Below are 115343 nucleotides of genomic sequence, written 5' to 3'. Positions count from 1 at the left end.
GTGATGCGGTAAACATGAAGAACTTGTTTAAGAAAATTCTGGCATAAACCGATTCTCCAAACTTTATAAAACGACAAACGCCGAAATCTATTTTTCGGCGTTTGTCGTTTCTTTATTTTCAATAACTTTTTAGAGTCCTCCAGCCAGAGCGTATACTAATCCGGCCTGCCAGTTGATAGCTATCTCATTTCGGGAATAATCGGCCTGTTTATCCACCCAATCTGTAGCTGTATGTCCACCACCAACTAAATAACCAGGCCAAGGTGCTTCAATATCATCAGCAGCAGAACGTCGATCGTGTGGATACATTGGTGGATTTACACCCAATCCGGTTACATAAGAGCGTCCGTAATAATTTCGTCCAAATAAATGCGCAATAATATCAAGTATGGTTTCTGTGTATTTTTTATTGGGTGAAAGAATATTAGCGACTTGCAAATTCACCGCCTGACGACCAACGGTACCGTTACAACCCCAAAAATAAAGACCTGCCAAAGGACGAGCGTATACATCAGCTTGTGCTTTTTCTACTAATAGATTTGCTGAAGTAAGGATAGCTTGTTTTACTTTAGCCTGAAGCTGTGGATTTTTTCCTTCTCGTTTAGAAAGTGCATAAGTAAATACACCCAAATTATCTATATTTCCCCAATCCCAATTCTCTTGTGCTAAATTTCTTAGTTTCTCAATTCGTGATTCTAAATCGATTAAACTCCTGGAACTGCCTGTTGTTTCCCACATTTCGGCTGATGCCCATAACCGATCATCGGCATCACCGGTTTGATAACCTCCGGTTGAGAAATCACCTTGTACAAAATTCTTAGTTGCAGTGTTAGCCAGTAAGAAGTTATAACTAACAGTTGCTGCATCCAAACATTTTTGAGCGTAAACAGCATCGTAAGGCTTAAAATAGCGCGCTGCCATGGCCATGATTGCAACGAAATCGGCAGTTGCAGCAGATCCCCATTCGGTAAAATAACGTTTTTCTTTGTCGTCTTGTGGCATAACAAAACCTTCAAACCCTTTGCGGGTAAGTTTATGTGAAACACGACCTGAACCATCGTTATATTGCATTTTCAATAAAAAATCTGTTTCCCATTTCAATTCCTGTAAAAAATCAGGCATGCCAGGTGCTGTTTGTGGAATATCGAGAGAAATGTTCTTCAGCTTGTTTCCGAAATGATCCCAGGCATAAAAAAGAACAGCCATGGTTACGCCTGCATTTACAGTATATTTTCCAAAATCACCTGCATCGTGCCAACCACCGGTTCCATCGCGTCGTTCATTCGGTTTTCCGATATAATCCATCCAGCCATCTTCAAGGTGACAAGCTTTTGTTTCGTAATGATTTCCTTTATAGTCAGTATGAACAGCCATTCCACAACGCCAAAGATAAAAAGCACGCATTGAGGTTACAAAAGGACTTTTGTACACGTCGGAACCGATGGTAAACTCATACGATTTTCCAACGCCTTTAATCTGTAATGTGTATTTCCCCGGTTGGGTAACTTGCGAAAAATCTGCAATCCAAACTTTTTGGTCAACATCTTTTTGGTAGACTGGTTCGCTGAGTTTCCCTTGAAAAACTTCGAGTCCGGTTTGCGAATTTATAATCTGAAAAACAGTTGCTTCAGTAGTAACAGTTGCCTTTTTTATTGCTTGAGGAAGATAACCCAATGAATTTAGTTTTATTGATGCGGTTTCATCTGCCAAAACTATCGATTGAGCTGGTATTGGAAGAAGCAATATAAAGAGAAGTATGTTTTTTTTCATAAAGTAGATAATGGTAAAATGTAAGATAAAGCTTTACTTTATTCAAAAGAGCAGCTAACCGGAGAACGGATAGCTGCTTTGATTTTGAATAGCAAGAATAGTGTGAGTTTACTCTTCTTCTTTTTTGGAAGCCTCGTATTCTTTCAATAATTTATCCTGAATGTCCATTGGAACGAGTTCGTAGCTTGCAAACTTCATACTGAATGAAGCACGCCCTCCGGTAAGTGAACTCAGTGTAGTAGAATAGCTACCCAATTCTTTTAATGGAATTTTAGCAGATAGCTTTTCGTATCCTTTCTCGCTTTCCATGCCCATAATTACAGCTCTACGTCCCTGAAGATCGCTCATAACATCGCCAAGTCTGTCGGTTGGAGCCTGAACGACTACATCGTAAATTGGCTCTAATAGTTTCGGACCAGCTTCTTTAAATGCTTGTGCAAAAGCATTGCGTCCTGCCAGGCGGAACGATATTTCATTTGAATCTACCGGGTGCATTTTACCATCGTACACAATAACACGTACATCGCGAGCATAAGAACCGGTAAGAGGGCCTTGTTCCATGCGGTCCATGATTCCCTTCATGATAGCAGGTAAGAATCGTAAATCAATAGATCCTCCCACTATACTATTGATGAGCACGAGTTTGCCGCCCCACTCTAAATCTACCACCTGTGTATCGCGGTTACTGATTTTATATTCCTGCCCATTAAAACGGAAAGTGTCAGGAGCAGGCATTCCTTCGTAATAAGGTTCAATAATCATGTGTACCTCACCAAATTGACCAGATCCCCCCGATTGTTTTTTATGACGATAATCGGCACGTGCATTCTTAGTAATGGTTTCGCGATAAGGTATTTTAGGTTCTTTATACTCAATCATTATTTTGTCGTTGTGCTCTACACGCCACTTTAATGTACGTAAATGGAATTCTCCCTGACCATATAATATTGTTTGTTTTAATTCCTTGGATTGCTCTACTACCCAGGTTGGATCTTCTTCGTGCATGCGTGTGAGCACTTCGCTCAGTTTTTCTTCATCGGCTTCAGACAAAGCTTTGATGGCACGGCGGAATTTAGGTTCCGGATATTTTATTTCCTTGAAGTCATACTCACATCCTTTGGCATTCAGAGTGTTGCCGGTACGTGTATCTTTTAGTTTTACTGTAGCTCCGATATCGCCGGCCGTTATTTCATCAACTTTTGTCCGGATTTGCCCGGCCACAGCGAAAATCTGACTTATGCGTTCTTTAGAATCTCTGTCTACGTTGATCAAATCATCCCCTTCTTTGAGCTTTCCACTCATTACCTTGAAATATGAAACTTCACCAATATGCGGTTCTACACTGGTTTTGAATACATATATACTGGTCGGTCCATTACTGTCCGGTGCTATCTGTTTTCCATCTGCTGTTTGAGGTTTTTCAGTCTGACTTACACTTGGAGAAACGTTTCCAACAAATTCCATCAAGCGGCGAACACACATGTCTTTTCCGGCGCAAACGCAGAAAACAGGGAACATATCACGATGTATAAGACCTTTGCGGATCCCTACGCGCATTTCTTCCTCACTGAGAGAACCCTGATCGAAGAATTTTTCCATTAATTCTTCATCGTGCTCGGCAGCTGCTTCAACCAATGTATTGTGTAATGCCTGAGCCTTTTCAATTTCTTCTGCAGGAATTTCCAACACGTCGGGCACACCGCCTTCAGGTTTCCAACGATACATTTTCATTTTCAATACGTCAACTACAGCATTAAACTGAGGACCTGTTGATATAGGGTATTGAATTTGAACTACTTTATTACCAAAAGTTTCTTTAAGTTGGAGAAGTGTTTTTTCAAAATCGGCTTTTTCCTGATCGAGGTGGTTGGTTACAAAAATAACCGGCTTATTGAATTTTTCGGTATATCTGAAGTGGTTATTGGTTCCCACCTCCACACCATATTGGGTATTAAGCAGAATGAGAGCTGTATCGGTTACATTAAGTGAAGTAACTACTCCTCCGATAAAATCATCGGAACCAGGACAGTCAATGAAGTTTAGTTTTTTCTCTTGCCATTCAGTTTGAATGATGGTGGAGAAGACGGTATAACCGTACTCTTTTTCAACTGGAAAATAATCGGAAACAGTGTTTTGGCTCACAATGGTGCCTCTGCGTTTTATAACTCCACTCTCGTAAAGCATAGCTTCTACAAGAGTGGTTTTCCCGGAGCCAGAACTACCCAGCAATGAAATGTTTTTGATTTCATTCGATTGATATACTTTCATACAGCATTAAAATTAAAAGAATTAATACTAAAAAGATAGTTGTTTATTAATGAAAAATCGTATGGCAATGTATGAAATCTCTATTAAAATACTATTTCAGTTTGTATGTTTTACAACAGAATTTTGGTAAACAACAGCGATCTTCGATAATGTGCATTGAGTTTTTTGTTTATTAGTTTGTTAAATATTGTATTGAATCTTGTTTTTTGTAGTATATGATATGTGTTAATCAAACAAATGTGTAGTATTTATTGTTACAAATACAAATAAATAATCATTACAAATAAAGTATAAAATATGAAAAGAATTTTACTTGTTATGTTTCTTGTTATATGCGTTTTAGCTCAGAGTCTTAAAGCGCAGGACTCTTTATCTCACTGGTCAGTAGTGGGGAAAGTCGGATTAGATTATTATCGCGTATCACCGACATCGACTAAAGGTGGAGTCAATAGCTATATTGACGATATGGGTTGGACTTTTCCGGGTGTAGCTGTAGAATACACTATTAATCCGTTGATTGGTTTTGGCGGAGGTGTTGATTATCTTACCTACAACAGGAATGTTGCAAAAGGGAATACGTTGGATTTCAGTGTTTTTGGGTCTGTAAATCTAACGAATCTGCTTGTGCCGAAACGTACAGGTTTTTGGAGTAGAGCCAATGTTTATGGCACTTGGGGTGCTGGGCTGGGATTTTTTTCAAATGAGTTTTTGGCTACAGGCGAAAAACATAAACTGATGTCACCACTGTTTACAAGTGCATTGAGTTTTGAGTATAAACTTAGTAAAGCCTGGGCATTACAGGCTGAAATTCAGCGCAGATATTATACCCGGGAGGATTTAGGTGGGGTGAGTTCAAGTAAGAATTTAAGCGGAGGCTCAGACATGGTTTACGGAAATGATGCTGCTGCATTGACTTTAGGACTACGATACAAGTTAGGGACAAAGAATAAGCAGCATATCCGTGACGTAAGCATCTTAAAATACAATGATGCAAATATCAAGAATGATCCTGTTCTAGTTCGCTTAAAGGCAATTGAGGATGAAAATGCAGCTAACAAAGCAAAGATCCAAAAGCTGGAGGCGGACTTACAAGCTGCAAATGCAGAAAGAGCTGCAGACAAAGCAAAATTGCAAGCTGACTTGAAAGATATACCTCAGGCTAAAGTGTCTGCCGATAGTAATCAAGATGCATTGACAGTGCTTCTGGATGTAAACTTTGAATTTGGCTCATCGGAATTAAGTTCAAGATCCAGAGCCATTTTGGATGATGTTGCTTTAGTACTTAAAGTAAATAAAGCGTGGTCAAAACTATTAATTTCGGGACATACTGATAATATCGGCGGTGATAAAGCCAATAAGAAATTGTCAGAAGAACGAGCTGCCGGAGTAAAGAAATATCTGATATCGAAAGGAATTTCAGCTTCAGTAATCGATGTTGCCGGATTTGGGAAAGAAAAACCAAAGACAACTAACGAGACCAAAGAAGGACGATACAAGAATCGTAGGGCTGAGTTGGTTATTGAGAAATAAAAAGGAAATTAAAATCAAAAATAAAAAAGCTTCGGGATTTTTCCGAAGCTTTTTTTTATTTCAAACGTAGTATTTTCTTTGTTTCGGATAGATATTCGGGTGATTTGCGCAGAAAGTAAATGGTTACGAGCAGGCAAATAACCAAAATAACAGCAAATACAGCGAAGCTATTCTCAGAGGTGAGGTATGTAGTGATAGAAAACAGCAATGTTCCAAGAAGAACAAACACAAAGGTAACTAAATTGAGGTATGCTATCATATCGCCAAGTTTACGACCCAGATCGGAGTTTTGCAACATTGACAAACAGGGAATTTGAAAAATGCCACCCATAAAAGCGACACTAAACACGCAAATTACAAAAACGATAAGATTTAGATGAAAAACGGTAAGAATGAGAAAAAGTAGACTCATACCGGTTATACCGATTAATATCAGACCTCTTTTCACTTCTTTACCGGATATTTTTCCTGCAGCCCAGCAGCCCGATGCAATACCGATGGCAGCGCAAGCCATCACTATGCCGGTGGTAGTATTCGAAGCGTGGTAAACGTTTTTGCAGTGAATAAGCAAATTCATTTGTAGCATACCGCCGATAAGCCAAAATGCCGAAGCTCCTAAAACAGCACTATTTACATTTTTATGCTGTCGCGCAAAGCGAAACGAATCCACTAGAAAACGGATAGGATTTAATGTTCCGATTTCGTCTCTATTTTCAGGTAATTCTTTTGCTTTTATTGTTCTTGTAACAATATATCCAATCAGCGCTAATCCAATGAGTATGGAAAAGACGACTGTTTGATTATATGTATCTGAAACAATGGATGCGCTCACAGTTCCCACCAAAATACCAAGAAAAGCCATCATTTCGAACACTCCGCTACCGAATGATACTCCCTGTTCTCCACCAATATCACGAATCAGACTGTATTTGGATGGAGAGTACATACAGCTCAAAATGCCCATTAGTAATACAGTAAGCACAGCCAACATTACCCACTGAAAATAGAAAGCCACACAGGCAAGTACAAGTGTAGGTATTTCGATGAATTTACAAATTCTAAAAACAGCTTTTTTTGAATAAATAACTGCAAGCCGACCAGCTAGGGGCGAAAGAAAAAGATAAGGAACAATCAGCGATGCCGACACCATGGATATCAGTTGAGATCTTGTCAGCCAGTGTGGTAACGACCAACCTACGGCTATGAAAATAATGCAGTGTTTCAGAAAATTATCATTGAAAATTCCCAGGAAGTTGCTCAGAAAAAGTGCCGTCCATTTATTTCGGAATAATTGCATGGGATTGTTCTCCTTATTTTTATGAAAGACAAAAGTAGGGAATTTTATTTTGATATAAAAAATCCGGAGTACTACAAAGTGTGGTATTCCGGATATTTAATGAGAATGTAATGTAAGCTTTCTACCAACTTATTTTTTGTCTGAAATTACCAATTCTGATGATGTACAACCCTTTTGATAATTGGGGTTGGATGGTTTCTTTGAACTCAGAGAAGAATACTCTTTTCCCCTGGAAAGTATAGATTTCTATATCTCCACTTGTAAATCCTTCGAGCGTAATGGTAGGATTGGAAACTACAACCTTGTGATTATTAGCCAAAAACAGATCATCCTCAGATGTAGTAATAGCGGTTCCGGTAATTTTAATATCATCTATTCTTATTTCAACAGGATTATTTTTATTTAGCGGATTGGTGATTGGTGTAGAAAATTTCAGACTGAATATGGATCCTGCCGGAAGGATTATGTTATTCACCTGAAGCCAGTTCAGACCTACAGTGCTTAGGCTACCTATTTGGTTTTGTCCAATGTCAGTAAAGCCTTCACCATTATCGTACTGAAGTCTTAATTGCATAGCATCGGCATTATTCAACCCCAAAATCGCGAATGAAATCACGATGTTTTTATAGTTTTGTGTGTTTATGCCGCTAATGGTGAATGAATTGGCAGTATTGGCGCAAAATGACAAGTTTCCGTTTCCACTTGAGCCGATCATATTTGATGGGTAATCTGCACGAATATTCAAACTGGTTCCGGCATTATCGCACGCACCTACAGAAGAGGTTACTGCTGAAGTTTGTGAGTAAGCAATGCCATTATTCCAGACGTGTGAATTGGGGAACCAATCATGATCTGTATATTGCTCGTTTTTTAATGGATCGTATTTGCCGGTTTCTGTGGTACCTAGGATAACTGTGGGGCAGTTTCCTCTTGTAGTTTTGGTAGTACCGAAAGTTTCTGAAAAGATGGTTGTTTGCGCGCTAACACATGCTGAAAATACAACCATTCCAAAGAAGAGTAGAGTTTTTTTCATAAGCGCATGCAAAATTAGTTTTCGCAAAGTTATTTATTTTTTTGAATAACCATCTAGAAAAGTACATAAATAACTAAAAATCTACGATTTAATTCAAAATACTGTGAAATTTATAGGCAAATGATGAGAAACAGGCGAATGGATAAGCCGTTTTTTGTAGCCTAGAATTTACGAAGAGAAAAAATAAAGCTTAGTCCACCCGAAGGAACCCGCTTAGCAGAGATAGTTCCCCGATGGTAAATGACAGCATTTTTCACAATTGCTAATCCTAGTCCGGTTCCACCCTGCTTTCTGCTACGTCCTTTATCAACCCGATAAAAACGTTCAAACAGTCTGTTTAAGTGTTCTTCGGCGACCCCTACACCATTATCGCTAAACGAAAAATAGTAGAATTGTTCATCTTCCCGGTAGCAACTAATTTCGATGGTAAGTTTTTCGCCGGCATAATTCAACGTATTGTCCATCAGATTGCGGAAGATGGAATATAGAAGTGAGCGGTTGCCTAGTATTTGAGTATTCGGCTGGAAGCTTTGTATAACCTTACATTCTTTTTGCTCTATTTGGAGGTGAACGTCATTCAAAACATCCGAAATGACATCCGAAATATTGCATGGTTCTTTTTGGAACAGACGTTGACCTTCATCCATTTTATTCAGCGTAGAGATATCCTGCAATAAGTCTCTAAGGCGTTGCGCTTGCTGAAATGACCGATCCACAAAAAAGCGTTGACGCTCGGTGTCCATGTCCGGGTTTTCGAGAATGCTTTCCATGTAACCCAATATGCTGCTTACAGGAGTTTTGAGCTCATGCGAAATATTTTGCGTAAGATGCCTTTTCAATTCGTTTTCGTGTTCCTGAACGGTAATGTCATTTATAGAAATTTCGAAAGTATCATCTTGGAATACAATGCACTGTACAGCAAAAACCCGACCTCCTTTTTCAACGGTCAATCGTTTACGATTCAGCTGATTATTCAACAGACTTTTATCAATAAACTCATTTAATTCGGCAAATTCAGGTAATGAAAATATCTGGTCGGATGTTTCACATTGTTGATCGGAAATTATATTTGTGTATTGAATAAAGTGCGAATTAGCAAGTGTTTCTTTTTTCTCCGATGAGAAAATTCCAAGTCCCTCCTGCGAAATCTGAAGGTGTTTAATGAGTTTTTCCCGTTCATTATTTACTTCTACTTTGGTCTGCAACTGGAGTTTATATAGTTTCACGATATTCTTACTGATTTCACCCAGTTCATCATTCGGGAACTCAATATCTGTGTCCAGAAACTCTTCCTTTTCAGCCTTCTGGGTAAATATGCGCAATCGGTCGATGGATCTGGTGAAGTTTCGGGAAATAAGATAGAGTGCAAGTACGGCGAAGATTAATACCAACCCCATAAAGTACAGGAAGAAAGTATTGGCCTTGAGCATACTCACCAGGCTGACGTTGTAGGGCAAAGCACTGCGGATATAGCTTGCTGGGAATTTGTGAGCCAGATAATAATAATCTTTTCCGGTAGAAACGGAGTGACGTATGGCTTTTCCGTTCTCGGTATAAGCGGACATTTCTATTTCCGGGCGGTTCAGGTGGTTGCCCAACTTTGTGCCTTTTTTGACTGAGGAATCGAAGATCACAACTCCTGTAGTATCAATAACGGTCACGCGCAGCGCGGTGTCGGGGAATAGATGAACATATTCTTCCAGCATTTCCCAGTTTGGTTTTTGCTCTTTGATAAACCGGAAAATGGTGAAATTGTAAGTGCTGAGTTGTTGGTCAAGCTGCTCGGTGCGGAACTCTTTTTCGCGCTCGTACTGAAAGAAACAGATAATAGCCAGCATCAAAAAAAAGATGCTGAAAAAGTACAGGAAAAGGCGGCGGTTTAAAGTCATAGAAATTGCTTATTTGTTGAGCTGTTTGCTGCTAACAGTTCACTGATAACTGATTTTTATTCCTCGAAACAATATCCATAGCCCAATCGTGTCACGATATTTTTTCCGTATGGACCAATTTTTTTGCGCAGTCGGGTAATGTTTACATCGATTGTGCGGTCGAGTACAATGACTTCATCGCTCCAGACTCTGGACAACATTTCATCGCGTGAAAAAACACGGTTTTTGTTTCCCAGAAAAAGCTTCAGTATTTCGAATTCCTTTTTAGTGAATGGAACTTCAACTCCCTCGAGCATTACTTTTTTGTTTTCCAATGACATTTCAAGTTTCTCGTAACTCAGCACCAATGTCGGAGCAGCTTCAACTTTATTGGTGTCTGCCCTGCGGATAACGGCTTTCACGCGTGCAAGCACTTCGCGAATAGAAAATGGTTTGGAGATATAGTCGTCAGCACCTATATTAAACCCTGTGAGTCTGTCTGTTTCGGAGTCTTTTGCCGTAAGAAAAATGATTGGGATGTTTGCCATCTTAGGGTTTTCCCTGAGTATGCGAGCCATTTTGAACCCTGAAACTTCTCCCATCATTACATCAAGCAAAAGTAAATTATAGATGCTAATGTCTTTTTTTAGTGCTTCTTCAGCCGAATAAGCTACATCCACCAGATAACCTTCAGTTTCCAGATTAAATTGAAGAATTTCACACAAGTCTTCTTCGTCGTCTACTACCAAAATACGATAAGGATTCATACTTTTCTTGTATTAATATTATGTTACAAAGAAACTAATTGTATATTTCGGAGCTGTGTAATAACTGTTACAAAAGTATTACAAAATTTTAAATCTAGCGTAATTACTTTAAAATAAATGCAAAGCGGCAAATCAATTGTTGATTTACCGCTTTAGAAAGACAAATGATATCAGAAATTATTCCTTCGGAGAATGCTTCAGCACCTTGGCGTCCACGTAGAAGAAAATTTCTTCGGCTATGTTGCTGCAGTGGTCTCCAATGCGCTCCAACTTGCGGAATGCACTTACCAATTGCAGGCACTCAAAAGCCCTGTCGGGGTTACGCTGAATATAGTCCGCAATAATACGTGCAGCATCGATATTAATTTCGTCTACCTGATAATCTTCGCTGAAAATAGCCGAGGCAATATCAGATTTTTCGTTTTCGAAAGCTTCAAGACCTTGTGTCAACATTTTGGTTACCTGATCGATCATTAACCGCAAGTTAGTTTCGGAAATGATTTCGGCATCGAGAATGACAGAAGGATTGGCAATCAACACGCCCGAAATCCCGTAGGCAAAGTCAGCAATACGTTCCAGGTTAGAGTTGATTTTCAACACAGCAAGCACAAAACGTAAGTCGACTGCCACAGGTTGGTAAAGCGCGATTACATTTTCGCAAAACCGGTCTATTTTGAGCTCGTATGCATCTACTTTTTTTTCGCGCATCGATACTTTCTTTGCCAATTCTTTATCGAACGACAGAATGGCTTCGCCCGAATTGCTAACCTGAGAAATAACCAGTTTCCACATTTCGGTAACGTCTTGTTTGAGCGTTATCAGTTCTTGTTCTAAGTGTGTCATATTCTTTATTCTTATTGTTGACCCCAACCCCTAAAGGGGAATAAAGATCAAGTTCTTAATGTAGATTTTATAAGTCAATTCTAATATTTCTTATTCCCCTTTAGGCTTCGGCGTGAGCTTAGTCGAACGGGGTTAGGGGTCTTTAGGAGTTCATATCAACCAAACCTTCCGGTGATATAATTTTGTGTTGAATGCTCGGTTGGATTGGTGAATATTTTTGTTGTTTCGTCGTATTCAATCAGTTCCCCCAGATAGAAATAAGCTGTTTTATCACTAACACGAGATGCCTGCTGCATGTTGTGTGTAACGATAATAATGGTGTAATCTTTTTTCAGTTCATGAATCAATTCTTCAACTTTGGCGGTAGAAATCGGATCGAGAGCCGAAGCCGGTTCATCCATAAGCACCACTTTAGGCGAAATTGCCAATGCGCGGGCAATGCAAAGTCGCTGTTGTTGACCTCCCGAAAGAGCAAATGCCGATTTATTCAATTTATCTTTTACCTCGTCCCACAAAGCTGCCGATTTAATGGACTCAATAACACGTTCTTCAATAAAAGTGCTATCCTTTATACCATTAACCCGGAGACCATACGCAACGTTCTCGAAAATTGATTTTGGAAATGGATTTGGCTTTTGAAAAACCATTCCTACTTCTTTGCGCAATTCGTCGACATGAATGTTGGGGGCGTAAATATCTTTACCTTCTACCAATACGGTTCCTGTCATGCGTGTTCCGTCAATCAGGTCGTTCATACGGTTTATTAAACGTAGGAAAGTTGACTTACCACAACCCGAAGGTCCGATCAAGGCCACAACTTTGTTTTTTTCTACTTCGAAGTTGATGTTTTTCAGTGCGTGAAAATCACTGTAGTAAAAATCAACGTTTTTTGCATCAATGGTTAGCATGTTTTTTTATGTCTGATGTTCAAAGTCCCATGTCTCAGGTCTTTCTTTTGACCGTTGACTTATGTTTTTTGACTGTTTTTAATTCGTTTTTACTTTTTTTGCAAAATAGCTTCGTAAGAAATTGGCCAGTAGATTTACAATCAATACAATGACAATAAGTACCAACGCAGTTCCATAAGCAATGCCTCGGCTTGAGTTAATGTCGGTTCCACTGGTTGAAATAACGTATAAATGGTATGGTAACGCCATTACCTGATCGAAAATACTGGTTGGTAATTTGGGCAAGAAATAAGCTGCAACCGTGAACAGAATTGGAGCAGTTTCGCCCGAAACACGACCTATCGACAAAATTAATCCGGTAATGATATTTGGAAATGCCATTGGCATAATTACTTTTCGGATAGTTTGAAGCTTTGTAGCACCGAGTGCCAAGCTTCCTTCGCGGTACGATTTGTCTATGGCTTTCAACGATTCTTCGGTGGTACGAATTACTAATGGGAGTGAAAGTAATCCCAATGTGAGCGAGCCGGCTAAGATAGAATCGCCGAATTTCATAGTGTTTACAAAGAGCGACATCCCGAAAAGCCCGAAAACAACTGACGGAACACCACTCAGGTTGTTAGTCATAATGCGCACAAAAGTGGCAAATTTATTTCCGGCTGCATATTCGTTCATATAAATACCCGACATGATTCCGATAGGGAAACTGAATACGCTACTTCCCAAAACCAAGCAGAGCGTTCCTACAATAGCAGGGAATATTCCACCTTTGGTCATACCTTCTTCGGGGGCTTTAGTCAGAAAATCCCAACTAATCACGCCAATTCCTTTGGTGACGATAAAACCAAGAATTAGAAATAAAATTAGAACAACCGAATAGCTCATCAGTTTAAAAATGGTAAACGCTACGGCTTGCGATAAACGTTTTTTATTGTCGGTTCTTCCCGAATTTATAATAGGTGTCATAATTTTAGTTGCTATATTTCTTTTTGCCAATAAACTCTATACTAATACTGATAATCATGGTGATAATAAATAAAATTACACCGAGCATAAATAAGGCCTGATAGTGTCCGCTTCCGGCTGAAACTTCACCAAGTTCTGCGGCAATGGTAGCAGGAATGGTTCTAACAGGTTCCAACAAAGTATGAGGTATAACGGCAGCATTACCTGTTACCATTAATACTGCCATGGTTTCACCAATGGCTCGTCCGATTCCTAATACAGCTGCAGAAGTGATTCCAGATTTAGCGTAAGGGATTATTACTTTATAAATGGTCTGCCAGTGTGTGGCTCCTAAAGCCAGACTGGCTTCTTTCATAGCTCTTGGTACGGTACGCATGGCATCTTCTGCCACGGTTATGATAGTTGGCAATGCCATGATTCCCAAAACAACACTTCCGGCTAAAGCCGTTTCGCCTACAGGCAAATGAAATAGTTTTTGTAGAAAAGGAACAATAACCACCAAACCAAAGAACCCATAGACTACCGAAGGTATTCCGGCAAGTAATTCGATAATCGGCTTTAATATATTTCGAACCCGCATGGTGGCAATTTCAGCCAAGTAAACAGCAACGGCGATGCCAAACGGCAAGGATAGCAATATGGCTCCGAGGCTCACCCAAATTGTACCAAGTAGTAACGGTAATAATCCATATTGAGGAGATGGTGATGCTGTAGGATACCATTCTTTTCCGCCAAAAAAATCGCCGGGTTTCAGGGTTTCATGTTTCAGCAATGTACCATTGAAGTTTTTGGCTACGTAATTTTTAGGTAAAAACAATATGATGCCGGGATGTTTTGCGGTCAGTTCGCTGGCTTTTGCCGGGATATTTTCAAAATTAGCACCCAACTCTTCCTCAGTGTAGTACTTGGTTAAGTCACTCAGGCGGACTAATTCTATGGGTTCTTCTTTACCTCCGACTTCGTCCCAGTTTGTTATTTTTCCATCAAATATTTCTTTTATTTGATAAGAACTTAGTTTTTTTACCGGATTCGCTTTATTGAATGCCAATACATATCCTTCTTCCACAACCGGACTATTGAATAACCCTGAGGCTTCTTTGAATAAGAAAATTATTATCAACAAAATAGTGATACTGGTTATGCTTCCGCTAATCAATAATGCTCCTTCTACTAATTTTTCTAAGAATCGTTTCACGTTGTGCTTTGTTTTTAAAATCAATGCAAAGGAATAGCTTTCATATTAAGATGAAATTAAAGCAGTGTTACAAAAATGTTACAATACATATTTCGTTGAAGTTTTCTTTCGCTTAATATTATTGTATGTTTTTCAGCAATTTACACATTAAGAAACCGATTTTTTATTTGTAACAATAATGTAATGTATTTGACAAAACACTGTAATCTGGTCGCAGTTTCTTTGCACCATGAAAAATCAAACGAAACTAAATTTAAAAATAAAAAATGAAAATTAAAGTTACTCTAAAAAGTTTGGTAATTGTTTTGGGTCTTATTTGCTCAACAGTTGCTTTCGCTCAAGAAGAAAAAGTGGATTCACTTAATGTCCTTGATCAACGCATTACATCAGTTGAAGATGTTTTACTTCAATTGAAGAAACTGAAATTCAGCGGGTACATTCAATCTCAATGGCAGTCTTCTCAACTTGACTCTCTTGGAAACAAATCAAATGACATGAAGAATGGTATTTCAAAAAACTTCCCGGAAGTTGGTACAGGCAGTTATAACCGTTTTGGAGTACGTCGTGGTCGTTTAAAAGCTACTTACGAAGATTTCGGTTGCCAGGCAGTAATAGAATTTGATATTTCTGAAAGCGGATTGAAAACTAAAGATCTTTATTTGAATATACTTGATCCATGGGTGAATACTTTCGCTATTAAAGGTGGGGTTTTTGATCGTCCGTTCGGATACGAAGTTGCTTATTCTTCTTCTAAACTTGAATCACCTGAACGTAGCCGTATTACTCAAATGTTATTCCCGGATGAAAAAGATCTTGGTACAATGTTGACTATCCAAGCTCCAAAAACATCTCCATGGAATGTGTTGAAATTAGAAGCAGGATTGCTTTCAGGTAATGCTATTAGTAAAGATTACAAGAGCAAGAAAGACTTTGCAGCTCACTTAACTTATAACAAGGCTGAAGCTAACATGAAATATGGTTTTGGTGTTTCTATGTACTCAGGATACGTTCTTCAAACTAATGCCAATGTTTATACAATGTCAAACGGAGCATTTGTTCTTAATAACACAGCTTCAAATCTTAGTTCATTTGCTGATCGTTCATATTTTGGAGTAGATGGTCAGTTTAGCATTGCTTCAGACCTGGGTCTTAGCTCTATCCGTGCAGAATTCATACAAGGAAAGCAACCGGGTGCTGCAGGAAGTTCGGCAAGTCTTAATGGTTTTGATCCTACTGCATCTGGTGTAGCTTATGATACATATATTCGTAAATTCCAGGGAGGTTATGTTAACTTCGTTCAGGATATAGCCGGAACAAAACACTCTATCGTGGTTAAATACGATTGGTACGATCCTAACACAGATATTTCAGGACGTCAAGTAAGTGTTGCTAATAAGGCAGGTAAAGCAGATATAGCTTATTCTACATTAGGTCTGGGTTATTTGTATCGATTGAATAATAATGTTCGTTTAATGGCTTATTATGATATTGTTTCTAATGAAAAAACAAGCTTAAAAGGTTTTATAAATGATGCAAAAGACAATTTGGTAACAGTTCGTCTTCAATATAAATTCTAATAAAAAAAGTTACAGGTAAATACTTACAAGTGACAAATAAAAAATAAAACAACAGAAAATGAAAAAACTTATTTTATCAGTTATGATGGTTTGCGCAATTGCTCCATCGTTTTACGCTCAGAAAGTTAAAGGTAGTGACACGGTTTTACCTTTAGCACAGAAAGAAGCAGAACAGTTTATGAAAAAAACCGGTAAATCGGTTACAGTGATTGGTGGTGGTAGTGGTGTCGGAATCTCTGCGCTTATCGAAGGAACTACTGACATAGCGATGGCCTCACGTGCTATGAAATTCGATGAAAAAGTGAAGTATCAGGATGGTGGAAAAACTCTTGCAACTAAGATCATTGCTTACGATGCATTAGCAGTAGTGGTAAATCCTTCAAACGGAGTTTCTAAATTGACACGTGCTCAACTCGAAGGTATATTTACAGGTAAAATCACTAACTGGAAACAAGTAGGTGGTGAAGATTTGAAAATTGTTCCTTACTCACGCGAAACAAGTTCAGGTACATACGAATTCTTCAAAGAACACGTATTGTTGAACAAAAACTATATGAGCTCAATCCTAAGTATGCCTGCTACCGGAGCTATTATCCAATCGGTTAGCCAAACAAAAGGTGCAATTGGTTATGTAGGATTGGCTTATTTAAACAAAACAGTGAAGGCACTTCACGTTTCATTTGATGGTAAAAACTTTGTTGAACCATCATTGGCAAATGCAGTGAATAAAACATATCCGATTGTACGTCCATTGTATTTCTACTATGACAAGAAAAGCGAAGCTAAATTTTCTCCTTTTGTAGGTTTCATACTATCTGCCGAAGGACAAAAAATAGTAGAAAAAGTAGGTTATGTTCCATTGAAAATGTAATTTACATTTAAGTATTGGTCACTAAAAAGTGCTGTTGGAATTAGTTCTAACAGCACTTCTTGTTTTAAGTTGTAGTTTAACAGCAATTTAATGTCGCTGTTGTAACACTGCAATATTACAGCAGTTACTTTGCAAATAAAAAAAGACCTTATGTACAATCAAAAATTTTATCCTACAATTGTTATCTCCGACGTGCACCTCGGAACAGAACATTCTAAAACCGCTGAACTGGCGGAATTTCTACGCACGGTAAATTGTGATACTCTTATTCTTAACGGCGATATTATTGATGGATGGCATCTGCAAAAAGGCGGAAAAGGAAAGTGGAAGAAAGAACATACCGACTTCTTCAAAATTATCATGAAAATGATGGAGAACCACAATACTAAGGTAATCTATGTTCGTGGTAATCATGATGATTTCATTGACTATATTGCACCGCTGTCATTTGCCAACATCAATATCGTGAAAGATTATATGCACGTGAAAAACGGCAAACGCTATTATGTGGTACATGGCGATATATTTGATAATGTTACCTCTAAAATGGTGTGGTTGGCCAAACTTGGCGATGTTGGCTATACATTATTGTTATGGCTTAACCGAATTTACAATAAAAATCGGGCTAAAAGAGGATTACCATATTTCTCACTTTCGCAGAGTATTAAGCAGAAAGTGAAATCCGCTGTCTCCTATATTTCCAATTATGAAAATGAGCTTGTTTCACTTGCAAGATCACGACATGCAGATGGTATTATTTGCGGACACATTCACCAACCAGCCGACAGAATGATCGATGGTATTCACTACCTGAACTCCGGTGATTGGGTGGAAAGTATGTCGGCACTGTTGGAACATGAAGATGGAACATGGGAGGTTTATATGCATACCGATGCCACCAAAGAGCAACCAAAACAAGCTATGGAAGTCATTGAATTTCCTGCCGGATCAAAGAATCCAATGAAAGTAGCTTTCTCAAATAATTTCTTTAATCCGTTTTTTTAATGTGTGGTTTCAATCAGAGACGCCAAAAAGAAAAGCAATAATATGAAATACTTGTTTGTAGTGCAAGGTGAGGGCAGAGGCCATTTTACTCAAGCTTTAAGTTTAAAATCGATGCTTGAAAAAAATGGTCATGAAGTGGTGGCTGTGTTGGTTGGTTGTAGTGCCAAACGCACATTGCCCGACTTTTTTACCAGAAAGATTGAGAATGAAGTTATACAGTTTCAGAGTCCGAATTTTCTGCCCACACCTAAAGGTAAGCAGTCACCATTAATTATAAGTATTCTTTATAATGTATTACTGTTGCCGGTTTATATCAGTAGCTTGTTGACAATTCGGCGTGCAATAAAAACTTATGAACCCGATGTGGTTGTCAATTTCTACGAACTGATGTGTGGTGCAACTTATGGAATTTTTAATCCAAAGCCACCCATGATAAACGTGGCTCATCAGTATTATTTTCTAACTCCCGATTTTCGGTACACGGGCGAAAATAAGAAACAATTTAGATTGTTGAACTTTTACTCGCGCCTTACGGCTCTGAATGCGTATAAAATATTAGCATTGTCATTCCGCAGAGAAAATAGCTTATATTATGGCAATATAACTATTGTGCCACCGCTTCTTCGTGAAGAAGTGCTTCGGAAAGAAATTACAAGCGGCGATTATATTCACGGATATATGCTCAACAGTGGCTATGCGAAGGAACTCGCTGCATGGAGTACTGAAAATCCTGACCAGCCGCTTCATTTCTTTTGGGATAAGAAGAATGTACAAAAGACTGAAAGTCTCACTCCTGCGTTAACTATGCATCAACTAAGTGATATACTTTTTCTGGAAAAAATGGCCGGTTGTAAGGCTTATGCCACTACAGGCGGTTTCGAATCGGTGTGTGAAGCGATGTACATGCAAAAACCGGTATTAATGGTGCCTACCCATATTGAGCAAGAATGTAATGTGATTGATGCCATTAGTTCAGGTGCGGGCGTGGCGGCCAATGAATTTGATCTGGATTTACTGCTTGGTTTTGTGCCGCAATACACCAGAAGTCAGGAATTCAGATCCTGGACACAAAATGCAGAATCATTTTTTCTATTCGAACTTACCCGACTTGAATACGAAGAATCAAATATATTTGCGACGCTTTAGTAATTGTCTTTAATTTGTGTAACCTAACCTTTTCTTTCATTGTAAGAAGCTGTCTTCATCTGCCGGAGACGGCTTTTTTATTTTTGCTAGTCTGAAAGTGAAATCTATACTGCATTATAGACTGAACCCGCTGCTTCCTGTACATACTGTAAGTTGTCCCGACTGAATGTTTTTTGTACTTTTGTGGCTTTTAAAAACGAACTTGCTTTTTGGTAATAAAAAATAAGGTAGAGGAGCTTAAATTAGTTCTATCATAACGTGTCAAAATTTTAAACAGAATTAAAAATTTAGTAATGAATGTACCTGCTTGGTTGAAAAAAATTATCTCACATCCTTTTTTCAAAAGTTCAAAAACACATATCTTTTTGTGGCTACTGATTTTGCCAGTGCTTGCAATGTTCAAGGATGGGAATAATTTCATGATCTTTCGGGGAGTATTTTGGCATACTATTCATAAATTACCACTTTATGTAGCATATCCTGCCGAGTATGATGATTTAAATCATTATGGAGTTTTTTTTAGTACTATCATTGCGCCTTTTTCGCTACCGCCTGTTTGGCAGGGAATGTTCTTATGGCTTGTGGCATTGAGTGCAATTCTATATTTTGCAGTAAAAAAACTGCCTGGAGCAAATACTTTATTTATTTATTGGTTTTGTGCCAACGAGTTACTGACAGCTCTTTATATGCAACAATTCAACATTGCAATAGCAGCCTGTATACTGTTTTCGTTTCTGTTTATAGAAAAAGAAAAAGATAGTTGGGCAGCTTTTTTCATAATGTTGGGAGTATTTGTAAAACTGTATAGTATAGTTGGTTTGGCATTTTTCTTTTTTTCGAAACACAAAACCAAATTTATCGGTAGTTTGCTGATGTGGTCTGTTGTATTTTTTGTTTTGCCAATGCTGATCTCATCTCCGTCATACGTGTTGGGGCAATATGTGGACTGGCTTCGTGTGTTGTCTGAAAAAAACGACTCCAATATGTTTGCGATTCATCAAAACGTTTCGCTGTTGGGGATGATACGGAAAATATCAGGAATAGCTACTTACTCCGATTCTTATATTATTGCTGTTGGCATGGTGCTTTTTGCTCTTCCATATTTACGTATTAAGCAATATGCTAACCTCTCATTTCGGTATTTTATACTGGCATCAGTTTTGCTTTTTGTCGTTCTGTTCAGTACCGGTAGTGAGTCTAGTGGTTATATTACCCCTTTGATAGGAGTGGCTATCTGGTATACAGCTGCACCCTGGAAACGTGGTAAATGGGATTTGGCTCTTCTCATCTTTGTGTTTGTGATTACCAGCCTGTCACCGACAGATATTTTTCCCCACATTATACGGAAGACTTTGATAAAACCATATGCGCTGAAAGCTTTACCCTGTACGTTGGTGTGGCTTAAACTGTGCTATGAGCTTTGTACCCGCGATTTTTCGGCAAGGCAGTTAAGCTCTGTGAGTGAAGCGAAAGTAACTCTTGAATCTACACCGTTTTTAGCCAGATTTTTAACGGGATTTATTCGCTGAGTTAATGAAAAGTACATGTAGGCTTGTGGCTCTGATTAAAAGTGTATAAAGTACGCTTAAATCTTGGAAGTTTAATTGGAATAGGGTAATTTTGCTCCCCATTTAATGTCGTTCTTAATGAATTCAATAAAATTTTTCTACCAAAACAAAAAATACTTTGCTTCTGCTTTTCTTTACTCCTGTTTTAGTCTGATTTTCAGCACATGGGTTACTTATATTCCACAAGTAGCCGAAAAGCTAGGAATTTCAGAAGGAAGAATAGGTAAAGCAATATTTTTTTCAGCTCTGGGTGCCTTTGTCATGATTCGTATCTGTAGGCATTTTGTTGATAAAGTAGGAGTAGGGCGATACGCATTTTTTGCATTGATTGCTTACATAGTTGCTTTTTACGGTCCCTTTCTTGCCGGAAGTTACACAGCTTTGTGCGTTAGTTTGTTTCTGTTCGGAATGGCAGGCTCATCTTTTGCTATATCGCTAAATTCATTAACTGCCACCATTGAAAAGCAAGATAAGATTTATATAATGTCAAGAAGCCATGCTTTTTGGAGTATCGGGGGCATGTTAGGTGCTGCTACAGGTAGTTTTTTTGCTGTCCTTTTGCACAATCCGATTTTGCATATATCCATTCTCGTTGCAATTATCCTGATTATTCATTTGAGATTCAAATCATTCTATTATAATCGTAAAGGCGAAGTTGTAGAGCAGGAAAAGCGACACAAGACTAACTTAAAACCATTATACGCAATAGCTGTTATCGGGCTTGTGACGATGGTCTCCGAAGGAGCAATTGCGGACTGGAGCGCTTTATATATGAAAAAAATTATCTTTCTGGACATGCAATATGTTGGCCTGGCATACGCAGCTTTTTCATTTGCAATGATGATTGGGCGTTTTACCGGTGATTCTTTAAGCCAGAAGTTCGGCTCCTGGAGATTGATAACATATTCAATTCTGACGGGAATAGTCGGATTTTTGCTCGTGTTAATTCTTAATCCGATTGTTTCCATTTTTGGTTTTTTTGTTGTAGGTCTTGGCTTCTCGGTGGTTGTGCCGGAAGTATACAGATTGGCCTCACAGGTGGAGGGAATACAGACTGCCGATGGGGTATCATTTATTGCAGCTACTTCTAATATTGGTTTTCTTGTTGGTCCCGTGATGTTAGGCTTTGTGGCTGATTTCAGGTCTCTGCATTTGAGCTTTATACTGCTTACAGTGTTTGTTAGTTTTGCTTTTTTTATTGCTTTTACTAAAAATCGCCGATTTAAAAAGTACTCGCTATCCGAAGCGGAGTAATTACATTTAAAAATGAAGTTAATTCTCTTGTTTATAACGATTAAGTAGCAATAAAAACGACAAAAATATATTCATGTAGAAAATAATACGTATATTCGCCTAGTGATTCTTTGTTTGGAAAGTATTAATGAATATTTACTCAAATGAAAAAGGTCGTAGATGAAAGTATTAAGCGAAAAACAGAATGCAGCAACGATTTCTGTTGCTTGAAAGACGGGAAATCTTCCTGCCTGAATGTGAAAATCGACAGATTTTTATCTGGAGACACTCTATTTGTAAATTGTCATGATGAATCTTGCGAATACAGAATGATTTTTGGTAACTCTGTTATTTGTAAATGTCCCACCCGACTGGAGATTTTTAGAAAGTATAATCTCTAAGGCTAAAAAATGAATTATTACTGATGACAAGAAATTAAAAGTATACGCAAATCGTTTCAACGCTTGTTTTAACACGAAAAGAGACAAAGTTCCAACAGAGCTTTGTCTCTTTTCTTTGTATTACAGTTTTTAATCTTACTGTTATCATTTTATGGGTCTTCCCAATACACCCAATTGTACCGTATCCAGTCAAATCAGACTTAGCCATTCGTCCCTGTTTTTAGCCACTCATCCCTGCTGATAGTCTTTCTGTCACATAGTTTCACAATACATCCCAGTTCTTTTCCGGTCTAATTTCTTTCATATACGTTTGCAGCATGAAAATTTTAATGCAACAACAAATGAAGAAGATGTTTCTATTTTTATTACTCTTTTATGTGGGAGTATTGAGCTGTTTTGCTCAACAGTTTAAGGTGGAAGGGAAGGTGCTTAATGAACAATCTAGACCGCTGTCCAATGCCAATGTTTTTATAAAAGGAACCATTGATGGTGCTTCTACCGACTCGTTAGGGAACTTTAGTTTTACTACCAATAAACAGAGTGAAATGACCTTGTGTGTTCGAATGCTTGGCTATGCCGAATTCAATACACAAATCTCGGATAAAAAATCAACATCACTGGTACTGAATATGAAGCCGGATAACATTACATTGGATAATGTAGTGGTTTCTGCAGGTAACTTCAGGGTAAAAGGGAATAGCCAGTTTGGAAAAATGTCTGCTGTTGATATTGTCACTACAGCCGGATCTACTGGGGACTTGTATCATTCGTTGCGGACGCTGCCGGGCGCACAAATGGTTGGTGAAAGCGGTAAGTTGTTTATTCGGGGAGGCGATAGTAATGAATCCCAAACGTACATTGATGAAATGCACGTACTCTCACCTTATACAGCCACCAGCGATAATATGCCGGTTCGCGGTCGTTATTCACCTTTTATGTTTGAAGGAATCAACTTTTCAACCGGTGCCAGCTCATCAGAATATGCTCAGGGGCTTTCGAGTGTGTTAGCGCTCAATACCAAAGATGTTAGTCCGATCACCAAAATTGGAGTAAACGCCTCTTCAGTTGGGTTTAGCGGAGGTGGAACCCGCGCATTCGAAAAAGGATCGGTTTCTTTGAATCTCGATTATCAAAACCTCAAGCCATATTATTCCATTGTACCTAACACATATGACTGGGTAAAACCATATCAGCTTTTCTCAGGAAGTGGACAAATTCGGTTCAATCCAAATCAGACTACTGTTTTCAAAACCTTTGTAGGATACGATAAAACTTCTTTTATTCAGCATATAGCTTCATCAATGAACCAACCTACAAGAAATTTAGCGTTCGACGATGATAATTTTTATCTGAATTCTACTTTTCAGAAAACCACGGAATCGGGTTATAAGATTTTTGCCGGTGCCGCATTTTCTCTCAAAAATCAGCATGTAGATGATGCGCTACTTGCAACCGATTCGTATCGAAACAAGGAATGGGAAATTCATTTAAAAACTAAAGTGAGCAAACGTTTTACAGATTTTCTCCGATTGAACTTTGGCATCGAAAATTTCTTCCGACATAACGATATTGCTTATTTTTATGCTTCAACCGTTCATACGGACTCAATAAATCATTCAATCAGTGCATTATTTGCATCCGCCATTTTCAACATTAATTCCAATCTCTATGCGGAGTTATCGGACAGAGTGGAATATACAAGCATCAATAGTATGTGGAGGTCAAATCCGCGTTTGTCTCTAACTTATAATATGAATGGAGTTCACTTTTCGGGAGTTGTGGGTCAGTATACCCAACTTCCGGACAATAAATTTTTGCTGACAAATAGTAATTTACGTACCGAGAATTGTATGCAATATGTAGGTGGTGTTTACTACGAAACAAAAAATAAAGTTTATAGAGCTGAAACTTATTATAAAAAATACAATGATCTTGTACTGCAACAATCAACTGCACTCACGTCGGACGGATATGGTTATAGTAAAGGGCTGGATTTGTTCTTTAATGACAGGGCACTGTTCAAGGGTTTTGAATATATGCTTGCCTATTCTTTCAATCTGTCTAAAAGGAAGTACCTGGACTATACCGAGCTATCAACCCCTCAATATGCTACTATTCACAATGCTACTGTTTCGATAAAGTATAATATACCTGCATTGAAAAGTATTTTGGGCGTGACCAATAGATTCGCCAGTGGCAGACCATACCATGATCCGTCAAAAAGCGGTGTTATGAATTCGACTACCGGATTTTATAATAGTGTGGATCTGAGTCTTACCTATCTGGTGAGTCAGAAGGTGATTATTTATACTTCTGCAACCAATCTGCTTGGACGACAAAATACCTATAATTACAATTTTGCTAATGATGCAACTAATCCGGATAGGTATGTGAAAACGCCAGTGACCGACCCCAGTAAACATTTCTTCTACATAGGAATATTTATCACTCTCAGTGGAAAAACAGCTTACGATGTTTCAAATTTCTAAATTATTAATATTTAAAATCCAATTAAAATGAAATCAATTAAATGTTTTTTGACCAGCTTATTATTATTGTTCTCGATTGTTCTTTCTGCACAGGATTTTGCGCCTGTGGTTCAAAATGTAAACAAGGCACAGCGTGTTTCTGACTATATTCAAGTCAGGAGCCAACTTGAAAGGTTCTTGTTAGCTCAGCCTCAGTTGTCACTTGCAACTTATTATCTGGCTTATGTGGATATTCAGTTATCTTTGGTTACTCCGGATGTTGACAAAAAAACTAAATATCTTGCCGAAGCCGAAACTTATTTGAATAAATTTTCTGAATTGAAAGATATTGATAAATCGGAGTTTTTTACATTGAAAGGATTGAGACTTTATGCGCTTATGGCTCTTGATCCTCAAATCAATGGACCGAAGTACTCGGGAGAAATAGTCAGTGCGTACGCAACAGCGTTGGCAATAAACCCGAATAATCCCAGAGCTATTATTCTGTCTGCTTTATTTAAAAATGACATGGCAAAGTATCTCCAACAAACGTACGATAACTTTCCGAAAGACATAGAGAAAGCTTCAGCTCTGTTTGCAGCGCAGGATTCAATGTTGCTGACACCTACATGGGGAAAAAGTTGGGTAGTTTTTGCATTGAGTAAAAAATAAAGTCATTCTTTTGCCGATATCAATTTAAGCTCCGATTAGTAGCCACCCTAGCAGCGATGTTATAATAAGGTTACAAATCGGGACTTATTTTATCGTGTTTTGCTATATAAATGGCTCTTTTGCCTATACTTGCGCAAAATTTTAATGACCGAGTGGTTATTGTTGTTATATTTGTTTTTCAGGTTTCTGTAAGTTTTTCTTTGTGATGATATAATGAAAAAAATCTCCATTAAAACAGCAAAATTGCGATTCCTGACATTGAAAAGCTCAAAACCCAAACGAATTTATTTTATCATTTAGCTTTGACCCGAATTATGAACATGATTATTCAAAACTACAACCTGTTGGTTAATGATTATCAGTTAATTGAAGATAGTCTGACAGAAGCTGATATTCAGAAGAAAAGAGAAATTTTATCCAGCATCTTTTCTATACTTGCTTCCTGTCAAATTAAGCCTGCTCAGGTAAAGAATGCCGTACTCGCGCATAAATTATTAGAAAAAACAAAGTGTATTCAGGCTCAGATAGTAAAGCTACAAAGTGTGGAAAGCTCGTTAGAGGCGAAAGAATATCTTGACATTCTCGTTAAACGGAAACTGAAATTAGAGGAAAAGTTGCATAAATTCAGTAAAAGGAAAAAGCTTAAGTTTCCTGCAATAAAAAAGAAGGAAATAGACAAGGACAAGATATATAGAAAATTTGATAAATACTTCTACAAAATTATTGAGCGTTTGTCGATAGAGAGTATCGAGGATGCAGAGGATATATTAAGCGTTCAGGTGAAATTCAATAAGTTTCAAACTATTGTGGATGTTTTGTCGTACATTGATAATATTGATAGATCCAAGCTTGTGAAGTTGAGGCTTTATCAGGAAGCTTTCGAAGAAATACTTTATTTCGAAGCATTGATTCAGAATATGAAAAAATTCTACAAAAAAGAAAAGCTTACAGAAGAGAATGTTACTGAAACTCTTGAGCTCAATCAAAATATATTAATCGAAAGATTAGATAGTCAGAAAGAGGAATTAATAGCAGATTGCAGAGCTGTCATTCTTCTGAAATAATATGATTAAAACAACCCCGTCAAGCTGATTCTAATCTGCTTAACGGGGTTTGTTGAGTCGTTTATGATTGATTATCTTCCAATTCTGAACTCTGGTTAACCAGATTTTTATCTTTCCATTTCATGTAAAGCATGTGTATAATCCCATCGCTCAATCCGATTGTTGGTACGATTATGCTACCGGCACCTACGCCCTTTGCCACATCAGTATAAATGTCTGCTGCCAGCGTTATCACGTCCGCCCTGTCTGGTTTTAATTTGAAAGTGGCTTTGCGCTCATCTACTGTAAGAGCTTTCAGTTGGGTGTTTAATTCTTCCAGTTTTACGAGGGAGAGCTTGTTGTTTTTGCGAACTTTGGCCAGAGTGTTTAATTTTATGATGTTTCCGCCTGAGCCTATAATATCATTGAATTTATACAAGACTTTTAGTTCCGATAGATCGGCGTTTAATCTCTCGTACTCTTCACTTTTTACTTTATTATTGAGCAGTCTAACCGTCCCGATATCGTAGGATTTAGATTCAATCAGTTCTCCTTTTGTTATCACACTTATCTCGGTGCTACCTCCGCCCACGTCTACATATATGTAATTCAACTCTTTATTTAAGCTGTCTGCAAAATGACTTTCGTAAATAATCGCGGCTTCTTCTTGCCCCGATATAATTTCTATTTTTATATTTGTCTCTTTATTGATTTCTTTGACTAATTCTTTAGTATTTTTTGCATCTCGCATTGCTGCGGTGGCACAGGCTCTGTAATCTTCAATATCGTAGATCTTTATCAATTGTTTGAAGGCTTTCATGAGTCTTACTAATTGCTTGGCTTTATCATTACTTATTTTCCCTGTGACGAATGACTCCTGACCTAGACGCAGCGGAACGCGAACCATTAATACTTTCGTAAATGTTTCTGTCGAATCTCCGGGCTCTATGCTTTTTATCAAAAGGCGAACAGCGTTAGAACCTATGTCTATGGCTGCAAATTGGATACTACTCATATTTATCTATTATTGGTTGTTAGTTATAAGCTTGACTGTTCATCAAACAAGCTCTTTTCATAATTGTTTTTGTACAGCAGGTATAGTTCCTCTTGCGACCTGAAAGGTGATTCGTCATCGGAGCCGTTTATATTGTTTTTGCCTGACCCATCAATAATTCGTGCTTTCACGTTGTCTCTCAGCCCAAATTCTATAATTGTTTTGAGCTGTTTCTGAATTTCCCGATCATAAATTGGGGTGTATACTTCCACCCGGTTGTCCAGATTCCGCGACATCCAATCGGCTGAGCCGATATAATACCGCTCTTCGCCTCCATTGGCAAAGATCAGTATTCTGGAATGTTCCAGATGACGATCGATGATACCGAGTGCCCGAATGTTTTCACTAATGCCTTTAATGCCCGTAGTGATTGAGCAATTGCCTCTCACCAGCAGTTTTATTTTAACGCCCGCACCGGATGCTTCATACAATTTTTCCACTATTTTTTCATCAACAATGTGGTTTATCTTACAATATATATAAGCAGGTTTGCCTTTTTTTGCATTATCTATCTCCGTTTTTATTAAACTGATGATTTTCTTGCGCATGTATTGCGGTGCAACAATTAATTGTTTAAACGTAGGATTGAGATACGGTTGTTCCAGAAATTCAAAAATGCTTTCCACTTCATCAACAATGGCTTTATGAGCTGTCATCAAGGTAAAATCGGTATAGACTGTTGCCGTACCTTCATGAAAATTACCTGTACCGATACAAGCTATATTTCCTTTCCTAGCTGTAATGTGAGCCAGTTTTGAATGTACTTTAAGACCCTCTACTCCCAATATCACCTTAATCCCGGCATCTTGCATTTTTTTTGCCCAATTGATATTCGATGACTCGTCAAACCTCGCCAACAATTCAACCATAGCCGTCACCTTTTTACCATTTAGGGCGGCACACATCAACGCTTTTATTACTTTCGAGTTTTTAGCTAAACGGTAAATGCTTATTTTAATTTCCTTTACATCCGGATTTATAGCCGACTCGCGCAGAAGCCGAATAAAATTATCGAAGCTATGATATGGAAAATGCAGATACTGATCTTTTCTGCGAATAAGTGAAATCAAACTTACCGACTCATCAAACGCAAGTATTGGTATTGGAGGATGGTTGCTATATTTTAATTCTTTTCGTTTGAGTGACGGAAAAGACATCAAATCTTTTAGATTATGATACCTTCCACTGCAAACATGCACATCGTTTTTACTTATTTTGAGTAGTTTTTGGGTGAACCTAAGAAGGTCTGCGGGTATTTCTCTATCATAAACAAAACGTACAGGGAGTCCGCTTTTTCTGCTCTTCACAGCTTTCGAGACCTTGTCTAAAACACTTTGATACGCTCTGTTGTCCAGTTCCATTTCAGCATCCCGCGTAATTTTAATTGTGTAAGCTTCGTATTTGTCATGGTTGAATTGAGCAAAAATACGTGGCAAACAAAAACGAATTACATCGTCTAGAAACATTATACAATCTTTACCATCTTCTTTCGGTAAGACTAAAAATCGGGAGAATTCACCGGTAGGAATTTCAATTAAAGCATATTCTTTTCTGTTTTTTTTGTCGGATTTCACAATATCAGAGATCTTTACAGCCAGATAAATACTTTTGTCATTTAGCTCCGGTTGAACCAACATACGCGTAACCAAAATTGGGAAAAGTGAGTTCATCAACTCTTCACGATAAAAAGCATCAACAAATTCTTCTTGTTCAACTGATAGTTGCGATTCATTTAATAAATAGATATTCTCCTGCTGAAGCTCTTTCCGGAGTTCCAGAAAAGTGGCTTCAAAATCTTTGTTGTATGTTTCATTTAATCTAAGAACCTTCTTGAGAGTTTTATTTGAATCTACGTTTACATGATGGATATTTTCTTCTATTTCTACCATGCGACGAAGAGTTGCTATGCGCACACGAAAAAACTCATCTAAATTATTGGAGTAGATGCCCAGGAAGCTCAATCGTTCAAGTAACGGATTAGTTTTATTGGCAGCCTCATCCAATATCCTTCGATTGAAATACATCCAACTGACATCCCTGTTTACGATGTAATTTTTTCGTACTTTTCTAATCATATAAAATTCGAATTTAATGGAATTTTCGTATTAAAAACAAGACAGATAATCCCTAAACAGGGACTTTTAAACACACCGTCCAGTATCTCATATTTGTAAATTGCTGTTTTCAACAAAGATAGCATTTAAAAATCGGAATATGTAGGTAAATTGGATTCTTCATTGGTATTTTCAATAAATAAACGCTTTTGTATTACATCTTTATGAAACTTTTGAATTGCAATGAATTGCGCGTCGATATTTTTTGATAATTTTGTAACTCCCAATCATGTAGGGAATTTATTTTCAATCCTAATTTCCAGTTTATGAAGTTTGTACGGCTTGTTCTATTCTTACTCTGTATATTTCTTGTGTCATGTTCTTCTACAGATAGAGAATTGATACGAGCAGATAAACTAATGGAAACAGCTCCAGATTCTGCTTTAAGCATACTAAGAGCAATTAAACTCGAAAAATATAAGCTAAAGCAAAATCGTGCTTTGTATGCTCTTTTGATGAGCCAGGCTTTGGATAAAAATGAAATTAAGGTTGAATCTGACTCTCTGATTAAAATAGCTACTGCTTATTATGATGAAAATGAGCCTGTACGTGCAGCTTATGCTTATTTGTACCTTGCTCGTTATGAGAAGAATCAGGGAAATACTCGAAATCAGGCCATGGCTTTATTAAAAGCTCAGGATTTTGCATTGAAGTGTAATGATCCCAAATTACAAGGTCTTGTATACACTGACAAGGCAGATATGTATCAGAGCCAGGGAAATAATGATAGTTGTATAGTTTATAACAAGTTAGGCCTTAAAGCTTTTCAAAAAGCAAGTGATCTTAGGAATTCAGTCTTAACTCTTATAGGAATCGGATGTGGAGAAAGGTTAAATAATAGCTATGATAGCGCAACTTATTACTACTCGCTTGCCGAAAAAATGGCTATTCCACTTCATGAAAATTTACTCACGTCATCAATTTATAGAAATCTGAGTGTTGTAGCTTATAAACAGAAGAATTTCAAACAGGCATTGGATTATCTTAGATTAGTACCAATAACCCACGACACATTATACGACTACAATAAATGGTACCTGATTGGAAGAATGTTTGTCAAATCAGGGCAATTGGATTCAGCTAGAATATATCTCAACAAAGTAAAGAGCCCGGGAGTAATGATTGTTGATTATTATAAGCTTTGGCAAGAGCTATACGAGAAGCAAGGGCGTTTAGCCGAATCTTTGTATTATGCAAAGAAAGTGGCAATACTAAAGGATTCGATTCAGAATCAGGCACTAAATACCAGTTTTGCAGGAATGGAAAAAAAGTACAGATTTGAGCGATTATCTGTTGAAAATAAGAGTCTTATAATTGAAAATAAGCAGAACGGAATTATTCTTTTAGTCGCACTTTTATTGCTAAGTATTTTATGTATTGTACTATTATTTTGGAGGATCAAATCTAATAAACGGAAGTTGATAGTTCAAAATCAGATGTTAGAGCAAGAAAGATCCTTAAAGGAAAAAGAGAAGGAAAATAACTTCTTACTGCAACAACAAATGAAAATGCAGCATTTATTACTAAAGAATGTTGAGCAATACAGATCGCGCGCCATAAAGAGATCATCAGCATCTGAAGTTGAAAAGACTGTTGGAGTTAGAAATTCTCAGCTAGACACATTTTATGAAGAACTAATGAGTCACATAGATTTGACTCATCGCAATATTTCTAGCCGTTTAGAAGCTGCTTATCCAAACTTGACAAAGAGGGATATTTTGATTTGTTGCTTGCTTCTAGCTAACTTTGATACCGGTATGATTGCAACTATTCTCGATGTGCAGTCGGAGTCTATTAACATACATAGAGGGCGTCTACGAAAGAAGCTCAATTTGCAGAATCAAGATAACCTTCTCCAATTCCTTCGCTCATTTTGAGTGTTTTTCAGGTTAATTATTAATATAAAAAGTGGATGTATATATAGCCACTTTTTTTTATGTATGTAATTTGTTTATTATCAGATGTATAAATACACTTAAAAAACGCCGATGTATATAAAATAAATATTGCTGTTTCCGTATTTTGCGTTTCTTTTTTGCGTTACTTTGCAACATAATAATAAATCAAAATAAATATGAATGCAATTAATTTTATTTTTGAGTCAGGAAAAACAGTTCAATTTATGAATATTGAAAAACCGACAGATGATCCTAAAGATGATAATCCAGTTGTGATTGATCCTCCTAAAAAGTGACATTTATTTTTATATTTGTTTGGCTTTAATATTTTATAGTGTTATGAACATATCAAACCTTACATGTTAATCTGTTTTTACAAAGTACCTCAACACCTAGGCAAAAGTTATCGAAGCCTCGATAACTTCTGTCAAGGTTAAAAGGGAAGTTTTCTCGATTTCGTTGAACCACAACTTACTAAAGATTGTGGTTTTTTTTATTGTTAGGAATTCAGCAATGAAAGTTAATTGATCCGATATAAGTATTACTCACTTTAGAAATATCATGAGCATTGCAATGAATAAATGTGACTTGTTTTATTAATCATTGTTTTTAGCTACATTTGCTATATTGTTTAGGGCTGTATTGATAGTCGAAGCAATGCTTAACTGAATTAATAGTTGATTTTCATGCTCAATATCTATCGCGCCTCTGCCGGTTCGGGCAAAACATACCGACTTACGCAAGACTATATCCACTTGCTGTTCGACGCTCGACGGGAGCGGACACATCGTCGTATCCTGGCCGTAACGTTTACGAACAAAGCCACTGACGAGATGAAAACGCGCATTCTGAAAGAGTTGCTCGCGTTGTCGCAAGGAGAAAAATCGGATTATAGAGCAGGATTAATTTCAAAGGATTATCCAACAGATGAAGGAGTAAATGCAAAGGCTAAAAAGATTCTCACCGGCATTTTGCACGATTATTCTTCTTTTTCCATAAGCACTATCGACCGTTTTTTTCAACAGGTTATTCGTTCTTTTGCACGCGACATTGGTGTCCATGGCGGTTACAACCTGGAACTGGACAACACGGCCACGCTCGAACAATCGGTCGATAACCTATTCCTGGATCTGTCGAAGGACGAAAACAAACAACTGCTGCAATGGCTTACGGCTTATGCTGAGGAACGTATTGAGCAATCGGAAAGTTGGAATATGCGCAACAACATTATGGAGTTGGGGCGCGAAATTTTCAAGGAAAGTTACCAACACAAAGCCGAAGACACCAACCGCAAGTTGCACGAACGCGAGTTCCTGACCAACTACCGCAAGAGCCTGCGCGAAATAAAGACCACATTCGAGGCCAAGGTAAAACAAACTGCCACCGACGGTTTAAACATCATGGCACGCAACGGCCTGACGCACGATGACTTTGCCTACAAAACCACCACCACACTGGAAAAACTGGTAAAAGGTAAACTGGAAATAAGCGCTCGCTTCACCGGCTTTGCCGACGATGTAACGAACTGCTACACCAAATCCAAACCGCAGGAGGTAAAATCGGCCATTGAGTCAGCGTACAGTAACGGCCTGGGAAAATGCTTCCAACAAATTGTAGAACTGCTGAACGTGGGCATCGTGGAATACAACTCGGCGCTAATGGTGCTAAAACATATCAATACGCTCGGTATTTTGTCCGACCTGGCCGTGCAGATAAAAAAACTCACCGACGAGCAAAACACCATGTTGATTTCGGACTCCAACATGTTGCTCAACAAAATTATAGACAACAGCGACACGCCTTTTGTGTACGAGAAAACAGGCATTACCATCGATAACTTCATGATCGATGAGTTTCAGGATACTTCCACGCTGCAATGGAAGAACTTCCATCCGCTGATGGCAAATAGTTTGTCGGCCGGCAAATTCAACCTCGTAGTGGGCGACGTGAAGCAAAGTATTTACCGCTGGCGAAACTCCGATTGGAAACTGCTCGACGAACAAATCCTCAACGATTTCAGGCCGGAGCAAATTCACGAAGAAAACCTGGAAACCAACTGGCGAAGCGATAAAAACATTATTGATTTCAATAATTCGTTTTTCCGCCGGGCAGCAAGTCTGCTGCAAAGTAAGTTGAACGAAAACCTTGAAGCCGTGCTGCCGGTTTATCCGTCGTTGGAAGCTCTGAAGCACAAAATTGAACATGCCTACGCCAATATTCACCAACAAACTTCGCCCAAAGCTGGCACCGGCAGCGTGCAAATCAACTTTATTGATTCCGATGAAAACGAGGCTGGATGGAAAGCAGAGAGTTTGCAACGATTACCCGCCATGCTCGAAGACCTGCAAAGTCGCGGTTACCGTCCGGCGGATATTTGTATTTTGGTGCGGAAAAACGACGAAGAGCAGCAGGTTATTCACCGCTTACTAAGTTACAAAACCACCGCCGAGGCCAAACCCGGATTTTGTTACGATATTATGGGTAACGAAGGCTTACTGATTGGTGCGGCTGCCTCGGTACGTTTTGTGCTGGGTATTTTGCAGCTGTTTGTCAACCCGGCCGATAGCATTCAACGCACCATTGTAAACTACGAATACGCGCGTGGTCGTCAGCACAAATCGGAAAACGAAGCGCTTAATGCTTGCTTCGTGACCGAAAACTCAAACGAGAACATCTTATCAGCATTATTCTCCGACGAAGAAAACGAACGTCTCAAACAAGTGCAACACAGCTCGCTTTTTGATATGGTGGAGCAAATTATTTCGCTGTTTGGTATTGGCAGCTGGCACAACGAAGCGGTTTTTGTACAGGCATTTCAAGATGTGGTGTTCCGCTACACCACCGGCAAAACTGCCGACCTGAACAGCTTCCTTACCTGGTGGAAAAAGAACGGCGGCAAACAATGTATTTCTACGCCCGACAACCAAAATGCTATGCGTATTATGACTGTGCATAAATCGAAAGGGCTGGACTTTAAGGTGGTGATAATGCCATTTTGCGACTGGGATTTGGATAGCCGTATGCGCAACATCCTATGGTGCGAACCAACCGTGGCACCCTTCAACGAACTACCGCTGCTGCCCATCGAGTATGGTTCAAAGCTCGGGAAATCCATTTTTGCCGAAAACTATTTCGACGAACAAATGCACCTGTTTATTGATAGTTTAAATATAGTTTATGTAGCATTTACCCGGGCAAAAAATGAATTGATATGCATGGCTCCAGCTCCAAAAAAGGAATTGGAAAGTCTGTCCAACATCAATTCGCTGTCGGCTCTGCTCACGACTTGCTTCACGGTAGAAACTCCGGGATTGGACAACGAGATTATACCCTTATCAAAATTCTACGACGGCACGACAAAGGTATTCTCGCTGGGCGAACCAACACAGGCCGCATACAACGATGCCAAAGGTGCGGACAACAACGAGAAGATAAACAGCTATCCATCCGTTAGCAGCACCGACCGCTTACGCATTCGCCACCAAAGCCTGGATTATTTATTGGAAAATCAACAACTCACTGACAGTCGCCTGAATTACGGACTAATCATGCACGATATTCTGCGCAACATTACGCACAAAGCCGACCAGCAAAAGGCCATTCTTTCCATGATTCGCGAAGGACGCATCAGTGAGTCAGAAGCCGAAACAGTTGAAGTGGAAATGGAAAAATTCTGGAACTTACCTCAAACAAACGATTGGTTTGCAACCGACACTCGCGTGCTAAACGAAATAACCATCCTCACACCTCGTGGAGAACAATATCGCCCGGACCGGGTTGTGATTAATGGCAACAAAGCAACCATTGTGGACTATAAATTCGGAGATAAAGAAAGTAAAACTTACATTCAGCAGGTAAAACAATACATGAACCTCATTGCCGAAATGGGCTACCAAACCAACGGATTTGTATGTTATGTGAGCTTGGGGAAGATAGAGACGGTTTAAATAGAAACGGCTGAATTTTAAAGAAAATCAGCCGTTTCTATACTATTTTTCATAAGCCAGATATCCTACAGGATTTAGAGGTTTCTTGTCCTGCTCATCTTTGTTTGCCATTTCAGTAAGAGCCTGATAAATATCACTGAATTGTAAATTTGATTCTATCATAAAATTTTCAAGTTTTTGATTGAGCTCAGCATATCCAAGTACAAATTGTCGAAGCGCAATAAATGCACGTACAATTTGTATATTGATTTCTATGGCTCTTTCGCTCCTTAATACACTTGCCAGCATTGTAACCCCATGTTCAGTAAAAGCATAAGGCAATTTTCGTAACCCACCCCAACTTGATATCACAGATTGTGATTTCAAGTTTTCAAACTCCTTGTTGGTGAGTTGAAACATAAAATCGGAAGGAAATCGCTTTAGGTTTCTTTTAACGGCTTGATTTAATGCTCTGGTTTCAACCTCATAAAGTTCAGCAAGATCAAAATCAAGCATAACACGTTGTCCGCGTATTTCGAAAATCTTGTTTTGAATAATCTGTAATTCCATACTTACAAAAAGTTACAAATAAGGCATTCAACAATCTGGTGTTTACTTAAAATAAATTTGGTTTTCGTTTTTTCGCTTCGTCCAAACTCAATAAATCAGCCTTTTTGGTCTGTTTCTCGCGTAAAGCCTGATACTCGGCAGCAATGCCAGCTTCATACGCCACATGTTGCGTTTTGCTCATAAGTTGAGCAACCACGTGTGTATTGACCGATGCATCTTTTACATATACTACCGGACCGCCATAATTTGGAGCAATCTTTACAGCTGTATGAACTTTTGAAGTGGTGGCTCCACCAATCAGCAACGGGATACTAAGTCCGGCTTTTTGCATTTCTGTGGCAACGTGCGCCATTTCTTCGAGTGATGGTGTAATTAATCCACTCAATCCTACCATATCCACTTTCTCATCGATAGCTGTTTGAATGATTTTCTCGGTTGGAGTCATTACGCCCAAATCGATTACTTCAAAGTTATTGCATGCCAAAACAACAGCCACGATGTTTTTTCCAATATCATGAACATCACCTTTTACGGTGGCAATAAGGAATTTTCCGGCCGAAGAGCTTTGTCCGGGGACTTTTTGTTTCTCAATCTCAGGTTGCAGTATAGCCACGGCTTTTTTCATGGTACGGGCCGTTTTTACTACTTGTGGCAAAAACATTTTCCCTTCTCCGAAAAGTTCACCAACGATATTCATTCCACTCATCAACGGACCTTCAATAATCTCGATGGCTGTATCAAACTGTGTCAATGCTTCTGACAAATCTTCTTCCAAAAACTCGCTGATCCCTTTGATCAATGCATGTTCCAGTCTGCCTTGTAACGTGCGAGAACGCCATTCGTCCACTTTCTCCACTTTTTCGCCCGAAGCCTGATTCTTGACTTTCTCCGCCAGTTCGATCATTCGTTCGGTGGCATCGGGACGTCGATTCAGCACAATGTCTTCTACATGCTCAAGCAGTTCAGGTTCAATGTCCTGATAAATCTGTAGCATACCGGCATTCACAATTCCCATATCCATTCCCTCTTTGATGGCATAATACAGAAATACCGAGTGAATGGCTTCACGAACTACATTGTTTCCACGGAATGAAAACGAAAGATTGCTCACACCTCCACTGATTTTGGCGTATGGTAAATTTTGTTTGATCCAACGGGTGGCATTGATAAAATCAACACCGTAGTTGTTATGTTCTTCAATTCCGGTGGCAATGGCAAGCACATTCGGATCGAAAATAATATCTTGCGGAGGAAAGCCGATTTTATCTACTAACAAGTGATATGCCCGACTACAAATTTGTGTTTTGCGATCAAAACTATCTGCTTGTCCTTGCTCATCAAAAGCCATAACCACTACAGCTGCTCCGTAAGCACGGATTTTGCGGGCTTTATATAGAAATTCTTCTTCTCCTTCTTTCAGACTGATTGAATTGACGATACATTTTCCTTGTACACATTTCAGTCCGGCTTCTATCACTTCCCATTTCGAAGAATCAATCATGATAGGCACGCGCGAAATCTCCGGTTCGGCAGCCACATAATTAAGGAAGGTAACCATTTCTTCTTTCGATTCCAACATGGCATCGTCCATGTTGATATCAATAACCTGCGCGCCATCTTCTACTTGTTTACGGGCAATACTGAGGGCTTCTTCGTATTTCTTTTCGTTTATCAAACGTAAAAACATGCGAGAGCCGGCTACATTGCATCGCTCACCGATATTGACGAATAAGGATGAATCCTCTATCTCTAATTCTTCAAGGCCGGAAAGTTCTAATTTTTTAGAAGCAAGACCGGGTTTTCGAACCTCCTTGTTTTCAATTAAAGCACTATATGTGGCAATATGATCCGGTGAAGTTCCGCAGCAACCTCCAATGATATTAACTAGTTTCTCGTCGAAATATTCTTTTACCTGAATAGCCATTGTTTCAGGTGTTTCGTCATACTCACCAAATTGATTAGGTAATCCGGCGTTTGGATAGGCGCTTACAAACCAAGGTGAATGTTCGTTGATTTCGTGTAAGTATGGCTTCAAGTCTTTAGCTCCAAAAGAGCAATTCAGCCCAACCGATAATATATTGGCATGACCGATTGACGCTAAGAAAGCGCGAATGGTTTGACCGGATAACGTTCGACCGCTGGTGTCGGCTACAGTCGCCGAAAGCATTATTTCGACTCGTTTGCCGAGTTCACTCATAGCTTCTTCGGCGGCAAAAATAGCGGCTTTAGCATTCAATGTATCAAAAATTGTTTCGATGAGCAGTGCATCTACACCACCTTCAATCAACGCCAGAATTTGTTCTTTATAGGCTGCTACCAGGTCGTCAAAACTCACGGCTCTGAATGCCGGATTGTTTACGTCGGGCGACATGGATGCCGTTTTGTTTGTTGGACCCACAGCTCCGGCAACAAAACGAGGTTTGGCAAGATTCTTTGCTGTAAACTCATCGGCAGCTTTTCGGGCAAGTTTGGCTGCTTCTATATTTATTTCGCGGACTAAGTCGCACATACCGTAATCTTCCATCGAAATCCGTTGCGCGTTGAACGTATTAGTTTCGATGATATCTGCACCGGCTTCAAGGTATTGGTTGTGAATACCATAAATAATGTCCGGTTGTGTCAGTACGAGCAAATCGTTATTGCCTTTCTGAAGAATTTCGCAATTTGCAAAGCGTGTGCCACGATAATCAGCTTCGTTCAGTTTGTGACGCTGAATCATGGTTCCCATTGCACCATCCAAAATAAGGATGCGGTTTTCGAGTATAGTTCTTAAATTCATATGTTGGGTTTTGAAATGCAAAGATAATGCTAATCAATTCATAATTTGTAATTCATAATTCATAATTTTGAATTTTAAGCAGATTATTAGTGCTTTCTATGATTTTTTGGAGAAGAATAATTCAATAAAAAACGCCGTAGAAAAAATTCCACGGCGTTTTAATTATAAATTGTACATAAAGAATTATGCTTTAATAAGCCCGTGTCCGGTCATTTCTTTTGGTTGCGGAATACCTAAAATCTGACAAATAGACGGTGCAACATCGGCCAAAATACCGTTTTCTACTTTTGCATTTTTGTTTTCGGTTACGTATATAAACGGCACTGGATTAAGAGAGTGTGCAGTGTTAGGCGATCCATCGGCATTCTCGGCAAAGTCAGCATTACCGTGGTCGGCAATGATAATTACTTCGTAATCGTTGGCTTTTGCAGTTTCAACAACCTTATTCACGCAGTTGTCAACAGTTGTCACAGCTTTTTGAATAGCTTCGTAAACGCCAGTGTGGCCAACCATATCCCCATTGGCAAAGTTGAGGGCAATAAAATCAAATTTCTTTGTATTCAATGCTGCCACCAGTTTGTCTGCTACTTCGGGCGCGCTCATTTCGGGTTGAAGGTCGTATGTTGCCACTTTTGGAGAAGCAACCAGGATGCGTTCTTCACCTTCGAATTCACTTTCGCGGCCACCTGAGAAGAAAAATGTTACGTGAGCAAATTTTTCGGTTTCGGCTATGCGTAATTGTTTCAATCCGAGGCTGGAAACATATTCGCCTAGGGTGTTTTGGACATTGTCTTTATCAAACAAAATGTGCAATCCTTTGTAGCTTGAGTCATAAGGAGTCATGCAATAATATTCCAATGGTATGGTATGCATTCCTTCTTCCGGCATATCTTGTTGGGTCAAAACTACGGTTAGTTCTTTTGCGCGGTCGTTACGGTAGTTGAAGAAAATAACCACATCGCCTGCTTCGATAGTTGCCAGCGGTTTTCCTGCTGCATCAACGCTAACTATTGGATTGACAAATTCGTCTGTTACACCAGCATCGTAAGATGCTTGCATTGCAGCCACAACATTGGTTGTCGGTTCGCCCGTTCCGTTAACCATTAAGTCATACGATTTTTTTACGCGATCCCAACGTTTGTCGCGATCCATGGCGTAGTAACGTCCAATGATGGATGCAATTTTAGTGGTAGTTCCTTTGGTGTAAGTATCTAATTGTTCAATAAAACCTTTACCGCTTTTCGGGTCGGTATCGCGGCCATCCATAAAGCAGTGAACAAATGCCTCGGCATTGTACTCCTTGGCAATGTCTATTAATTTCAACAAATGATCCAACGAACTGTGAACCCCACCATCTGAAACCAAACCTAAGAAGTGAATTTTTTTCTTGTTGTCGCGGGCATAAGAATAAGCATTGATAATTTCAGGATTTTGTAGTATGCTATTGTCGCGACAGGCGATATTTATTTTTACTAAATCCTGATAAACTACGCGTCCAGCGCCAATATTCAGGTGGCCTACTTCCGAGTTCCCCATTTGTCCTTCAGGCAGACCAACATCTTCACCTGAAGCAAGAAGTTGCGAATTAGGATAATTTGCTACCAACGAATCAATGTAAGGGGTTGGTGTGCTGTAGATGACATCCGCGTGAGAATGATTTCCAATTCCCCAGCCATCCAAAATCATAAGTAATGCTTTTTTGCTCATATTATTTTGAAATTTATTATTTTATACTTTCTAATACCGTTGTTTTTTTTGAAGCGCAAATTTACGAATTTTTTAGTGTTTTCATTGGTTTATGTTTCTGTTTTTTCTCTAATTACATTACAGATTCGCACTTTAGTTCATTTCTTTTATCTTTGTACAAAAAAATACTCGAATGATGTTTATTGTTATCGCCTGTATGCTTGCCGGAATGGCTACAGGTTATATGTTTCGCCGTCGTAAACTTGGTCAAGTTCATCGAACTATACTAACACTTATCTGGGTGCTATTGTTTTTGTTGGGGTTGGAAGTTGGTTCAAATGAAACTGTTGTCAGTCAGTTTGCTAAACTAGGCTTCGAAGCATTTTTGCTGGCCTTTGGAGGTACATTGGGGAGTGTGTTGCTAGCCTGGATGCTTTGGCTTGTCGTACGAAAAAAATCACTAAGCCGATGAAAGGGAGTCTAATTATACTTTCTTTTTTCGCAACGGGCTTATTGCTTGGTGCATTTCGTTGGTTGCCGCCATCGTTGTTGGATTATAATGTGAGCTTTTATGTGCTCTGTGCTCTCATGTTTATGGTGGGTGTCAGCATTGGATGTGATCCGGACTCATTCCGCCAGTTTAGAAGTTTGGATAACAGATTGATACTTCTACCCGTGATGACTGTTGCAGGAACCTGGCTTGGTGTAATTACAGTGAGTCTTTTTCTTCGAAACAGAAGTCTGGCCGATTGCTTGGCTGTAGGCTCAGGTTTTGGATACTATTCACTTTCGAGTATTCTCATTACTCAGTGTAAAGGTGCTGAGCTGGGGACTATTGCGCTGCTTTCTAATATCATGCGTGAAGTCATTACGTTGTTGTTAGCTCCATGGATGGTCCGGTATTTTGGCAATTTAGCACCGATTTCTGCCGGTGGAGCTACTACCATGGATACCACTTTCCCAATTATCGTTAAGTGTTCTGGAAAGGATTTTGCTATCGTTTCCATTTATCAGGGATTCATTGTTGACTTCACGGTTCCGTTTTTGGTCACATTCTTTTGTAGTTTATAATAAATCCGGCTATTGCTTTTCATTCAGAAAAAATTGTCCGAAAAAACAATAACCCCATTGAATAATTTTGTACTTTTGCAGGTACTAAGCAAAAAGTTAACAAGCTCATTTTCATGAAATTTTTCATGCTGAATGTCCTAAGTCGGGCTACATTTTGTTGCCTCTATCCTTTTGTTTATCAATCTTGTAATTTATACTAGCATGAAAATAATTATAGTTGGTACGGCGTTCCCTTATCGTGGTGGTTTGGCAGCATACAACGAGCGTTTAGCCCGTGAATATGTGAAAGAGGGAAATGAAGTGGAGATTATTACATTTTCCCTTCAATATCCTGCGTTTTTGTTCCCGGGTAAATCGCAGTTTTCAAGCGAACCTGCACCTAAGGACTTAAAAATTAACCGAAAGATCCATTCAGTAAGTCCGCTGAATTGGATTAAAGTTGGTCGTGCAATTAAGAAGAAGTCTCCTGACATAGTTATTTTCAGCTATTGGATGGCATTTATGGCTCCATGCTATGGAACTATTGCCCGTTATGCCCGTTCGCCTAAAACAAAGATGATAGGACTTATTCACAATATGATTCCGCACGAACCTACTATTTTGGATAAACTTTTCCCGCAATATTTTGTGAAAGCAATGGATGGTTTTGTGTCGATGGCAGAATCGGTTACGGCAGACATCGAAAAATTTGACCATGACGGCAAGCCGAAAGTAGTATCGCCACACCCCATTTACGACCACTACGGTTCGGCATTGACAAAAAAGGAGGCTGCCATGAAACTTGGGCTTCGGGAGCATAAACAATACATTCTGTTTTTTGGTTTTATTCGTCACTACAAAGGACTGGATTTGCTAATGGAGGCTTTTGCAGATGAACGATTACGTCAGTTTCCTGTTAGTTTAGTGATAGCCGGAGAATTTTACGAAAATCCGCAGCCATATTTTGAACTGATTATGAAATTGAAGCTGGAAGGATTGGTAGAACTACGAACTGGTTTTATACCGGATAACGAGGTGAGGAATTATTTTAGCCTTGCCGACATTATTGCTCAACCTTACAGAACAGCGACGCAAAGTGGTGTGAGTCAGATTGCATATCATTTTGAAATACCCATGTTGGTGACTAATGTTGGTGGCTTAGCCGAAACTATTCCCAACGGTAAAGTTGGTTATGTTGTCCCGGTAGAGCCGGCTCAGATAGCCGATGCGCTTGTCGACTTTTTCTCCAACCAACGTTCCAAAAGTATGATTGAGAATATAAAAATAGAAAAGCAAAAATTCCTGTGGTCAAGAATGACAGCAGCAATTGATGGTCTGTTTAAGTAATTAGTCCCGAACCCGATTGATTTCAAGAATCTGTATTTCACGAACGAGAATAGGTTTGGGTGATTTTAAAAAATAACGTTTAATAAAAAATTCATAGAATAAACCAAATTCCCTTACAAGGGATTAGGAGTTCTTTATATAAATATATGGGCTCAGATATAGTAGAAACGCCAATGATGAAGCAATTCAACGAGATTAAAGCAAAACATCCCGATGCTATTTTGCTCTTTCGTTGTGGTGATTTTTACGAAACTTTTTCAACCGATGCAATCCAGGCATCTCAAATACTGGGAATTACTCTCACTAAACGAGCTAACGGTGCCGGAAAAACTGTCGAGCTGGCAGGTTTCCCTCATCACGCACTTGATACGTATTTGCCGAAGTTAGTGCGTGCGGGAAGGCGGGTTGCCATTTGCGATCAGCTTGAAGATCCGAAACTTACCAAAAAAATTGTAAAACGTGGTGTGACGGAACTGGTTACTCCCGGTGTTTCGTATAGTGACACAACGCTTAACCACAAAGAGAATACGTTTCTTGCAAGCGTACATTTAAATAAAAATCATGTAGGTGTTTCGTTTCTGGATATATCTACAGGCGAATTTCTTGTTGCCGAAGGAAATGCTGAATATGTCGATAAGCTCTTGAATAGCTTCGGACCGAAAGAAGTGCTTTATGATCGTTCTAAGAAGAAGGATTTTGAAGCTTTTTTCGGTACAAAGTTCTTTACCTATGCTCTCGAAGATTGGGCTTATTCGCCCGATTCGGCTAATGAAAGGCTGCTGAAACATTTTGAAATAAAGAATCTGAAAGGATTTGGGGTCGATAATCTCCCCAATGGAGTTGTAGCTGCCGGAGCCATTATGCATTATCTGGATCAGACGCACCATCAGCAAACAGGTCATATCACGCAGTTGTCGCGTATAGAAGAGGAGCGTTTTGTTTGGCTTGATCGCTTTACGGTTCGTAACCTGGAATTGTACGGCTCTATTAATGAAGGTGCGCGTACATTGCTCGATGTGATTGATAAGACTATCAGTCCGATGGGTGCCCGCATGCTGAAACGCTGGATTGCTTTTCCGTTGAAAGATGTCAAACCTATTAATGAAAGGTTGAGTGTAGTTGAGCATTTCTTCAAAAATCCTGATTTGAAACTGCTTCTTGAGCAAAATGTAGCGCTCATTGGAGATTTGGAGCGTATTATTTCAAAAGTTGCGGTCGGACGTATAAATCCGCGGGAGGTGGTGCAACTTAAAGTAGCCCTCAAAGCTATTGAGCCGATTAAGCTGGCTTGCTCACAATCTGATAATGATACGTTGAGAAAAATTGCAGATCAGTTGAATGCTTGTGCTGTAATTTCCGAAAAGATTGACAAAGAAATCGATAATGATCCTCCAAACTTTATTCATCGGGGGGGAGTTTTGAAATCCGGTGTCGATGCGGAGTTAGATGAATTGCGCCAATTGGCGTATTCAGGAAAGGATTTTCTGCAAAAAATTCAGGAACGCGAAAGTGCCGAAACAGGAATACCAAGTCTGAAGATCAGTTTTAATAATGTGTTTGGATATTACATTGAAGTAAGAAACATGCACAAAGATAAGGTGCCCGAAACCTGGATCAGGAAGCAAACGTTGGTCAATGCAGAGCGATACATTACGCAAGAGCTGAAGGTGTATGAAGAAAAGATATTAGGTGCCGAAGAAAAAATTCTATCAATTGAAATACGCCTTTTCAACGATTTGGTGTTGAGTTTGGTAGATTACATTACGGCCATTCAGTTGGATTCCAATCTGATTGCGCAGTTGGATTGTCTGTTGTCATTTACCCGTGTTTCCTCCGAAAATAAATATGTACGACCACAGGTCACCGATACTGATGTGTTGGAAATAAAGCAGGGGCGGCATCCGGTGATCGAAAAACAACTGCCCATCGGTGAGTCTTATATTGCCAACGATGTGTATCTGGACAATGAAACCCAGCAAATCATCATTATCACCGGACCCAATATGTCCGGTAAGTCGGCCTTGCTAAGGCAGACAGCCATTATTACACTTATGGCGCAAATTGGATGTTTTGTTCCGGCTGAAAGTGCCAGTATAGGAGTGGTTGATAAAATTTTTACCCGGGTAGGAGCAAGCGATAATATTTCGCAGGGGGAATCTACTTTTATGGTGGAAATGAACGAAGCTGCCAGTATCTTGAATAACTTGTCCAATCGTAGTTTGGTGCTTTTTGATGAGTTGGGTCGGGGCACAAGTACTTATGATGGTATCTCCATTGCCTGGGCGATTGTAGAATACATTCACGAGCAGGTAAGCTGTAAAGCTAAAACTCTTTTTGCAACGCACTACCACGAATTAAATGAGATGGAAAAATCATTTCATCGCATAAAAAACTATAATGTGTCGGTGAAGGAAGTAGATAAAAAAGTTATTTTTCTTCGGAAACTGGTACGTGGTGGCAGTGAGCATAGTTTTGGTATTCATGTTGCTAAAATGGCCGGCATGCCTCAAAGCATAGTGAAAAGATCCGAACAAATACTCAAGCAGCTGGAAACGGATAATCGTCAATCGGGAATTTCTAAACCGGTAGGCGAAATTGCAGAACAACGAGAAGGTTTTCAACTAAGTTTCTTCAAATTGGATGATCCTGTATTGGAGCAAATTCGTGATGAAATAAAAAATCTTGATATTAATAATCTGACTCCCGTCGAAGCGTTAAATAAATTGAATGAGGTGAAGCGCATCATTACAGGCAAATAATTTGCACACTCCCGCGATATGTGTGTCATTAAATATGCATATTCATACATTTTGAATTGTGTAAATGCATGACTATAAATTTTCAGCCCATAAATGTTATAAAAACACATTTTCTGATGGTCAAAACTAAAAAAAGTAGTACTTTTGTGCTTTCTTTTTTTGGCGATAAAACTATCAAACAAATATATCATTTATAGTATGAAGAAACATAATTTTAATGCAGGACCTTCTATTTTACCTCGCGAAGTTATTGAAAAAACAGCTCAGGCTGTATTAGATTTTAATGGTTCAGGATTGTCCGTATTGGAAATAAGTCACCGTTCAAAAGATTTTGAAGTGGTGATGAACGAAACAGTGGCACTTTTCAAAGAATTGTTAAATATTCCGGAAGGTTATTCGGTTCTATTCTTAGGCGGTGGAGCAAGTATGCAATTTTGCATGATTCCATTTAATCTGTTCGAAAAGAAAGCTGCGTTTTTAAATACAGGAGTGTGGGCTAACAAAGCCATGAAAGAAGCTAAAGGTTTCGGAGAAGTTGTAGAGGTGGCATCATCAAAGGATGCAAACTACACATTCATTCCCAAAGATTATGTGATTCCTACTGATGCTGATTATTTCCATATTACAACTAATAATACTATTTATGGTACAGAGATATTGACAGATATTGACTCTCCTGTGCCTTTGATAGCCGATATGTCTTCCGATATTTTTTCACGTCCAATGGATGTTTCGAAATATGGATTGATTTACGGTGGAGCTCAAAAAAACTTGGCTCCTGCCGGATTGACTTTCGTAATTGTAAAAGACGAATTGCTTGGTAAAGTATCGCGTTATATCCCTACCATGCTTAACTATAAAACACACATTGCCGATGGTTCTATGTTCAATACGCCTCCGGTATTGCCTATTTACAGCGCTTTAGAAACATTGCGTTTGTTGAAAGCAAATGGTGGTTTGGCTGAAATGGAAAAGAGAAACATTGCCAAGGCCGAATTGCTTTATAATGCAATCGATAACAGCAAGATATTTGTTGGAACGGCTGCAAAAGAAGATCGCTCTCGCATGAATATCTGTTTTGTAATGAAACCAGAATATAAAGAGCTTGAAGCCGACTTCCAGAAATTTGCTTCGGAACGCGGTATGGTAGGTATTAAAGGTCACCGTTCTGTGGGTGGTTTCCGTGCTTCTACCTACAATGCTTTGCCTATTGAAAGCGTCCAGGCGTTAGTAGATTGCATGCAGGAATTTGAAAAACTAAAAGCCTAAAGACTATATACAATCCCCTCCCAAAGAGGGGTTTTGTGTTTATATTGGCAGAATTTAAAAATACTAACCACTTATTTTAATCTGTTTTTCATGATTAAATAAGCTTTGAATTAGAATTATATGAAAGTACTTATTGCTACTGATAAACCCTTTGCTAAAGTTGCGGTTGACGGAATTCGCAAAGAAATAGAAGCTGCCGGATTTGAATTGGCATTGCTCGAAAAATATACCGAAAAACAACAGTTGCTCGATGCAGTTGCCGATGCTAATGCTATCATTATTCGCAGCGATATAATCGATGCAGAAGTAATTGCTGCTGCTAAACAATTGAAAATTGTAGTGCGTGCCGGTGCCGGTTATGACAACGTTGATCTGGAAGCTGCTACAGCTGCAGGAGTTTGCGTTATGAATACTCCGGGACAGAACTCCAATGCTGTTGCCGAATTGGTTTTCGGATTACTTGTTTTTGCCGTTCGTAATTTCTATAACGGAACTTCCGGTACCGAATTAATGGGCAAAAAACTGGGTATTCATGCCTACGGAAATGTTGGTCGCAATGTGGCTCGCATAGCTAAAGGATTTGGTATGGAATTGTATGCATTTGATGCTTTTTGTCCTGCCGAAGTAATCGAAAAAGATGGTGTGAAAGCGGTATCTTCGGTTGAAGAGCTTTACAGTGTTTCTGACATTGTTTCATTGCATATTCCGGCTACGGCTGAAACCAAACAGTCTATCAACGCTGCTTTGCTTGGTCGGATGCCAAAAGGTGCAGTGCTTGTAAATACAGCTCGCAAGGAAGTTATCAACGAAACTGAAATTCTTGAATTCATGGAATCGCGTCCGGATTTTAAATATGTGACAGACATAGTGCCCGGTAACGATGCTGAAATGAAAGAAAAAGTTGGTGGCAGATACTTTACAACTCCAAAGAAGATGGGTGCTCAAACAGCTGAAGCTAATATCAATGCCGGTATTGCTGCTGCCAAACAAATCGTTGATTTTATCAAAAACGGTTCAGAGCGTTTCAGAGTAAATAAATAATAGACAGAATTAATAAAATAGCCTTATGGACTAGCAATAGCTCATAAGGCTATTTTTTTGCATTATAATAGACAAAAGGAACTAAGATTCTAGCTTGATTGTTAGATTGGCTAAATTGCTAATATATAGACAGTTAATATATTTTTACTCTTTCTATTGCTTAATAAATTTTTATTTTATGCACATTTTGTGTATCTTTGTGCCGAAATTAAGTTTCTTTTATCAAACATTTAAGCTATTGAACTGTTTGATATGAGAAACCATTAAAATAAAATCATGGGTAATAATTTATTAAAAGGTAAAAGAGGAATTATTTTTGGAGCATTGAACGACATGTCCATTGCCTGGAAAGTTGCAGAACGCGCTGTAGAAGAAGGTGCCATTATTACATTGTCAAACACTCCGTTGGCAGTACGCATGGGTACTACAAACGAATTGGCAGAAAAGCTTAATGCTAAACTTATTCCGGCCGATGCTACCAGTGTGACTGATTTGGAACAAGTTTTTGAACAATCGATGGAGGTGTTAGGTGGTAAAATTGACTTTGTACTACATTCTATCGGCATGTCACCAAACGTAAGAAAAAAACGTCCTTATGACGATCTTGATTATGATATGCTACTTACAACTCTTGATATCTCTGCTATTTCTTTTCATAAAATGATGCAGGTAGCTAAGAAAATGGATGCAATCAACGATTATGGTTCTGTGGTGGCTCTTTCCTATATGGCTGCTCAACGTACTGTTTTTGGGTATAACGATATGGCTGATGCCAAGTCTATGCTGGAGTCAATTGCTCGTAGTTTTGGTTATATTTACGGTCGCGAACGCAATGTACGTGTAAATACAATATCTCAATCGCCAACTGTAACAACTGCCGGAAGCGGTGTAAAGGGCATGGATGGTTTGCTTGATTTCTCAGAACGTATGTCGCCACTGGGCAACGCCACAGCTGCAGATTGTGCTGACTATTGCGTTGTTATGTTTAGCGATTTAACACGCAAGGTAACCATGCAAAACTTATTGCACGATGGTGGATTCTCCAGCATGGCTATGAGTTACCGCGCTATGGAGCAATACAACAAGAGTTTCGAGGAATTTAAAGACGAGAATGGAAAAATTATCTACGGATAATCATAGAGATAGTTGCTTGAATAAAGAAAGTGAGATTGATTTGTTTCAATCTCACTTTTTTATTGCATAATTATTTGTCGTATATATCCGGTTTACTTAACTATCGGTAATTTGCTCAACAATTTGATATTATTTAAATCAGAATAATCGTACTGATAAATGCCGTCTTCGGCAATCATCATGGCTATGTTGTTGTGAGCAATGATATCATATCCGTTTATGTTCTTAAAATGAGCAAGTTGGTTAGCCAAGAGGGTTTGCGGATTGCTGTTGTTGAATATTTTCAACCCATCATCGCACAAGAATAATTTTCCATTGTCGATACCAAGGCCTTTAGGATTAGTCATAGTGTATGATACAAGTTGTTTTGGGCTTTTGGGGTTACTTACATCCACAATGAATAATTCGTTGGTGTTTTGTCCACATAGGTTGCCCGAATGAACTGTCACATACGCTAAATCATTTTCAACAACTACAGGATCGCAACCGTAGGCATGCGTCAACGATGATTGAAATTCCGGTTTTAGAGGATTCTTTACCGAATAGATTAGCATACCGCTAGGTGTTCCCATATACATATAGTCCTTATAGCTGAAAATAGTTTCCACACTGCGTCCTATGTAAAAATCCGGAGCGGCTTTGGTTGGTTTGGCAGCACTTAAGTCGAATATATTCATATAGTTATTGATAACTGAATATAAATAATCGTTGTAAATACTGAAACGCGACATGGAGCCGTTTATACCTGTGCTTTTACTGCCGGTAGGTGCTGTGCTGTTTAAAGTAGCAAAATCATAGGTAACTCCACCATACCAACCGCCGGTATAGTGCGATACATTTTCGGTTCTTTCTTTTACTTTCCAGCCAACTACAATGCCCTTGCTTTTACCGGCATAAGTCTGTTGATAATCAATTCCATATTGGTTTTGCGTCGATGGCAGTGCTGTTGGAAATATTGAATCCAATCTTCCTTTTAGTTCCGGCAATAGTGGATTGCTTATATCAAACCAAACCAAATCGATATACGAATCGGCGTATAGCTTGTTGTCGCGAATGGCTAAGTCGGCATTCCCCAATAGCTCTATAAAGCCCGCTACTCTGGGGCTCGAAGGGTCGCGATTGTCAATAATGTGAATCCCTTTTTCCGGTTCGGAAATGTACAGGTAATCGTTGTAGAAACACATTTTGCCAATACCACTAATGGCGTGTTGCTTAGAAGTTACTTTTACCGAATTACGAAATACTTCGGTCGACATAAAAACAGGCTCGTTGATTTTGTAGGTAACAGTTTCTGTTACTACCGATTCGCAACTGCTCAAAAGTAGAACAGCAAGGCTGATAAAAAACATAGTTCTTTTCATATCTCTGGATTTAAAACTGTGATTTAAAATCTGCTTTTATAACTGATAACTCATCCCAAACCGAATGGCTGACTCAAATAAGTGTTCCTGATTAGATTGAAATGATAATGGGAATGCGTGTATTCTAGTATAGGGGTTTACGAATACTGAGATACCTGTTTTGAAGTTGTATTTCAGTCCAAATCCGAGTTGACTCCCTATTCCTGATTGAGAATTCACAGGCGAGTCAGAGCTTACATCCATATCTATAAATAATCCTCCGTTCACAAAGCAATACTTCCAAAAGGATGCACGAAGGCCGACAGGGATATTGATAAGAGACATAGTCCCGCTATGACTTACGGTGCTTAATCCATACATTGTGTTCGTTATTGAATGAATCGATGCTTTGCCTTGGAGGAACTCAATACCGGATTCAACGCCGAGCCATTTATTTAAAGGTTTAATGTAAGTAATCCCGAATGTGTGCGATTTTCCTGCATCGGTACCGGAATCACTGATATAATCACTGTTAAACCGGGCAATGCTATTATCGCTTAATGCAGAGAATGTGATACCTACTTCGGCTTTTTGGGCTTTCATTTCCGATGCGAAAAACACAAAAATGAATAGGAGGCAATAACTTTTTTTCATGTTCTAGCGTCTTAAGTCCTTATTTTAAGGTTGGATTTAATCAAAACTTATCAACATTTCCCATTTTTCCGATAAAGAGAATGACACCAGTACTTTGCTCCCGAATTACGAATATAAAAGGCCTGTTGACTTTGAAGATTGGAGTAGGGAGAGGTTGAGGTCCGACTGAGGTGTTTCCAAATTCAACTATAGTTACTGCGGCAGCTTCAGTACCTTCTTCTGTCACTTCTACATAAGTGTCGTGAATTACCCTCGAGATCATCAATGGAGTATTGGCGATATCCCTGAAGTCGGCAAATTCATTAAATGCCAGATTCATTCCCATATTTTTCAGTGGATCGTTGAGTATAAACTTGTTTTGAGTTTTGAATCGGGGTAAATAAACATCCACTTGACTTGTAAAGAAACCTTTAAGCGTGTTGTCCCACCCGGTTGTTTTCATGTAGTCCAATACTTCTCCGGTTGTTTTTCCTTCGTTAGGTAATACTACTGTCATGCTGAAAGCTTTATTTCCATACGGCATATCAAGATATTGAGCATAGCTGTCTTGCGCATAAGAAAAGGTGTCTTTCTGATACATCATATTGACTTTTACTGCTTTCCCCAGTTCGTTGGTGAAGTTGGCTTCCGTTGTATTTTTTGTTTCAAAATGTTTTCTCCAGATTCCTTTAAAATATATGGCGTTTACAAGATACATCATGGCATCCGGTGGAATCATGTCAAGCGGTTTCTTTATCAGATTGTTTGTTTTCTTTGCGCACCAGTTATTTACAGTATCCACAGCCCAGCTTTGACTGAAATCCAATTCTTTGATATAAGATCCGAAGTAATCGGTGTTTACTTTTAAGAAGTCAGATTTTACAGGAAATCCTGAGCGATACCACAACGAATTAGCAATACTCAATTTGGTTGTCGGATCAATTGACGGGAGGGTGGATTGCATTGTTTTATAGTAATCATTGATATCGGCAATTGACATTCCACTCAATTTCAAAGCCGTTTCCATTTCGGTCTTTGTTTGTCCATTGGCGCCGTTCCATGCCATTCCTAGCGCAATGCTGACGCTCAACGGAGATACGAATACGTTTGTCTCACCCGAACTTTGAATGGTTTGCTTTAGTAAATCAAAAGCGAATTCATTGTCCTGATTTATTCGTTTTTCCCAGCCGGCCTTCAATATTATCGGTTTAGCATCGGTCGGAACCTTTATTGTCGGATCATTCTGATTGCTGCAGCTCGCCATTAGGATAGCAAGTGCAAATACTGATAAATACTTTCTCATAACGATTGAGTTTTATTATTTGATTCTAAATCTTACTCCTGCCGATATTCCTATTACTACAGGGTCTTCGGTTCGGGCGCTGGCGGGTTGATTATTGTCGAAGAAATAAGAGAGCTTGGGTTCGAAATATATTCCCCAGTTTCGTTGCACCTTATACGTTACTCCGATTGCTCCGTTTACCGACCATTGAAGACCATTGATATTGGTTTTGGCAATGGTAGTGATTATCCTGTTGCCGGAATACTGGTTCTGACTATAAACCGATTGAATTCCTTTTTCCACCATACCACCCCCTGATAAGTAGATCTCCCATGTTGGGTTATCCCAAAGCAGACCCACAAAGTTGATAGGAACGCCTACATAATGAAGATGCAATTTAGCGTCAGGATGTTGCATGCCGGAATTAGAAAATGTTGACAGTAAGTAAGTGTACACAAGTCCACTCTCAATGCCGATAGCCTTGTTTAGCTGTTTCCGTACGATGATTCCAAACGAAACGGGAGCCATATAGTTTTTTTCTGAAAAATCCTGTTGAGACAGTATGTTGCTGTAATCTGTCATTCCATTCGTCAAATATGACTTTCCAATGGGATTGTCAAATACCAGACCATTGTTCCCGCTAAAATTCATGCCTCCACCGGTGCTAAATGCAGCTGCCAGCAACAGGTCTTGTTTCTTTTTTGGCTTTTTGGCAGGCTTTTCGCTTTCAGCGTTTTTAGCCAGTAATCTGTCTTGGAAAACATTATCAGAATTATTCTTTGCGGAATCACGAGCAGATACGGAATTCGTTGTTGCCGGAGCCTCCCGATTGTCTGTTACCTGAGCTAACTGTTGTTCGTTTGCACCGTTGTTTTCGATCTTAATATTCTCTTTGGTAGCAGTTTCCGTTAAGTTTGGTTCTTTAATTACAACATCTTCCACTTTGTTGTTTTTAGATGTCTGATAATTTTTGTGGTTCGTCTCAGCGGACTTTTTTGTTGAAATAGAATGACTCGCTTGTTTGCCGGCAATTTTATTTTGTACGTTTATTTGTTTGGTTTTAATCTGTTTAGAGTCTCTGGCAAAGTCAGTAGACGCGGAAGGCAAACGCAAAGTAAACAGCAATGCCAGGAAGGCAACGGCAGTGCCCCCGGTTGTTAGCCAAAACCAGAACGGGATAATCCTTCTTTTCTTGGAGTTCAGGCGTGCTTCTATCTCGTTCCAGCATTCGGCATCGACGGGCAGCTGATGATTTTCAAGCTTTTGCCTGAAAATATCATTGAAAGCATCTTGTTCGTTATTGTTTATATTGTTTTGCATGATCTTGTCCAATAAGTGATTGTACGTTTTTTTGAAGAATTCTTCGGGCTCTCATAAATTGCGATCGCGAGGTGGCTTCAGCTATGTTTAGTATTTCCGCTATTTCGGCGTGTGAATAACCTTCGATAGCATATAAATTGAATATGATTCTATATCCGTCTGATAATTCTGAAATGCAAGCCATTAAATCATCAACTGAAATTTTTTCCAATACCCCGACATCATTATTTTCAATATAATTGCTGTATTCTTCAATACTTTCACTCTGTTTCAATGCATCGTTTTGCCTGAGATATTCCAATGCTGTGGTGACGAAGATTCGTCTTATCCAACCGCCGAATGACCCTGTTCCTGAATATGAATCTATCTTTGTAAATAGCTTAATGAAACCATCCTGTAATAAGTCGCGGGCCGTTTCCCGATCGTTTACATACCGCACACAAACGCTCATCATGGCTGGAGCATGTAATTCGTAAACCCTTTTTTGAGCCCACGATTTACCCGCTTTGCATCCGGCAATCAATTGTTGTTCGTCAGTTATCGCAGTCCTTAATTCCATATTCTTTTTTGATGATGCAAACCAGGTTGTTTTTGTTGCATCTCTTTTCAATATAAAGTTTAATAATCACCAAAATTACAACATTCTGGCAAGAAATTTATATTGAATGCCTATATGTTGTTTTCTTCCCAAATTCGGAGACAATTCTGTAGATAAATGCAGGTTTCTTATTTCAATCATTTTAGGAATCCGTAGGAGTTTCTATAATCTATTCCGTTTCTTTCGAGGAATTAATTGAAGTATACTGATCGATTAGCTGAGTCTTTGAGTTACTTTAAGATTGATATGTAGACTATAGATATTTATACTGTACAGTATAACTTATTATGCTGTACAGTATATTTTGTTGAGCTGTACAGCATAAATATAATTGATACTTACGAATGAATTAATTGATGCCGATTAATATACTAAGCTGTTGCGATATTTTAGTTAGCTTTACGGTAAGAGCTAATTGGAAGTTTGCTTTGATGCACAAAGGGCTTCACATATAATGTAAAGCCCTTTGAAGTATAAATCTTTTTATTCGGGGAATATTGGTTTATTTCAACCATTTATCCAGCCACGAGTAGAATGTACGTTGCCAAAGAATACCATTTTGAGGTTGTAGTACCCAGTGATTTTCGTCGGGGAAGATCAACATCTCAGCCGGAACACCACGCAATATAGCTGCATTGAAAGCTGCCATACCTTGTGAAGCCAGAATGCGGTAATCTTTTTCGCCGTGAATAACTAAAATAGGAGTGTCCCATTTGTCCACAAACAAGTGCGGAGAGTTGGCGTACGAACGCTGTGCAATAGCATTTGCTTTGTCCCAGTATGCGCCACCCAAATCCCAGTTTACAAACCACATCTCTTCTGTTTCAAGGTATTGTTGCGGTAAGTTGAACATGCCATCGTGTGCCAAGAAAGCTTTGAAGCGTTTTTCATGATGGCCTGCGAGCCAGTAAACCGAAAATCCACCATAGCTTGCACCTACGCAACCCAACTTATCTTTATTTACATAGGGTTCTTTGGCCAATGCGTCGATGGCTGAGAAATAATCTTTCATATTTTGACCGCCATAATCACCGCTAATTTGCTCCAGCCATTCTTTACCAAAGCTTGGAAGTCCGCGACGGTTAGGTGCAACTACTATATAGCCGTTGGCCGCCATGAGCTGTAGGTTCCAGCGATACGACCAAAACTGGCTCACTGTCGATTGTGGTCCGCCTTCGCAGAAAAGCAATGTTGGATATTTCTTATTCTTATCGAAGTTAGGTGGATAAACCACCCACGTAAGCATTTGTTTATTGTCGGTAGTGGTAATCCAGCGTTCTTCTACCTTTCCCATGTCTAGTTGAGACAGAATTTCTTTATTCTCAAATGAAATTTCTGTTTCAACTCCTGTCTTTGGGTTTATAGCATAAATTTCGTCGGGTTTGCTCAGCGAATGTTTTACGCCAATAAGTTTGTCCTTTATCGGAGCCACAAAGGAGTAGTCATGATCTCCTTTTGTAATTTGTACTATCTTTTTTGAAGCTATATCTGCACGGTAAATCTGAGTGACAGCATGCCAGCAGCTTACAAAATAAATGGATTTGCTGTCGGGAGTCCAAATCAGTGAGCCCGAATTCTGATCGAAGTTGGCTGAAAGATCGGTCTTTTCGCCGGTTTGCAGATTCATGACAAACAAACGGTTTTTATCCGCTTCGTATCCATCCCGTTCCATGCTTTCCCATGCCAGCCATTTGCCGTCGGGCGAGAATGTCGGATTCTGGTCGTATCCCATCATGCCTTGAGTTTTATTCTCTGTTTTGCCGGTAGACAGGGTGTAGAAGTAGATATCGGAGTTAGTTGAAAGAGCATATTCTTTCCCGGTTTTCTTTCTACAAGTGTAGGCCACGGTTTTTCCATCGGGGCTCCAGGCAAGTTGTTCTATTCCACCAAAGGGTTTCATAGGACTTTCATAGGGTTCACCGTTTAATATGTCAATAATATTTGCAATTTTGCCCTCTTTTATATCTGCCACGAAAGGATGTGGAACGGTTTTTGTCCATTCGTCCCAGTGTTTGTACATTAAATCCGTTACGATTATACCGCTCGATTTTGGCAGATCGGGGTATTTATCTACGGTGCTTTCTCCGTACTTCACATCGGCTACAAAAAGAAGTTTTGTTTCGTCCGGCGATAAAGCGAAATCATTGATTCCATCTTTTACGTCGGTTATTTGTTTGCGTTCGCTACCATCGGCTTTCATCGTCCACAGTTGCATGCTTCCGGTTTCCGACGATAAAAAAGCGATGTGCTGGCCGTCTTTCATCCATTTTGCTGCTGCTTCGCGAGTGGCGGTTTTGGTAATTTGTTTTTTGTCCGAACCATCGGTGTTCATAACAAAAAGCTCTGAATTTCCTTTGTTCTCGGTTATGCTGTAATAGGACACGCTATACAGAACTTTGGTTTTATCGGGAGAAATTTGTACTCCGCCTACGCGACCGAACGACCATAGAACCTCAGGAGTCATGAGTCTGTTTGTTATAGTTGGGTGCTGTTTTCCTATAACAGGAGTTTCGGCGTTTGCAGCTCCGCTTGCTGCTACAACAGCTATTGCCATAATACTTGTTTTTAATAGGTTTTTCATTTTCACTAACTGAACCGTTTTAATTTTAAAATAAGCTTTATGAGTACAAATATAGTGCTTTTTTGTATCATTATACGATTAAAATTAAGTGATGAGTTTGGTTTATTTGTTTTAAACAAATTGGTTTAAAACAGAGTTATACTGTTTTAATTTAAAAGAATATAGAGGATAATAAGTATGATTGATAATTTTGCTGCGAGGGCTGCTGAATGGGATAGTCCTGAAAAGATAGCTATGACTCGCATTTTTGTTCGTGAACTGTTGCAAAACGTAAAGTTGCAGAAAAGTTGGAAGGGCTTGGAAATCGGAGCGGGCACAGGCTTGGTTGGTCTTCAGTTATTAGACGGAATAAATGCTTTGGTTTTCGAAGACACTTCTCAATCCATGTTAGAGGTGTTGAAGGCTAAATTGAATGGTGATGAATTGGTTGAGATTGTACATGGTGAGATTTTTGAATACCAAAAGCAAGATATTGATTTGGTCTTTTCTTGCATGGCCTTTCATCACATTCCGGACATTGATAAAGCCTTACTTCACTTGTCTAAAATAATGAAGCCTAATGCTGTGATAATAGTAGGAGATATTCGAACTGAAGACGGTTCATTTCATAGATTCGAGCCTATTCCTCATTGCGGATTTGACACAGCGCATTTATCTTCACAGTTTGAGCAGGCAGGCTTTGATGTTGTTTCGACTCATACGTATAATGTGCTTTCGCGTGAGAGAATTAAAGGAAAAATATCAGATTACGAGCAATTTATGCTGATAGCTAAGAAACGTTGAAATTGCTGATAATAGCATTTCAGGCTTGTAGATTGTTCTTTTGTGTTAAATAGTTAATATGTAATTGCTGTATTAATGGGCAATAAGCATCCTTTAATATAAAAATTTAAATTTTTCTTTGTTTTTTGAGGTGTTTGCGCTTGAATTATATTAAAATAATCTTTATTGTTTAAATTCGATCAGGCTATTATGTAAAAATAATACAATAAATATTGTTTTTGATAAAAAATAACGCCTTTTTGTTGTTAATATGATGTTTAAGAATATATTTTGATGTAAATTTGTCGTGTTATGAAGAAAGCAACTATCTGGATTCTTATTATCTCAATGGCATTAACTTTTGTAGGACTTATTCTCCTGCAAGCAAGATATGTAAGGATAAATGCAGAAATGATTGAAAGTCAGTTTAATGACAATGTTCAACGAAGTCTGTTTCAGACGGTAAGTTTAGTAGAGGAAAATGAGGCTTTGGAGTATTTGGGGCAAACGCTCGAAGGCGATGATTACTCAGGGAGCAAAAGCAGATTGTTAAGTCAGGATTCTCAGACCAGCCAGATGAAGAAGAACATCGACAGCATGGCCGGAAATCTTAAACTGACTTCTGAGCAGATAAACAGACCGACTATACGTTTAAAAACGCGTCATGGGCAGTCGACCATCGAAGAAACTTCTCGCTATTTGCAGGAGAAATTTAAACAAAACTTCTCACGTTCTAAAACGATATTAGATCAGGCGGTTTTCCGTTGGATGAAAGAGATTGATCAGAAGGAGATTAACGAACGGGTTAATTTTGAGGATTTGGATGGAATCCTGACTAAGGTACTTGTAAATAATGGAGTAACGCTTCCTTTCACGTATTCGGTAGTGGATAAGCAAGGAAAAGTTATTTATAATTGTCATAAGGATATTAAGCAGGACGAAATAGAAATACAGAGTAACATATATACCCAAAAACTGTTTCCGCTTGAAGAGTCGAGCAAAGCAGCCTATTTGCAGGTTACGTTTCCAACAAAGCAAAATTATATCTTAAGTTCGATGAACTTACTTTTGCCTTCGTTGGCACTGGTACTAATTATTCTGAGCATATTTATTGTAGCTATTATTATCATTTTCAGACAGAAAAAGCTCAATAATATGAAAAATGACTTTGTCAACAATATGACTCATGAGCTTAAAACTCCGATTTCGACCATCTCGTTAGCTTCACAAATGTTGCAGGATCCGGGCGTAGGTAAAACACCAGAAACCTTGAAACACATTTCGAAGGTGATAAAAGATGAGACAAAACGATTGAGTTTGCAAGTGGAGAAAGTGTTGCAAATGGCTATATTTGAAAAAGATAAATCGATATTAAAGCTTAACGAAATATCAATAAACTCATTAATATCAGATATAGTCAATAATTTTTCTTTGAAAGTTACCAGTAAAGGAGGCAAAATTACGTCGAACCTCAAAGCTGCCAATGATGTGGCTTTGGTTGATGAAGTCCATTTTACTAATGTGATTTTCAATTTAATGGACAATGCGCTAAAATACAGCGATAAACCATTACTCTTGACAATAGAAACATGGAATGAGAAGGATAACTTGATTATTAGTATCGAAGACAATGGAATCGGAATCAATAAAGACGACTTAAGACGAATCTTCGAAAAATTTTATCGTGTATCTACCGGAAATCTGCATAACGTTAAAGGATTTGGATTGGGACTTGCTTACGTAAAAAAGATAGTTACTGAACATCGCGGATCCATTAAAGTGGAAAGCGAATTAAAAATTGGAACAAAATTCACTATTACAATACCAACATTAAAAAATTACGAATTATGACTGACGAAAAAGTAAAAATTTTGTTGTGCGAAGATGATGAAAATCTTGGCATGCTTCTCAGAGAATATTTGCAGACAAAAGGTTACGATGCAGACTTACAACCTGATGGTGAAGCCGGCTACAGAGCTTTTTCTAAGAACAAATATGACTTATGTGTTTTTGATGTGATGATGCCTAAGAAAGACGGATTCGCATTGGCTGCCGACGTGCGCTCATTAAATTCTGAAGTGCCTATTATTTTCCTTACAGCAAAATCGATGAAAGAAGATATTTTGCAAGGATTTAAATTAGGTGCTGATGATTATTTATCAAAACCATTCAGCATGGAGGAATTACTTTACCGCATTGAATCTATCTTGCGTAGAGTAAAAGGTAAACGTGCGAAAGATGTTGTTACCTATCAAATCGGAGAGTTTGTTTTTGATGCTCAAAAACAGATGCTTACATACGAAGGCGAATCTAAAAAGCTTACAACCAAAGAATCAGAATTACTGAACCTTTTGGCTGCTAATGCCAATAGTATTTTAGAACGCAATTTTGCGCTGAAAACAATATGGGTTGATGATAATTACTTCAATGCACGTAGCATGGATGTGTATATCACTAAATTACGCAAATTGTTGAAAGACGATGAAAACGTAGCTATTATCAATATTCACGGTAAAGGTTACAAACTTATTACCCCTCAGGTGAAAGAAGAATAGCCGCAGATTTAGATAGCATAAAAAAAACCGCCAATATGGCGGTTTTTTTTATGCTATGATTTCAAGAATTTTGCTTGTATTATCTATAATATATTTTGGTTCGAATTGTTCGAGTTCTGCTCTGGGACGAAAACCCCAGGTAACTCCGGCAGCATCGACACCTGCATTTTGAGCAGTTTGCATATCTACTCCTGAATCACCGATATACAAGACATCTTTTCGTTCAGTTCCGGTTATAGCCAGAATATCATTTACTATTGCAGGATTTGGTTTTATCGGTACGTTTTCACGTTGTCCAAAAACAGCCGCAAAATTGATATCAGGGAAAAAATGCTGTATTAATTCTGTAGTGGCTTGCTGGTATTTATTAGAGGCTACGGCAAGTTGAATGTTTTTGGATTGCAATGTGCCAAGTAATTCAGATATTCCCGGATAGGGAACTGTTAGTTCTGAATTGTGATCGTTGTAGTATTCAATGAAATACTTTCTGATTTTCAAAATAGTCTCCTGGTCTTTAGCTCCATCGGGCAATGCTCTTTCAAATAGTTTATTAATGCCATTTCCCACAAAAAATTTATAAGCCTCCGCTTCGTGGGTTGGAAATCCACACTGTTCTAAAGCATAATTGGTACTGGCAGCTAAGTCGGCAACCGTATCGAGCAGCGTGCCATCCAAATCGAATATAACTAAAGTTTTCATTTCTTTCTACTAAAAATCAAGCGTATCAAAAGCGTTTCTCAAGCTCATCCTGAGAGAAAATGGTCATAATCTTTTTTCCATCCGGAGTAAAATTATGATTAGAACAAGCAAACAGACGGTCAATCAGATCACTCATTTCTTCGGAAGATAGGCGTTGACCCGATTTTATTGAAGAAGCCTCTGCCAGCGATAGCGAAATGGTTTCGTGGATGCTGGCTGTGGGATCCTGAGCTGTGGTTTTTGCTTTGTCCAGCATTTCCAGCAGCAAATCAATAACGCTACCGGTGCCCACATGCGAAGAAACTCCTTTAACGCTATAAGTATGGTTCTCCATGGTTTCAAACTCAAATCCCACGTGTTGTAAATCCGGTATGATTTGCTCGAAAAACAAAGCGTCATCAGCACTTAGCTCCAGTATCTCGGGGAATAGTACTTGCTGAGACGATCCTTTGGAATTCTCTATCTGACTAAGAAACAGATCAAATAAGATACGGGTATGTGCCCGATGCTGATCTATCATTAATAAACCGGATTTAAGTCCGGTAAGAATAAAGCGATTCTTATATTGATAATTTTCGGCTCTGGTTTCCAGATTTTCAATTACCTTTTGTTGTTCTTGCTGAGTGAATGAGGGGGTTATGATTATTTCTGTTTCAGGCTCCCAATCGATAACCGATTCTGAAGGTTCCTCTTTTTTCTCGAACCCTCCGTATAAATCCTCCCAATCCAGTACAGGCCTTTTGTAATTTGAAGTGCCGAAAGGATTGTAATTTGGATTGAAGTTTGTTTGAGGTGGGCGTACATTCTCAACCGAAATAGTAGTGGGTATATCCACGGCGCCTTCCTGATCAAAATCAATAGAAGGAATAACATTGAATTTGCCCAATGCTTCTTTGACGGCTGCAGTTAATATCGACCAGATAGCCTGTTCGTTTTCAAACTTAATTTCAGTTTTTGTTGGATGAATATTGACGTCAATAGTTTGCGGATCAACATCAAAATATATGAAATAATTCGGACTCTCCGATGCCTGAATCATTTGATTATATGCCAGCAATACCGCTTTATGGAAGTATGGATGGCGCATATATCTCCCGTTTACAAAGAAATACTGGGTTGCAGATTTTTGCGCATATTCAGGTTTGCCCACATAACCAAATATGCTAACCAGATTAGTGGAAGTCTCAATGCTAAGAAGTTGCTGTTGCCAGCGTTTTTTTGCACTTTTCCCAAATATATTCTCAATACGGATTTTATTGTTGGATGCAGGTAGCTGAAAAATCTCTTCATCCCCATCGAAAAATGAAAAAGCGACAGAAGTGTTAACCAGGGCTATTCTGTAAAACTCCGTCAGAATATGACTCTTTTCTACATTGTCGCTTTTCAGAAATCGTCTTCGGGCAGGTACATTGAAAAATAAATTCTTTACCTGAAAAGAAGTTCCCAGATCGCACTGAACAGATTCTTGTTTAAACACCCGCGTGCCTGCAATTTCTACTAATACGCCAAGTTCGTCTTCTGCTCTTCGTGTCCGCAACTCTACTTGCGCTACGGCTGCTATTGATGCTAGGGCTTCGCCCCGGAATCCCATGGTACGTAATGAAAATAAATCGTCAGCATTTTTTATTTTCGAGGTAGCGTGACGTTCAAATGCCATGCGCGCATCTGTTTCGCTCATTCCTTTCCCGTTATCAACAACCTGAATCAACGTACGCCCGGCATCTTTTATCAGTATCTGAATAAAAGTGGCTCCGGCATCAATTGAATTCTCTACCAACTCTTTTAGTACAGAAGCCGGACGTTGTATAACTTCTCCGGCTGCAATTTGATTGGCTACAGAATCGGGTAAAAGATGAATTATATCGCTCATTATATTAACTGAAAGTTGGCAGTTGATAGCTTCTAATTACGATACTTTCGATAATTAAAGACTGCCAAGTGCCAACTGTAGATTATCAACTTTTAATTAAATTTCCCGTCAAAAGTTACATTCATATCATTGACAAACTGACGAATGCGTTGTTCTTCTTCCAGTTTGCATATTAGTAAAACATTGTCGGATTCAGCTACAATGTAGCCTTTCAAATCCTGAATTACAGCCAACTTTTCAGGAGGAAGTACCACTATGTTGCCTTCGCTTTCGTAAAAAGCAGTTTTGCACTTCAGTGCTACATTTTCGTTTTCATCTTTTGGAGACATTTCATACAATGAACCCCATGTTCCCAAGTCGGTCCAGCCAAAATCTGAACATAGAACATGTACATCTTTCGCTTTTTCCATAATACCATAGTCAATAGAGATATTAGGACATGAAGCATACATTTCATCTATAAAGGCCTGTTCGTTAGCGGTGTTATAAAATTTTTCTCCAGCATTGAATTTGTTGGCAACTTCCGGCAATAATTCATCAAAAGCCTTGACTATCGTTTGAAGGTTCCACAAAAATATACCTGAGTTCCAGAAAAACTCGCCTGTTTCATAAAAAACCTGAGCGAGTTCAGCGTTTGGTTTTTCTGTAAATGTTTTTACTTTACGGAGGTTAGTTTCACCTTCCGATATTTGGATATAGCCATAACCAGTTTCCGGTCTGCTAGGCTTAATACCCAACGTTAGAATACAATCATTTTTATCTACAAAATCAAGACCTGTTTTAATGGTATCCAAAAAGTCAGTTTCTTTCAAAATCAAATGATCCGAAGGGGCAACTATAATGTTTGCTTTGTCGGTCATAGCTTTGATGCGATTGATAGCATAAGCAATACAAGGAGCGGTGTTACGTCTGTTAGGTTCAAGTAATACCTGATCGGCTTTAATTTTGGGGAGTTGTTCCAATATCAAATCTTTATAAATAATATTGGATACTATTATTATATTTTCAGCAGGTACAAGATGATTTATTCTGTCAAAAGTGAGTTGTAGGAGGGAACGTCCGGTTCCAAAGAAGTCCAGGAATTGTTTAGGGCGGTTATTACGACTGAAAGGCCAAAAGCGGCTTCCAACGCCACCGGCCATGATGATACAATAATTGTTTTCCATTTTAATGATAGGTTTGAGTTCTTGACTCGGATTAATTTCAAAATTAATGCTAAGATACTGTGTTTTTTTGAGCATACCAAAAGTTGCTACTACAAAAAACGAGCTTGTCTTCAAAAAGAAAACAAGCTCGTTTATAAATAGTTTTAGGCAAGAAGATTAATTATTCTTCTGTTTCACTTTCTTCTATATCCAGTACATTTTTACGGGCATCAACCTTCTTGTCGTACTCATCGCGTGAGTAAACTACTATTTTGTCGAAGTCGCGTTGTCCTGTTCCGGCTGGAATCAAATGTCCGCAAATAACGTTTTCTTTCAATCCTTCCAAGCGGTCTACTTTTCCGTTGATAGCAGCGTCGTTTAGCACTTTCGTAGTTTCCTGGAAAGAAGCAGCCGACATAAAGCTATTGGTTTGAAGAGCAGCACGAGTAATTCCTTGTAATATCTGATTAGAAGTAGCAGCAATTGCATCGCGTGTTTCTACTAATTTCATATCACGGCGTTTAAGCATACTGTTTTCATCACGTAACTTACGGGCAGTAATAATCTGACCGGGTTTCAACGTAGCTGAATCGCCTGCATCAAGAATTACTTTTTTACCCCAGATACGATCATTTTCTTCCATAAAGTCATGTTTGTCAACAATTTGCTTTTCAAGGAAGCGAGTATCGCCTTGTTCCAGAATTTCAACTTTACGCATCATCTGACGTACAATTACCTCAAAGTGTTTATCATTGATTTTTACACCTTGTAAGCGGTAAACGTCCTGAACTTCATTTACAATATAATCCTGAACCGCAGTAGGTCCTTTGATTAATAAAATATCTGAAGGTGTGGTTGCTCCATCCGAAAGCGGAGTTCCTGCACGTACAAAGTCATTTTCCTGAACCAAAATCTGACGAGATAATGGAATCATATACTTTTTGATTTCACCTGTTTTCGAAGTTACAGTCAATTCGCGGTTACCACGTTTGATTTTTCCGAAGGTTACTTCACCGTCGATTTCAGCTACAACAGCTGGATTCGATGGGTTACGAGCTTCGAATAATTCAGTTACACGTGGAAGACCACCGGTGATATCACCCGCTTTACCAACAGCACGTGGAATCTTTACCAACATTTGACCGGTTTTAATCTTATCACCGTTGTCCAAGACCAAGTGGGCACCCACCGGTAAGTTGTATGTACGAAGAATAGAACCATCTTTTGACACAATGTGAGCACTTGGAACTTTATTACGATCTTTTGATTCAATAAGAATTTTTTCACGTAATCCGGTAGCATCATCTGTTTCAGTTTTGAAAGTAACACCTTCAATTACATCTTCAAATTCAATCTTACCATCAGTTTCCGAAATAATTACCGCGTTAAATGGATCCCACTCACAGACAACCTGACCTTTAGTTGCAAGATCTCCATCTTTCACATACAGTTTAGAACCGTAAGGAATATTCTGTGTGGTGAGAGCAATTCCGGTATTAACATCAACTACACGCATTTCAGCCAAACGGCTTACTACCACCTGATAAGTGTCTTTATTGTCTTCAACAGCATCAACCGTACGAAGCTCTTCAAATTCAAGGCGTCCATCGTAACGTAAAGTTATTTTAGATTCTGCACCGACGTTCGAAGCAACCCCACCGACGTGGAAAGTACGAAGTGTCAACTGAGTTCCCGGTTCACCGATTGACTGAGCGGCAATAACACCTACAGCTTCACCAATGTGTACCATTTTTCCTGTTGCCAGGTTACGTCCGTAACATTTAGCACAAACACCTTTTTTAGATTCGCAAGTCAATACCGAACGGATTTCAACACGTTCGATTGGAGAATCTTGAATTTTTCGTGCATGAACTTCTGTAATTTGTTCACCCGAAGCAACTAATAATTCAGCTGTAAGCGGATGATAAATATCATGAACCGAAACACGACCAAGAATACGTTCGTAAAGAGACGAAATTACTTCTTCGTTGTTTTTCATTTCGGTAGCGATCAAACCACGTAATGTACCACAATCGTCTTCATTGATAATCACATCTTGTGAAACGTCAACCAAACGACGGGTTAAGTATCCGGCATCAGCCGTTTTAAGAGCCGTATCCGCCAAACCTTTACGAGCACCGTGGGTAGAAATAAAGTATTCCAATACCGAAAGTCCTTCTTTAAAGTTCGAAAGAATTGGGTTTTCAATAATCTGTCCACCTTCTGCACCTGATTTTTGAGGTTTTGCCATCAAACCACGCATACCTGAAAGCTGACGAATCTGTTCTTTAGAACCACGAGCACCTGAATCCAACATCATATAAACAGAGTTGAACCCTTGATTATCACTCGAAAGTTGCTTCATCAAAATATTCGACAATTTCGAGTTTACGTGTGTCCAAGTATCAATAATTTGGTTATAACGTTCGTTGAAGGTAATGAATCCCATGTTATAGTTATTCAAAATTTCTTCTACTTCAGCATTACCTTCTTTTACCAATGTTTCTTTTTCCGGTGGAATAATAACGTCGGCTAAGTTAAACGACAAACTACCTTTGAATGCCATGTAGTAACCCAAATCTTTGATATCATCCAAAAATTGGGTAGTACGGGCAACTCCACAAATATCAATTACGTTACCAATAATGTCGCGCAATGATTTTTTAGAAAGAAGTTCATTTATATAACCTACTTGAGGCGGAACACACTTGTTAAACAATATACGTCCAACTGTAGTCTCAATTAATTGCAACTCAAGATCGCCTTCAGCATTCAGATCCAAAGTTTTTACTTTGATCGGAGCATGTAAAGCAACTTTCTTTTCGTTGTAAGCTATTTCTGCTTCTTCGGGCGAATAGAATATAAGACCTTCACCCAAAGCTCCCGGACGTGGTTTGGTAATATAATACAAACCAAGAACCATGTCCTGCGAAGGTACAGTAATAGGAGCACCGTTAGCAGGATTAAGAATATTATGCGATCCCAACATTAACATCTGAGCTTCCAATATAGCCTCATTACCCAGCGGTAAGTGAACAGCCATCTGGTCACCATCAAAGTCGGCGTTGAAAGCCGTACATGCCAATGGGTGAAGTTGAATTGCTTTTCCTTCAATCATTTTTGGTTGGAAAGCCTGAATACCTAAACGGTGAAGAGTAGGGGCACGGTTTAGTAATACGGGATGTCCTTTCATCACGTACTCTAAAATATCCCAGATTACCGGGTCTTTGCGATCAACAATTTTCTTTGCCGATTTTACCGTTTTTACAATTCCGCGTTCGATCAATTTGCGGATTACAAACGGTTTATAAAGTTCTGCGGCCATATCCTTAGGGATACCGCACTCGTGCATTTTTAATTCAGGACCAACGACGATTACCGAACGAGCCGAGTAATCCACACGTTTACCTAACAAGTTCTGACGGAAACGTCCTTGTTTACCTTTCAACGAATCTGAAAGCGATTTCAACGGACGGTTTGCGTCGGTTTTAACAGCACTCGATTTACGTGAATTGTCGAACAATGAATCCACAGCTTCCTGAAGCATACGTTTTTCGTTACGTAAAATTACTTCCGGAGCTTTGATTTCAATTAATCGTTTCAAACGATTGTTACGAATAATAACACGACGATACAGGTCATTCAAATCCGAAGTAGCGAAACGACCACCATCAAGTGGTACCAATGGACGCAATTCAGGTGGAATAACCGGAACAATCTTAATGATCATCCACTCAGGTTTGTTACGTAACTTAGAAGCACGGAAAGATTCTACAATTTGCAGACGTTTCAAGGCTTCGTTTTTACGTTGTTGCGAAGTGTCGTTATTAGCTTTATGACGTAGGTCGTATGATAAAACATCCAAATCCAAGCGACTCAATAAATCGTAGATAGCATCAGCCCCCATTTTAGCAATGAACTTTTCTGGGTCGTTGTCATCCAACAATTGATTTTCACGTGGAAGTGCTTCCAGAATATCAAGATATTCGTCTTCTGAAAGTAATTCGCCTTGCGTAATGTTTTCGCCATTTTCAAGAATTCCTCCCTGAATGATGACATATTTTTCGTAATAAATAATTGAATCAAGTTTCTTGGTTGGCATTCCAAGCAGGTAACCGATTTTGTTCGGCAATGAGCGGAAATACCAGATGTGGGCTACAGGTACAACCAATTGGATGTGTCCCATACGTTCACGACGAACTTTTTTCTCAGTCACTTCTACACCACAACGGTCGCAGACAATGCCTTTGTAACGGATACGTTTATATTTTCCGCAATGACATTCAAAATCCTTAGTTGGACCGAAAATGCGTTCGCAGAACAGACCATCACGCTCTGGTTTGTAGGTACGATAATTAATGGTTTCGGGTTTGAGAACCTCGCCACTCGATAATTTTAATATCTCTTCGGGTGATGCAAGACCAATCGAAATTTTATTAAAATTACTCTTTACCTTATTATCATTTTTAAAAGCCATATCTCTGTTTTATAAAGAGTTATAAGATTTACATTTTTTGAAAGTTCAATTTAGAATAAATTTATAATCAAAAGTTTATATCCGGTTTTATACCGGATATAAACCTAAGATTTTTATATTTTAATCTAAACTGATGCTCAGACCCAATCCGCGGAGTTCGTGCAACAATACGTTGAGCGATTCCGGAATTCCGGGTGTTGGCATAGGATCGCCTTTTACAATTGCTTCGTAAGTACGAGCACGTCCCATAACGTCATCCGATTTTACAGTCAGAATTTCTTGAAGAATGTGAGCAGCACCGAATGCTTCAAGTGCCCAAACTTCCATTTCTCCGAAACGTTGACCCCCGAATTGAGCTTTACCACCAAGAGGCTGTTGAGTAATGAGTGAGTATGGTCCGATAGAACGCGCGTGCATTTTATCTTCAACCATGTGACCCAGTTTCAACATATAAATAACACCTACTGTGGCAGTCTGGTCAAAACGTTCGCCGGTTCCACCATCGTACAAATATGTTTTTCCGTAATTTGGAACACCGGCTTTGTCTGTCCATGCGTTCAAATCATCTAAGCTGGCTCCGTCGAAGATAGGAGTTGCAAAACGCAAACCTAATTCTTTTCCTGCCCATCCTAAAACGGTTTCAAAAATCTGTCCAAGGTTCATACGCGAAGGCACACCCAGTGGGTTCAATACTATATCTACCGGAGTTCCATCTTCAAGGAATGGCATATCCTCCTGACGAACGATACGTGACACGATACCTTTATTCCCGTGACGACCTGCCATTTTATCTCCAACACGAATCTTACGTTTTTTAGCAATATAGACTTTAGCTATCTGTACAATACCGTTTGGCAATTCATCACCGATAGTAATATTGAATTTCTGACGTTTTATCTGAGCATCCAATTCCTTGTATTTTCTCAGATAATTCATTATCAATTGTTTTACTAATTCATTTTTGTGAGAATCAGTAGTCCACTTGCTTAGTTGAACCGCAGTATAGTCGATTTCACGCAATCTTTCGATTGTAAACTTGCTGTTACGAGATATTACATCAGCACCTAAGAAATCTTTAACACCGGCCGAAGTTTTATCACCAAGTAATACGATTAGTTTTTCAACTAATGTATCGCGCAAAATAGCTGCCTGATTTTCAAATTCCTCATCCAGTTTTGGAAGTACAGCTTTATCTGCAAGTTTCGATTTTCTGTTCTTTTGCGCTTTTGAGAATAGACGTTTACCGATAACAACACCCGATAATGATGGAGTTGCTTTCAGTGAAGCATCTTTCACATCCCCGGCTTTATCTCCGAAGATAGCACGAAGCAGTTTTTCTTCCGGTGAAGGATCTGATTCTCCTTTTGGAGTAATCTTACCGATAATGATATCTCCCGGTTCGATGCGGGCACCGATGCGGATAATACCATTTTCATCCAAATCTTTTGTTGCTTCTTCGCTTACGTTAGGTATATCCGAAGTAAATTCTTCAATACCACGTTTGGTTTCACGAACGTCTAGCAATTGTTCAACAACATGGATAGATGTGAAAATATCTTCACGTACCACACGTTCATTGATTACAATAGCATCCTCAAAGTTATAACCTTTCCAAGGCATGAAAGCTACTTTCAGGTTCTTACCAATAGCCAATTCACCATTTTGCGTAGCGTAACCTTCAGTCATAATCTGACCATTAGTAACACGTTCGCCTTTTTTCACGATAGGACGTAAGTCGATAGTCGTGTTTTGATTGGTTTTTTGGAACTTAGGTAATTTATATTCTTTTACGGCAGATTCGAAGCTTACAAATTCTTCGTCTTCTGTTCTGTCGTAGCGTATTTTAATACAAGTTGCATCAACAAATTCAACTTCTCCTTCACCTTCAGCTGCTACTTGTGTACGAGAATCGCGAATCAACTGAGCTTCGATACCTGTACCCACAATAGGAGCTTCGCAGCGCAATAATGGCACTGCCTGGCGCATCATGTTAGATCCCATCAACGCACGGTTAGCATCATCATGTTCCAGGAAGGGAATCAATGCTGCCGCAATCGAAGCAATCTGTGATGGAGAAACATCCATTAAGTTCACCTCATCGGGTGCTACTACTGGGAAATCGGCGCCAAGACGCGATTTTACTTTTGTCCGAATGAAACCACCATCATCGTTCAAAGGAGCATTTCCTTGAGCAATAATCAGATTTTCTTCTTCTTCAGCAGTAAAGTATTCAATACCGGCTTCTGAAATATCAACTACAGAGTCCGTAACTTTACGGTAAGGAGTTTCTATAAAACCAAGTTCATTGATTTTAGCATAGATACAAAGCGAAGAAATCAAACCAATGTTTGGACCTTCAGGAGTTTCAATCGGACATAAACGTCCGTAGTGAGTATAGTGTACGTCACGAACCTCAAAACCTGCACGCTCACGTGACAAACCACCAGGCCCGAGGGCAGACATACGGCGTTTGTGCGTAATCTCAGCCAATGGATTCTGTTGATCCATGAATTGAGAAAGAGCATTGGTTCCGAAGAACGAATTGATTACTGACGAAATACTTTTGGCATTAATCAGGTCAATAGGAGTGAAGACTTCGTTATCACGAACATTCATTCGCTCACGAATGGTACGAGCCATACGCGAAAGTCCTACACCGAATTGATTATATAATTGTTCACCAACTGTACGAACACGACGGTTGCTCAAGTGGTCAATATCATCAACATCCGCTTTTGAGTTTATTAACTCAATCAGGTATTTGATGATTTCAATAATATCTTCTTTGGTCAGTACTTTTGTATCCATGCTGGTAGTAAGGTTCAATTTCCGGTTTATACGGAAACGACCTACATTACCTAAATCGTAACGTTTTTCAGGGAAGAATAAGTTATTGATAACCTCACGAGCTGTCGAATCATCTGCTGGGACAGCGTTACGTAATTGACGGTAAATATACAATACAGCCTCTTTTTCAGAATTACTAGGGTCTTTCTGAAGAGTATTGTAAATAATGGCATAGTCATTTTGATTTGCATCTGCCTTATGTAGTAAGATAGTAGGCGTACCTGCTTCAATAATTTCGTCGATGTGACTATTTTCTAAAATAGTTTCACGGTCGATAATTACTTCGTTACGCTCAATGGTTACTACTTCACCGGTATCTTCGTCCACAAAATCTTCCACCCAGGTTTTCAATACACGGGCAGCTAATTTTTGGCCGATAGCTTTTTTCAAACTGGTCTTGCTAACCTTAATTTCTTCAGCAAGGTTGAAAATTTCTAATATATCTTTATCACTTTCGAAACCAATGGCACGAAGTAATGTTGTAACAGGCAATTTTTTCTTACGATCGATATAAGCGTACATCACGTTGTTGATGTCGGTAGCAAATTCAATCCAAGATCCGCGGAAAGGAATGATACGAGCGGAATAAAGTTTCGTTCCGTTGGCATGTGTACTTTGTCCGAAGAATACACCGGGTGAACGGTGAAGCTGCGATACAATAACACGTTCGGCGCCATTGATAACGAAGGTTCCTTTAGCTGTCATATATGGGATTGGTCCCAGATAGACATCTTGAATCACCGTATCAAAATCTTCATGATCCGGATCGGTGCAATATAGTTTTAGTTTGGCTTTAAGCGGCACGCTATAAGTTAAGCCGCGTTCTACACACTCATCTATCGAATAACGTGGAGGGTCAACGTAGTAATCGAGAAATTCGAGGATGAAATTATTTCGGGTATCAGCAATTGGAAAGTTTTCGGAAAAAACTTTATACAAACCTTCTGATTTTCTTTTTTCAGGAGCGGTGTCCATTTGAAAAAAGTCCTGGAAAGATTTTAATTGTACTTCCAAAAAGTCAGGATATTCCAACTGATTTTTGATAGAAGCAAAATTTATTCTTTGAGCTTTAGTTAATGACGACATTTTCAAAGAGGTTTTTTGGGTGCGGTGAACTCAATTATTTTATAGACAGAAAAAGGTTTAGAATCCCTCGATATGAGGGAATCTAAACCAAAGACCTGATTATCAGGTTTTATTATTTAAGTTCAACTTCAGCTCCGCCTTCAACGAGTTGTTTTTTCAAGGCTTCAGCTTCGTCTTTTGATGCACCTTCTTTAATTACTGAAGGAGCAGCATCTACCATATCTTTAGCTTCTTTCAAACCAAGACCAGTAAGTTCTTTTACTAATTTAACGATCGCTAATTTATTAGCACCGGCTGCTTTCAATACTACGTCGAAAGATGTTTTTTCTTCTACTACTTCAGCAGCAGCAGCAGGACCTGCGGCAACAGCAACAGCTGCAGCAGCTGGTTCGATACCATATTCGTCTTTCAAAATTTGAGCTAACTCATTTACTTCTTTAACTGTTAAGTTAACCAATTGTTCTGCAAAAGCTTTCAAATCTGCCATTTTACTTATTTTTTATGATTTTATTTTATTTTTTATTTTACGATAAATTTATCTTTCCGACAATGTTTTCAACACGCCGTGGATAGTTGAACCTCCTGATTGGAGTGCGGACACAACGTTCTTAGCAGGCGATTGCAATAAGCCGATGATTTCGCCAATAAGTTCGTTTTTGCTCTTCACGTGGATAAGTGCCTCCAGGTTGTTTTCGCCAATATAGAAACTTTCTTCAACATAAGCCGCTTTCAAAATAGGTTTTTTAAGCTTGTTGGTCTTAAGTTTACTGAAGTCATTAATAACTTTTGCAGGCACATTAGCCGTATTCGAAAGCATTAATGAAGTTTCGCCTTTAAGCGAGCCATAAAGTTCACTGAAATCTACCGATGAGTTATCAAGTGCTTTTTGTAGCAATGTATTTTTTACAACTACGAGTTTAACGTTCTCTTTGTAGCAAACTCTTCTTAATTCGCTGGTTTGAGCAGCGTTTAAGCCGCCTATATCTGCCAAGTAGAAGTGAGCATACTCTCCAAGAGTTGACTCAAGTTGTTTTATAATAGCGCTTTTATCTTCCTTTTTCATAAACTTTTAATTTTATTCTTCAATTGATTTGGGTTCAATCTTAATACCCGAACTCATTGTGCTTGAAAGATAAATGCTCTTTACATAAGTACCTTTTGCGGCTGTCGGTTTTAGTTTCATCAAAGTAGAAACAAATTCTTTTGCATTTTCCACAATTTGCTCAGCAGTAAAAGAAACTTTTCCTACCGAAGTGTGAACAATACCATATTTATCAACTTTAAAGTCGATTTTTCCTTGTTTTACTTCTTTTACAGCTTTACCAACTTCGTTGGTAACCGTACCACTTTTAGGGTTTGGCATTAAACCACGAGGGCCTAATACGCGTCCTAAAGCACCCAATTTACCCATGATAGCAGGTTGTGTGATGATAACATCAACATCTGTCCAACCACCCTTGATTTTTTCGATATATTCATCGAGACCTACGAAATCAGCTCCGGCTTCTTTGGCCGCAGCTTCTTGGTCGGGAGTACATAATGCAAGAACCTTTACTTGTTTTCCGGTTCCGTTTGGTAACGACACTACGCCGCGTACCATCTGGTTGGCTTTACGTGGATCAACACCTAAGCGCACATCTATATCAACAGAAGCATCAAATTTTGTATTGGTAATTTCTTTTACCAATGCAGCTGCTTCTTTCAGAGAATAGGTTTTTCCTGCTTCAATTTTTTCTAAAGCTAACCTTTGATTTTTTGTCAGTTTACTCATTTTAATTGAAGTTTATTAATTATTCTTATTTGGAAAAGTACCTTTTACGGTAATACCCATACTTCTAGCTGTACCGGCAACCATTTTCATAGCTGCCTCTAATTCAAAACAATTCAGATCGACCATTTTGTCCGTTGCAATAGCTTGTACTTGTTCCCAAGTAATTTCTGCTACTTTTTTACGGTTAGGCTCAGCCGAACCACTTTTCAGTTTTGTTATTTCTAACAATTGAATCGCAACTGGCGGAGTTTTTACAACAAAGTCGAAAGATTTGTCAGTATAGTAGGTGATGACAGCGGGTAAAACTTTGCCCGGCTTGTCTTGGGTTCTGGCATTAAATTGTTTGCAAAACTCCATAATATTGATCCCTTTAGAACCCAATGCAGGTCCTACCGGGGGAGATGGGTTTGCCGCGCCTCCTTTAATCTGTAATTTAATAAGTCCAGCAATCTCTTTAGCCATAATAATTTTAATTTTTGTTGTTTAAATGGAATTGTCGATTTGTAACAATAACCAACTATTCCTTTTCTACTTGTGTGAAAGCAAGTTCGAGCGGAGTTTTCCGACCGAAAATCATAACCATAACTTTAAGTTTTTTCTTTTCGGAGTTTACTTCCTCAATAAGCCCACTGAATCCGCTGAAAGGACCAAAGATCACTTTCACGTTTTCACCAACATAGAAAGGAGTTAACATTTCTTCTGCTGTTTCCTGAAGTTCATCAACACTTCCCAATATCCTATTCACTTCCGAAGGACGAATTGGAGTTGGTACGTTGTTTTTTTCACCTAGGAATCCGATAACGTTTGGGGTATTGCGCAGGCGATGAGATATTTCACCGATAAGATAAGCCTCTATTAATACATATCCGGGCATGCAACTACGTTCTTTTGTAATTTTCTTGCCATTACGAATTTGATAAACTTTCTCAGTGGGTATTAATACCTGAGCAACAAACTGACCAAGATCTGAATTTTTGATTTCTGCATCAATATATTCTTTAACCTTGTTCTCTTTTCCGCTAATAGCACGCATAACGTACCATTTAAAATTAGTTGACTCAGACACTTTAATGACCTCCCTGATTAAATTAAGACAAAAGTCCGTAAATAAATTTCATGATACGTTCAAAACTTACATCCATAAGCCATACTATCAATGCAAGAATGATGGAAGCAATCAATACCACTATCGCACTGTTAGTAAGTTCTGACTTTGAAGGCCAGGATACTTTCTGAACAAGTTCTGAATAAGACTCTTTGATATAGTTAATTATCTTCATGTTTTAAATAGAATTTGCACGGGCAGAGAGACTCGAACTCCCGACACCTGGTTTTGGAGACCAGTGCTCTACCAACTGAGCTACGCCCGTATTTCAAGTCGTTTCCCAAAACAGGGAAACGACTTTTTTATTGTTGAAAAACTTCTTAAATTACTTTTCAATCTTACTACTCACCTCATGGGAGGTTGGGAGAGATTAGTATTAGTCAAGAAGTTCTGTGATTTGTCCTGAACCTACTGTACGTCCACCTTCACGAATAGCAAAACGTAAACCAATGTTACAAGCTACTGGATAGATTAATGTTACAGTTAATTCTAAGTTGTCACCTGGCATTACCATTTCAGTTCCTTCTGGCAAAGTGATTTCACCTGTTACATCCAATGTACGGATATAGAACTGAGGACGGTAGCGGTTGTGGAATGGAGTGTGACGACCACCTTCTTCTTTTTTCAAGATATAAGCAGCTGCTTTGAAAGTAGTGTGAGGAGTTACTTTTCCCGGGTGGGTAATAACCATACCACGTTTGATTTCTTCTTTATCGATACCACGTAACAATAAACCTACGTTATCACCAGCCTGACCTTCGTCAAGAATTTTGCGGAACATTTCCACACCTGTAACAACTGATTTTTTAGCTTCGTGACCTAAACCGATAATCTGAACTTCTTCACCAGTTTTGATAATACCTGTTTCGATACGACCTGTAGCAACTGTACCACGACCTGTGATAGAGAATACGTCTTCAACTGGCATCAAGAATGGTTTGTCAACAGCACGTGGAGGTAATTCAATCCAAGTATCAACTGCATCCATTAATTCCATAATCTTATCTTCCCATTCCGGAACACCATTCAATCCACCAAGAGCAGATCCACGGATAACTGGAGTGTTGTCGCCGTCGAATTCATAGAATGAAAGCAATTCACGCATTTCCATTTCTACCAATTCCAACATTTCTTCGTCATCAACTTGATCACATTTGTTCATGAAGATAACCAAGCGAGGTACGTTTACCTGACGAGCAAGAAGGATGTGTTCGCGTGTTTGTGGCATAGGACCATCAGTTGCAGCAACTACAATGATAGCACCATCCATTTGAGCAGCACCAGTAACCATGTTCTTAACGTAGTCAGCGTGACCCGGACAGTCAACGTGTGCATAGTGACGAGCAGCTGTTTGATATTCTACGTGTGCAGTGTTAATAGTAATACCACGTTCTTTTTCTTCAGGAGCATTATCGATTGAATCGAATGAACGCAATTCAGAAAGCCCTTTTTTTGCAAGTACAGTAGTAATTGCAGCGGTCAAGGTAGTTTTACCGTGGTCAACGTGTCCAATGGTACCTACGTTAACGTGGGGTTTTGACCTGTCAAATTTTTCTTTTGCCATAACTCAAAGATTATTTAATAATTAATTTATATGTTTTATAAAAGCTTACAAAGTTGAGCTGTTGATGAGAATTGAACTCGCGACCTCTTCCTTACCAAGGAAGTGCTCTACCACTGAGCTACAACAGCGAAAATGGATTCAAAAATCCTGCGATTTAATGCTCCATTATTGGAGCGGAAGACGGGACTCAAACCCGCGACCCTCAGCTTGGAAGGCTAATGCTCTATCAACTGAGCTACTTCCGCAAATTTACCCCTAACCCCTAAAGGGGAATTAAATGATGACTCCCCTTTAGGGGCGGGGGTCATAGTGGGCAGTGAAGGATTCGAACCTCCGAAGTCGAAAGACAGCTGAGTTACAGTCAGCCCCAGTTGGCCACTTTGGTAACTGCCCATTTCATTACGATATTCTTAAATAAAGATCGCTGAGCCTCTTGTCGGATTCGAACCAACGACCCCGAGATTACAAATCACGTGCTCTGGCCAACTGAGCTAAAGAGGCAATGTGCTAATATATAGTATTTTTGGCGTTTAAAAAGCCGTTTGAACACTCTGATTCAAACGGCTTGCAAATGTACGGAAATATTTCGGACTACAAAACATTTCCCGAAATATTTTAGTTTTTAGTGGCTTTTTCCTTGTATTTGCGTATCTGTTTGTCTAAGGCATCGAGAGTTAGGTCAACTGCTTCTTCGAAAGAATCACAGGTTTTTGATGCGAAAAAATCAACATTTGGAATTGACACTTTGATTTCGGCTTCTTTGTTAGTGGATGTTTCGGGTTTTACTACCTTTAGGTATACTTCTATGTTTATTATTTCGTCAAAAAACTTTTCTAGTTTTAGTGCTTTTTTGTTGATGTACGATTCTAGCGCAGTAGTTGCATCAAAATTGATGGATTGAATCCGTAGTTTCATAATAGCCTCCTTTTTTATTTTGCTCTGGGATGAGCGTGTTTATATATATTGTATAGTTCTTCGAAGCTTGTATGTGTGTACACTTGTGTTGCTGACAGGCTGCTGTGACCGAGTAACTCTTTTACGGCGTTGATATCGGCTCCTCCGTTTAATAGGCTTGTAGCAAAAGTGTGGCGAAGCACATGCGGGCTTCTTTTATGTAGACTGCTTACTTCCGACATGTTTTCATGTACAATATTGTATAACATCTTCGGATACATTTTTTTTCCATTGTTTCGAACAAACAAATTTGGCTCGAAAATATCTATGGATTCATTTCGTAATGTGATATAGCGCTCTATATCATTAATAAGTGATTTGTCAATAGGAATAATTCGTTCTTTGTTTCGTTTTCCAATGACTCTTATGGTGCCGGCAGAATGATCAATGTCTTTGTCCTGAATATTTAATAGTTCAGAGAGTCTGATTCCTGTCAGATAAAAAGTTTCTAAAATCAGTCTGTTTCTGGTATATTCGAAGCTATCCGGTTTCATGGAGTTGTCTAGCGCGGCAGTCATCTCATTTTCCTTAAAAAACGCCGGAATCGGTTTCTTTGTTTTTGGCAAAATGATTTTTAACGTGGGGTTGTGTTTTGATAACCTCCGCGAAAGCAGAAAATGCCAGAAAGATTTTAAAGTCGAGATTTTGCGGGATAGAGTTCTTGCCGATAAATCAACGGACATGAGCGATAGAATCCATTGCTGAATTTGTTGAGAGTTTACTGAATTGGGGTCAAACTCATCGGGCGTAACATTGAGGAAATTGCAAAATTGAATCAGGTCTGTATTATATGACAAAACAGTATGAGAGGAGTAGTTCTTCTCATACTGTAAATATTGCAGAAATTCGTTCATCATAACCGTATGTTCAATTCTGCAACGAAAATAGTTTAAATAAATCAGGAAAACAAGATTTCCTGCTGTTATTTTCCTATTCTTCGCTTAGATTCTTCTTTTGAACATAAATCGCGTGCATTTTTTCTTCGCGACCTACGATAGAAGGCTTGTCAAAACATTGACGACGACGAAGTTCTTTTACAACGCCTGTTTTTTCAAATTTACGTTTGAATTTTTTCAATGCTCTTTCGATGTTTTCGCCTTCTTTTACTGGAACTACGATCATAACTATTAATTATTTAATGTGTTTTATTTCTGTTTTAATTTTGGACTGCAAAGATAGATAATCATTTTGGAATATCCAATATTTTTTTATCTTTTTCTGGGTCTGCCAAAATAATGCTGAAAATTTAGTTGTTGAATCGTCTTTCTGTACTACATTTGTCTGTTTGTCATAGTGGTTGTAGAGATGCAGTTTTGTGTTGTTTATCGTTCGTGAGCACCAGGTGTTGGCATGCAATAAATCCGACAACTAACCGTAACGATCTGCTGTGTATGTTCCTAAAATTTGTATGGCATTATATTTGTATTTTGAGAGATTAATAACTTTAAAACAAAGCATATGAAACGATTTAAGAGTTTAGCATTAGTACTGCTCACAGTCCTTTTCGTATCTGTATTTTCCGGTTGTGGTACTTACGGCTATGTTGGTCAACAACAGGTTGTTGTAGCCCGATATGAAAATCCTTCGTGGGCTCCTACGTATTATCAGGGTGTTCGCTATTATTATTTGCCGGATATTGAGGCTTACTATGATCTTTCAACACGGCAATTCGTGTATCTTTCTAACGGAAGATGGTATGATTCATATGAGTGTCCGACAATTTATGCAGGATTTGATTTGGACAATTGTTTTGCAATCGCACTGGATGTAAAAGTATATCAACCCTGGATGCACCATCAATATTATGTTTCACATTATCCTCGCTATTATTACAGGGATTATTATGATCACAGTAATATACCATACGTTAGAGGATTTAATGAAAATAGCAGAAGTGCGATTTACTGGCCTGAAAACCAAAGATATCGTGCTCGTAGATGGGATAATGATGGTTTGAAGTCAAATCGTCAGTTTAAATATACCCCAGAGGATCGTAGGCAGCAAAACAGTTGGAATGGGAAAGGTAACTCAAACCACTCATCGGACGACAGAGGAAGAAACTCTCAGCAAAACAACTGGAATGGAAACAATAATAACCGGCCATCAAATAACAATACATACCCATCGCAGAACGATAGGAGAAGGGATGATAACTCCAACAGGTCGGCAGGTGATGATAATTCAAGAAATCAACCTCAAAACGGGGGAAATAAGAGTAATCCCACAACTAACCCTTGGGGTAGAGAAAACAATGTAGCTCCTCAACCTCAAAATACAGGGAATAATTCGACTCCAACCCGCTCTGCAGGAACTGAGCCTGGTAGTCGTCAGCCGCAAACAGGGAATACCGATGCCGGTAGGACTACCCGTGGTACCAATTATTATGGCAGAACTATCGGGCAGCCGGTGAAGGTTGAAAAACAGATGCGTCAGGAAACGCGTACTCCTTCAACAGACTCAAGAAGTAGCAGAAGTGCCGGTTCCAGAAATGAACAAAGCAATCAGGAAGAGCGTAAATAGAAGTGGTAGATAATTCAAAAAAGCCCGTGACTTATAAGTTACGGGCTTTTTTGATCTCTGCTGTCAGACAGAAGCGTTTATGAGAATAGAGCTTAATTCTTTCATTCCTACTGAAGCTCCTTTTTTTATTACGGTAACATTACTTGAAAATACATTTACTTCGTGAGGGTCGATAAGATAAACAGGAGTATTCGGTTTAATGTAATTTATCAGGCTCGCCGCCGGATACACTTGCATGGATGTTCCGATAATCACTAATATATCAGCTTTCTCTGTCAAGCGGATCGCGTTCTCAATTTCGGGTACTGCTTCTCCGAACCAAACTATGTGCGGACGAAGTTGAAATCCTTTAGGACATTTATCTCCTAAATGCGTTTCGTAGTTGTCAGTATCTAATTCAAATACTTCTTCGGATGGTGAGGTGGAGCGAACTTTCATTAATTCCCCATGTAAGTGCAAAACATGGCTACTTCCAGCTTGTTCATGCAAATTGTCTACATTTTGAGTGATGATTCGGACTTCGTAGCTTTTCTCCAGTTCGGCCAATGCCAAATGACCTGCATTGGGCTTGCATTCCAGTAGCTGTTTTCTCCGTTGATTGTAAAAGTCCAACACTAATGCAGGATTACGCGACCAGCCCTGAGGAGTTGCCACATCTTCTACTCTATGTTGTTCCCAAAGTCCTCCTGCATCGCGGAATGTGCTGATTCCACTTTCGGCGCTCATTCCGGCACCGGTAAGCACCACTAGCTTTTTCATTATTTCGTTTTTATTAGTTCCTACAAAGGTATAAAATAATTGAGAGTCAGTGATGAATTGACGCTTTTTTTCTACATTTGTAAATCAGGAATTAACAAGGGATTTGATGAAAGATTTTTATTTGCAGCAAGAAGATTATCACCTATTTATTAGGCAAATAGATACGTTTCCAAAGAACGGAAATAAACCAACTTTAGTTTTTTTGCATGACTCGTGGGGCTGTGTGGAAATGTGGGGCAATTTTCCGGAGGTGTTAATAGGTATGACCGGACTCAATGCATTGTTATATGACCGACGCGGTTATGGGCAGTCTTCACCGTTTGCTGTGACTCAGCGTACTGAGTTTTATTTACATGATGAGGCTCATGAGTTAGTTCGGATTCTTGATTCTTTGAATATCAATGATGTAATTATCTATGGTCACAGCGATGGTGCTACAATAGCACTGCTTACAGCATCGTTTTATCCCGCCAGAGTCAAGGGATTGATACTGGAAGGTGCTCATAGTTTTATAGAGGATTCAGGTAAAGCTGCTGTGCTCGAAACCCGTGAGCGCGCAAAGACTACGAGTTTACTTGAAAGCCTGATCAAATATCATGGGGCTAAGACTTCTGAGCTTTTCCGACTTTGGCACGAAACATGGTTAAGTGATTATTTTGCTGAATGGACAATAGTACCTTTACTTCGGAACATCGCATGTCCGGTACTTGCTTTTCAGGGAGAGTCTGATGAGTTCGGGAGTGTGGAGCAACTATATGTGTTGAAAAGAGAAATTTCGGGTTCTGTTCGTGTTTCGGAAATACCATGTGCCGGACATACACCTCGTAAAGAAGCTGAAGTATCGACCTTACAGTTGATTAAAGAATGGCTTGATATTACTAAACTGCAATAAAATAGAAATGTTATGAGCGAGCTAATAAGTAATAATTATGTACGAATTGTATTCAGTACTTTTGTAATTTATCTTTTTATTGTTATTGCTATCCGGCTGTTTGGGAAAAAAGAATTGGCTCAACTCTCTGTAGTTGACTTGGTGTTTATTTTGCTGATAAGTAACGCTGTACAAAATGCAATGGTCGGACCGGATTCGACGCTAATGGGCGACTGGTAGCTGCATCAACTTTATTTGTGGTGAATTACGGCTTAAAGTATCTCCAGTATCGGTTTCCAAAGTTTAATAAAGCGATTGAAGGAGACGCGACGATGCTTGTTTATAAAGGAAAAATGATAGAATCGCACATGAAGAAAGCGAAAATTACATCCGAAGAGCTTATGGAGGCTGTGCGTGAACATGGAGTTGCCACCGTCAAGGAAGTAGATTTAGCCATTCTGGAAGTGGATGGAAGTATCAGTGTCCTTTCCAATCAGTATCAGAAAAGAACTACCAAACGACGAAAATCTCATAAGGTCATTACCAAACAAGAAAGTTAGTTTGCTGATTGAAAAATAATTTGTAAAGAAAAAGAGATGATAGAATTTCAATTAAAACCCTGCACCGAAGCCCAATTACCAGAAATATTAGCCATTTTCAATGATGCAATACTTAATTCAACGGCTTTGTACGAATATAAGGTTCGTACTTTAGAACGAATGAATGCGTGGTACGCCGATAAAATAAAAGGTGATTATCCTGTAGTTGGTGCATTTGCGCAAGATGGAAAGTTATTGGGCTTTTCGACTTATGGAATGTTTCGCGTGCAACCTGCTTATAAATATACTGTTGAGCATTCGGTTTATGTGCGTAGTGACATGCGTGGTCGTGGATTGGGGAAAGTGTTGCTGCTTGATATTATAAAAAGAGCTCAGGAGCAAAATTATCATTCGTTGATAGGTGTTATTGATGCTGATAATACAGTTAGCATAAAGCTGCATGAGAATGAAGGATTTGTTCTTACGGGAGTTCTGAAGGAAGCCGGTTACAAATTTGGGCGATGGCTCGATGCTGCGTTTTATCAGTTACTACTTAAAACTCCAGAAGTTCCAACCGAAGAATAAAGTATTAAGATTAAAAAAAGAGATATGGAAAACAAAAAAATAAAATGGGGCATATTAAGTACCGGGTGGATTGCGCATAAATTTGCTACAGCGCTTCAGGTTGTAGACAACTGTGAAATATGCGCTGTTGGTTCCAGAAACTTAGAGTCAGCGTTAAGTTTTGCCTCTGAGTTTAATATCCCCAAGGCATATGGAAGTTATGAAGAACTCGTAAAAGATATCGACGTCGACGTAATTTACATAGGCACACCGCATAATCTTCATCTTGAGAATACTCTGTTGGCTTTGAATCATAACAAGAATGTGCTTTGTGAGAAACCTATGGGGGTGAATGAGCGTGAGGTGAACATAATGATTGATAAGGCTAAAGAGAAAAATCTCTTTTTAATGGAAGCCCTGTGGAGTCGTTTTCTTCCGAATATTATTAAAGCTAAAGATCTGATAACCGAAGGTCAGATTGGAGAAGTAAACTTTTTAAAGGCGTCATTTTGCATACGTTCCAGTGGTGCTCAGCAATACCGACATTTTAATATTGATCTGTGTGGTGGTACTACATTGGATATCGGAATCTATAATATCTTCCTGTCTTTATTTCTTCTGGGCAAGCCGGATAAAATGGTTGCTGTTGCGGGATTGAACGATCAGGGGTGCGATACAAATAGCAGCTATGTCTTTAATTATGGAAAAGAAAAGCTGGCGGTGATGTATTCTTCTTTTTTGGCAGATTTGCCGGTTGTGGCTGAAATTCATGGTACGAAAGGAAAAATAATACTGGAGCATATGTGGTTTTGTCCCGGTAATGTGAAACTGATTTCTGATACAGGAGTTGAGCAAATTTTTGATTTTGAAATAAACGGGAACGGTTATGAGCTTGAAGCACAGGAAGTCGTTCATTGCGTTTTAAACGAACAAAAGCAAAGTGATAAGTGGAGTTTGGAGCACAGCCTGGAATTAGTCAGAGCTATGGATGAAATCAGACATCAATGTGGAATTGTCTATCCTAACCATGATTTATAAAATTCTTTTAGTGTCTGAAAGCTTGATGTTTTCACTGTTTTCTAACAGAATAAATAATATTTAAAGAAATAATTTACTTGTTTGTAAATTATTTTTCAAAAAACGGTGGTTTATAATTATATAACATTATCTTTGCAGGACATTAAAATAATAAATATCAACAATGAGCAAAGGAACAGTTAAATTCTTCAATGAATCTAAAGGCTTTGGATTCATCAGCGAAGATGGTTCAAAAAAAGAACATTTTGTACACATTTCTGGATTAATCGATCAAATTCGTGAAGGCGATACCGTCGAATTTGATTTGCAGGAAGGCAAAAAAGGATTAAATGCAGTAAATGTGAAAGTAATTTAGTATATACTAATTGACTTTTGTCACGCATTGAAAAGTCTATCGTTCAGGTAGGCTTTTTTTATGTCTTGTTCTCCCGAATTTATAGCAATGCCTCTGATAATATATCAGTATCTTGATTGATTTTTCGAAATTGATATGTCAAACATAAAAATGCCCCAAAGAAATTTGTTTCTTTGGGGCATTTTATATCTGGATTTGTATGTGTTTAAACTACTTTATAAACATCAACATTTTCAACATCAAATGTTTTGATAAATGCAGCATGTCTGCGCACTTCTACTTCGCCATAATTCAGGTAAACCTCCGCAGATTTACGGAACAAATCTTCGGTATCGCGCGAAGCATCAATGATTAACAGGTAACTCATAACGATGTGTCCTGCCATTTCTACCAGACGACGAGCTTGAAAATCCAGATATTCCTGATTTTTAGCTTCGGTTACACGTGCAACCGCGTTAGCATACAGGTTGGTCATAATCTGCAAGCGTTTGCGGAACGATGTAAATTCTGGTTTGATAGGTTGAGCATCATAATCACGAATTATTTTCAGGTAATTGCCTGTCGTTACGTGACGGATAGCAGCCACTACCTGCAATTGAGAAGTTCCTTCGTAGATTGTCATGATACGGGCATCACGGAATAAGCGTTCGCAGGCATAATCTTTCATAAAGCCTGAACCTCCGTGAACCTGAATACAGTCGTAAGCATTTTGGTTGGCATATTCGCTGGTAAACATCTTGAGCATAGGAGTCAATGCATCGGCCAGTTTAGAATATTCCTTATAGTCAGCTTTTTCGTCAGCTTCAAGCTTTCTTTCATTTTCTATAGCCTCGTAAGCTTTATAAATATCTACAAAGCGTGTTGTTTCGTAAAGTAGAGCACGAGAAGCATCAAGTTTAGCCTTGATAATTGATACCATTTCAAATACAGCTGGGAATTCAATAATGGCTTTACCGAACTGACGACGATCACGGGCGTAAGCCAATGCCTCGTTGTATGCAGCTGCCGAAAGTCCCACAGACTGAGCACCGATGCCCAAACGAGCGCCATTCATCAAAGACATTACGTATTTGATAAGTCCTAAACGACGTGTTCCAACCAGTTTTGCAGGTGTATTGTTGAATACAAGTTCGCAAGTTGGAGATCCTTTGATACCCAGTTTGTTTTCGATACGACGTACCAAAACAGTGTTATCATGTTTGTTTTCGGCCACAAAGTACGAAAGTCCACGACCATCGCTGGTGCCTTCTTCCGAACGGGCTAAAACAAGTTTAATTTGAGCATCTCCGTTGGTAATAAAGCGTTTTACTCCGTTCAGATACCACAGTCCGTCGTTTTCGTTATAAGTGGCTTTCAATTGCACGGCTTGTAAATCAGATCCTGCATCGGGCTCTGTAAGGTCCATCGAGCAAGTAGCTCCTTCGGCTACCCGAGGAAGAAATTCAGCTTTTATCTCATCTGAGGCAAATTCAGAAATTGTTTCGGCACAGTCCTGAAGTCCCCAGATATTGGCAAATCCGGCATCGGCGCGCGAAACCATTTCGCCCGACATAACATAAGCCACCATTGGGAAATTTAAACCGCCATACTGACGAGGTAAAGTAATACCATAAACACCAGCCTGAGTCAGTGCATCGTGGTTTTCCTGTGTTCCGCGAGCGTATTTTACACGGCTGTTGATAACTTCAGGACCATCATGGTCAACGCTCTCAGCATTAGGAGCAATAATTTCACCACAAACTTCCCCGATAATTTCAAGTACTTTTTCGTAGTTGTCAATTGCATCCTCAAAATCGCGGGATGCATAATCATATTTATCTTTTTCAACAAAATTGCGCTCCTTGAGGGCAACTATTTTTGTCATCAATGGATGAGACAGTTGAAATTTTATTGCGGGATTGTCGTTAAAAAAGTTCATGTTATTTCGAGTTCTTTTTGTAATACTTAATCATTTTTGGAAGTACTTCTTCTACTGTTCCTGTAATTACATAGTCGGCAATTGCGTTGATTGGTGCTTTAGGATCGTTGTTTATGGCTATAATCATGGCACTTTCCTGCATACCGGCAATGTGCTGGATTTGACCAGAAATACCGCAAGCAATGTACAGTTTAGGACGAACGGTGGTTCCGGTCTGACCGATTTGACGTTCATGTTCCGAGAATCCTGCATCAACTGCTGCACGTGAAGCTCCAACTTCGCCACCTAATGTAGCAGCTAACTCGTGTAATAATTTGAAATTTTCGGCACTTCCTACTCCGTAACCTCCGGAAACAATAATTGGAGAACCTTTGATATTTAATTTTGATTTTTCCATGTGACGTTCAATCACCTCAATCACAAAATCAGTATCGGCTACATATTTAGAAACGTCCAGTTTGCGGGTTTTACCTACAAATTTAGGATCTTTGATTTCTTTCTTCATTACTCCCTCGCGCACTGTTGCCATTTGCGGGCGGCAGTCAGGGTTTACGATAGTGGCAACAATGTTTCCACCAAAAGCAGGACGAATCTGGTAAAGCAAATTTTCATATACTTTTCCAGCCTTTTTGTCTTCATAAGTTCCAATTTCAAGCGAAGTACAGTCGGCAGTTAAACCGCTAAACAAGGCTGAAGAAACACGAGGACCTAAGTCACGACCAATGGAAGTAGCTCCCATTAAAGCAATTTGCGGTTTTTCTTCTTTAAAAAGATTTACCAATAAAGATGTGTGTGGCAGTGAGGTATATGGGCTCAAACGTTTGTCGTCGGCAAGGTGCAATATGTCAACCCCGTATGGAAAAACCTGAGCTCCAATACCATCCAGTTCATGACCGGCTGCTACAGCTTCTAATTTACAATTCAGTTGTTTGGCCAGACTGCGACCTTTGGTTAGCAATTCCAGGCTAACATCGCCTACAATTCCATCTTCAATTTCAAGATATACAAATATATTGTTCATGGTAAATTATCCTATCGTATGGTTAGCAATTAATTCTTTCATCAAATCTTCTATTTCGGTATCGGCAGCAGTCAGGCGTTTGCTTTCTTTTGCTGTAAATACTACATTTTCGATTTGTTTTACTTTGGTTGGCGAACCAGTAAGTCCTAGCCATTGAATATCGTGCTCAATGTCGTTCACACCCCATTCAGTGATATTCAGGTATGGATGTGAGTCATACAAATCGGTATAATCAGAACCGGCTTCTTGTTTTTCAGAAGGGGTTGCAGCATGTTTGTATTTGAGAGTGAGTTTAGCGTGGCGAGGACGACAGTTAGCCGCAGACCCGTTTACGGTTACCAGCATTGGCAAAGAACCTTTTACTACCTCTACTCCACGTTCCAAACGACGTTTTACGGTAATTTTATTATTTGATAGATCGAGAATTTCTTCTGCATAGGTAATTTGAGGTAAACCCAGCTTTTCTGCAACTTGTGGTCCAACCTGAGCAGTGTCACCATCGATAGCCTGACGACCGCAAACAATTAAATCAACTTTTCCTATTTTGCGAATAGCACAAGCCAATGCATAAGAAGTTGCTAAAGTATCTGAACCGGCAAATTCACGACCACTTAATAAATATCCTCCATCTGCACCACGGTACATGCTTTCACGAATAATTTCTGCAGCACGGGCCGGCCCCATGGTAAGGATATGAACTGTAGCACCTTCAATTTTACTCTTCAAGCGTAGAGCTTGTTCCAGCGCATTTAAATCTTCAGGATTGTAGATAGCCGGCAAAGCAGCACGATTCACCGTACCATCCGCTTTCATGGCGTCTTTCCCTACGTTGCGTGTGTCGGGTACTTGCTTAGCAAGAACAACAATGTTAAAACTCATTTTTTGATAATTAGATTAGTATAATGTAACTGATAATTCACAGATGTATGTGCAGATAGAATGTGTCTTTTTGGCGTGTTTTTTCAGTTAAAAAACATTTTTGAAAATGACGAGCAAAAATAGCAGTTTTTATTGAAACTGCAATTTTTTTTGCACAAATTTCAGATAATGTGCATAAATTGATGCAATTTGATACAAAAAACGTGAGACTTTTCACAAAGTCTCACGTTTCAATAGGTATTAGTTTTTTAAGGTATAAAAAAGATTGTGTTGTTTAGTTAACGATGACAAAATAACAGGTAAAAAGTCAGAGGCGCAAGCGAAAAAATATGTTTTACAACCTATTTTTGTTGCTTTCAATGATATTCGGTTGTTCGTTCATTGATTTCTGTCAGTTTAAGTTGTTTGTTGTTAGTGATTTATGTCTTTTAAAATCGATTTTTGCAACAAATTACTTTTTGCCTGTTTTTTATAAAAATTTTATGATTCTGGAAAAATAAATACAAAATTCAGAGCCATTCCACAAAAATAGTTTATTTCTCCAATTTATTTTAATGTTTACGTATAATTTTTACTCCAACGTTTTTCTCTACTGTTATGCTGATTCGTTTTTTAATCATAAATCAGTATCTTTGTCGTTCATAAAAATTGAGGTATGAAAAAATTAATATTTCTTTTTCTTTCGATAGCTTTGTTGCTGTCGTGTACTCAAACAACCAAGAGTGCTCAAAATAGCGATAAAGCTATCAGCATTCCTGCATTTTCTGCAGATTCTGCATACGCATATACTAAAAGACAGGTCGATTTTGGTGCGCGTGTTCCCAATACAAAAGCCCACGAGGAATGTGCTCAATATCTGTTGCGTGAATTAAAAAGGCATGGTGCTGAGGTCGTGGAGCAAAAGGCAAACTTAACAGCTTTTGATGGCACTATTTTAAAATCTACTAATATAATAGGGTCTGTAAACCCCAAAGCAACCACGCGTATTTTATTACTGTCTCACTGGGATTCTCGTCCATGGGCAGATAATGATCCAAAACCGGAAAACCGTAAAAAACCTGTAATGGCAGCTAACGATGGAGCCAGTGGAGTCGGTGTTTTGCTCGAAATAGTCAGAGTAATCAGTAAGACTCAACCAACTGTTGGGGTTGATGTAGTTTTTATAGATTCTGAAGATTACGGTCAGCCGGAAAATGTTTCGGGAGAAGGAAGTGAAGATTCTTGGTGTTTAGGAACTCAATATTGGGCTAAAAATCCTCATGTATCAGGTTATACAGCCAGATATGGTATCTTGCTGGATATGGTTGGAGCTCCCGGAGCTACATTTTACAGAGAGCAATCGTCAGATTATTACGCAAGTTCTGTAGTAAGCGCAGTGTGGTCGCAGGCGAAAGATCTTGGTTTTGGTCAGTATTTCAGAGATGAAAAGGGTGGGGCTATAACTGACGATCATATTTATGTAAATAAAATATTGGGAATTCCCACGATAGATATAATTCATTTTGATCCGCACACTGCAAGCGGTTTCGGAAGTTACTGGCATACAACGCATGACACTATGGACAATGTAGATAAAAGCACACTTAACGCGGTAGGTACTACACTTATGCATGTTATTTACAAAGAAAAATAAGATTTTATGAGTCATAGATTCAAAAAAATAGCAGTAAAAATAGGAAGTAATGTATTGACCCGTGTTGATGGCACATTGGATATTACCCGCATGTCTGCTTTGGTTGATCAAATTTCGCAGCTACATAAAAAAGGTGTTGAAATAGTGATGGTTTCTTCGGGCGCAGTAGCTTCGGGGCGCAGTGTGATGGGGATAAGCAAGAAAATGGATGTGGTAGATCAACGTCAGTTGTTTTCGGCTGTAGGACAAGCAAAACTAATAAACCATTACTATGATTTATTTCGCGAGCATGGTATAACAGTCGGGCAGGTTTTGACTACAAAAGAGAATTTCGGGAGTCGCCGCCATTATCTGAACCAGCGCAATTGTATGCGAATAATGCTCGACAACAAAGTTATCCCGATTGTAAACGAAAATGATGCAGTGTCTGTATCTGAGTTGATGTTTACAGACAATGATGAACTTTCAGGTTTAATTGCTTCGATGATGGATATGGAAGCTTTGATTATCCTAAGTAATATTGATGGAATTTTTAATGGTTCACCTTCGAATCCGGAGTCCAAAGTTATACGTCAGATAGAAAAAGGGCAGGATGTAGCAGACTTTATTCAAAGTACAAAATCTACTTTTGGGCGTGGAGGTATGTTGACTAAAACTACAATAGCCCGCAAAATAGCCGATGAAGGAATTGATGTAATTATAGCCAATGGCAAACGAGACGGAATTTTATTGCAGTTGCTGGATAAAAAACAGGATGTAGTTTGTACACGCTTTGTTGCTTCTCCCGCCGAGGTGTCGAGTGTAAAAAAGTGGATTGCCCACAGCGAAGGTTTTGCCAAGGGTGAAATTCATGTAAATGAAAATGCAGCCAAAGCTTTAACCGGCGATAAAGCGGTGAGCCTTTTACCTATTGGAGCCACTGAAATAGTCGGTGATTTTGAAAAAGATGATATTATCAGGATTATTGATCCGCAGGGAGTTTTGCTAGGAGTAGGCAAGGTGCAGTATAATAGTTTGCGCTCGAGGGAGCTTCTTGGAAAGAAAAATCAAAAACCGCTTGTTCATTGCGATTATTTATATTTGGAATAGATTTATTAGACAAAAAGCAATATGGATACTTCAACTATACAAACTGATTGGAAAAAAGCAGCCGTACTGGCTTCTCGAGCCTTGAATCTGGTGACCGATGAAACCATAAATCAGGTATTGCTGTCGCTGGCTGATGAGGCAGTTGCCCAATCGGATATAATTTTGGCAGAAAACGCCAAAGACTTAGCGAAGATGGATAAAGCAAATCCGATGTTCGATCGCTTGTCATTGAGCAAAGAAAGAATAGCCGGTATAGCCGCTGATATTCGTAATGTTGCTTCATTGTCATCGCCACTCGGGAAACTACTGTCTGAAACAGAACGACCTAACGGGATGAAAATATCTAAGGTCACGGTTCCTTTTGGTGTGGTGGGAATTATTTATGAAGCCAGACCCAATGTGAGTTTCGATGTTTTTTCGCTTTGCCTGAAATCTGGAAATGTATGTGTTCTGAAAGGAGGAACTGACGCTCACAACTCGAATGTAGCTATCGTGCAGGTTATTAAGTCTGTTTTGGCGAAATTTGGTTTGGATGAAAATATAGTGACACTCTTGCCTGCCGGTAGAGAAGCTACTGCTGAGCTAATGAATGCTGTGGGATTTGTTGATGTTATTATACCCCGCGGTGGAAAAGGTTTGATCGATTTTGTTCGGGACAATTCACGCATTCCTGTGATCGAAACCGGTGCCGGAATTTGCCATACTTATTTTGATGAATTTGGTGATGTTACAAAAGGGCAGGAGATTATCTTTAATGCCAAAACGCGAAGGGTAAGTGTTTGCAATTCGTTGGATTGCCTGATAATAAACGAGAAAAGGTTGGTGGATTTACCCAAGCTGTGCGAAAAACTGGCAACAAAGAATGTGATAATTTATGCGGATGTAAAAGCATTTACGTTTTTAAATGGAAAATATCCAAAAGAATTGCTGGAGCATGCGGGAGAAGAGCATTTTGATATAGAATTTCTCGATTACAAAATGTCCGTAAAGACTGTAGAATCTATTCAGAATGCAGTCGATCATATTGCTACGTTCGGTTCTAAACACAGTGAATGCATAGTAAGTGAAAACGAACAGAACATTGCTTACTTTGAAAAAGTGGTGGATGCCGCGTGTATTTATACGAATGTTTCGACCGCTTTTACCGATGGAGCTCAGTTTGGAATGGGTGCGGAAATAGGAATAAGTACTCAAAAGCTGCATGCCCGAGGACCAATGGCGCTGCCAGAACTGTGTTCGTACAAATGGATAGTAAAAGGTAACGGGCAGACAAGAAATTGAAATAAGAATACATAATTCACTAAATTTCAAATAATTTTACACTATTTGTTGTATATTCAAAAATAATTGTTTTTCTTTGTCATCGAAAAGAAAGTGTATTTTTTCGTAAGGTTATTTTCAAACTCACCTTTTCAAGGACTGATATTGTATTAACCCCGTTTGTTTTATACTGTTCTTGAACAATTTTATTCAATTTTTTATTTTTATTTTATGAACATTTACGTAGGTAACTTAAGTTACAAAGTTCGCGAAAATGACCTTCAAGGGGTTATTGAAGAGTATGGTCAAGTTGAGTCTTGCAAAATTATCAAAGATCGCGAAACAGGAAAATCAAAAGGATTTGCATTTGTAGAAATGGCTGACGACGCTGCTGCTGCAAAAGTAATCGAAGAATTAAACGGAGCTGAATTTGATGGCCGTTCAATGGTTGTTAAAGAAGCACGCCCAAGAAACTAAGATTAAGTTTTTAAGACACAAAAAGAACTTCTGTTATCGAAAGATGACAGGAGTTTTTTTGTAAAAATACATTTATAAATGAGCAATTTAAAAGGATTGTATACTCAAAGCAGCGTTTTCTCCAAGCTGCTTATACTTATTGGTTTGTTATTCGTGTTCGCGGTGTCCGGATCGATAATCTGGCTATTGATAACGCACGGAAATATGAATGATACCGGTTCATTGAAACTGCTACAGCTGATTCAATCTATAGCTGTGTTTATCTTGCCGTCCATAGTGTTGGCGTATCTTTGCTCAAATAACATGAAAGTTTTTTTGTCTTTAGATAAGCCAATCAACTGGGTTGCTGTTTTGTTTGTAATCTTGTTTATGATACTTATCGTTCCTTTTATCAATTTGTTAGGAGATCTGAACCAGCGATTGGTTTTGCCCGATGCTTTATCGGGCTTAGAAAAAATGATGAAATCTTCCGAAAATGATAGAGCTGCACTTGCCACGAAATTTCTTAATGTCCACAACTTACCGGCATTGTTTTTTAATATTTTTTTAATAGCCATTATCCCGGCAATAGGTGAGGAGCTCTTTTTTCGGGGAGCAATTCAAGGAGTACTTCGACAGAAACTGAATGTAAAGCTGGCTATCTGGATAACAGCGGTAGTATTCAGTGCTATTCACATGCAATTTTATGGCTTTGTTCCACGTATGCTTCTCGGAGCTTTTTTTGGATATTTACTTGTATGGAGCGGTAATCTATGGTTGTCTATAGTGGCGCATTTTAGCAATAATGTGCTGGCTGTAATTTTTTATTATCTGAAGAATAATGGATATAAAGTTCCGGACATTGATACGATAGGTACCGGTAATACTCTCTGGATAGGTCTTGTTAGCGGGGTAATTGCAATTCTTGGTTTTTGGTTTTTTTCGCGCTATTTTCATAAATGCGATAAAAGAACTTTGAACTTATGAGTGCATTGGATACGATGTTATTTGATTTTTAGTGAAGTCAGAAAATGTTTTCCGACATGACTTAACAATAAATCTTCGAAAATGAGTATTTTTGTAAGCAGAAAGACAATAGAAAGTGTATTTTAAAGTTTAAAATCAATAGAATTCAATTCATTCATTCAACAGCTTTAAATAAATCAAATCACTTTCTGTACTCATAATTTCAATTCGAAACCGTTTGGAAAAATACGCTAAAAATATAATTCTGTTTCTGCTGCTAATACTGCTTGTTAGTGGCTGTTCTACCAATAAGAACTCCTGGCTGTCCAGAAATTATCAGGCTTTAAACACACGTTTTAATGTCTACTTTAATGGCGATGTTAGCTATAACGATGGATTAAAAAATATCCAAAGGGCACACAAGGAAGATTATTCGGGCATTATTCCGATGTACCCGATAAGCGTGCATTCCAATGCAAATTCTGCGCAAAGCAATATGGATTTGGCGATTGAAAAATGTCGAAAAGCCATAAAATTACATTCTATAAAAGTAAAACCCCAGAAAAACTATAAGCGAAGTAATTCTCCTGAATATAAGTTGTTTTATAATCAGGAGGAGTTTAATCCGGCCATGAAAGATGTGTGGCTTCTACAAGGAAAGGCTGAATTTCACAAAGCAGATTTTCTAGGGTCAGTAGGAACGTTTTCGTACATTATAAGGCACTTTGAATCAGATAAAAATTTGCAGGTAACGTGTCAGTTATGGATAGCAAGGGCATACGGCGAAATGGGCTGGATGTATGAAGCTGAGCAGGTACTTTCAGGAATTCAGCAAAATAATCTCACGCATACCAATGTCGGTCTTTTTGCGGCTGTAAATGCCGACATATTATTGAAGAAGCATCTGTACAAAGAAGCTATTCCGTTTGTGCAACTGGCTTTATCGAAAGAGACCGATAAGTATTACAAACAGCGCTTTTCATACCTGCTGGCGCAGCTTTATCAAAAGTCGAATGATAAAAAGGCAGCCTATGATTCCTATACTAAAGTAATAAATTTAAACGCTCCTTACGAAATGGAGTTTAATGCCAGAGTAAACAGAGCGCAATTAAATCAGGGAAAAATCTCAGATATTCGGAAAGAGTTGCTCGCTCTGATGAAGAACCGGAAAAATAAGGATTATCTTGATTTATTGTATTTTGCATTGGGAAATACATATCTACAACATGCAGATACCCTGCAAGCGATTGAAAATTATAAACTTTCGGCTGATAAAAGTACTCAAAAAGGTTTAGCCAAAGCTGCCACTCTCATTACCCTGGGCGATATTTATTATACTAAAAGGAAATATGTACTTGCTCAACCATGCTATGAAGAAGCAGGAAGAATCATAACAAAAGATCATGAGGACTACAACCGTGTTAGCCGGCTGGGTGAGATGCTGGGCGAGTTGGTAGTGCAAAACAACATTGTAGTACTACAGGATAGTTTACAACGACTGTCGGCAATGAGCGAAGATAAGCGTCTTGAAGTGGTGAATAAAATCATTACTAAATTAACCGCAGATGAAAAAGCTGCCGCAGAGAAAGAAGCGAAAGAAAAACAAGAAGCTATCGCTGAAGCAGAATCCGAGTCGGAATCCATGGGGCAGCCTATTGGGATGAATAACCTGAATAGACTAAATAAAAAAGCCATAGGAGGAAGTACAGGCGAGTGGTATTTCTATAATCCGAATGCTATAAAGAGTGGCGAGGCTGAGTTTTTGAAGAAATGGGGTAAACGTAAGCTAGAGGACAACTGGAGGCGTATGAATAAGTCCAGCTCTGTTTTTGCTGAAGAGAATACGACTAAAAATGAAACGGTTAAGGAGGCTGCCGATACAACAGTCAATTCCAAAGCTATTAGTGAAAACAAACGGCCGGAATTTTATCTGAAGCAAATACCTGTTTCGGCTGCACAAATTGAAAAGTCAAATGCCGATATAGCTACGGCTTTATTCACCATGGGACAAATCTATAAGGATAAAATTGAGGACGTTCCGATGTCAATAGCTACATTCGAAGAATTTTGCCGCAGATTTGGTTCGGATAAACGCGTTGCAGATGCCTATTTTAATATTTATCAGATCCAATTAAAAAGCGGAAATCAGGATCAGGCCAACGTCTACAGAACAAAACTTATTACTGATTTTCCAGATTCCAAATATCAGAAAATCTTGTCTCAGTCGGATTATGCAGTGCGGCTTGAAAATATGTATAAGGAGCAGGACTCAATTTACAGTCTGACGTATAAAGCTTTCAACCAGAGCGATTACAAAACAGTGTACAAGCAGGTTGCTTATGCTAAACAAAATTTCCCATTGTCTACTTTAATGCCTAAATTCTTATTTTTAAATGCATTGAGTATAGGGAAAAGCGACAAGGAAGAAAACTTCCGAACAGCGCTGAATGATTTGCTAAAGAGCTACCCCGAAAGCGATGTAAGTGCAATGGCAAAAGATATTTTGGCGTTGATGCGACAGGGCAAAGAGGCTATACAGGGAACTTCGGGCGGCTCATTATTGACCAGAAGGGAAGAGAAGTCTGTTCGACTTGAGGACAATAAAGAATCCAATCAGCAGTTTACTGCTGAAAAAGATGGCAGACACAGGGTGCTGTTTATCAGTCAGGTGAAAGATGGGGTTATCAATAAATTATTGTACAACATTGCTTCGTTCAACTTTTCAAGGTTTATGATTAAAGATTTTGATTTAGTGGTCAGTAAGCTTGATTCTACCCGGAATGTGTTGGCTGTAACTAATTTTGAATCGTATGATGAGGCTGTCTGGTACCTGAACTCAGTTTCTACTGATGCTTCATTAATGAATTTGCTTGACCAATATAAAGTACAAAAAGTAATCATATCGGATAAAAACTTTGCGCTAGTCAAAACAACGGTTAATTTGGATGATTATCTTTTGTTTCATGGCAAAATACCAGAAAACAAACAGGGTACTAGGGTTGTTTTAAACACTCCTCCTGTAATAGAAGAAAAAGTAATTGCAAATGATAATTCGACGAAACCAGTTGAGAAAAAGGTAGAGCCTACGGTTGGTAAAACTGTTCAGAAGCCAGAAGAAAAGCGGGAAACAAAACTTTCGGAGAAACCTGTAGAAAATTTATCGGTAGCAAAAGCCGCTGATAAGCCAATAGAGAAACCGGTTCAGCCGCAGGTAAGTGCAACTAAAACTCAGACGGTATCAAAACCCGATATGACGGTACAAAAGGTTGAAGTTATCGAGAAAGAAACTCCTGCTGTGATTCCTGCTAAACCAAAGCAGGAAACTGTAGTCCCATTGTTCAAAGGTTTGTTTGCTTATCGCGCTAATGAGCCTCATTTTGTTGCAATTTTTATTGTTTCTGGCTCGATTGATTTTGCTAAGACTAAGTCTGCTTTTGATGAATACAATGCGAAAAATTATGGTATAATGAATCTGAAAGTATCGCTGGAAAATATGAATAATCAAAAGATGGTTCTTGTTGGACCTTTGAACGATGCTCAGATAGCAAAATCATATTTACTGCGAATGGTAAAGGAAAAGACATTGTATGAAGGACTTAAAGCTGCGAATTACAGAAACATTATTAGTACACAGGAGAATTTGAATACGATTGTTCAAAAAAATCAATTGAAGACGTATTTTGAATTTATGCAAGAGTATTATTTAAAATAAACCCTTCGGGGATTAGAAGAGTGCTGATTATGAGAAAAGACCGCATACTTTGGGCTGATGATGAAATGGACTTGTTAAGACCATACATTCTTTTTTTGGAAGAAAAAGGATACGAGGTGGTTACAGCTACCAATGGAAAAGACGCTGTTGAGCTTTGTCAGAAAGAAACTTACGATATTATTTTCTTAGACGAAAATATGCCGGGTCTGAGTGGACTCGAAACTTTAGCCCTGATAAAGGAGATTGATCCGGATGTGCCGATGGTAATGATTACCAAAAGCGAAGAAGAGAATATTATGAATATGGCAATCGGCAGTAAAATAGCTGATTACCTAACCAAGCCGGTAAATCCAAGTCAGATTTTGCTGACGTTGAAAAAGAATATTCATCAAAAGGAAATTGTTACGGAACATACTACTTCGTCCTATCAATCGCAGTTTGGACGTATTGGAATGCAAATAAATGATTCGCTAACCTACGAAGACTGGGTAGAGGTTTATAAGAAATTGGTATATTGGGAACTGGAGCTGGCTGAAACAAACAACGGCATGGATGAGATGCTTAAAATGCAAAAAACAGAAGCCAATAGTACATTTACGAAGTTTGTCAGACGAAATTATGAGTATTGGTTTGAACATCCGGAAAGAAGACCTTTGATGAGTCCGGATTTATTCAAAACCAAAGTTTTTCCATTGCTCGATAACGGAGAAAAAGTGTTCTTTGTGTTGGTAGATAATTTCCGTTACGACCAGTGGAAAGTGATTCGGGAGTTGCTCAGTGAATTTTACCAATTCAACGAAGAAGAGCTGTATTGCAGTATGCTTCCTACAGCAACTCAATACGCCAGAAATGCGATTTTTTCCGGACTTTTTCCTTTGCAGATTCAACAACTTTACCCTCAATTATGGGTAGAAGAAGAGGATGATGAGGGTAAAAATATGAATGAAAATGAGTTGTTACAGACTCTTTTTCAGCGTTATAGAAAAAACTACACATTCTCATATCACAAAATCAATGATTCAAACTCGTGCGAACGATTAATAGATCAGTTGCCTCGAATTGATGGGAATCAATTGAATGTGTGCGTTTTGAATTTCATTGATATGCTTTCGCATGCCCGTACCGAGTCGAAAATGATGCGTGAACTGGCCAATGATGTAGAAGCATATCGCTCACTCACGCTTTCGTGGTTTAAACATTCGGCGACCTATGAATTATTTAAAGCAATAGCCAAACGGGGTTATAAGGTTATTTTTACTACTGACCACGGTACCATTCAGGTAGACAATGCAATAAAAGTGATAGGTGATAAAAATACCAATGTAAACCTGCGTTATAAGGTGGGTAAAAACTTAAGTTACAACAAGAAAGAAGTATTTGAACTGCTTCAACCAAGCAAAGTGGGATTGCCCAGCCCTAATGTGAGTTCGGCCTATATCTTTGCTTATAATAGTAACTTTTTTGCCTACCCGAATAATTACAATCATTATGTAGGGTATTATAAAGACACATTCCAGCACGGTGGAATTTCGATGGAAGAGATGCTGATACCATTTGTGTTTATGCAACCTAAGTAAAGGGACGAAACAGCAAAAATATTATATATCAAAAAAAGAATAACAAAATTCCCCACAAAGGGATAAGGGTGATTATTATGAAAACTTACACCAACGTAAAAGACCTTGGTAACTTGCAGGATGCAATTAAAGAGGCACTGGAGATCAAGAAGAATCGGTATGCTTATAAAAATATAGGCGAAAATAAAACCTTACTTATGGTTTTCTTTAATTCCAGTTTGCGCACTCGCCTGAGTACACAAAAAGCCGGAATGAATCTGGGTATGAACACTATGGTGCTCGACATCAACCAGGGAGCATGGAAACTAGAGACAGAACGTGGTGTAATTATGGACGGCGACAAACCCGAACACATACTGGAGGCAATTCCGGTGATGGGTTGTTACTGCGATGTGATTGGAGTCAGGGCTTTTGCAAATTTTGAGAGCAAAGAATTCGACTATCAGGAGACAATTATCAATCAGTTCATTCAGTATTCGGGAAAACCGGTTTTCAGCATGGAAGCTGCCACAGGACATCCGCTTCAGGCATTTGCCGACCTGATAACCATCGAAGAATACAAAAAAACACCTCGCCCAAAAGTTGTGTTGACATGGGCACCGCATCCTCGTGCATTGCCTCAGGCAGTCCCCAATTCATTTGCCGATTTTATGAACGAAGCCGATGTTGACTTTGTGATAACTCACCCTCATGGTTACGAACTCGCCGAGAAATTTGTGCGTGGTGCTAAAGTGGAGTACGATCAAATGAAAGCCTTCGAAGGAGCCGATTTTATCTATGCCAAAAACTGGGCAGCTTATCAAGATCCAAACTATGGAAAAATTTTGAGTACAGATCGGAGTTGGACGGTAAGTGAGCGACAAATGGCGGTAACCAACAATGCTCATTTTATGCATTGTTTGCCGGTACGTAGAAATATGATTGTGACCGACGAAGTTATTGAAAGTCCGCAGTCGATTGTAATACCCGAAGCTGCTAATCGCGAAATATCAGCTCAGGTAGTAATAAAAAGATTATTAGAAAACTTATAAATCAAATTAATTATATTAACTAACTTTACTCCCCTTAGGGGTTGGGGTCATCATGAATTTAGAAACAGTTATCGCTTCCATTCGAAATGTACCGGATTTTCCAAAACCGGGAATCATATTTAAAGATATTACCACTGCCATGAAAGATGCAGAAGTACTGAAATTTATTTCAGACAGTCTGTACGAAGAATATAAAGATAAAGGAATAACCAAGGTGGTTGGGGTCGAAAGCCGCGGATTTGTACTGGGAAGTATTTTGGCATACAAATTGGGAGCCGGTTTTGTATTGTTACGTAAGCCGGGTAAACTGCCTGCCGACACTTACAAGGTAGATTACGACCTTGAATATGGTTCGGATTCGCTAGAAATACACAAAGATTCGATAGCGGAAAACGATGTGGTTTTGTTGCATGACGATTTGTTGGCTACCGGAGGAAGCGCCAATGCGGCATTGGAACTGCTCAAGAAATTCTCTCACAATCCGGTGTATGTCAGTTTCTTGATAGAACTTACTTTTTTGGACGGTAAAAAACGGTTGGGAGCAGCAAAAGAGATTCACTCACTAATTCAATTTTAAAATATCATAACTACAAAGCTGGTTAGTATACTAAGTCATACATAGATTTTTTGTCAGAACATACTTAGTGATTCTTCGTGCTTTTAGTATCTCAGTGCTAAAATATGGAAAAACTTACACTCGTAAAAGTTGGAGGGAAAATAGTTGAAGAACCTCAAAGTCTGAAACAGTTGTTATCCGATTTCTCAAAAATAAAAGGTTACAAGGTGCTGGTACATGGTGGTGGACGCTCGGCTACCGCTTTGGCAGCCAAACTTGGAATAGAAAGTAAAATGGTAAACGGTCGTCGCATTACTGATGAAGAAACTCTGAAAGTGGTGACGATGGTTTATGGCGGTCTGGTGAACAAACAAATAGTAGCCGGACTTCAGGCTATTGGTGTAAATGCATTAGGATTGACCGGTGCTGATATGAATTACATGCGTTCTGAAAAACGTCCTGTAAAGGATGTGGATTATGGCTTTGTGGGTGATGTGAAAGAGGTAAATGCCGATATCCTGGCCGACTTAATTGGCAAAGGTGTTGTTCCTGTACTGGCTCCGTTGACACACGATAAAGAAGGAAATCTATTGAATACCAATGCGGATACCATAGCCGGTGAAGCAGCTAAAGCTTTAGCCGGACATTTTGAAGTGACGCTGATGTATTGCTTTGAAAAGAAAGGAGTGTTGACTGATGAGAATGATGACGAAAGCGTCATTTCGAATCTGACTCCAGAACTTTTTGAGAAATATGTTGCCGAAGGGGTGATCAATGGAGGTATGATTCCAAAACTGGAAAACTCATTTGAAGCGCTGAATGCAGGTGTGAGAGCAGTGGTTATCACCAGAGCAGACCTGATTCATACTGATGGAGGAACGAAGATAGAACTTTAGATTAGCTGTAAGCAGTAAGAAATGAGCCAAGATAAGAAGAGGCGGAGAGCATAAAACTTTCCGCCTCTTTCTGTTTTACATATCGAATACATTCATTATGTCATTTACTTAGATTGTAACTTATTCCAAAAAACCAACCGACTTTGAATGGTTCCGAATAAACAATATCAACTCTATCTTTATAGATACGATCAGTATAATATATGTTTGAAAGCTCTTTAATTTTACTTATAGCACAGCCAAGATTCATTATAAACCTTTCTTTCTTCCCTAATATCAAACTTCCTCCAAACATCACTTTTGTTTGAATGTTTTGATCAATACCAACTCCTAGTGCAACTCCTAGTTTACAATCACGACTCTTTCTTTGATAAGCGTGCATAAAACCACAGAATCCATAACTTAGAGGATTACTATTTTCTGTTACTAGTTTGTATCCTATAATTGAATCATTTCTGAATTCTGGTTTGTTGACATATAAGTTATCAATTAAATTTGACACAAACATACCGCTGCTAAAATCAATCTTCCAACCACTAACTACTTCAATTGGAACATCAATATTTATCTCATCAGTGGCTAAGGGATATTTTGAATTCGGTTTGCCTAGAACATTTATAATTATTTCGTCAGCATCAGGTTTTTTTATAAAAGAACTTATAGTAAAAGTTTCATCATTTATGCTGTAATACAGACAGGCCAATTCATTTATAATATTACTTGATAGTAGTTTCTTTGTTTTGTCTTCTATAGTGTCAATTTCATTTTTCTTTGTATTGTCTTTTTAGTTAATAATACGAGCTGCTTCAATAATGTCATTTGCTCGTCCTGAATAATTTAACAATATGTTTAGCGCATCAGTTTGATCATTTATACTCTTCGAATTCATATATTGCTCAAAAAGCAATTTTTTATAACTTATTATATTGTCTGTTGACATTCTTGATCCAACTAATTTTTCTAAGCATTGATAGAATTGGGATATTTTATTTAAATCCTCACTCGCAATCTTTAATGTGGAGTAATTATTCACTATTTTTTTTGTCAATGCTATCTGGTTGTGATTCTCTGGAAGTATAATGAGTTTATCATATGTCAAATTGTTTGAATTGGATATTGATGTTTTCAGAAACTCAGGGATTTAAATATTTTGTTTAATTGTTTTATTATTAACTTGGATATCATATTTCAGGGTGTTTATTCTCTTCATTTTAAATGTGAAGTTTTGATTCACAACTGAAAATTTATCACCCGCGTTGTTTTGAAAATCAAATATTTGACCCATTACACCCATTTGCTGCATAACTAAAAATACAATTAGAAATGCCAATCTTAATAATCTTCTTGTTTTCATAGCTGTATAATTTTATGTTATTCTTCTTGATAAATCTTTATGTAGTCTGTTTTGAATTGAGATATTGAGAAGCGATCACCAACGTTTAATATTATTTTTATTGTTTTGGAATTCATTGGTGTAGCATGTAAACTTCCAAGGAATGTTCCATTGACATATATTTCAAATCTACCCTCATCTGGAATGAAAATACACTTTTCTTCTATCCATGTGTCTTCATTTGCATTAAAAGATAGTCTTTTTTCGGAATCGGTATTCCGTGAAGTTATGTAAATTGTGTTGTTGTCAGTAATTGCATTGGAGCTATGAAAAATATATGAATCAATTGGATTCTTTGCTTCAAAATATAATCCCGCTTTTAAATCACGACTTATAGACGTTCCCATCAACGATTTATTTTTTGTTAGCTCAGTTCTATATTGATATTTTAATTCAACAATTATCTTATGCTGGTTGGATGATAATTGCATTTCTTTTGTTTCTATGCTTTTACTTCTGAGAATCAATGCGCCATCTTTGATAATAGGTGAGCGTTCTTCATCATAAGTCCATTTATTCTTATCAATCACTTCACTACTGAAATCATCGAACAGCAAAACTTTTCTGGAGCTTTTCTTATAATACACTCTCACCGAATCTTTCAAAATATAATTATCTTCTTTGATTGAAATACGCAGGGTGTTCCAGCCTTCGGCTAATTGTAGATTGGCGTTTAGAGTGTTGGCTTTTGAAATTATTTTTCCATTACTGACGGAACTTAGTGCAAGTATGCCATTCTGAAAGTAGGGATTAAGAGCTTTTAGTACCTGAAGGCTGGCTTCCGAAACAGTGTCTCTATTGGTTATGTTAAGTATATATGGTTTCTTTAATGCCTTGTATTTGTCTTTAGCTTGTTGGGTAAGTTGTTTTTGTCGGTCTATAGCCTCTTTTTGTTTCTGATTGCTTTGTGTTAGGGCATTTTCTGAGGTGTTCCTGACATCATTATTGGTTGAACTATTACTTTTGGTTGTCTTATCAGCATCTAATCCTCCCGCTCGCATAAGTTCGGCATCAATGACTTTAAAGCCTTCTTTCCAAATTGCTTTTGCATAGTCGCCTACTGTTTTATATGGCAAGTAGTTGATGTCTAATCTGTATTTGTTTTCACCCTGTCTTTTTTCCCAAAGCGAATGAATAAATACGTCATTCCACGAAGGCGATCCCGGAGTATTGAAGCCATATCCTTCCCCCGCACGCGGAACAGTTGGTGAGATCGCGATATAAAAATTTAGAATGTGTCCATTCGCTGTATTCATTTTTATGGGGGCGCATTTCAACAATACATAATCTCTATAATCCATAAAATTAGCAGGAGTATTATTTCCTGTTTCCCATTTAAAGACACCATCTATCACCGGTTCTCCAAATAAAGTCCTAAAGTTCCATTTTATGGTAAGACTCTTTATTTCGCCATAATTGTGAGGGCTATGATAGAAATGGTTAGGATAAACGGTTATCTCCCCAGATCCTTGAGAAAATACATTAACTGTAATTATACATATTGCTGCAAATAAAATAATCTTTTTCATATTGGTTTTTTTGAACTTAATAATTGTGGTTTTAGAAATTTCTATTGATTTTGATTGAGATGGGATAATTTACTTAAGTTTCTTACTGAATAACTGCAGTTATACGTGCTAATACTCCTATTTTAAGTTAGTGTTCTGGGATATTTTATTGAAAATGTGTTGTAATACGTTTGCAAAAATAATTTGTTCTAAAATTTTAAACAATACTACTTTAGTAGTATATTTGCACTGTAAATAACTAATTTCTTGGGGTATGGATGCAAATTTGCCTGTAAGTAAAACTGAAGATAAGTCGGATGAATTAGCTTTTTTTCAAAATATTTTTGATTTGCTTCCGGCGGTTGTATATATTAATGAACTGCAAAAGCCGGGCGATCCGCTTTCTTGTAGGAATATCTGGACAAATAAAACCGGACTTGATGCGGTGGGCTATTCGCAAGAAGAAATCACGCAAATGGGGTATCGGTATTTTCAGGAAATTATACACCCCGATGACTTGGAAATACTACCCATACCTATTACAAAATATTATGAAGATGCCTCTTTACAGGTGCTTGTTTGTATGCAACGAGTCAGGTATAAAGACCAATCAGAATATCACTGGAGCTATGGTCATGGCGTGACAATAAAAACCTTTGATGATGGTTCGTCGCGACAGTTATTGGTAGTGGCTATGGATATTACGGATACAATGCATACTGATAATCAGCTGGTAGCTGCGTTGAAAGAAATAAAACAGTTAAAGAGCTGCTTAAGGCTCACCACGTTCACCAAAAGGGAGAAGGAAATTCTAACATTAATAGTAAAAGGAAAGACAGATAAATTTATTTCCGAGAAATTGTTTATCAGCATTAAAACGGCCAAAAAGCATCGCACGAATATTATCCATAAAGCGGGTGTGAAAAATACGGCTGAGTTGGTGGCTCTGCTAACAGAATGTGGTTTGAATTAATTCGTTGCGAAATTATATCCGAGTATTACAAAAACATTTTTACCTTTGTGTCGATTTTATTAAAAACATCAACGTTGAACGATCAATCCTCTTAGAACTGACGATGAAACAACTATTTATCTCTGTTTTTTTTCTTTTATTGTTTTGTCATGCTTTGTCGGCACAGCAGGAAATAAAACTTTACCCAAACGGATCGCATGAAAGTAATGGAATTACTTTGCCTGAGACTTACCGTGATCCTGAATTTATAATTAATACATCTGAACCACGCATGTATGTCTACCCTGCACCTAAAGAAATAGCTAGTGGAGCAGCAGTTTTAATATGTCCGGGAGGTGGCTATGTAGGTGTTGCGCAGATTAAAGAAGGTTCGGAAATTGCTAAATGGTTCAATGATTTAGGTGTAACGGCTTTTGTATTATATTATCGAATGCCTAATGGACATGCCGGTTTACCGCTGGCCGATGCTCAAACTGCACTGAAAATAATTCACAAACGTGCTAAAGTTTGGAATATCGACAAAAATAAAATCGGCATTATGGGCTTCTCTGCCGGTGGACATTTAGCTTCTACAGCCGGTACGCATTTTAGAACGAAAACAGAACGCCCATCGTTTATGATTCTGGCCTATCCTGTGGTAACAATGAGCAAAGAGCTGACGCATGCCGGGTCACGTGAAAATCTTTTGGGTAAAGACCCTTCTGCCGAATTGGTAAGACAATATTCAAATGAGTTACAAGTGACAAAAAGGACTCCGCCTACATTTATTGTTCACGCAAAAGATGATGGGGCTGTGCCAATTGCCAATAGTGAGAATTTGCTGAAAGCATTGAAAGCGAAAAATGTACCTGCAGAACTTCATACATTTGATGTCGGTGGTCATGGATTTGGAATGAGAAAAAACGGTATTCCGGCAGATAACTGGCCTGAATTATTGAAAACCTGGTTGAAAGAAAAAAAACTTATAAATTGATATGTATCAAGACGAAACGAACGATGCCGTAGCTTTACTTCAACAGCTGATTGCTATTCCTTCTTTCAGCAAAGAGGAAAAACAGGTGGCAGATTTTCTCGAGCGATATATCGAGATGAAGGGTTATGTGGCAGTTCGAAAAGACAATAATGTATGGATATTGCCTCCCGGATTTGATTCGGAACGCCCTACAGTGCTGCTGAATTCTCATATTGATACGGTGAAGCCGGTTGCAGGTTGGATGCGCGATGCGTTTAAACCGTCAGTGGAGAATGGGAAGTTATTTGGTTTGGGAAGTAACGATGCGGGTGCGAGTGTGGTGAGTTTACTGCATGCTTTTTTTTACCTTACGCAGAAGCAACAATCCTATAATCTGATTTTTGCCGCGTCGGCCGAAGAGGAAATTTCGGGTCGCAATGGGATAGAAAGCCTATTGCATGAATTGCCCAAAATTGATTTTGCCATAGTGGGCGAGCCTACGGGAATGAATTTAGCTGTTGCTGAGAAAGGATTGATGGTGCTCGACTGCGAAGTTCAGGGAAAGGCAGGACATGCAGCGCGTAATGAAGGCGAAAATGCTATATACAAAGCTTTGTCTGCTATCGAATGGTTTAAAACATTTGATTTTGAAAAAAAATCGGAGCTTCTTGGTGCTGTAAAAATGACCGTGACGCAGATAAATGCCGGTACGCAACACAATGTGATTCCGGATAAATGTTCTTTTGTGGTTGATGTGCGGAGCAATGAAATGTATTCCAATCAGGAAATTCTGGATGAAATTGACAGGCATATTGAATGCTCTGTTATTCCTCGCTCAACGCGTTTGAGTTCAACTGCTACGCCATTAAACCATGCAATAGTGAAACGTGGGCGTGAATTGAACAGAACTGTTTTTGGGTCGCCGACTCTTTCTGATCAGGCGCTTATGCCTTTCCCCAGTCTGAAAATGGGACCCGGCGATTCTGCCCGTTCTCATACGGCTGATGAATATATTTTGATTAGCGAAATAAACGAAGCTATAGATATTTATATAAAGTTATTGGATGGATTGACCATTTAGGATGGCGAGATAAAATGGTGCGCTAGAGACGTAAGAAACTGTACTAATCAATAATAAACCCGCAGGTGGCACATATGGGTTCGACAACTTTTCGTTGTTCGAACCCTTTTTTTATGTCTTTGGCTTTGTTCGTGTTTAGAATGTTTGTCAGTTTTTCGGTAAAGATATTTCCCAGTTTCATATTGGCATCGGCATCCAGACAGCACGGAATCACTTCTCCACCGGCCAGTATGGCTATATGATCGCGCAATGCATAACATGTCTTCCGGGTTTGCGTCTGCTCGTTATCTTCGTCAGGCCACTCGAACCGCGGAGCACGTTGCAGGAAAATATGATCGGCCAGTTTTACTCCATTTCCATTTTTTTCATCGATCTTAAGATCATCAGTTGACAAGCAAAACTGTTGTCCGATTTTTTTTAGACAGATAGCGTTGAAATTCTCACTCGCTTCATTTGTAGAGTTCCATAGCCGGAGGCAAACGTATGTTTTTGGGGAGAACAGGATGCTGAAATCAAGCATAGTCTGAAGATATTCATCCCATTTTTCAGGTTTAATGTTTTCTTCAGCATCATGTAGCGAGATATTGATTTGTCGGATACTGTGTTTGAGCAGAATGTCTTTCTTCCGTTGCAGTAATCCTCCATTGGTTGTTATATTGATATTTAATCCGGCAGTTTCGGCAATGCTCAGAATTTCATCAAGCTGTGGGTGCAAGAGTGGTTCGCCCAACACATGTAAATAGATATAGTTGGTGAAAGGTCGTATTTTATCCACAATTGTTTGAAACTCATCAGGAGTCATGAATTTCGTAGCTCTCGACGTTTTAAAACAAAAGCTGCAATCGAAATTGCAGCTATTCGTTATTTCTATATATATTTTTTTGAATTTCAATTATTTATGCTTTATTCTGAAATCAATAATATTATGAATAGAAAGAATACCAATAACCTGATCTGACGCATCTACAACGGTTAAAGTTGTTATTTTGTTGATGTCCATGAGCTCAAGTGCTTCAGTGAGTAGCTCATCAGGAGTAATTCTCTTGAAGCTGTGAGTCATAATTTCAGCAGCAGTAAGGTTCTTGAGCTCATCAAATTTTTGAATGGCACGTCTGATATCACCATCGGTTATGATGCCTACAGCTTGTTCAGCGTCGTTGTAAACCATTGTCATTCCAAGGCGCTTATTACTTACCTCGTAAATAATATCCTTGAAAATAGTGGTTTCATGTACTTTCGGAATGTCAGTGAACATTTCATCTTTCACTCTTGAAATCAGGCGACGACCTAATGCTCCTCCCGGATGATAAAGAGCAAAATTTTCGGCTTTAAATCCCCTACGCTCCATTAAGCAGATGGTCAGCGCATCGCCCATAACCAGGGTGGCCGTGGTTGATGTAGTTGGTGCAAGTCCGAGTGGACAGGCTTCCTTTGATATGCCGACATTGAGAACCAATGATACCTCTTTTGCCAATGCGGATCTTGGATTGCCGGTCATAGCCATCAGTGAGCAACCAATTTCCTTGAGTGGAGCCACTACATTCAGAATTTCAGCAGAGTTGCCACTGTTAGAAATCAACATCACTATATCGTTACTATTAATCATGCCCAGGTCGCCATGCATGGCTTCGGCAGCATTTATAAATATCGACGAGGTGCCGGTTGAAGCAAGCGAGGATGCGATTTTGTGTCCGATAATTCCCGTTTTACCCACTCCCATGATAACCAATTTCCCTTTGCAGGCATAAATTTGTTCCACGGCTTGGTTTATTTCCGGTCCAATCTTGTCTGCTAGCTTTTGGAGTTCGGCTATTTCAAGATTAAATATCTCTTTGCTTCGTTGTATAAAATCCATTTCAATATGTTTTCAGCAATAGCTGTTCATAATCATTTCCACAAACTCCCGAACGCATCCTTCACCGCCTTTTTTCTTCATCTGAATAATTCCGGGAATATTTTTGATAGTGTCCAATGCGTTTGATGGACAAGCAGCTAAGCCAACATTCGACAAAAGTTCAAAACAATTTACATCGTCACCAATGTAGGCAACTTCCGATAATTTCAAACCTTCCTTACTGCATATTTCTTTCACAGAGGCAAGCTTACCGCCTTCGCGTTTGCCCTGATACAGGTAGTCTAACTTAAGTTTGTTGAATCTTCGTTCTACAAGTTTTGTATCTTCGGAGGTGATAATACCAGTTTTAATGCCTTTATCCCTAATCAGTTGCAGACCCATTCCATCGTGAGTATTGAATTTCTTCAATTCATCACCTGCTTCGGAATAATACATTCCTGCATCGGTCAGCACGCCATCCACATCGGTCAATAAGAGTTTTATTTTAATGGGTTGGTGATTTTTAGTTGGGATTTTTGCGCATACTGCTTGCTGCTTATTGCTTACTGCTAACTGTTTTGTAATATTATCAATAGCAATTGCTTGCTCTAGGATCTCTTTTATTCTTGAAAGGTGAATCTGATTTGGCCCATCAGAAAAAGCATGGTCGGGATCAGGATGCACTTCAGCAAAAATGGCATCAACTCCAACAGCTAGTGCAGCACGCATCAGATAGGGAACCATCTCGCGATTTCCTCCGGTGGAAGTTCCTTGTCCTCCGGGTTTCTGAACAGCATGCGTCGCATCAAAAACCACCGGAAATCCGTAAGAACGCATTTCGACCAATCCTGTCATGTCCACCACCAGATTGTTATATCCAAAACTGGATCCACGTTCGCAAAGCAGGATATTTTCGTTGCCTGAATCACGTAATTTGTCAATTACATTTTTCATATCCCAGGGTGCCATAAACTGACCTTTCTTTACATTGACAATTTTGCCGGTCTGCGCAGCTGCCACCAATAAATCTGTTTGGCGCGACAGGAAAGCGGGGATTTGCAACATGTCAGCAACTTTAGCAACTTCAGCACATTGCCAGGCTTCATGCACATCGGTAACAATGGGTAAATCAAGTTCTGTTTTTACACGTTGAAGTATCTCAAGTCCGCGTTTCATACCTAAGCCTCGTGGAGCTTTTACCGAAGATCGGTTAGCCTTGTCGAACGATGATTTAAAGATGAGATGAATATCAAGCTCTTCGCAAATTTCTTTGAGTTTGGCGGCCACCATCATGGTCATTTCTTCCGATTCAATGGCGCAGGGACCTGCAATTAATACGAAGCGATTACTCCCTCCGATTTCAAAGCGATTAATGACGTTTATTTTGCACGTATCGATTATCATTAAAATATTATTTAAGCAATTGTGAATGCACGAACCCAGTCAACTTCAAGGCTTCCCGCACTTCCTTTTTGATTTTGAGAGATAAATGAGTTGAACGCAAGGTACATGGAATCTGTCGGAATGTTGCTGGCAGTACGATAAACCTCCAAATCATTAATGAGCCAGATAAGCTCTTTGTCAGACCATATCAGCGAATAGATATAAAATTTAGAAGCATTTAATCCTGTAATTTTAATTCCGTCAACTACGTTTTTGTTGGCATTACCCAGCGTTATGTTTTTTCCATCGTATTGGAAAATATTGACGTGAGGCAATTTTCCATCGGCTCCCAACCAAAAAGCATGCTGAACATTGCCTGCGCAACGAAGTTTGGCACGAAACATTCCTCGTTTTTGACGGAAAGTATTGGCAGTTTGCAATACATCAGAGGTAAAATTAAATTCTTTATCGATAAAACCTTTAGATACATCCCAGGCTCGGGCTGTAACAGTTTCGTGTTTGGTGGCTATTTTCAGTATTCCGTTTTCCACCGAGATGTTTTTTCCGGCATTATTAGCCTGTTTTTCATTGGCAAACGAATGGCTCGCGATGAGTTGGTCGCTTTTATAGTGAAATCCGAAATTCCAGTGCGACTTATCCAATGTGTTCCATTCGAATTCATCTTTGAACGTTGGTTTTAAAGAACGGTAATTCTTGAAACGTTCGGGTTTTTCGTTTATATAAAAAATAATATCTTCGTTTTTAGCTAGTTCGTGAAAGCGTTGTTGTTGAGTAAACTCGGGGGTGCTGTGCCAGCGGTTTTCGTTTGCCCAAAATTCGTTTGCTTTAATAAATTCGGGTTTTATTATTTTAGTTTCAAGCTGTTCATACTCTTTTATAATGTAAGAGTTATGAAATCGTATGTAGGTTTTATACTCTTTGGAATGTTCGAATTGTTTAAATTTCCTGAGATTTTCAGAAGCTTGTACTTTTTTCTTATCACCTAATAATTCATAGTCGGGTGTTTTCTTAAAGTTCAGAAACTGCTTTAGAATGTCAGATTCCAGTACGTGGTAATAAAGTTTAATTGCCGGTGAGTTATGAAGTTTCTTGTACTTCTTCGTCACTCTGTACTCTTCAGTATCTTTATATTTCCTGTTTTTTAGAATCTTTTTGTTCTCCTGAAATTTAGCTGACTTAATGATGTGAGAGAGTTTTTTATATTCAGCAAGTTCAACAGATTTTTCAACTTCTGCATATCTATGCATTGCCTTTACGAGTTCAGCTTCATCTTTTTCGAGTTTGGCTGTAGGAGTAATTCCTCCAAAAAGTTTTTTCCAAAACAGATTCATAGAATGACGATATTATGAGTTTTCAATTGACGATTTAATTAACTCCATACAGTGATTAATGTTCGAAACGATAACGGGTTTGTATTTCTCTTCGGCAGGAATGAATAACTCACTGCGCATATAGTCTATTTGTTTCAGAAAATGATCGTAAAATTCATTCTGATTGACAATGTAGAGTGTTTTCTTGTGTTCGCCTACTATACCTGAAGCAATTATATCCAACATTTCATCCAATGTTCCGTAACTTCCCGGAAGCACAATAAAGACGTCAGACAATGCTTTCATTTGTGCTTTACGCTCGTTCATGGTTTCTACCGTTATGAGCTCAGAAGACAGCGCACTTCGCCTGTTCATGCGGATTACGGCTGTCGGAATCACACCAATGATTTTTCCTTTTTTGCTGAAAGCCCCTTCGGCTACCGAATCCATTAAACCTCCAGTAGCACCGCCATAAACCAGCGTGTTACCACTTTCGGCAATCAGCTCTCCCAGTTGAAAAGCTGATTGCTTGTAGTGCGCAGCTATGTGGTTGCTCGATGAGCAGAAAACGGCAATATTCATGATATGGTTGATTGGTAAATTTGTTGATTCGTTGTTTGGTTCATCGGTTGATTAGCCACTCAGACCTTATAAACTAACCAATAAACCATTCAACCAATAAACCGTTTCCCAATATTAAGCATCAATTTTTGCGTAAGTTGCATTTTGTTCGATAAACTGACGGCGTGGAGCAACATCATCACCCATCAACATGGAGAATACATGGTCTGCTTCAGCTGCATTTTCAATGTTTACCTGACGCAATGTACGATGTTCAGGATTCATGGTTGTATCCCACAATTGAATTTCGTTCATTTCTCCCAAACCTTTATAACGCTGAGTATGAATTCCGCTGTCAGTACCGCCACCGTATTTTTCGATAAAAGTCTGACGTTGCGCTTCTGTCCAGCAGTATTCCTCAACCTTACCTTTTTTGCACAAATAGAGTGGAGGAGTAGCAATGTACAAATAACCCTGTTCTATCAGTTCTTTCATGTGGCGGAAGAAGAAAGTCATAATCAATGTGGCAATGTGGCTACCATCCACGTCGGCATCGGTCATGATAATCACTTTGTGGTAACGAAGTTTCTTCATGTTCAAAGCCTTGCTGTCATCTTCCGTTCCAATAGTAACGCCTAAAGCGGTGTATATATTGCGTATTTCTTCACTTTCGAGGACTTTGTGCTGCATGGCTTTTTCCACATTCAGAATCTTACCACGCAATGGCAAGATAGCCTGAAACTGACGGCTACGACCTTGTTTAGCGGTTCCACCTGCCGAATCCCCTTCGACAAGGAATAACTCGCATTTTTCAGGATCTTTATCAGCGCAGTCAGCCAGTTTTCCGGGTAATCCACCGCCGGAAAGTGGCGATTTGCGTTGCACCATTTCGCGCGCTTTACGCGCTGCATAGCGTGCTGTGGCTGCAAGAATTACTTTTTCCACAATGATACGGGCAGCTTTTGGATTTTCTTCCAGATAGTTCCCAAGTGCTTCGCCAACGGCCATATCTACCGAACCCATAACTTCGTTGTTGCCAAGTTTGGTTTTAGTTTGACCTTCGAATTGTGGTTCCTGAACCTTGATTGAAATAACAGCAGTCAGTCCTTCACGGAAGTCATCGCCACTAATTTCAATTTTCAGTTTTTCCAACATTTTGCTGTCTTCGGCGTATTTTTTCAGCGTACGGGTCAAACCGCGACGGAAGCCGGCAAGGTGAGTTCCACCTTCGATGGTGTTGATATTATTTACGTAGGAGTGAATGTTTTCGTTGTACGAAGTATTGTAGGTCATGGCAATTTCTACCGGAATACCATTCTTCTCGGTCGAAATATGAATTACACTCTCAATAAGCGGTTCGCGGGCTTCATCGATGTATTCTACAAACTCTTTCAGTCCTTCGTCGGAGTGAAACACTTCTGTTTTGAAACTTCCGTCATCGTTTAACTGGCGCTTATCGGTAAGTGTCAGTGTGATACCTGCATTCAGGAATGCCAGTTCGCGTAGGCGGCCGGCAAGGATATCGTATTTGTAAATAGATTCGATGAAGATAGAGTCATCAGGAAGGAATGTTGTCTTTGTACCGTTGGTTGTAGATGTTCCAATTTCCTGAACTGGAGCTTTTGGAATCCCGCATGAATATTCCTGCATGTAAAGTTTGCCATTTCTGGAAACTTCCACGCGAACATAAGTAGAAAGAGCGTTCACACACGAAACACCCACACCGTGTAAACCACCGGAAACCTTGTAGCTGTCTTTGTCGAATTTACCTCCGGCGTGAAGCACAGTCATTACTACTTCCAGTGCCGATTTGCCTTCTTTTTCGTGCATATCGACAGGGATTCCACGTCCATTATCGATAACTGTAATAGAATTGTTCTCGTTAATGAAAACCTGAATATTGTTACAATGTCCGGCCATAGCCTCATCGATAGAGTTATCTACCACCTCGTACACCAAATGGTGCAGACCTTTGATGCCTATGTCGCCAATGTACATTGCAGGACGTTTGCGCACTGCTTCCAAACCTTCCAGCACCTGAATGCTACTTGCTCCATAATTGGCACTTGCAGCTTCTTTTGCTTTTTCTTCTTCGCTCATTTTTATTTTAAGTTATTTGATTACAAATGTTTAGGAATGTGTCATCGCTTTCGTTTTTTGTAAAGCGTACCATCTCGAAAAACAGACAAATATACAATAAATTATTGAAATGTCAGCTATTGTTGGGGTAGTTTTTTAAAATTGAATGAGGGGCGAAACTATTAAATTTAATCTGTTTTGATGGCAAAATAAAACTCCCTTTCGTTCTTAAACAAAAGGGAGTTCTTGGTTGTGAAAATGACAGCAGTTTAGCTGTATTTATGAGAATTTGAAAAAAATTATTCCAATATTTCGTTGTCGTGCATTTCTTTCATAAACGTCACGAAATCATTTTTCTTGTCGGAATCCATCCATTCCAGACTGCGACGCGGGTGGGCGTTTAAAGCTCCCGAAATAAGATAAGGAATGTGATATCCCCAGTCGATTTGACTTTGCATTGGGTGAACGTAATCCTGAATAACCTGCAATAAAGGCAGCAAGCGGTATTTTGGATTTTTGAGGAAGGCAATAAGAATTTCTATCGGGCAATTTCCGGCACCACGACCAAGTCCCATCAATGTGGCATCCAGCATAGTGCAGCCTTCCATAATGGCGGTGTAGGTGTTTGACATAGCCATCTGCATGTTGTTGTGTGCATGTATTCCTATCTCTTTTCCGGGCAGGGCATTTATGTATTTGCGCACCAGGTGCTGAATGGATTCTACGTACATGCTTCCGTAGCTATCAACAGCATAGAAGGTCTTAACGCGTGAAGCTGCGATATCTTTCAAAGCCTCGTCCAGTTCGTGCTCGTTTACCGTAGAAACGGCCATTAAATTGATACAAACTTCGTAGCCTTTGTCCATACAGTGATGAGCCAAAGCAACAGCTTTATCTACTTGATGTACGTAACAAGCAACACGAATCATATCCAACGCACTGTCGGCAGCCATCGGAATGTCG

Annotated in this window: 93 protein-coding genes and 5 tRNA genes (2 of these 98 cut by a window edge); 43 read left to right on the top strand and 55 right to left on the bottom strand. The window is 38.9% G+C overall.

Translation table 11 applies throughout. The features are described 5' to 3' along the window. On the top strand, nt 1-47 hold the 3' end of the coding sequence (locus tag PALPR_RS08870) for a glycine--tRNA ligase (protein ID WP_013445283.1). The gene continues 1501 nt to the left of window position 1, outside the view; the window shows 47 of its 1548 coding nt (coding positions 1502-1548); its start codon lies off the left edge, out of view; the stop codon is at nt 45-47. 82 nt (nt 48-129) lie between these two features. On the opposite strand, the gene PALPR_RS08865 is transcribed toward PALPR_RS08870, so the two are convergent. Together PALPR_RS08865 and PALPR_RS08860 are read right to left on the bottom strand one after the other, a co-directional pair. Further along, entirely contained in the window at nt 130-1770 is a 1641-nt protein-coding gene (locus PALPR_RS08865; protein ID WP_013445282.1) for a glycoside hydrolase family 9 protein, read from the bottom strand. Nucleotides 1771-1878: 108 nt separating this feature from the next. Continuing rightward, the gene (locus tag PALPR_RS08860; RefSeq protein WP_013445281.1) at nt 1879-4038 is read right to left on the bottom strand and encodes an elongation factor G; all 2160 of its coding nucleotides are present in this window, start codon (nt 4036-4038) and stop codon (nt 1879-1881) included. Nucleotides 4039-4335: 297 nt separating this feature from the next. Between PALPR_RS08860 and PALPR_RS15395 the strand changes: the two genes are divergently transcribed. Beyond that, a complete protein-coding gene (locus PALPR_RS15395) occupies nt 4336-5568 on the top strand; it encodes an OmpA family protein (RefSeq protein ID WP_013445280.1) in 1233 nt (410 codons plus the stop codon). A 55-nt stretch (nt 5569-5623) separates the two neighbouring features. On the opposite strand, the gene PALPR_RS08850 is transcribed toward PALPR_RS15395, so the two are convergent. The 8 genes from PALPR_RS08850 to pstC all read right to left on the bottom strand — a co-directional run bounded on the left by PALPR_RS08850 (nt 5624) and on the right by pstC (nt 14445). Then, nucleotides 5624-6865, bottom strand: a complete 1242-nt coding sequence (locus PALPR_RS08850; RefSeq protein ID WP_013445279.1) for an MFS transporter — start codon at nt 6863-6865, stop codon at nt 5624-5626. 121 nt (nt 6866-6986) lie between these two features. Continuing rightward, nucleotides 6987-7898 carry a hypothetical protein gene (locus PALPR_RS08845; RefSeq protein WP_013445278.1) on the bottom strand — a complete coding sequence of 304 codons (912 nt, stop codon included), beginning with the start codon at nt 7896-7898 and terminating at the stop codon, nt 6987-6989. Nucleotides 7899-8059: 161 nt separating this feature from the next. Continuing rightward, a complete protein-coding gene (locus PALPR_RS08840; protein WP_013445277.1) occupies nt 8060-9787 on the bottom strand; it encodes an ATP-binding protein in 1728 nt (575 codons plus the stop codon). A 56-nt stretch (nt 9788-9843) separates the two neighbouring features. Next, on the bottom strand, nt 9844-10533 hold the full coding sequence (locus PALPR_RS08835) for a response regulator transcription factor (RefSeq protein WP_013445276.1): 690 nt from the start codon (nt 10531-10533) through the stop codon (nt 9844-9846). A 177-nt stretch (nt 10534-10710) separates the two neighbouring features. After that, on the bottom strand, nt 10711-11376 hold the full coding sequence (gene phoU / locus PALPR_RS08830) for a phosphate signaling complex protein PhoU (RefSeq protein WP_013445275.1): 666 nt from the start codon (nt 11374-11376) through the stop codon (nt 10711-10713). Nucleotides 11377-11531: 155 nt separating this feature from the next. Next, nucleotides 11532-12284: a phosphate ABC transporter ATP-binding protein PstB gene (gene pstB / locus PALPR_RS08825; protein WP_013445274.1), complete on the bottom strand. Its 753-nt coding sequence runs from the start codon at nt 12282-12284 to the stop codon at nt 11532-11534. Between the two features lie 78 nt (nt 12285-12362). Beyond that, nucleotides 12363-13250 (bottom strand): phosphate ABC transporter permease PstA, encoded by an 888-nt coding sequence (gene pstA, locus PALPR_RS08820; protein ID WP_013445273.1) that lies wholly within the window; start codon nt 13248-13250, stop codon nt 12363-12365. Nucleotides 13251-13254: 4 nt separating this feature from the next. Further along, nucleotides 13255-14445, bottom strand: a complete 1191-nt coding sequence (pstC, locus tag PALPR_RS08815; RefSeq protein WP_013445272.1) for a phosphate ABC transporter permease subunit PstC — start codon at nt 14443-14445, stop codon at nt 13255-13257. Nucleotides 14446-14711: 266 nt separating this feature from the next. On the opposite strand from pstC, the gene PALPR_RS08810 reads away from it, so the two are divergent. The 9 genes from PALPR_RS08810 (at nt 14712) to PALPR_RS08770 (ending at nt 26450) form a co-directional block, all read left to right on the top strand. Further along, the gene (locus tag PALPR_RS08810) at nt 14712-16022 is read left to right on the top strand and encodes a porin family protein (RefSeq protein ID WP_013445271.1); all 1311 of its coding nucleotides are present in this window, start codon (nt 14712-14714) and stop codon (nt 16020-16022) included. A 58-nt stretch (nt 16023-16080) separates the two neighbouring features. Next, a complete protein-coding gene (locus tag PALPR_RS08805) occupies nt 16081-16893 on the top strand; it encodes a phosphate ABC transporter substrate-binding protein (protein WP_013445270.1) in 813 nt (270 codons plus the stop codon). Between the two features lie 150 nt (nt 16894-17043). Next, nucleotides 17044-17898 carry a UDP-2,3-diacylglucosamine diphosphatase gene (locus PALPR_RS08800; protein WP_013445269.1) on the top strand — a complete coding sequence of 285 codons (855 nt, stop codon included), beginning with the start codon at nt 17044-17046 and terminating at the stop codon, nt 17896-17898. Between the two features lie 42 nt (nt 17899-17940). Continuing rightward, complete coding sequence (locus PALPR_RS08795; RefSeq protein ID WP_013445268.1) at nt 17941-19044, top strand: glycosyltransferase family protein; 1104 nt, start codon at nt 17941-17943, stop codon at nt 19042-19044. 293 nt (nt 19045-19337) lie between these two features. Then, nucleotides 19338-20573, top strand: a complete 1236-nt coding sequence (locus PALPR_RS08790; protein WP_013445267.1) for a glycosyltransferase family 87 protein — start codon at nt 19338-19340, stop codon at nt 20571-20573. 117 nt (nt 20574-20690) lie between these two features. After that, complete coding sequence (locus PALPR_RS08785; protein WP_013445266.1) at nt 20691-21866, top strand: MFS transporter; 1176 nt, start codon at nt 20691-20693, stop codon at nt 21864-21866. Between the two features lie 721 nt (nt 21867-22587). After that, nucleotides 22588-24735, top strand: coding sequence for a TonB-dependent receptor (locus tag PALPR_RS08780; protein ID WP_013445264.1), 2148 nt, complete (start codon nt 22588-22590; stop codon nt 24733-24735). A 27-nt stretch (nt 24736-24762) separates the two neighbouring features. Then, complete coding sequence (locus tag PALPR_RS15390) at nt 24763-25386, top strand: hypothetical protein (RefSeq protein WP_013445263.1); 624 nt, start codon at nt 24763-24765, stop codon at nt 25384-25386. 314 nt (nt 25387-25700) lie between these two features. After that, nucleotides 25701-26450: a hypothetical protein gene (locus PALPR_RS08770; protein ID WP_013445262.1), complete on the top strand. Its 750-nt coding sequence runs from the start codon at nt 25701-25703 to the stop codon at nt 26448-26450. A 61-nt stretch (nt 26451-26511) separates the two neighbouring features. Here the strand turns inward: PALPR_RS08770 and PALPR_RS08765 are convergent, their stop codons facing one another. Further along, complete coding sequence (locus PALPR_RS08765; protein ID WP_013445261.1) at nt 26512-27444, bottom strand: Ppx/GppA phosphatase family protein; 933 nt, start codon at nt 27442-27444, stop codon at nt 26512-26514. A gap of 23 nt (nt 27445-27467) precedes the next feature. Continuing rightward, entirely contained in the window at nt 27468-29558 is a 2091-nt protein-coding gene (locus PALPR_RS08760; protein ID WP_013445260.1) for an RNA degradosome polyphosphate kinase, read from the bottom strand. Nucleotides 29559-29956: 398 nt separating this feature from the next. On the opposite strand from PALPR_RS08760, the gene PALPR_RS08755 reads away from it, so the two are divergent. Together PALPR_RS08755 and PALPR_RS08750 are read left to right on the top strand one after the other, a co-directional pair. Further along, nucleotides 29957-31474: a helix-turn-helix transcriptional regulator gene (locus PALPR_RS08755; protein ID WP_041620349.1), complete on the top strand. Its 1518-nt coding sequence runs from the start codon at nt 29957-29959 to the stop codon at nt 31472-31474. 707 nt (nt 31475-32181) lie between these two features. Continuing rightward, nucleotides 32182-35442, top strand: a complete 3261-nt coding sequence (locus PALPR_RS08750; RefSeq protein WP_013445257.1) for a UvrD-helicase domain-containing protein — start codon at nt 32182-32184, stop codon at nt 35440-35442. Nucleotides 35443-35484: 42 nt separating this feature from the next. On the opposite strand, the gene PALPR_RS08745 is transcribed toward PALPR_RS08750, so the two are convergent. The 3 genes from PALPR_RS08745 to gpmI form a co-directional block, all read right to left on the bottom strand. Next, nucleotides 35485-35991 (bottom strand): ORF6N domain-containing protein, encoded by a 507-nt coding sequence (locus PALPR_RS08745; protein WP_013445256.1) that lies wholly within the window; start codon nt 35989-35991, stop codon nt 35485-35487. A gap of 46 nt (nt 35992-36037) precedes the next feature. Then, a complete protein-coding gene (gene metH / locus PALPR_RS08740) occupies nt 36038-38770 on the bottom strand; it encodes a methionine synthase (protein ID WP_013445255.1) in 2733 nt (910 codons plus the stop codon). A 183-nt stretch (nt 38771-38953) separates the two neighbouring features. Next, entirely contained in the window at nt 38954-40477 is a 1524-nt protein-coding gene (gene gpmI / locus PALPR_RS08735; RefSeq protein ID WP_013445254.1) for a 2,3-bisphosphoglycerate-independent phosphoglycerate mutase, read from the bottom strand. Between the two features lie 172 nt (nt 40478-40649). Between gpmI and PALPR_RS08725 the strand changes: the two genes are divergently transcribed. The 7 genes from PALPR_RS08725 (at nt 40650) to PALPR_RS08695 (ending at nt 49056) form a co-directional block, all read left to right on the top strand. After that, nucleotides 40650-40928 carry a LysO family transporter gene (locus PALPR_RS08725; protein ID WP_419185415.1) on the top strand — a complete coding sequence of 93 codons (279 nt, stop codon included), beginning with the start codon at nt 40650-40652 and terminating at the stop codon, nt 40926-40928. Then, complete coding sequence (locus PALPR_RS08720; protein ID WP_013445252.1) at nt 40925-41527, top strand: LysO family transporter; 603 nt, start codon at nt 40925-40927, stop codon at nt 41525-41527. The genes PALPR_RS08725 and PALPR_RS08720 overlap by 4 nt, the downstream gene beginning before the upstream one ends. Nucleotides 41528-41728: 201 nt before the next feature. After that, nucleotides 41729-42853 carry a glycosyltransferase gene (locus PALPR_RS08715; RefSeq protein WP_013445251.1) on the top strand — a complete coding sequence of 375 codons (1125 nt, stop codon included), beginning with the start codon at nt 41729-41731 and terminating at the stop codon, nt 42851-42853. A 146-nt stretch (nt 42854-42999) separates the two neighbouring features. After that, nucleotides 43000-45612 carry a DNA mismatch repair protein MutS gene (gene mutS, locus PALPR_RS08710; RefSeq protein ID WP_013445250.1) on the top strand — a complete coding sequence of 871 codons (2613 nt, stop codon included), beginning with the start codon at nt 43000-43002 and terminating at the stop codon, nt 45610-45612. Between the two features lie 198 nt (nt 45613-45810). Then, complete coding sequence (serC, locus tag PALPR_RS08705) at nt 45811-46881, top strand: 3-phosphoserine/phosphohydroxythreonine transaminase (protein WP_013445249.1); 1071 nt, start codon at nt 45811-45813, stop codon at nt 46879-46881. Between the two features lie 120 nt (nt 46882-47001). Continuing rightward, a complete protein-coding gene (locus PALPR_RS08700) occupies nt 47002-47922 on the top strand; it encodes an NAD(P)-dependent oxidoreductase (RefSeq protein ID WP_013445248.1) in 921 nt (306 codons plus the stop codon). A 276-nt stretch (nt 47923-48198) separates the two neighbouring features. Beyond that, entirely contained in the window at nt 48199-49056 is an 858-nt protein-coding gene (locus PALPR_RS08695; protein WP_013445247.1) for an enoyl-ACP reductase FabI, read from the top strand. A 92-nt stretch (nt 49057-49148) separates the two neighbouring features. On the opposite strand, the gene PALPR_RS08690 is transcribed toward PALPR_RS08695, so the two are convergent. The 6 genes from PALPR_RS08690 to dpp5 form a co-directional block, all read right to left on the bottom strand. Further along, on the bottom strand, nt 49149-50417 hold the full coding sequence (locus tag PALPR_RS08690; protein ID WP_013445246.1) for an LVIVD repeat-containing protein: 1269 nt from the start codon (nt 50415-50417) through the stop codon (nt 49149-49151). A 36-nt stretch (nt 50418-50453) separates the two neighbouring features. After that, on the bottom strand, nt 50454-51050 hold the full coding sequence (locus tag PALPR_RS08685) for an outer membrane beta-barrel protein (protein WP_013445245.1): 597 nt from the start codon (nt 51048-51050) through the stop codon (nt 50454-50456). Between the two features lie 40 nt (nt 51051-51090). Beyond that, complete coding sequence (locus PALPR_RS08680; protein ID WP_013445244.1) at nt 51091-52332, bottom strand: serpin family protein; 1242 nt, start codon at nt 52330-52332, stop codon at nt 51091-51093. Nucleotides 52333-52347: 15 nt separating this feature from the next. Further along, on the bottom strand, nt 52348-53631 hold the full coding sequence (locus PALPR_RS15935; RefSeq protein WP_013445243.1) for a porin family protein: 1284 nt from the start codon (nt 53629-53631) through the stop codon (nt 52348-52350). Continuing rightward, nucleotides 53609-54190: an RNA polymerase sigma factor gene (locus PALPR_RS08670; RefSeq protein ID WP_013445242.1), complete on the bottom strand. Its 582-nt coding sequence runs from the start codon at nt 54188-54190 to the stop codon at nt 53609-53611. The genes PALPR_RS15935 and PALPR_RS08670 overlap by 23 nt, the downstream gene beginning before the upstream one ends. Before the next feature lie 541 nt (nt 54191-54731). Then, complete coding sequence (dpp5, locus tag PALPR_RS08665; protein WP_041620347.1) at nt 54732-56810, bottom strand: dipeptidyl-peptidase Dpp5; 2079 nt, start codon at nt 56808-56810, stop codon at nt 54732-54734. A gap of 177 nt (nt 56811-56987) precedes the next feature. On the opposite strand from dpp5, the gene PALPR_RS08660 reads away from it, so the two are divergent. The 3 genes from PALPR_RS08660 to rprY all read left to right on the top strand — a co-directional run bounded on the left by PALPR_RS08660 (nt 56988) and on the right by rprY (nt 60127). Continuing rightward, nucleotides 56988-57593, top strand: a complete 606-nt coding sequence (locus tag PALPR_RS08660) for a class I SAM-dependent DNA methyltransferase (RefSeq protein WP_013445240.1) — start codon at nt 56988-56990, stop codon at nt 57591-57593. Between the two features lie 291 nt (nt 57594-57884). Continuing rightward, entirely contained in the window at nt 57885-59423 is a 1539-nt protein-coding gene (locus tag PALPR_RS08655) for a sensor histidine kinase (RefSeq protein ID WP_013445239.1), read from the top strand. Next, nucleotides 59420-60127, top strand: a complete 708-nt coding sequence (gene rprY, locus PALPR_RS08650) for a response regulator transcription factor RprY (protein WP_013445238.1) — start codon at nt 59420-59422, stop codon at nt 60125-60127. Before PALPR_RS08655 ends, rprY begins: the two co-directional genes overlap by 4 nt. Nucleotides 60128-60175: 48 nt before the next feature. On the opposite strand, the gene PALPR_RS08645 is transcribed toward rprY, so the two are convergent. The 20 genes from PALPR_RS08645 to rpsU form a co-directional block, all read right to left on the bottom strand. Next, the gene (locus PALPR_RS08645; RefSeq protein WP_013445237.1) at nt 60176-60826 is read right to left on the bottom strand and encodes an HAD family hydrolase; all 651 of its coding nucleotides are present in this window, start codon (nt 60824-60826) and stop codon (nt 60176-60178) included. 25 nt (nt 60827-60851) lie between these two features. After that, the gene (gene mutL, locus PALPR_RS08640) at nt 60852-62696 is read right to left on the bottom strand and encodes a DNA mismatch repair endonuclease MutL (RefSeq protein WP_013445236.1); all 1845 of its coding nucleotides are present in this window, start codon (nt 62694-62696) and stop codon (nt 60852-60854) included. A 92-nt stretch (nt 62697-62788) separates the two neighbouring features. Then, nucleotides 62789-63862 carry a mannose-1-phosphate guanylyltransferase gene (locus PALPR_RS08635; RefSeq protein WP_013445235.1) on the bottom strand — a complete coding sequence of 358 codons (1074 nt, stop codon included), beginning with the start codon at nt 63860-63862 and terminating at the stop codon, nt 62789-62791. Between the two features lie 160 nt (nt 63863-64022). Then, nucleotides 64023-68318 carry a DNA-directed RNA polymerase subunit beta' gene (gene rpoC / locus PALPR_RS08630; RefSeq protein ID WP_013445234.1) on the bottom strand — a complete coding sequence of 1432 codons (4296 nt, stop codon included), beginning with the start codon at nt 68316-68318 and terminating at the stop codon, nt 64023-64025. A gap of 120 nt (nt 68319-68438) precedes the next feature. Next, nucleotides 68439-72251, bottom strand: coding sequence for a DNA-directed RNA polymerase subunit beta (gene rpoB, locus PALPR_RS08625; RefSeq protein ID WP_013445233.1), 3813 nt, complete (start codon nt 72249-72251; stop codon nt 68439-68441). 112 nt (nt 72252-72363) lie between these two features. Beyond that, nucleotides 72364-72738 carry a 50S ribosomal protein L7/L12 gene (gene rplL / locus PALPR_RS08620; RefSeq protein WP_013445232.1) on the bottom strand — a complete coding sequence of 125 codons (375 nt, stop codon included), beginning with the start codon at nt 72736-72738 and terminating at the stop codon, nt 72364-72366. Nucleotides 72739-72786: 48 nt separating this feature from the next. After that, nucleotides 72787-73314 carry a 50S ribosomal protein L10 gene (gene rplJ, locus PALPR_RS08615; RefSeq protein WP_013445231.1) on the bottom strand — a complete coding sequence of 176 codons (528 nt, stop codon included), beginning with the start codon at nt 73312-73314 and terminating at the stop codon, nt 72787-72789. Nucleotides 73315-73326: 12 nt separating this feature from the next. After that, nucleotides 73327-74022, bottom strand: coding sequence for a 50S ribosomal protein L1 (gene rplA / locus PALPR_RS08610; RefSeq protein ID WP_013445230.1), 696 nt, complete (start codon nt 74020-74022; stop codon nt 73327-73329). Between the two features lie 15 nt (nt 74023-74037). After that, entirely contained in the window at nt 74038-74484 is a 447-nt protein-coding gene (gene rplK / locus PALPR_RS08605; RefSeq protein WP_013445229.1) for a 50S ribosomal protein L11, read from the bottom strand. A gap of 55 nt (nt 74485-74539) precedes the next feature. After that, a complete protein-coding gene (gene nusG, locus PALPR_RS08600) occupies nt 74540-75055 on the bottom strand; it encodes a transcription termination/antitermination protein NusG (RefSeq protein ID WP_148226449.1) in 516 nt (171 codons plus the stop codon). 55 nt (nt 75056-75110) lie between these two features. Continuing rightward, nucleotides 75111-75302 carry a preprotein translocase subunit SecE gene (gene secE, locus PALPR_RS08595; RefSeq protein ID WP_013445227.1) on the bottom strand — a complete coding sequence of 64 codons (192 nt, stop codon included), beginning with the start codon at nt 75300-75302 and terminating at the stop codon, nt 75111-75113. Between the two features lie 17 nt (nt 75303-75319). Continuing rightward, nucleotides 75320-75392, bottom strand: a tRNA-Trp gene (locus tag PALPR_RS08590). Nucleotides 75393-75503: 111 nt separating this feature from the next. Beyond that, a complete protein-coding gene (tuf, locus tag PALPR_RS08585; RefSeq protein ID WP_013445226.1) occupies nt 75504-76691 on the bottom strand; it encodes an elongation factor Tu in 1188 nt (395 codons plus the stop codon). A 56-nt stretch (nt 76692-76747) separates the two neighbouring features. Beyond that, nucleotides 76748-76819, bottom strand: a tRNA-Thr gene (locus PALPR_RS08580). 41 nt (nt 76820-76860) lie between these two features. Then, nucleotides 76861-76936: transfer RNA gene (locus PALPR_RS08575), tRNA-Gly, on the bottom strand. 65 nt (nt 76937-77001) lie between these two features. Beyond that, nucleotides 77002-77084 (bottom strand) — tRNA-Tyr (locus tag PALPR_RS08570). 34 nt (nt 77085-77118) lie between these two features. Next, a tRNA-Thr gene (locus PALPR_RS08565) sits at nt 77119-77192 on the bottom strand. Nucleotides 77193-77306: 114 nt separating this feature from the next. Further along, nucleotides 77307-77606 (bottom strand): ribosome hibernation-promoting factor, HPF/YfiA family, encoded by a 300-nt coding sequence (gene hpf, locus PALPR_RS08560; RefSeq protein ID WP_013445225.1) that lies wholly within the window; start codon nt 77604-77606, stop codon nt 77307-77309. Nucleotides 77607-77620: 14 nt separating this feature from the next. Continuing rightward, entirely contained in the window at nt 77621-78502 is an 882-nt protein-coding gene (locus PALPR_RS08555; protein ID WP_013445224.1) for a tyrosine-type recombinase/integrase, read from the bottom strand. A 73-nt stretch (nt 78503-78575) separates the two neighbouring features. After that, the gene (rpsU, locus tag PALPR_RS08550; protein ID WP_013445223.1) at nt 78576-78767 is read right to left on the bottom strand and encodes a 30S ribosomal protein S21; all 192 of its coding nucleotides are present in this window, start codon (nt 78765-78767) and stop codon (nt 78576-78578) included. A 336-nt stretch (nt 78768-79103) separates the two neighbouring features. On the opposite strand from rpsU, the gene PALPR_RS15385 reads away from it, so the two are divergent. Next, entirely contained in the window at nt 79104-80165 is a 1062-nt protein-coding gene (locus PALPR_RS15385) for a hypothetical protein (RefSeq protein ID WP_013445222.1), read from the top strand. A gap of 63 nt (nt 80166-80228) precedes the next feature. Here PALPR_RS15385 and PALPR_RS08540 read toward each other — a convergent pair whose 3' ends face one another. Beyond that, nucleotides 80229-80924 (bottom strand): SIR2 family NAD-dependent protein deacylase, encoded by a 696-nt coding sequence (locus PALPR_RS08540; protein WP_013445221.1) that lies wholly within the window; start codon nt 80922-80924, stop codon nt 80229-80231. 106 nt (nt 80925-81030) lie between these two features. Between PALPR_RS08540 and PALPR_RS08535 the strand changes: the two genes are divergently transcribed. The 6 genes from PALPR_RS08535 (at nt 81031) to PALPR_RS08515 (ending at nt 84291) form a co-directional block, all read left to right on the top strand. Then, nucleotides 81031-81816 (top strand): alpha/beta fold hydrolase, encoded by a 786-nt coding sequence (locus PALPR_RS08535; RefSeq protein WP_013445220.1) that lies wholly within the window; start codon nt 81031-81033, stop codon nt 81814-81816. A 12-nt stretch (nt 81817-81828) separates the two neighbouring features. Beyond that, nucleotides 81829-82035 carry a DUF421 domain-containing protein gene (locus PALPR_RS16005; protein ID WP_216086311.1) on the top strand — a complete coding sequence of 69 codons (207 nt, stop codon included), beginning with the start codon at nt 81829-81831 and terminating at the stop codon, nt 82033-82035. Nucleotides 82036-82052: 17 nt separating this feature from the next. Next, entirely contained in the window at nt 82053-82355 is a 303-nt protein-coding gene (locus PALPR_RS16100; RefSeq protein WP_336433307.1) for a DUF421 domain-containing protein, read from the top strand. A 36-nt stretch (nt 82356-82391) separates the two neighbouring features. Further along, nucleotides 82392-82919, top strand: coding sequence for a GNAT family N-acetyltransferase (locus PALPR_RS08525; protein ID WP_013445219.1), 528 nt, complete (start codon nt 82392-82394; stop codon nt 82917-82919). 24 nt (nt 82920-82943) lie between these two features. Further along, nucleotides 82944-83936: a Gfo/Idh/MocA family protein gene (locus tag PALPR_RS08520; protein ID WP_013445218.1), complete on the top strand. Its 993-nt coding sequence runs from the start codon at nt 82944-82946 to the stop codon at nt 83934-83936. 163 nt (nt 83937-84099) lie between these two features. Further along, nucleotides 84100-84291, top strand: a complete 192-nt coding sequence (locus PALPR_RS08515; RefSeq protein WP_013445217.1) for a cold-shock protein — start codon at nt 84100-84102, stop codon at nt 84289-84291. A gap of 205 nt (nt 84292-84496) precedes the next feature. Here PALPR_RS08515 and PALPR_RS08510 read toward each other — a convergent pair whose 3' ends face one another. Genes PALPR_RS08510 through PALPR_RS08500 form a run of 3 tightly spaced genes read right to left on the bottom strand, consistent with a single transcriptional unit; the run spans nt 84497 to nt 88109 of the window. Beyond that, nucleotides 84497-86209: an acyl-CoA dehydrogenase family protein gene (locus tag PALPR_RS08510; RefSeq protein ID WP_013445216.1), complete on the bottom strand. Its 1713-nt coding sequence runs from the start codon at nt 86207-86209 to the stop codon at nt 84497-84499. Nucleotide 86210: 1 nt separating this feature from the next. Next, complete coding sequence (locus PALPR_RS08505; protein ID WP_013445215.1) at nt 86211-87230, bottom strand: electron transfer flavoprotein subunit alpha/FixB family protein; 1020 nt, start codon at nt 87228-87230, stop codon at nt 86211-86213. 6 nt (nt 87231-87236) lie between these two features. Then, nucleotides 87237-88109 carry an electron transfer flavoprotein subunit beta/FixA family protein gene (locus PALPR_RS08500; protein ID WP_013445214.1) on the bottom strand — a complete coding sequence of 291 codons (873 nt, stop codon included), beginning with the start codon at nt 88107-88109 and terminating at the stop codon, nt 87237-87239. A gap of 655 nt (nt 88110-88764) precedes the next feature. Here PALPR_RS08500 and PALPR_RS08495 point away from each other — a divergent pair. The 10 genes from PALPR_RS08495 to argB all read left to right on the top strand — a co-directional run bounded on the left by PALPR_RS08495 (nt 88765) and on the right by argB (nt 101285). Beyond that, nucleotides 88765-89742: a M28 family peptidase gene (locus PALPR_RS08495; RefSeq protein ID WP_013445213.1), complete on the top strand. Its 978-nt coding sequence runs from the start codon at nt 88765-88767 to the stop codon at nt 89740-89742. A gap of 6 nt (nt 89743-89748) precedes the next feature. Next, nucleotides 89749-90831 (top strand): glutamate 5-kinase, encoded by a 1083-nt coding sequence (gene proB / locus PALPR_RS08490; RefSeq protein ID WP_013445212.1) that lies wholly within the window; start codon nt 89749-89751, stop codon nt 90829-90831. A 21-nt stretch (nt 90832-90852) separates the two neighbouring features. Then, nucleotides 90853-92112, top strand: coding sequence for a glutamate-5-semialdehyde dehydrogenase (locus tag PALPR_RS08485; protein ID WP_013445211.1), 1260 nt, complete (start codon nt 90853-90855; stop codon nt 92110-92112). A gap of 210 nt (nt 92113-92322) precedes the next feature. After that, on the top strand, nt 92323-92568 hold the full coding sequence (locus PALPR_RS08480; RefSeq protein WP_013445210.1) for an RNA recognition motif domain-containing protein: 246 nt from the start codon (nt 92323-92325) through the stop codon (nt 92566-92568). Between the two features lie 78 nt (nt 92569-92646). Further along, entirely contained in the window at nt 92647-93534 is an 888-nt protein-coding gene (locus PALPR_RS08475; protein WP_013445209.1) for a CPBP family intramembrane glutamic endopeptidase, read from the top strand. Nucleotides 93535-93751: 217 nt separating this feature from the next. Further along, nucleotides 93752-97225: a type IX secretion system periplasmic lipoprotein PorW/SprE gene (porW, locus tag PALPR_RS08470; RefSeq protein WP_013445208.1), complete on the top strand. Its 3474-nt coding sequence runs from the start codon at nt 93752-93754 to the stop codon at nt 97223-97225. Nucleotides 97226-97248: 23 nt separating this feature from the next. Further along, nucleotides 97249-98802, top strand: coding sequence for a T9SS response regulator signal transducer PorX (porX, locus tag PALPR_RS08465; RefSeq protein ID WP_148226519.1), 1554 nt, complete (start codon nt 97249-97251; stop codon nt 98800-98802). A 77-nt stretch (nt 98803-98879) separates the two neighbouring features. Next, nucleotides 98880-99833 (top strand): Rossmann-fold NAD(P)-binding domain-containing protein, encoded by a 954-nt coding sequence (locus PALPR_RS08460; RefSeq protein WP_013445206.1) that lies wholly within the window; start codon nt 98880-98882, stop codon nt 99831-99833. A gap of 52 nt (nt 99834-99885) precedes the next feature. Then, the gene (locus PALPR_RS08455) at nt 99886-100410 is read left to right on the top strand and encodes an adenine phosphoribosyltransferase (RefSeq protein WP_013445205.1); all 525 of its coding nucleotides are present in this window, start codon (nt 99886-99888) and stop codon (nt 100408-100410) included. 104 nt (nt 100411-100514) lie between these two features. Further along, nucleotides 100515-101285, top strand: a complete 771-nt coding sequence (argB, locus tag PALPR_RS08450; protein ID WP_013445204.1) for an acetylglutamate kinase — start codon at nt 100515-100517, stop codon at nt 101283-101285. A gap of 100 nt (nt 101286-101385) precedes the next feature. On the opposite strand, the gene PALPR_RS08445 is transcribed toward argB, so the two are convergent. The 3 genes from PALPR_RS08445 to PALPR_RS08430 form a co-directional block, all read right to left on the bottom strand. After that, complete coding sequence (locus tag PALPR_RS08445) at nt 101386-101988, bottom strand: hypothetical protein (RefSeq protein WP_041620346.1); 603 nt, start codon at nt 101986-101988, stop codon at nt 101386-101388. A 438-nt stretch (nt 101989-102426) separates the two neighbouring features. Beyond that, nucleotides 102427-102639 (bottom strand): hypothetical protein, encoded by a 213-nt coding sequence (locus PALPR_RS08435; protein ID WP_013445202.1) that lies wholly within the window; start codon nt 102637-102639, stop codon nt 102427-102429. A 17-nt stretch (nt 102640-102656) separates the two neighbouring features. After that, nucleotides 102657-104207, bottom strand: coding sequence for a hypothetical protein (locus PALPR_RS08430; protein WP_013445201.1), 1551 nt, complete (start codon nt 104205-104207; stop codon nt 102657-102659). A gap of 253 nt (nt 104208-104460) precedes the next feature. On the opposite strand from PALPR_RS08430, the gene PALPR_RS08425 reads away from it, so the two are divergent. From PALPR_RS08425 to PALPR_RS08415, 3 genes are all read left to right on the top strand, one after another. Further along, nucleotides 104461-105159, top strand: a complete 699-nt coding sequence (locus tag PALPR_RS08425) for a LuxR C-terminal-related transcriptional regulator (protein WP_013445200.1) — start codon at nt 104461-104463, stop codon at nt 105157-105159. A 103-nt stretch (nt 105160-105262) separates the two neighbouring features. Next, nucleotides 105263-106132, top strand: a complete 870-nt coding sequence (locus PALPR_RS08420) for an alpha/beta hydrolase (protein WP_013445199.1) — start codon at nt 105263-105265, stop codon at nt 106130-106132. Nucleotide 106133: 1 nt separating this feature from the next. After that, entirely contained in the window at nt 106134-107192 is a 1059-nt protein-coding gene (locus PALPR_RS08415) for a M20 family metallo-hydrolase (protein WP_013445198.1), read from the top strand. A gap of 43 nt (nt 107193-107235) precedes the next feature. Here PALPR_RS08415 and PALPR_RS08410 read toward each other — a convergent pair whose 3' ends face one another. The 7 genes from PALPR_RS08410 to PALPR_RS08380 form a co-directional block, all read right to left on the bottom strand. Next, nucleotides 107236-108084, bottom strand: a complete 849-nt coding sequence (locus PALPR_RS08410; RefSeq protein ID WP_013445197.1) for a radical SAM/SPASM domain-containing protein — start codon at nt 108082-108084, stop codon at nt 107236-107238. Beyond that, nucleotides 108085-109047, bottom strand: coding sequence for a KpsF/GutQ family sugar-phosphate isomerase (locus PALPR_RS08405; protein ID WP_013445196.1), 963 nt, complete (start codon nt 109045-109047; stop codon nt 108085-108087). A gap of 12 nt (nt 109048-109059) precedes the next feature. After that, on the bottom strand, nt 109060-110430 hold the full coding sequence (gene kdsA, locus PALPR_RS15995) for a 3-deoxy-8-phosphooctulonate synthase (protein WP_013445195.1): 1371 nt from the start codon (nt 110428-110430) through the stop codon (nt 109060-109062). Between the two features lie 11 nt (nt 110431-110441). Further along, nucleotides 110442-111761, bottom strand: coding sequence for a glycoside hydrolase family 16 protein (locus tag PALPR_RS08395; RefSeq protein WP_013445194.1), 1320 nt, complete (start codon nt 111759-111761; stop codon nt 110442-110444). A 12-nt stretch (nt 111762-111773) separates the two neighbouring features. After that, nucleotides 111774-112322, bottom strand: coding sequence for an LOG family protein (locus tag PALPR_RS08390; protein ID WP_013445193.1), 549 nt, complete (start codon nt 112320-112322; stop codon nt 111774-111776). A 114-nt stretch (nt 112323-112436) separates the two neighbouring features. Then, nucleotides 112437-114401, bottom strand: coding sequence for a DNA topoisomerase (ATP-hydrolyzing) subunit B (gene gyrB / locus PALPR_RS08385; protein WP_013445192.1), 1965 nt, complete (start codon nt 114399-114401; stop codon nt 112437-112439). Between the two features lie 278 nt (nt 114402-114679). Beyond that, nucleotides 114680-115343 carry the 3' portion of an aldolase catalytic domain-containing protein gene (locus PALPR_RS08380; RefSeq protein WP_013445191.1) on the bottom strand. Its footprint extends 287 nt past the window's final position, so the window shows 664 of its 951 coding nt (coding positions 288-951); its start codon lies beyond the right edge, outside the window; the stop codon is at nt 114680-114682.

Origin of the sequence: Paludibacter propionicigenes WB4, from assembly GCF_000183135.1 — a bacterium.
GTDB classification, from domain to species: domain Bacteria; phylum Bacteroidota; class Bacteroidia; order Bacteroidales; family Paludibacteraceae; genus Paludibacter; species Paludibacter propionicigenes.
The sequence above is the reverse complement of the archived record's forward strand: the minus strand, read 5'-3'. Positions and strand labels throughout refer to the sequence as shown.

Excerpts from the sequence above, each read along its gene's own strand:
- PALPR_RS15935 (WP_013445243.1), bottom strand. The coding sequence starts at position 53,631 with ATGCAAAACAATATAAACAATAACGAACAAGATGCTTTCAATGATATT.
- PALPR_RS08480 (WP_013445210.1), top strand. The coding sequence starts at position 92,323 with ATGAACATTTACGTAGGTAACTTAAGTTACAAAGTTCGCGAAAATGAC.
- dpp5 (WP_041620347.1), bottom strand. The coding sequence starts at position 56,810 with ATGAAAAACCTATTAAAAACAAGTATTATGGCAATAGCTGTTGTAGCA.
- PALPR_RS08435 (WP_013445202.1), bottom strand. The coding sequence starts at position 102,639 with ATGAAAACAAGAAGATTATTAAGATTGGCATTTCTAATTGTATTTTTA.
- metH (WP_013445255.1), bottom strand. The coding sequence starts at position 38,770 with ATGAATTTAAGAACTATACTCGAAAACCGCATCCTTATTTTGGATGGT.
- rpoC (WP_013445234.1), bottom strand. The coding sequence starts at position 68,318 with ATGGCTTTTAAAAATGATAATAAGGTAAAGAGTAATTTTAATAAAATT.
- PALPR_RS08700 (WP_013445248.1), top strand. The coding sequence starts at position 47,002 with ATGAAAGTACTTATTGCTACTGATAAACCCTTTGCTAAAGTTGCGGTT.
- PALPR_RS08760 (WP_013445260.1), bottom strand. The coding sequence starts at position 29,558 with ATGATTAGAAAAGTACGAAAAAATTACATCGTAAACAGGGATGTCAGT.
- rpsU (WP_013445223.1), bottom strand. The coding sequence starts at position 78,767 with ATGATCGTAGTTCCAGTAAAAGAAGGCGAAAACATCGAAAGAGCATTG.
- PALPR_RS08785 (WP_013445266.1), top strand. The coding sequence starts at position 20,691 with ATGAATTCAATAAAATTTTTCTACCAAAACAAAAAATACTTTGCTTCT.
- secE (WP_013445227.1), bottom strand. The coding sequence starts at position 75,302 with ATGAAGATAATTAACTATATCAAAGAGTCTTATTCAGAACTTGTTCAG.
- PALPR_RS08780 (WP_013445264.1), top strand. The coding sequence starts at position 22,588 with ATGAAGAAGATGTTTCTATTTTTATTACTCTTTTATGTGGGAGTATTG.
- rplJ (WP_013445231.1), bottom strand. The coding sequence starts at position 73,314 with ATGAAAAAGGAAGATAAAAGCGCTATTATAAAACAACTTGAGTCAACT.
- proB (WP_013445212.1), top strand. The coding sequence starts at position 89,749 with ATGAGTCATAGATTCAAAAAAATAGCAGTAAAAATAGGAAGTAATGTA.
- PALPR_RS08415 (WP_013445198.1), top strand. The coding sequence starts at position 106,134 with ATGTATCAAGACGAAACGAACGATGCCGTAGCTTTACTTCAACAGCTG.
- PALPR_RS08680 (WP_013445244.1), bottom strand. The coding sequence starts at position 52,332 with ATGAGAAAGTATTTATCAGTATTTGCACTTGCTATCCTAATGGCGAGC.
- PALPR_RS08475 (WP_013445209.1), top strand. The coding sequence starts at position 92,647 with ATGAGCAATTTAAAAGGATTGTATACTCAAAGCAGCGTTTTCTCCAAG.
- PALPR_RS08725 (WP_419185415.1), top strand. The coding sequence starts at position 40,650 with ATGATGTTTATTGTTATCGCCTGTATGCTTGCCGGAATGGCTACAGGT.
- rpoB (WP_013445233.1), bottom strand. The coding sequence starts at position 72,251 with ATGTCGTCATTAACTAAAGCTCAAAGAATAAATTTTGCTTCTATCAAA.
- PALPR_RS15385 (WP_013445222.1), top strand. The coding sequence starts at position 79,104 with ATGAAACGATTTAAGAGTTTAGCATTAGTACTGCTCACAGTCCTTTTC.
- argB (WP_013445204.1), top strand. The coding sequence starts at position 100,515 with ATGGAAAAACTTACACTCGTAAAAGTTGGAGGGAAAATAGTTGAAGAA.
- PALPR_RS15390 (WP_013445263.1), top strand. The coding sequence starts at position 24,763 with ATGAAATCAATTAAATGTTTTTTGACCAGCTTATTATTATTGTTCTCG.
- PALPR_RS08500 (WP_013445214.1), bottom strand. The coding sequence starts at position 88,109 with ATGAGTTTTAACATTGTTGTTCTTGCTAAGCAAGTACCCGACACACGC.
- PALPR_RS08390 (WP_013445193.1), bottom strand. The coding sequence starts at position 112,322 with ATGAATATTGCCGTTTTCTGCTCATCGAGCAACCACATAGCTGCGCAC.
- PALPR_RS08685 (WP_013445245.1), bottom strand. The coding sequence starts at position 51,050 with ATGAAAAAAAGTTATTGCCTCCTATTCATTTTTGTGTTTTTCGCATCG.
- rplA (WP_013445230.1), bottom strand. The coding sequence starts at position 74,022 with ATGAGTAAACTGACAAAAAATCAAAGGTTAGCTTTAGAAAAAATTGAA.
- PALPR_RS08840 (WP_013445277.1), bottom strand. The coding sequence starts at position 9,787 with ATGACTTTAAACCGCCGCCTTTTCCTGTACTTTTTCAGCATCTTTTTT.
- PALPR_RS08635 (WP_013445235.1), bottom strand. The coding sequence starts at position 63,862 with ATGGAAAACAATTATTGTATCATCATGGCCGGTGGCGTTGGAAGCCGC.
- PALPR_RS08800 (WP_013445269.1), top strand. The coding sequence starts at position 17,044 with ATGTACAATCAAAAATTTTATCCTACAATTGTTATCTCCGACGTGCAC.
- PALPR_RS08865 (WP_013445282.1), bottom strand. The coding sequence starts at position 1,770 with ATGAAAAAAAACATACTTCTCTTTATATTGCTTCTTCCAATACCAGCT.
- PALPR_RS08395 (WP_013445194.1), bottom strand. The coding sequence starts at position 111,761 with ATGAATCTGTTTTGGAAAAAACTTTTTGGAGGAATTACTCCTACAGCC.
- PALPR_RS08770 (WP_013445262.1), top strand. The coding sequence starts at position 25,701 with ATGAACATGATTATTCAAAACTACAACCTGTTGGTTAATGATTATCAG.
- PALPR_RS08805 (WP_013445270.1), top strand. The coding sequence starts at position 16,081 with ATGAAAAAACTTATTTTATCAGTTATGATGGTTTGCGCAATTGCTCCA.
- PALPR_RS08425 (WP_013445200.1), top strand. The coding sequence starts at position 104,461 with ATGGATGCAAATTTGCCTGTAAGTAAAACTGAAGATAAGTCGGATGAA.
- nusG (WP_148226449.1), bottom strand. The coding sequence starts at position 75,055 with ATGCGTGCTATTAGCGGAAAAGAGAACAAGGTTAAAGAATATATTGAT.
- kdsA (WP_013445195.1), bottom strand. The coding sequence starts at position 110,430 with ATGATAATCGATACGTGCAAAATAAACGTCATTAATCGCTTTGAAATC.
- rplL (WP_013445232.1), bottom strand. The coding sequence starts at position 72,738 with ATGGCAGATTTGAAAGCTTTTGCAGAACAATTGGTTAACTTAACAGTT.
- PALPR_RS08540 (WP_013445221.1), bottom strand. The coding sequence starts at position 80,924 with ATGAAAAAGCTAGTGGTGCTTACCGGTGCCGGAATGAGCGCCGAAAGT.
- PALPR_RS08655 (WP_013445239.1), top strand. The coding sequence starts at position 57,885 with ATGAAGAAAGCAACTATCTGGATTCTTATTATCTCAATGGCATTAACT.
- hpf (WP_013445225.1), bottom strand. The coding sequence starts at position 77,606 with ATGAAACTACGGATTCAATCCATCAATTTTGATGCAACTACTGCGCTA.
- PALPR_RS08860 (WP_013445281.1), bottom strand. The coding sequence starts at position 4,038 with ATGAAAGTATATCAATCGAATGAAATCAAAAACATTTCATTGCTGGGT.
- PALPR_RS16005 (WP_216086311.1), top strand. The coding sequence starts at position 81,829 with ATGAGCGAGCTAATAAGTAATAATTATGTACGAATTGTATTCAGTACT.
- PALPR_RS08720 (WP_013445252.1), top strand. The coding sequence starts at position 40,925 with ATGAAAGGGAGTCTAATTATACTTTCTTTTTTCGCAACGGGCTTATTG.
- gyrB (WP_013445192.1), bottom strand. The coding sequence starts at position 114,401 with ATGAGCGAAGAAGAAAAAGCAAAAGAAGCTGCAAGTGCCAATTATGGA.
- PALPR_RS08460 (WP_013445206.1), top strand. The coding sequence starts at position 98,880 with ATGAAAACTTACACCAACGTAAAAGACCTTGGTAACTTGCAGGATGCA.
- PALPR_RS08835 (WP_013445276.1), bottom strand. The coding sequence starts at position 10,533 with ATGAATCCTTATCGTATTTTGGTAGTAGACGACGAAGAAGACTTGTGT.
- PALPR_RS08495 (WP_013445213.1), top strand. The coding sequence starts at position 88,765 with ATGAAAAAATTAATATTTCTTTTTCTTTCGATAGCTTTGTTGCTGTCG.
- pstA (WP_013445273.1), bottom strand. The coding sequence starts at position 13,250 with ATGACACCTATTATAAATTCGGGAAGAACCGACAATAAAAAACGTTTA.
- PALPR_RS08690 (WP_013445246.1), bottom strand. The coding sequence starts at position 50,417 with ATGAAAAGAACTATGTTTTTTATCAGCCTTGCTGTTCTACTTTTGAGC.
- PALPR_RS08485 (WP_013445211.1), top strand. The coding sequence starts at position 90,853 with ATGGATACTTCAACTATACAAACTGATTGGAAAAAAGCAGCCGTACTG.
- PALPR_RS08525 (WP_013445219.1), top strand. The coding sequence starts at position 82,392 with ATGATAGAATTTCAATTAAAACCCTGCACCGAAGCCCAATTACCAGAA.
- serC (WP_013445249.1), top strand. The coding sequence starts at position 45,811 with ATGAAGAAACATAATTTTAATGCAGGACCTTCTATTTTACCTCGCGAA.
- PALPR_RS08420 (WP_013445199.1), top strand. The coding sequence starts at position 105,263 with ATGAAACAACTATTTATCTCTGTTTTTTTTCTTTTATTGTTTTGTCAT.
- PALPR_RS08850 (WP_013445279.1), bottom strand. The coding sequence starts at position 6,865 with ATGCAATTATTCCGAAATAAATGGACGGCACTTTTTCTGAGCAACTTC.
- tuf (WP_013445226.1), bottom strand. The coding sequence starts at position 76,691 with ATGGCAAAAGAAAAATTTGACAGGTCAAAACCCCACGTTAACGTAGGT.
- PALPR_RS08520 (WP_013445218.1), top strand. The coding sequence starts at position 82,944 with ATGGAAAACAAAAAAATAAAATGGGGCATATTAAGTACCGGGTGGATT.
- PALPR_RS08845 (WP_013445278.1), bottom strand. The coding sequence starts at position 7,898 with ATGAAAAAAACTCTACTCTTCTTTGGAATGGTTGTATTTTCAGCATGT.
- PALPR_RS08660 (WP_013445240.1), top strand. The coding sequence starts at position 56,988 with ATGATTGATAATTTTGCTGCGAGGGCTGCTGAATGGGATAGTCCTGAA.
- PALPR_RS08755 (WP_041620349.1), top strand. The coding sequence starts at position 29,957 with ATGGAAACAGCTCCAGATTCTGCTTTAAGCATACTAAGAGCAATTAAA.
- rplK (WP_013445229.1), bottom strand. The coding sequence starts at position 74,484 with ATGGCTAAAGAGATTGCTGGACTTATTAAATTACAGATTAAAGGAGGC.
- PALPR_RS08810 (WP_013445271.1), top strand. The coding sequence starts at position 14,712 with ATGAAAATTAAAGTTACTCTAAAAAGTTTGGTAATTGTTTTGGGTCTT.
- PALPR_RS08715 (WP_013445251.1), top strand. The coding sequence starts at position 41,729 with ATGAAAATAATTATAGTTGGTACGGCGTTCCCTTATCGTGGTGGTTTG.
- pstB (WP_013445274.1), bottom strand. The coding sequence starts at position 12,284 with ATGCTAACCATTGATGCAAAAAACGTTGATTTTTACTACAGTGATTTT.
- PALPR_RS08645 (WP_013445237.1), bottom strand. The coding sequence starts at position 60,826 with ATGAAAACTTTAGTTATATTCGATTTGGATGGCACGCTGCTCGATACG.
- PALPR_RS08405 (WP_013445196.1), bottom strand. The coding sequence starts at position 109,047 with ATGGATTTTATACAACGAAGCAAAGAGATATTTAATCTTGAAATAGCC.
- PALPR_RS15395 (WP_013445280.1), top strand. The coding sequence starts at position 4,336 with ATGAAAAGAATTTTACTTGTTATGTTTCTTGTTATATGCGTTTTAGCT.
- PALPR_RS08670 (WP_013445242.1), bottom strand. The coding sequence starts at position 54,190 with ATGGAATTAAGGACTGCGATAACTGACGAACAACAATTGATTGCCGGA.
- PALPR_RS08695 (WP_013445247.1), top strand. The coding sequence starts at position 48,199 with ATGGGTAATAATTTATTAAAAGGTAAAAGAGGAATTATTTTTGGAGCA.
- PALPR_RS08510 (WP_013445216.1), bottom strand. The coding sequence starts at position 86,209 with ATGAACTTTTTTAACGACAATCCCGCAATAAAATTTCAACTGTCTCAT.
- mutL (WP_013445236.1), bottom strand. The coding sequence starts at position 62,696 with ATGAGCGATATAATTCATCTTTTACCCGATTCTGTAGCCAATCAAATT.
- PALPR_RS08795 (WP_013445268.1), top strand. The coding sequence starts at position 17,941 with ATGAAATACTTGTTTGTAGTGCAAGGTGAGGGCAGAGGCCATTTTACT.
- PALPR_RS08515 (WP_013445217.1), top strand. The coding sequence starts at position 84,100 with ATGAGCAAAGGAACAGTTAAATTCTTCAATGAATCTAAAGGCTTTGGA.
- mutS (WP_013445250.1), top strand. The coding sequence starts at position 43,000 with ATGGGCTCAGATATAGTAGAAACGCCAATGATGAAGCAATTCAACGAG.
- PALPR_RS08455 (WP_013445205.1), top strand. The coding sequence starts at position 99,886 with ATGAATTTAGAAACAGTTATCGCTTCCATTCGAAATGTACCGGATTTT.
- PALPR_RS08555 (WP_013445224.1), bottom strand. The coding sequence starts at position 78,502 with ATGATGAACGAATTTCTGCAATATTTACAGTATGAGAAGAACTACTCC.
- PALPR_RS08430 (WP_013445201.1), bottom strand. The coding sequence starts at position 104,207 with ATGAAAAAGATTATTTTATTTGCAGCAATATGTATAATTACAGTTAAT.
- PALPR_RS08765 (WP_013445261.1), bottom strand. The coding sequence starts at position 27,444 with ATGAGTAGTATCCAATTTGCAGCCATAGACATAGGTTCTAACGCTGTT.
- PALPR_RS08790 (WP_013445267.1), top strand. The coding sequence starts at position 19,338 with ATGAATGTACCTGCTTGGTTGAAAAAAATTATCTCACATCCTTTTTTC.
- PALPR_RS08745 (WP_013445256.1), bottom strand. The coding sequence starts at position 35,991 with ATGGAATTACAGATTATTCAAAACAAGATTTTCGAAATACGCGGACAA.
- phoU (WP_013445275.1), bottom strand. The coding sequence starts at position 11,376 with ATGACACACTTAGAACAAGAACTGATAACGCTCAAACAAGACGTTACC.
- gpmI (WP_013445254.1), bottom strand. The coding sequence starts at position 40,477 with ATGAGCAAAAAAGCATTACTTATGATTTTGGATGGCTGGGGAATTGGA.
- PALPR_RS08535 (WP_013445220.1), top strand. The coding sequence starts at position 81,031 with ATGAAAGATTTTTATTTGCAGCAAGAAGATTATCACCTATTTATTAGG.
- PALPR_RS08750 (WP_013445257.1), top strand. The coding sequence starts at position 32,182 with ATGCTCAATATCTATCGCGCCTCTGCCGGTTCGGGCAAAACATACCGA.
- rprY (WP_013445238.1), top strand. The coding sequence starts at position 59,420 with ATGACTGACGAAAAAGTAAAAATTTTGTTGTGCGAAGATGATGAAAAT.
- PALPR_RS08505 (WP_013445215.1), bottom strand. The coding sequence starts at position 87,230 with ATGAACAATATATTTGTATATCTTGAAATTGAAGATGGAATTGTAGGC.